Annotated in this window: 91 protein-coding genes and 2 riboswitches (1 of these 93 only partly in view); of the genes, 49 read left to right on the top strand and 42 right to left on the bottom strand. The window is 61.5% G+C overall.

The window, feature by feature from the left end; all coding sequences use genetic code 11:
* Positions 1-178 precede the first annotated feature (178 nt).
* On the bottom strand, positions 179-1,114 hold the full coding sequence (locus tag ACYASU_RS06870; RefSeq protein ID WP_423574742.1) for a LysR substrate-binding domain-containing protein: 936 nt from the start codon (positions 1,112-1,114) through the stop codon (positions 179-181).
* Between the two features lie 175 nt (positions 1,115-1,289).
* Here ACYASU_RS06870 and ACYASU_RS06865 point away from each other — a divergent pair, with 175 nt between their 5' ends.
* Genes ACYASU_RS06865 through ACYASU_RS06855 form a run of 3 tightly spaced genes read left to right on the top strand, consistent with a single transcriptional unit; the run spans position 1,290 to position 4,311 of the window.
* Positions 1,290-3,518: a heavy metal translocating P-type ATPase gene (locus tag ACYASU_RS06865; RefSeq protein ID WP_463582365.1), complete on the top strand. Its 2,229-nt coding sequence runs from the start codon at positions 1,290-1,292 to the stop codon at positions 3,516-3,518.
* The gene (gene cueR, locus ACYASU_RS06860; protein ID WP_192172063.1) at positions 3,515-3,922 is read left to right on the top strand and encodes a Cu(I)-responsive transcriptional regulator; all 408 of its coding nucleotides are present in this window, start codon (positions 3,515-3,517) and stop codon (positions 3,920-3,922) included. Before ACYASU_RS06865 ends, cueR begins: the two co-directional genes overlap by 4 nt.
* 44 nt (positions 3,923-3,966) lie before the next feature.
* Entirely contained in the window at positions 3,967-4,311 is a 345-nt protein-coding gene (locus tag ACYASU_RS06855) for an MmcQ/YjbR family DNA-binding protein (RefSeq protein WP_192172064.1), read from the top strand.
* A 27-nt stretch (positions 4,312-4,338) separates the two neighbouring features.
* Here ACYASU_RS06855 and ACYASU_RS06850 read toward each other — a convergent pair whose 3' ends face one another.
* Positions 4,339-4,782, bottom strand: a complete 444-nt coding sequence (locus ACYASU_RS06850) for a DUF1294 domain-containing protein (RefSeq protein ID WP_463582364.1) — start codon at positions 4,780-4,782, stop codon at positions 4,339-4,341.
* A 7-nt stretch (positions 4,783-4,789) separates the two neighbouring features.
* Positions 4,790-5,620: an undecaprenyl-diphosphate phosphatase gene (locus ACYASU_RS06845; RefSeq protein ID WP_463582362.1), complete on the bottom strand. Its 831-nt coding sequence runs from the start codon at positions 5,618-5,620 to the stop codon at positions 4,790-4,792.
* A gap of 356 nt (positions 5,621-5,976) precedes the next feature.
* Between ACYASU_RS06845 and pnuC the strand changes: the two genes are divergently transcribed.
* Both pnuC and ACYASU_RS06835 read left to right on the top strand, forming a co-directional pair.
* Positions 5,977-6,540 (top strand): nicotinamide riboside transporter PnuC, encoded by a 564-nt coding sequence (gene pnuC / locus ACYASU_RS06840; protein ID WP_463582361.1) that lies wholly within the window; start codon positions 5,977-5,979, stop codon positions 6,538-6,540.
* A 5-nt stretch (positions 6,541-6,545) separates the two neighbouring features.
* Positions 6,546-7,070 (top strand): AAA family ATPase, encoded by a 525-nt coding sequence (locus tag ACYASU_RS06835; RefSeq protein WP_463582360.1) that lies wholly within the window; start codon positions 6,546-6,548, stop codon positions 7,068-7,070.
* Between the two features lie 51 nt (positions 7,071-7,121).
* Here ACYASU_RS06835 and ACYASU_RS06830 read toward each other — a convergent pair whose 3' ends face one another.
* On the bottom strand, positions 7,122-8,459 hold the full coding sequence (locus ACYASU_RS06830) for a sigma-54 dependent transcriptional regulator (protein WP_463582359.1): 1,338 nt from the start codon (positions 8,457-8,459) through the stop codon (positions 7,122-7,124).
* A 385-nt stretch (positions 8,460-8,844) separates the two neighbouring features.
* On the opposite strand from ACYASU_RS06830, the gene ACYASU_RS06825 reads away from it, so the two are divergent.
* Positions 8,845-9,111, top strand: coding sequence for a hypothetical protein (locus tag ACYASU_RS06825; RefSeq protein ID WP_062381945.1), 267 nt, complete (start codon positions 8,845-8,847; stop codon positions 9,109-9,111).
* A 36-nt stretch (positions 9,112-9,147) separates the two neighbouring features.
* Here ACYASU_RS06825 and ACYASU_RS06820 read toward each other — a convergent pair whose 3' ends face one another.
* The 4 genes from ACYASU_RS06820 to cobW all read right to left on the bottom strand — a co-directional run bounded on the left by ACYASU_RS06820 (position 9,148) and on the right by cobW (position 15,797).
* A complete protein-coding gene (locus ACYASU_RS06820) occupies positions 9,148-9,774 on the bottom strand; it encodes a vWA domain-containing protein (RefSeq protein WP_463582371.1) in 627 nt (208 codons plus the stop codon).
* A 53-nt stretch (positions 9,775-9,827) separates the two neighbouring features.
* A complete protein-coding gene (locus ACYASU_RS06815) occupies positions 9,828-10,868 on the bottom strand; it encodes an ATP-binding protein (protein ID WP_463582358.1) in 1,041 nt (346 codons plus the stop codon).
* Positions 10,869-10,956: 88 nt separating this feature from the next.
* Complete coding sequence (gene cobN, locus ACYASU_RS06810) at positions 10,957-14,721, bottom strand: cobaltochelatase subunit CobN (RefSeq protein ID WP_463582357.1); 3,765 nt, start codon at positions 14,719-14,721, stop codon at positions 10,957-10,959.
* Between the two features lie 2 nt (positions 14,722-14,723).
* Positions 14,724-15,797 carry a cobalamin biosynthesis protein CobW gene (cobW, locus tag ACYASU_RS06805; RefSeq protein WP_463582356.1) on the bottom strand — a complete coding sequence of 358 codons (1,074 nt, stop codon included), beginning with the start codon at positions 15,795-15,797 and terminating at the stop codon, positions 14,724-14,726.
* 140 nt (positions 15,798-15,937) lie between these two features.
* A riboswitch (cobalamin riboswitch) is annotated at positions 15,938-16,147 on the bottom strand.
* A gap of 138 nt (positions 16,148-16,285) precedes the next feature.
* A riboswitch (cobalamin riboswitch) is annotated at positions 16,286-16,518 on the top strand.
* Positions 16,519-16,613: 95 nt separating this feature from the next.
* Here cobW and ACYASU_RS06800 point away from each other — a divergent pair.
* The 4 genes from ACYASU_RS06800 to cobM all read left to right on the top strand — a co-directional run bounded on the left by ACYASU_RS06800 (position 16,614) and on the right by cobM (position 18,884).
* Positions 16,614-16,829 (top strand): CbtB domain-containing protein, encoded by a 216-nt coding sequence (locus ACYASU_RS06800; RefSeq protein ID WP_463582355.1) that lies wholly within the window; start codon positions 16,614-16,616, stop codon positions 16,827-16,829.
* A gap of 11 nt (positions 16,830-16,840) precedes the next feature.
* Positions 16,841-17,560 (top strand): CbtA family protein, encoded by a 720-nt coding sequence (locus ACYASU_RS06795; protein WP_463582354.1) that lies wholly within the window; start codon positions 16,841-16,843, stop codon positions 17,558-17,560.
* Positions 17,557-17,973, top strand: coding sequence for a cobalamin biosynthesis protein (locus ACYASU_RS06790; protein WP_463582353.1), 417 nt, complete (start codon positions 17,557-17,559; stop codon positions 17,971-17,973). Before ACYASU_RS06795 ends, ACYASU_RS06790 begins: the two co-directional genes overlap by 4 nt.
* Positions 17,974-18,137: 164 nt before the next feature.
* Entirely contained in the window at positions 18,138-18,884 is a 747-nt protein-coding gene (gene cobM, locus ACYASU_RS06785) for a precorrin-4 C(11)-methyltransferase (RefSeq protein WP_463582352.1), read from the top strand.
* A gap of 95 nt (positions 18,885-18,979) precedes the next feature.
* Here cobM and nfuA read toward each other — a convergent pair whose 3' ends face one another.
* The 3 genes from nfuA to ACYASU_RS06770 all read right to left on the bottom strand — a co-directional run bounded on the left by nfuA (position 18,980) and on the right by ACYASU_RS06770 (position 23,229).
* Positions 18,980-19,573, bottom strand: coding sequence for a Fe-S biogenesis protein NfuA (gene nfuA, locus ACYASU_RS06780; protein WP_133771305.1), 594 nt, complete (start codon positions 19,571-19,573; stop codon positions 18,980-18,982).
* A 104-nt stretch (positions 19,574-19,677) separates the two neighbouring features.
* On the bottom strand, positions 19,678-20,697 hold the full coding sequence (locus ACYASU_RS06775) for an acyltransferase family protein (protein WP_463582351.1): 1,020 nt from the start codon (positions 20,695-20,697) through the stop codon (positions 19,678-19,680).
* Between the two features lie 231 nt (positions 20,698-20,928).
* Positions 20,929-23,229 carry a fatty acid cis/trans isomerase gene (locus tag ACYASU_RS06770; protein ID WP_463582350.1) on the bottom strand — a complete coding sequence of 767 codons (2,301 nt, stop codon included), beginning with the start codon at positions 23,227-23,229 and terminating at the stop codon, positions 20,929-20,931.
* 169 nt (positions 23,230-23,398) lie between these two features.
* Here ACYASU_RS06770 and metH point away from each other — a divergent pair, with 169 nt between their 5' ends.
* The 3 genes from metH to ACYASU_RS06755 all read left to right on the top strand — a co-directional run bounded on the left by metH (position 23,399) and on the right by ACYASU_RS06755 (position 29,845).
* Positions 23,399-27,109, top strand: a complete 3,711-nt coding sequence (gene metH / locus ACYASU_RS06765; protein ID WP_463582349.1) for a methionine synthase — start codon at positions 23,399-23,401, stop codon at positions 27,107-27,109.
* A gap of 599 nt (positions 27,110-27,708) precedes the next feature.
* Entirely contained in the window at positions 27,709-29,367 is a 1,659-nt protein-coding gene (locus tag ACYASU_RS06760) for a nitrite/sulfite reductase (RefSeq protein ID WP_463582348.1), read from the top strand.
* The gene (locus ACYASU_RS06755; protein ID WP_133771327.1) at positions 29,351-29,845 is read left to right on the top strand and encodes a DUF934 domain-containing protein; all 495 of its coding nucleotides are present in this window, start codon (positions 29,351-29,353) and stop codon (positions 29,843-29,845) included. The genes ACYASU_RS06760 and ACYASU_RS06755 overlap by 17 nt, the downstream gene beginning before the upstream one ends.
* Before the next feature lie 143 nt (positions 29,846-29,988).
* Here ACYASU_RS06755 and sohB read toward each other — a convergent pair whose 3' ends face one another.
* Positions 29,989-31,011, bottom strand: a complete 1,023-nt coding sequence (sohB, locus tag ACYASU_RS06750) for a protease SohB (RefSeq protein WP_346626282.1) — start codon at positions 31,009-31,011, stop codon at positions 29,989-29,991.
* Between the two features lie 207 nt (positions 31,012-31,218).
* On the opposite strand from sohB, the gene ACYASU_RS06745 reads away from it, so the two are divergent.
* The 6 genes from ACYASU_RS06745 to ACYASU_RS06720 all read left to right on the top strand — a co-directional run bounded on the left by ACYASU_RS06745 (position 31,219) and on the right by ACYASU_RS06720 (position 36,800).
* Positions 31,219-31,929 carry a histidine phosphatase family protein gene (locus tag ACYASU_RS06745; protein WP_463582347.1) on the top strand — a complete coding sequence of 237 codons (711 nt, stop codon included), beginning with the start codon at positions 31,219-31,221 and terminating at the stop codon, positions 31,927-31,929.
* A gap of 57 nt (positions 31,930-31,986) precedes the next feature.
* Positions 31,987-32,301 (top strand): SCP2 sterol-binding domain-containing protein, encoded by a 315-nt coding sequence (locus ACYASU_RS06740; RefSeq protein WP_074887795.1) that lies wholly within the window; start codon positions 31,987-31,989, stop codon positions 32,299-32,301.
* 423 nt (positions 32,302-32,724) lie between these two features.
* Positions 32,725-33,792, top strand: coding sequence for a phosphotransferase family protein (locus tag ACYASU_RS06735; RefSeq protein WP_463582346.1), 1,068 nt, complete (start codon positions 32,725-32,727; stop codon positions 33,790-33,792).
* Between the two features lie 25 nt (positions 33,793-33,817).
* The gene (locus ACYASU_RS06730) at positions 33,818-34,585 is read left to right on the top strand and encodes an SDR family oxidoreductase (RefSeq protein WP_122538346.1); all 768 of its coding nucleotides are present in this window, start codon (positions 33,818-33,820) and stop codon (positions 34,583-34,585) included.
* A gap of 126 nt (positions 34,586-34,711) precedes the next feature.
* Positions 34,712-35,851 carry a Gfo/Idh/MocA family protein gene (locus ACYASU_RS06725; protein ID WP_463582345.1) on the top strand — a complete coding sequence of 380 codons (1,140 nt, stop codon included), beginning with the start codon at positions 34,712-34,714 and terminating at the stop codon, positions 35,849-35,851.
* A 175-nt stretch (positions 35,852-36,026) separates the two neighbouring features.
* Complete coding sequence (locus ACYASU_RS06720; RefSeq protein WP_346626286.1) at positions 36,027-36,800, top strand: TSUP family transporter; 774 nt, start codon at positions 36,027-36,029, stop codon at positions 36,798-36,800.
* Here the strand turns inward: ACYASU_RS06720 and nudC are convergent.
* Together nudC and ACYASU_RS06710 are read right to left on the bottom strand one after the other, a co-directional pair.
* Positions 36,762-37,616 (bottom strand): NAD(+) diphosphatase, encoded by an 855-nt coding sequence (gene nudC / locus ACYASU_RS06715; protein ID WP_463582344.1) that lies wholly within the window; start codon positions 37,614-37,616, stop codon positions 36,762-36,764. The genes ACYASU_RS06720 and nudC overlap by 39 nt on opposite strands.
* Before the next feature lie 90 nt (positions 37,617-37,706).
* Positions 37,707-38,519 (bottom strand): crotonase/enoyl-CoA hydratase family protein, encoded by an 813-nt coding sequence (locus ACYASU_RS06710; RefSeq protein ID WP_463582343.1) that lies wholly within the window; start codon positions 38,517-38,519, stop codon positions 37,707-37,709.
* 284 nt (positions 38,520-38,803) lie between these two features.
* Between ACYASU_RS06710 and ACYASU_RS06705 the strand changes: the two genes are divergently transcribed.
* Both ACYASU_RS06705 and ACYASU_RS06700 read left to right on the top strand, forming a co-directional pair.
* Positions 38,804-40,288: an ATPase domain-containing protein gene (locus ACYASU_RS06705; protein ID WP_463582342.1), complete on the top strand. Its 1,485-nt coding sequence runs from the start codon at positions 38,804-38,806 to the stop codon at positions 40,286-40,288.
* Entirely contained in the window at positions 40,285-42,315 is a 2,031-nt protein-coding gene (locus tag ACYASU_RS06700) for a response regulator (RefSeq protein WP_346626289.1), read from the top strand. The genes ACYASU_RS06705 and ACYASU_RS06700 overlap by 4 nt, the downstream gene beginning before the upstream one ends.
* A gap of 70 nt (positions 42,316-42,385) precedes the next feature.
* Here ACYASU_RS06700 and ACYASU_RS06695 read toward each other — a convergent pair whose 3' ends face one another.
* From ACYASU_RS06695 to ACYASU_RS06675, 5 genes are all read right to left on the bottom strand, one after another.
* The gene (locus ACYASU_RS06695) at positions 42,386-42,763 is read right to left on the bottom strand and encodes a response regulator (protein WP_074885442.1); all 378 of its coding nucleotides are present in this window, start codon (positions 42,761-42,763) and stop codon (positions 42,386-42,388) included.
* Between the two features lie 873 nt (positions 42,764-43,636).
* A complete protein-coding gene (locus ACYASU_RS06690) occupies positions 43,637-44,818 on the bottom strand; it encodes a hybrid sensor histidine kinase/response regulator (protein ID WP_282372602.1) in 1,182 nt (393 codons plus the stop codon).
* Positions 44,812-45,429 carry a chemotaxis protein CheB gene (locus ACYASU_RS06685; protein ID WP_282372601.1) on the bottom strand — a complete coding sequence of 206 codons (618 nt, stop codon included), beginning with the start codon at positions 45,427-45,429 and terminating at the stop codon, positions 44,812-44,814. The genes ACYASU_RS06690 and ACYASU_RS06685 overlap by 7 nt, the downstream gene beginning before the upstream one ends.
* Positions 45,426-46,244, bottom strand: coding sequence for a CheR family methyltransferase (locus tag ACYASU_RS06680; protein WP_192172093.1), 819 nt, complete (start codon positions 46,242-46,244; stop codon positions 45,426-45,428). The genes ACYASU_RS06685 and ACYASU_RS06680 overlap by 4 nt, the downstream gene beginning before the upstream one ends.
* Before the next feature lie 48 nt (positions 46,245-46,292).
* Positions 46,293-49,802: a response regulator gene (locus tag ACYASU_RS06675; RefSeq protein WP_463582341.1), complete on the bottom strand. Its 3,510-nt coding sequence runs from the start codon at positions 49,800-49,802 to the stop codon at positions 46,293-46,295.
* Positions 49,803-50,072: 270 nt separating this feature from the next.
* Here ACYASU_RS06675 and ACYASU_RS06670 point away from each other — a divergent pair, with 270 nt between their 5' ends.
* Positions 50,073-50,435 (top strand): response regulator, encoded by a 363-nt coding sequence (locus ACYASU_RS06670; protein WP_192172095.1) that lies wholly within the window; start codon positions 50,073-50,075, stop codon positions 50,433-50,435.
* 28 nt (positions 50,436-50,463) lie between these two features.
* The gene (locus tag ACYASU_RS06665) at positions 50,464-51,729 is read left to right on the top strand and encodes a glycosyltransferase (RefSeq protein ID WP_463582370.1); all 1,266 of its coding nucleotides are present in this window, start codon (positions 50,464-50,466) and stop codon (positions 51,727-51,729) included.
* 10 nt (positions 51,730-51,739) lie between these two features.
* Here the strand turns inward: ACYASU_RS06665 and cobF are convergent, their stop codons facing one another.
* From cobF to ACYASU_RS06650, 3 genes are all read right to left on the bottom strand, one after another.
* Entirely contained in the window at positions 51,740-52,501 is a 762-nt protein-coding gene (gene cobF, locus ACYASU_RS06660) for a precorrin-6A synthase (deacetylating) (protein WP_463582340.1), read from the bottom strand.
* Positions 52,502-52,572: 71 nt separating this feature from the next.
* On the bottom strand, positions 52,573-52,974 hold the full coding sequence (locus tag ACYASU_RS06655) for a type II toxin-antitoxin system HicB family antitoxin (RefSeq protein WP_192172097.1): 402 nt from the start codon (positions 52,972-52,974) through the stop codon (positions 52,573-52,575).
* A gap of 35 nt (positions 52,975-53,009) precedes the next feature.
* The gene (locus ACYASU_RS06650; protein ID WP_463582339.1) at positions 53,010-53,192 is read right to left on the bottom strand and encodes a type II toxin-antitoxin system HicA family toxin; all 183 of its coding nucleotides are present in this window, start codon (positions 53,190-53,192) and stop codon (positions 53,010-53,012) included.
* Between the two features lie 343 nt (positions 53,193-53,535).
* Here ACYASU_RS06650 and ACYASU_RS06645 point away from each other — a divergent pair, with 343 nt between their 5' ends.
* The 8 genes from ACYASU_RS06645 to ACYASU_RS06610 all read left to right on the top strand — a co-directional run bounded on the left by ACYASU_RS06645 (position 53,536) and on the right by ACYASU_RS06610 (position 63,153).
* On the top strand, positions 53,536-54,441 hold the full coding sequence (locus ACYASU_RS06645) for an AraC family transcriptional regulator (RefSeq protein WP_463582338.1): 906 nt from the start codon (positions 53,536-53,538) through the stop codon (positions 54,439-54,441).
* 242 nt (positions 54,442-54,683) lie between these two features.
* Entirely contained in the window at positions 54,684-56,006 is a 1,323-nt protein-coding gene (locus ACYASU_RS06640; protein WP_192172100.1) for an ABC transporter substrate-binding protein, read from the top strand.
* Positions 56,007-56,086: 80 nt separating this feature from the next.
* Complete coding sequence (locus ACYASU_RS06635) at positions 56,087-57,019, top strand: carbohydrate ABC transporter permease (RefSeq protein ID WP_192172101.1); 933 nt, start codon at positions 56,087-56,089, stop codon at positions 57,017-57,019.
* A 10-nt stretch (positions 57,020-57,029) separates the two neighbouring features.
* On the top strand, positions 57,030-57,863 hold the full coding sequence (locus tag ACYASU_RS06630; protein ID WP_065991391.1) for a carbohydrate ABC transporter permease: 834 nt from the start codon (positions 57,030-57,032) through the stop codon (positions 57,861-57,863).
* A 164-nt stretch (positions 57,864-58,027) separates the two neighbouring features.
* The gene (locus ACYASU_RS06625; RefSeq protein WP_192172102.1) at positions 58,028-59,131 is read left to right on the top strand and encodes an ABC transporter ATP-binding protein; all 1,104 of its coding nucleotides are present in this window, start codon (positions 58,028-58,030) and stop codon (positions 59,129-59,131) included.
* Positions 59,132-59,165: 34 nt separating this feature from the next.
* On the top strand, positions 59,166-60,683 hold the full coding sequence (locus ACYASU_RS06620) for a mannitol dehydrogenase family protein (RefSeq protein ID WP_463582337.1): 1,518 nt from the start codon (positions 59,166-59,168) through the stop codon (positions 60,681-60,683).
* Positions 60,684-60,691: 8 nt separating this feature from the next.
* Positions 60,692-62,185, top strand: a complete 1,494-nt coding sequence (gene xylB / locus ACYASU_RS06615) for a xylulokinase (protein WP_463582336.1) — start codon at positions 60,692-60,694, stop codon at positions 62,183-62,185.
* 32 nt (positions 62,186-62,217) lie between these two features.
* Positions 62,218-63,153 (top strand): carbohydrate kinase family protein, encoded by a 936-nt coding sequence (locus ACYASU_RS06610; protein WP_463582335.1) that lies wholly within the window; start codon positions 62,218-62,220, stop codon positions 63,151-63,153.
* Between the two features lie 905 nt (positions 63,154-64,058).
* Here the strand turns inward: ACYASU_RS06610 and ACYASU_RS06605 are convergent.
* Complete coding sequence (locus ACYASU_RS06605; RefSeq protein ID WP_192172106.1) at positions 64,059-64,673, bottom strand: hypothetical protein; 615 nt, start codon at positions 64,671-64,673, stop codon at positions 64,059-64,061.
* 218 nt (positions 64,674-64,891) lie between these two features.
* Entirely contained in the window at positions 64,892-65,920 is a 1,029-nt protein-coding gene (locus ACYASU_RS06600; RefSeq protein ID WP_463582334.1) for an alpha/beta fold hydrolase, read from the bottom strand.
* 323 nt (positions 65,921-66,243) lie between these two features.
* Between ACYASU_RS06600 and ACYASU_RS06595 the strand changes: the two genes are divergently transcribed.
* Entirely contained in the window at positions 66,244-67,983 is a 1,740-nt protein-coding gene (locus ACYASU_RS06595) for a dipeptidase (protein WP_463582333.1), read from the top strand.
* 69 nt (positions 67,984-68,052) lie between these two features.
* Here the strand turns inward: ACYASU_RS06595 and ACYASU_RS06590 are convergent, their stop codons facing one another.
* The 6 genes from ACYASU_RS06590 to galU all read right to left on the bottom strand — a co-directional run bounded on the left by ACYASU_RS06590 (position 68,053) and on the right by galU (position 75,203).
* A complete protein-coding gene (locus ACYASU_RS06590; protein ID WP_282373314.1) occupies positions 68,053-68,358 on the bottom strand; it encodes a DUF1883 domain-containing protein in 306 nt (101 codons plus the stop codon).
* Positions 68,359-68,586: 228 nt separating this feature from the next.
* The gene (gene ahpF, locus ACYASU_RS06585; RefSeq protein WP_463582332.1) at positions 68,587-70,149 is read right to left on the bottom strand and encodes an alkyl hydroperoxide reductase subunit F; all 1,563 of its coding nucleotides are present in this window, start codon (positions 70,147-70,149) and stop codon (positions 68,587-68,589) included.
* 158 nt (positions 70,150-70,307) lie between these two features.
* The gene (gene ahpC, locus ACYASU_RS06580; protein ID WP_065987199.1) at positions 70,308-70,871 is read right to left on the bottom strand and encodes an alkyl hydroperoxide reductase subunit C; all 564 of its coding nucleotides are present in this window, start codon (positions 70,869-70,871) and stop codon (positions 70,308-70,310) included.
* A gap of 179 nt (positions 70,872-71,050) precedes the next feature.
* Positions 71,051-72,730, bottom strand: coding sequence for a hybrid sensor histidine kinase/response regulator (locus tag ACYASU_RS06575; protein WP_463582369.1), 1,680 nt, complete (start codon positions 72,728-72,730; stop codon positions 71,051-71,053).
* Positions 72,731-72,868: 138 nt separating this feature from the next.
* Positions 72,869-74,224, bottom strand: a complete 1,356-nt coding sequence (gene gorA, locus ACYASU_RS06570; RefSeq protein ID WP_463582331.1) for a glutathione-disulfide reductase — start codon at positions 74,222-74,224, stop codon at positions 72,869-72,871.
* Between the two features lie 136 nt (positions 74,225-74,360).
* Positions 74,361-75,203, bottom strand: coding sequence for a UTP--glucose-1-phosphate uridylyltransferase GalU (galU, locus tag ACYASU_RS06565; RefSeq protein WP_192172113.1), 843 nt, complete (start codon positions 75,201-75,203; stop codon positions 74,361-74,363).
* Positions 75,204-75,552: 349 nt separating this feature from the next.
* Here galU and ACYASU_RS06560 point away from each other — a divergent pair, with 349 nt between their 5' ends.
* On the top strand, positions 75,553-75,738 hold the full coding sequence (locus ACYASU_RS06560; protein ID WP_346629802.1) for a hypothetical protein: 186 nt from the start codon (positions 75,553-75,555) through the stop codon (positions 75,736-75,738).
* A gap of 180 nt (positions 75,739-75,918) precedes the next feature.
* Positions 75,919-76,200, top strand: a complete 282-nt coding sequence (locus ACYASU_RS06555; protein WP_065987192.1) for a hypothetical protein — start codon at positions 75,919-75,921, stop codon at positions 76,198-76,200.
* A gap of 56 nt (positions 76,201-76,256) precedes the next feature.
* On the opposite strand, the gene ACYASU_RS06550 is transcribed toward ACYASU_RS06555, so the two are convergent.
* Positions 76,257-76,613, bottom strand: coding sequence for a hypothetical protein (locus tag ACYASU_RS06550; RefSeq protein WP_122534636.1), 357 nt, complete (start codon positions 76,611-76,613; stop codon positions 76,257-76,259).
* 203 nt (positions 76,614-76,816) lie between these two features.
* On the opposite strand from ACYASU_RS06550, the gene ACYASU_RS06545 reads away from it, so the two are divergent.
* The 3 genes from ACYASU_RS06545 to alkB all read left to right on the top strand — a co-directional run bounded on the left by ACYASU_RS06545 (position 76,817) and on the right by alkB (position 78,105).
* On the top strand, positions 76,817-77,122 hold the full coding sequence (locus tag ACYASU_RS06545) for a DUF1883 domain-containing protein (protein WP_037010615.1): 306 nt from the start codon (positions 76,817-76,819) through the stop codon (positions 77,120-77,122).
* Between the two features lie 96 nt (positions 77,123-77,218).
* Positions 77,219-77,398: a hypothetical protein gene (locus tag ACYASU_RS06540; protein ID WP_463582330.1), complete on the top strand. Its 180-nt coding sequence runs from the start codon at positions 77,219-77,221 to the stop codon at positions 77,396-77,398.
* A 29-nt stretch (positions 77,399-77,427) separates the two neighbouring features.
* On the top strand, positions 77,428-78,105 hold the full coding sequence (gene alkB / locus ACYASU_RS06535; RefSeq protein WP_463582368.1) for a DNA oxidative demethylase AlkB: 678 nt from the start codon (positions 77,428-77,430) through the stop codon (positions 78,103-78,105).
* 490 nt (positions 78,106-78,595) lie between these two features.
* Here the strand turns inward: alkB and ACYASU_RS06530 are convergent, their stop codons facing one another.
* The 4 genes from ACYASU_RS06530 to gnd form a co-directional block, all read right to left on the bottom strand.
* Entirely contained in the window at positions 78,596-80,401 is a 1,806-nt protein-coding gene (locus ACYASU_RS06530; RefSeq protein ID WP_463582329.1) for a glycoside hydrolase family 15 protein, read from the bottom strand.
* Positions 80,402-80,498: 97 nt separating this feature from the next.
* Complete coding sequence (locus ACYASU_RS06525) at positions 80,499-81,317, bottom strand: HAD family hydrolase (RefSeq protein WP_463582328.1); 819 nt, start codon at positions 81,315-81,317, stop codon at positions 80,499-80,501.
* Positions 81,314-82,837 (bottom strand): glucose-6-phosphate dehydrogenase, encoded by a 1,524-nt coding sequence (zwf, locus tag ACYASU_RS06520; protein WP_282372545.1) that lies wholly within the window; start codon positions 82,835-82,837, stop codon positions 81,314-81,316. Before zwf ends, ACYASU_RS06525 begins: the two co-directional genes overlap by 4 nt.
* Positions 82,837-83,814 (bottom strand): phosphogluconate dehydrogenase (NAD(+)-dependent, decarboxylating), encoded by a 978-nt coding sequence (gene gnd, locus ACYASU_RS06515; protein WP_192172119.1) that lies wholly within the window; start codon positions 83,812-83,814, stop codon positions 82,837-82,839. Before gnd ends, zwf begins: the two co-directional genes overlap by 1 nt.
* Positions 83,815-84,135: 321 nt before the next feature.
* Here gnd and ACYASU_RS06510 point away from each other — a divergent pair, with 321 nt between their 5' ends.
* The gene (locus ACYASU_RS06510; RefSeq protein ID WP_192172120.1) at positions 84,136-84,309 is read left to right on the top strand and encodes a DUF6026 family protein; all 174 of its coding nucleotides are present in this window, start codon (positions 84,136-84,138) and stop codon (positions 84,307-84,309) included.
* Positions 84,310-84,659: 350 nt separating this feature from the next.
* Positions 84,660-86,405: a phosphoethanolamine transferase CptA gene (locus ACYASU_RS06505; protein ID WP_463582327.1), complete on the top strand. Its 1,746-nt coding sequence runs from the start codon at positions 84,660-84,662 to the stop codon at positions 86,403-86,405.
* Positions 86,406-86,495: 90 nt separating this feature from the next.
* On the opposite strand, the gene ACYASU_RS06500 is transcribed toward ACYASU_RS06505, so the two are convergent.
* Positions 86,496-88,052, bottom strand: a complete 1,557-nt coding sequence (locus ACYASU_RS06500) for a TerC family protein (protein WP_463582326.1) — start codon at positions 88,050-88,052, stop codon at positions 86,496-86,498.
* Between the two features lie 438 nt (positions 88,053-88,490).
* Positions 88,491-88,982 carry a GNAT family N-acetyltransferase gene (locus ACYASU_RS06495; RefSeq protein WP_192172123.1) on the bottom strand — a complete coding sequence of 164 codons (492 nt, stop codon included), beginning with the start codon at positions 88,980-88,982 and terminating at the stop codon, positions 88,491-88,493.
* A 605-nt stretch (positions 88,983-89,587) separates the two neighbouring features.
* Between ACYASU_RS06495 and glgA the strand changes: the two genes are divergently transcribed.
* From glgA to ACYASU_RS06455, 8 genes are all read left to right on the top strand, one after another.
* Positions 89,588-91,174 (top strand): glycogen synthase GlgA, encoded by a 1,587-nt coding sequence (gene glgA / locus ACYASU_RS06490; protein WP_463582325.1) that lies wholly within the window; start codon positions 89,588-89,590, stop codon positions 91,172-91,174.
* A 25-nt stretch (positions 91,175-91,199) separates the two neighbouring features.
* Entirely contained in the window at positions 91,200-93,026 is a 1,827-nt protein-coding gene (treZ, locus tag ACYASU_RS06485) for a malto-oligosyltrehalose trehalohydrolase (RefSeq protein ID WP_463582324.1), read from the top strand.
* Entirely contained in the window at positions 93,016-95,100 is a 2,085-nt protein-coding gene (gene malQ, locus ACYASU_RS06480) for a 4-alpha-glucanotransferase (RefSeq protein ID WP_463582323.1), read from the top strand. Before treZ ends, malQ begins: the two co-directional genes overlap by 11 nt.
* Positions 95,097-97,883 (top strand): malto-oligosyltrehalose synthase, encoded by a 2,787-nt coding sequence (locus ACYASU_RS06475; protein ID WP_463582322.1) that lies wholly within the window; start codon positions 95,097-95,099, stop codon positions 97,881-97,883. Before malQ ends, ACYASU_RS06475 begins: the two co-directional genes overlap by 4 nt.
* Positions 97,884-97,899: 16 nt before the next feature.
* Entirely contained in the window at positions 97,900-98,388 is a 489-nt protein-coding gene (locus tag ACYASU_RS06470; RefSeq protein ID WP_192172128.1) for a DUF2934 domain-containing protein, read from the top strand.
* Positions 98,389-98,562: 174 nt separating this feature from the next.
* Complete coding sequence (gene glgX / locus ACYASU_RS06465) at positions 98,563-100,749, top strand: glycogen debranching protein GlgX (RefSeq protein WP_463582321.1); 2,187 nt, start codon at positions 98,563-98,565, stop codon at positions 100,747-100,749.
* Positions 100,750-101,416: 667 nt separating this feature from the next.
* A complete protein-coding gene (locus ACYASU_RS06460; protein ID WP_192135927.1) occupies positions 101,417-101,746 on the top strand; it encodes a hypothetical protein in 330 nt (109 codons plus the stop codon).
* Positions 101,747-101,965: 219 nt separating this feature from the next.
* Positions 101,966-102,271, top strand: coding sequence for a DUF6482 family protein (locus tag ACYASU_RS06455; protein WP_282372689.1), 306 nt, complete (start codon positions 101,966-101,968; stop codon positions 102,269-102,271).
* 227 nt (positions 102,272-102,498) lie between these two features.
* On the opposite strand, the gene adhP is transcribed toward ACYASU_RS06455, so the two are convergent.
* The 5 genes from adhP to ACYASU_RS06430 all read right to left on the bottom strand — a co-directional run bounded on the left by adhP (position 102,499) and on the right by ACYASU_RS06430 (position 107,384).
* Positions 102,499-103,530 (bottom strand): alcohol dehydrogenase AdhP, encoded by a 1,032-nt coding sequence (gene adhP, locus ACYASU_RS06450; RefSeq protein ID WP_463582320.1) that lies wholly within the window; start codon positions 103,528-103,530, stop codon positions 102,499-102,501.
* A 382-nt stretch (positions 103,531-103,912) separates the two neighbouring features.
* On the bottom strand, positions 103,913-104,698 hold the full coding sequence (locus ACYASU_RS06445; protein WP_282372691.1) for a sulfite exporter TauE/SafE family protein: 786 nt from the start codon (positions 104,696-104,698) through the stop codon (positions 103,913-103,915).
* Positions 104,699-104,844: 146 nt separating this feature from the next.
* Positions 104,845-105,348, bottom strand: a complete 504-nt coding sequence (locus tag ACYASU_RS06440; protein ID WP_463582319.1) for a cupin domain-containing protein — start codon at positions 105,346-105,348, stop codon at positions 104,845-104,847.
* A gap of 71 nt (positions 105,349-105,419) precedes the next feature.
* Entirely contained in the window at positions 105,420-106,184 is a 765-nt protein-coding gene (gene tam, locus ACYASU_RS06435) for a trans-aconitate 2-methyltransferase (protein ID WP_463582318.1), read from the bottom strand.
* Positions 106,185-106,298: 114 nt separating this feature from the next.
* Entirely contained in the window at positions 106,299-107,384 is a 1,086-nt protein-coding gene (locus ACYASU_RS06430; protein ID WP_463582317.1) for a glycoside hydrolase family 3 N-terminal domain-containing protein, read from the bottom strand.
* A gap of 301 nt (positions 107,385-107,685) precedes the next feature.
* Between ACYASU_RS06430 and ACYASU_RS06425 the strand changes: the two genes are divergently transcribed.
* Both ACYASU_RS06425 and ACYASU_RS06420 read left to right on the top strand, forming a co-directional pair.
* Positions 107,686-108,033: a hypothetical protein gene (locus tag ACYASU_RS06425; RefSeq protein ID WP_463582316.1), complete on the top strand. Its 348-nt coding sequence runs from the start codon at positions 107,686-107,688 to the stop codon at positions 108,031-108,033.
* 210 nt (positions 108,034-108,243) lie between these two features.
* Positions 108,244-108,715, top strand: partial view of a type 1 glutamine amidotransferase domain-containing protein gene (locus tag ACYASU_RS06420; RefSeq protein WP_192172138.1) — the 5' portion only. It continues 92 nt past the right edge of the window; only the first 472 of its 564 coding nucleotides appear in the window; its start codon is at positions 108,244-108,246; its stop codon lies off the right edge, out of view.

Raw genomic sequence — 108,715 nt, 5'->3', positions numbered from 1 at the left:
ATCAATTTGCGATTCTGTACGGAGATCGATTTATCAGGCCGACCTGGTAAAAGCACGGCCTGCCTAACGGCAGGCCGCTACCAGCCCGCACACAAAAAATCTGACAGTCCCCAGTCTGCCCCCAGGCAGACGCTCTTGATCTTAAAGACCTTGATCTTGATCTTGATATTGAAAAAGCCTACAGATGCCCCGCCAACTCACACGCCTCCCGATCCGCCTTCTCATTCGCCCCAAAATCCTCCGCCAGCAAATCCACCAACCCCCGCACCGACGGCAACAACCCCCGCCGAGAAGGAAACACCGCATGAATCAACCCACTCGGCGGACGAAACCCCGGCAACAACTCAACCAGCCGCCCCTCATGCAACGAATGCCGAACCATAATCTCCGGCATCTGCACCACCCCCACTCCCTCCACCGCCGCCCGGTGCAACGCATCCAGATCCGACGTCACAAAGCGCGGCTGATGAGCAACCTCGATCCGCTCACCCCCCGGACCGATCAACGCCCAACGGTGCTCACGGTTCGCCGGCGCCAGATCCATACTCGGCAGCCCCACCAACTCCTGCGGCGTTCGAATCGTCCTGCCCTCCAGCAACGAGGGACGAACCACCAACCGCTGATGGCTCTCGCCCAACACCTTCATCACCAGATTCTCATCGTCCAGCGGCGGAAAACGCACCCTCAGCGCGATGTCATAGCCCTCCCCCAACACATCCACCCGACGGTTCGTGCTCTCCACCTGAATCTGCACTTTCGGGTGCAGCACCAGAAACTTCGCGATCGTGTCACTCACCCCCATCGAACCCAGCGCCGGCGGGCAACTGATGCGCACGATGCCCTGGGGCTCGGACCTCGACTGCTCGACCACCTTCTCGGCGGCATCGGCCTCCACCAGCATTGCCACACAGTGCCGGTAATAATCCAGCCCCACCTCGGTCACCGTGAATTTGCGAGTGGTGCGCTGGATCAGCCGCACCCCCAGCCGATCCTCCAACTGAGCGATGCGCCGGCTGAGCTTGGTCTTGGGCACCTCGATCTTGCGCGCGGCGGCCGCGAACCCCTTGTTCTCGACCACCTGCACGAAGTAGTACAAATCGTTGAAGTCGTACACGGTTTGCCGCTCGCCTGGCCGAAAGGGGCTGGGATTGTCGCAGGTTGCCAATGGGCTGTCCTGCGTGGGAGCGTGCAAACGATCCAGTCAACACATTCAACGCTGTGCACCTCTTGACCTTGCCAGAAGGGCAAGGTTGATCCTTACTGGCAATCGACTTGCCGGAGTGCCCGCGATGCCCAGTGCCCACACATTTGATCTGCCCATTACCGGCATGACCTGCGCCAGTTGCGCCGGCCGGGTGGAACGCGCGCTGCGCAAAGTGCCCGGCGTTCAAGTCGCCACGGTCAACCTCGCCAACGAGCGCGCCCACGTCGAGGTCAGCGGGCAGATCGACCCCGCTGTGCTGGTGGTCGCCGTCGACAAGGCCGGCTACGGCGCCAGCCTCGAACAGGACTTCGCCACCCAGCACGCCGACCAGCGCAAACGCCACGGCACCGAGCGCTGGCAGTTGATCGTGGCCATCGTGCTCGCACTGCCGCTGGTCTTGCCAATGCTGCTGCAGCCATTCGGCGTCCACGGGATGCTGCCGGCGTGGCTGCAGTTTGCTCTGGCCACCCCCGTGCAATTCCTCCTCGGCGCGCGCTTTTACGTTGCCGCCTGGAAAGCCGTGCGCGCGGGTGCTGGCAACATGGACCTGCTCGTCGCGTTGGGCACCAGCGCCGGTTATGGTTTGAGCGTGTACCAATGGCTAAGCGCTGGCCCCGGCACGATGCCGCACCTGTATTTCGAGGCCTCGGCGGTGGTCATCGCCCTGGTCCTGCTCGGCAAATACCTGGAGAGCAACGCCAAGCGCCAGACCGCCAGCGCGATCCGGGCCCTGGAAGCCTTGCGCCCCGAACGGGCGATCCGGTGGGTGGACGGGCAGGAAGCGGACGTCGCCATCAGCGCCCTGAGTGTCGGCGATACGGTGGTGGTGAAACCTGGCGAGCGCTTTCCGGTGGATGGCGAGGTGCTCGAAGGCCAGAGCCACGCCGACGAAGCCCTGATCAGAGGCGAGAGCCTGCCGGTGCCGAAACAGCCCGGCGACAGGGTCACCGGCGGCGCGATCAATGGCGAGGGCCGGCTGCTGATCAGCACCCGGGCGCTGGGCGCGGAAACCGTGCTGGCCCGCATCATCCGCTTGGTGGAAGACGCACAGTCTGCCAAGGCGCCGATTCAGAAGCTGGTCGACAAGGTCAGTCAGGTGTTCGTGCCCGTGGTCCTGTTGATTGCCGTCGCGACGCTGGCAGGGTGGCTGATGGCTGGCGCGTCGCTGGAGGCTGCGCTGATCAACGCCGTCACCGTGCTGGTCATCGCCTGCCCCTGTGCCCTCGGGCTGGCCACGCCGACCGCGATCATGGCCGGCACCGGCGTGGCCGCACGCCACGGCATTTTGATCAAGGACGCCGAAGCCCTGGAACGCGCCCATGAAGTCACCACGGTGGTCTTCGACAAGACCGGCACGCTGACTTCCGGCAGGCCGCGCATTGCCCACATGGCTGCCCTCGACGGTGATGAAAACACCTTGCTGCAACGGGCCGGTGCGCTGCAGCGTGGCAGCGAGCACCCCTTGGCCAAAGCAGTGCTGGACGCGACCGCCGAACGCGGGCTGAGCCTGGATACCGTCGGCAATAGCCGCGCGCTGGCCGGACGCGGTATCACAGGCACCCTGCGAGGCCGCGAGTTGGCGCTGGGTAATCACCGCTTGCTGCAGGAAAGCGGCTTGCTGGACGAAGGCGGCTTGGCCGGGGACGTTCTGAACGAGCGCGCTCAGGCATGGGAAGCCGAGGGCCGCACGCTGTCCTGGCTGATCGAATTGAGCCCCCAGCGTCAGGTGCTCGGCCTGTTTGCCTTCGGCGACACCCTCAAGACCGGCGCCGTTGAGGCCATCGCCCAACTGAACGCCCGGCACATCAGCAGCCATTTGCTGACCGGTGACAATCGCGGCAGCGCCAGGGTGGTCGCCGAGGCGCTGGGCATCCGCGACGTGCACGCCGAAGTGTTGCCTGCCGACAAAGCCGCGACCGTCATGGCGCTGAAGAAAAACGGCGTGGTGGCGATGGTTGGTGACGGCATCAACGACGCCCCTGCCTTGGCCGCCGCTGACATCGGCATCGCCATGGGTGGCGGCACAGACGTGGCCATGCACGCCGCGGGGATCACGTTGATGCGTGGCGACCCGCGGCTGATCCCCGCCGCCCTCGACATCAGCCGCAAGACCTACGCGAAGATCCGCCAGAACCTGTTCTGGGCCTTCGTTTATAACCTGATCGGCATTCCGCTGGCCGCGTTCGGCCTGCTCAACCCGGTGCTGGCGGGCGCAGCCATGGCCTTGTCCAGCGTCAGCGTGGTGAGCAACGCCCTGCTGTTGAAAACCTGGACACCCAAAGACGCCCACAACGACACGGGAGACGCCTCATGAACATCGGACAAGCCGCCAAACGCAGCGGCCTCAGCGCCAAGATGATTCGCTATTACGAATCCATCGGCCTGCTTCCGGCCGCCACCCGCACCGACAGCGGGTATCGCCTGTACGGCCCGGACGAGCTGCACACCCTGGCGTTCATCAAACGCTCGCGAGACCTGGGGTTTTCCCTGGAAGAAGTCGGCAAACTGCTGACCCTCTGGCAGGACCGCGGCCGCGCCAGCGCCGACGTCAAGGCGCTGGCCCACAAGCACATCCTCGAACTCAACCAGAAGATCGAGGAACTGGCCGGCCTGCGTGACACCCTGCAGAACCTGGTCAGCCACTGCCAGGGCGACCGCCGCCCGGACTGCCCGATTCTGGCGGACCTGGCGTCGAATGGCGGTCGTTCAAATGGTTAACGTAGGCTGCCGGTCACCCCTCACCCGCATTCAGGAACACTCCCATGCAGATTGAAGACGTCGCCGCGTTCTGCCTGAATCTTCCGGGCGCGCGGGAGGATTACAAATGGGGCGGCGTCAGGGTGTTCTCCATCGCGGACACCAAAATGTTTGCGGTGATGGGCCTGGCGGGCAACGATCTGTCGTTCAAGGTCGGCGCTGAGCTGTTCCTCGGCTACGTCGACCGTCCGGGCATACGCCCTGCGCCGTACCTGGCCCGTGCCCACTGGGTCACCCTCGCCTACCCGTTCGCCATGGGCGAAGACGAGCTGAAGGACTTGCTGACCCGCTCCCATCAATTGGTGGTCGGCAAACTGTCGAAGCGCAGGCAGGTGGCGTTGAAGCTATAACCGTCGCCGCGTCTGCTAAAAAGCGGCTCAGAACAGGTGGCGCGAGATCAGTCGACCGCCGAACAGCAGACGGTCCATCCAGAACAACTCGTGCAGCAGCACAATCAGCCAGAACACCAACTGGTAGGAAAACTTGCGCGTCTTGTGGCGAAACACCTGCTGAGCCAGCAGCGCGCCGGGCCAGCCACCGAGCAGTTCGATTCCGTGCAGCAGCTTTTCCGGCGTGCGCTGTCCGCTGTGCCGGGCCTGCTTCTTGTCGTAGCCATACAGGGCAAATGCGACGAGGCTCATCAGCGCGTAGATCGCCGCGGGCAGCCAGCTGACGCCGCTCGTCCAATACGTGACGACCCCGTAAGCCGGCAGGCCGCACAGCAACAGCAGCGCCAGCAGCTTGAGTTTCAGAAAACGCACGGCGACGGGTTTAGCAGCGGCCGGGCGACCGGGGTTTTGCGGTTCGAAGCGTTGAGTCATCGGAAGATCAGCCCTGCACGCTGGACCAGTCCACCCAGCCGAATTGCCAGGTCGCCAGGATCAGAAAGCCAAACGCGATACGGTACCAGGCGAACACGTCGTAGCTGTGGGTCGCGATGAACTTGAGCAAACCGCGCACGGCGATCATCGCGAAGATGAACGCGGCGATGAAGCCGATGGCGAACACCGGCAGGTCGTCGGGCTGGAACAGGTGACGGTATTTGTACCCCGAGTACACCGAAGCCGCGATCATGGTCGGCATCGCCAGAAAGAACGAAAACTCGGTGGCGGTCTTGCGTGACAGGCCGAACAGCAGCCCGCCGATGATGGTCGAGCCCGACCGCGAAGTGCCGGGAATCATCGCCAGGCATTGCGCGAAGCCGACCTTCAACGCGTCTACCCAGGTCATCTCATCCACGGTCTCGGCGTGAATCACATGCTCGCGGCGCTCGGCCCAGAGCATGATGAAGCCGCCCACCACCAGCGCCACCGCGACGGTGATCGGGTTGAACAAGTATTCGTGGATCAGATCGGAAAACAGCACCCCGAGGACCATGGCGGGCAGCACCCCGACGATGAGGTTGGCAGTGAACCGCCGCGCTTCGGGCCGGGTCGGCAGCCCGGTGACCACGTCGAGGATCTTGCGACGAAACTCCCACATCACCGCCAGGATCGCCCCCAACTGAATAATGATATTGAACGCCATCGCGCGCTCGCCGCCAAAACCGATCAGATCCGCAACGATGATCTGATGGCCCGTACTGGAAATCGGCAAAAACTCCGTGAGCCCTTCTACAACTCCAAGTATCAGCGCCTGTGCGGCGGTCCAAAGATCCATCATTCCCCCGGCTGGAGCCCGCTCATGGCGAGGCTCTCTTGATTTGTATTACAAACTGTTGCGCGAACGATAAACGGTCGAGCGTAAAAAAAGCATGAACGCAGGCTGTCTGGCCAGGGCATGAGCGCGGCGATGCTAGCAGACCTTTTTGACTAACGCGCTAGCATGAATACTGGCGCGAAGGCTTTGACGTTTGTCTCATCGTCGTTACATTTCCTCTATGAACCCTGCGGGTTGCCCAGGCTGTTTTTCCAGTGCCTTTTCAGACGCTTCCGACGCATCATCGCGCCCCACCTCGGGCGATAAAGCGCCTACAATCGCCGACCCGTTTTTTCATCGTTTCCTCAGGAGTTGCCATGTCAGGGCTTGAACTGTTCGCCGCCGCACTCGGTGTCATTGCCGTCTGGCTGACAGTCAAACAAAACCCGTGGTGCTGGCCGATTGGCCTGGTCATGGTGTTGCTCTACACCTGGATCTTCTTTGACGTGAAGCTCTACTCCGACATGCTGCTGCAGGTGGTGTACGCCGGGCTCCAGGTGTATGGCTGGTGGCAATGGACCCGCCGGGGCGCGGCGGACAACGGCCGCATGGTCACCTCGCTGGGCAGTGGCAGCCTGCTGCTCAGTCTGGTGGCCGGCGCGCTGGTCAGCCTTGTCCTCGGCGCGGCCATGGCCCACTTCACCGACGCCGCTCAACCCTGGCTCGACGCCACACTGACCGGCTACAGCCTGGTGGCGCAGGTATGGATGGCGCAGAAGCGCGTGCAGTGCTGGCCGCTGTGGATCCTTCTCGATGTGATCTTCGTCGGCCTGTTTCTCTACAAAGCGCTGTACCTCACCGCCGGCCTGTACGCGCTGTTCGCCCTGCTCGCCGTGCAAGGCTGGCGTGACTGGCGCGCCGACCCCGCGCTGGCGCGTTGACGGGGATGAAAGTGCTGGTACTGACAGGGCCCGAATCCAGCGGCAAGAGCTGGCTGGCGGAAGAGATTCAACGGCAGTTCGGTGGCGTGCTGGTGGGCGAATACGTGCGCCAGTTCATCGATGAGGTGCAGCGGGACACCGTTTACGCAGACATCGATGTCATCGCCCATGAGCAACTGGCCTGGGAAGACGCCGCCCGTTCGCTGAAACCGGCGCTGCTGATCCTCGACACACACTTGCTCAGCAACATCCTCTGGAGTCGCGCGTTGTTCAACGACTGCCCGGCGTGGCTCGAAACAGCCCTCGCCGAGCGCCATTACGATCTGCACCTGTTGCTCTCGCCGGAAGGCGTCGAATGGATCGGCGACGGCCAGCGTTGCCAGCCAGACCTGAGCGAACGCCAGGCATTCTTCGAAGCCAGCCGGAACTGGCTGGTGGCCCATGGGCAGAACTTCGAAGTGATCGGCGGGAGCTGGAGCTACCGCAGTGAGCGAGTGTTGCAACGGGTTGCCCAACTGATTAACGACTGAATGCCTACCAGCCGGACGTGAGCGCCGGCGGATAACTCGCCCGACGCTCGATCAGCGAATCTGGTGTTTGTGCAGCAGGCGATAAAACGTCGGCCGTGAGATGCCAAGCACTTTGGCCGCCACGCTGAGGTTGTCGCTGTGACGGGTCAACACATCGCACAGCGCCTGCCGTTCCGCCCGAGACTTGTACTCATCGAGAGTGGCCATGCTGGAGCTGATCTCTTCTTCGCCCAGCAGCCCGAGGTCGAACGCTTCGATCTGCCGCCCTTCGGCCAGCACCAGCCCGCGACGTACCCGGTTTTCCAGCTCCCGCACGTTGCCGGGCCAGTCGTGCTTGCCCATGGCGACCAGCGCGTCCTGACTGAAATTACGCACCCGCCGGCCGGTCTCCCGGCTGTAGAACTGGGCGAAGTGATTGGCCAGCAAGGCCAGATCGCCGTGCCGCTCGCGCAGCGGCGCGGTGCCCACCTGCAAGACGTTGAGCCGGTAATACAGGTCTTCGCGAAAACGCTTCATGCGAATCGCCGCTTCCAGGTCGACATTGGTCGCCGCCAGCACCCGCACATCGACCGGGATCCGCTCGCCTGCCACCTCGATGTGCGGATCCTGCAGGAACCGCAACAGATTGGCCTGGACCTCCAGGGGCAGATCGCCAATCTCGTCGAGAAACAGCGTGCCGCCGTTGGCTTCTTCGATGCGCCCCGTCCTGCGCTGGCGTGATGCGTCGACGTCCTCCCCTGCCTCGCCGAAGAGTTCTTCCTGCAGCAAATGCTCCGGCGTCGCCCCGCAGTTGATCGAGATGAATGGCTGCTCGCGGCGCTGGGACTGTGCGTGCAGCGTGCGCGCGACCAGCTCCTTTCCCGTCCCGCCTTCGCCACGGATCAGCACCGGCGATTCGGTGGGCGCCAGTTTGCTCAGCAATCGCCGCAATTCGCGCATGGGCCGGCTTTCCCCCAGCAGTTGCGGACCCGGGCTCTCTCCGTACGGGGCGCCTTTGGCATAACTGGCACCTTTGGCACGCAGCCGTGCCATGCCGTAGGCGCGGCCTAATGTCACCTGCACGCGGGCTACATCGAAGGGCAAGGTATGGAAATCGAAAAACCACTCACAGACCAAATCACCGATGTGCTCGCGGCGCAGGTCCTCGCTGGTCAGGACTGCGATCCATTCTGTATTGCTTCGGGAGATAAGGGATTTGACCACTTCGGGGTGTTCGAAATGCTCGGGCAGCAGGCGGATAAGGCCCACGTCACAGGGACGCAGCGCTGCCTCTTCAAGGGTGCAGCTGTCGACATCCCAACCCGCGATGCGCAAGCCGGGGACCAACTGCAGGCATTCCGCGCACGGTTCGACGATCAGCAAGCGGCGGATGGAGGCCAGATCATGCATGTGAGTTTCCTTGGCGCCGGGGTCGCATAGTGATCGTGGGAAAACGTTTTTTAAACAGTAGCTTGTGAAGGCCGATTGACACCATAGCAAGATTTTTGACGCGTCCTTGGATCGATTCTCTATAAGCCTAAGATCGAAACGTGCTTAGCAGCGTGGCCCGAGATCGAAGGCATCGGGCGTGCGCTGCCAAGGCATTGCAGGAGTTTGGCCCAAGCGCGGCGAGGAAGCGCGACCGAACTGACGCTTAAAATAAATCAAGAAATTTCAGAAATGGGTGTGACTCAGCCGTGGGGGACGGTCATCAGTACAAGTAGCAATACGCGTAACCACCGAGCGAAACGCCCGCCGCCGGTGCCAACGGATACGGGCACTTTGAGGACAGTCCATGAACGCCCCCTTGCGCTTCAACGATGCTTTGCTGATTGCCGGTCACGCCTTTGAACCCTTCCAGTGCGTGGCTTGGGCCCCGCAGGACGGCAATGGCGAACTGAGCCTGACCGTCGTCGACCGCACCAGCACCCGCATTGGCCGCAAGCAGATCCCCAGCAGCGCCTACTCCGATCCGAAACAACTGGCGCAGTTCCTGGAACAGGCCCGTGCCGAGATCAGCGGCGAAGGTTACAGCCTTGAGCCGTGGACCATGCCCGCCTGAAGACCTGCTGATCTAACCCCTGCCGACGACGCGCGCTCAGCACTCGTCGATGTGACGGTAGTCGGCGTCCAGCTGCGCGGCGATGTCCCGGGCGCGGCCCAGTCGAATGGCCCCACGCTCGATGTCGATCAGCAGCACGGGGCCGCCGAACAAGGGAAGCGGCTGCGCCGGTCGCCTTGATAGCGCCGGCATGTCTTTGACGCGCCCGTCCGTGAGAATCAGCACCCGTTGCTGCTCCGCCGGGCAGCGCTTCTGCCGTTTTGCTGACCAGTCCGCCGCCTGATTGATCGCGTCAAACAGCGGCGTGCCGCCCCCAGCACCCAATGCATCCAGCCAGGGTTGCAACGCGGCGCCGGCTTTCAAGCCCTGATGCTGCCAGCGCGCGCCCTTGCCGCTGGCGGTGAGCAACGCCAGCCTGGCGCGCTGCCGATACGCATCATCGAACAACCCCGCCAATAAACCCTTCGCCTGACTCAACGCCTGATTGCGCCGGGTCGATGCCGACGCGTCGACGATCACCAGCCAGAGCTGCTCCGGCCGGCGACTGCGGGGCTGACGTACCAGATCGTCACGAACCCGAGGGCGGCCGCGCAGCAAGGTCGGCAGCCAGGCAATGGCGCCCTCCGCACCGGGGCGGGCAGCGCCGTTTCTACCGCCACCCAGGGCACCCGGTCGAGGGCTGGCATTCGCCCCCTTCGACAGGCGGGGGCGAATGCCTAGGGCTTTTTTGGCCAGCGGGGCACTTCTTTGCGACTGCCCGCCTGCACGCTGCGGGCGGGCAACTCACCCCAACTGCCCTCGCCTGTTTCTGGCGCTTCGTGCTGCGGCTGAGCGCCGTTGTCGGGTCTCGGCGGGCTTTGCTCTGATGACGCAGGCGGCCGGGATTGCGGCTGATGCGGCGGTTGCGGCTCCCGACGACGATGGCGCAGAGCGAAATCGGCCACGGCGTCGATGTCGATTTCGGTGATCTGAGCACCGCCGCGCCAAGCCGCATGGGCACGGGCCGCGCGCAACCAGACCAGATCCGCACGCAAACCGTCGACCCCGGCCGCAAAGCAACGCTCGGTGATCAGGCCCAGGCTGACGTCATCCAGCTCGATGGTCGGCAACAGGCTCCGGGCGGTTTCACACCGCGCCTTCAACGCCTGCTGCTGCGGGGCCCAATGCTGACAGAACGCCTCAGGCGCGGCGTCGAAATCCAGCCGGCGGCGAATGATCTGCCCGCGCTGTTCCGGCAATGTCTGCCCGCTCAACGCCACGTTCAGGCCGAAACGGTCGAGCAACTGCGGGCGCAGTTCGCCTTCTTCCGGGTTCATGGTGCCGATCAGCACAAAGCGCGCGGCATGGCGATGGGAGATACCGTCGCGCTCCACCAGATTGACGCCGCTGGCAGCCACGTCCAGCAGCAGATCGACCAGATGGTCCGGCAGCAGATTGACCTCATCGACGTACAGCACGCCACCGTCCGCCTTGGCCAGAACCCCCGGCGAGAATGCCGCGCGGCCTTCACCCAGCACCGCGTCGAGGTCCAGCGTGCCGACAAGGCGCTCTTCGGTTGCCCCCAGCGGCAGCGTGACGAACTGTCCGCTGGCCAGCAGATCCGCCAGCCCTCGGGCCAGGGTCGATTTGGCCATGCCGCGCGGCCCCTCGATCAGCACGCCACCGATTTTCGGGTCGATGGCGGTCAGGCACAGGGCGAGCTTCAGGTCATCGGCACCGACGACGGCAGCGAGGGGAAAATGTGGGGTGTCGGTCATGGTCGGTTCTCGTAAAGCTGCGGGTCAATCACGGTGTTCAATCCAGTCAGGAGTCTTTCCAGAGGGATGTGCAGACGCTCGTTCAGACTCATGACTCTTCGATGTCCAGCAACAGATTCTCCAGCGCCTCGCGGTACTCGCCGGGCTCCTGCCACAGGCCGCGCTGCTGCGCTTCGAGCATGCGCTCGGTCATGTCCCGCAGCGCATCCGGGTTGTGCTGCTGGATGAAATCGCGGGTCGAGGCGTCCAACAGATACGCATCGGCGAGCAGCGCGTATTGGTGATCGTCGATCAGCTCGGTGGTGGCGTCGAAGGCGAACAGGAAATCCACGGTCGCCGCCATCTCGAACGCACCCTTGTAGCCGTGGCGCTTGACCCCTTCGATCCACTTCGGATTGGCCGCCCGGGAGCGCACCACCCGGTTAAGCTCTTCCTTCAGCGTACGGATCTTCGGCAGATCAGGCTGGCTGTGGTCGCCGTGATAACTGGCGACTTTCTCGCCGGACAGGCTTTCCACTGCCGCCAGCATGCCGCCCTGGAACTGGTAGTAATCGTTCGAATCGAGCAAGTCGTGTTCGCGGTTGTCCTGGTTCTGCAGCACCGCCTGAACCTGACTCAGCCGCTTGGCAAAACCGTCACGGGCCGGGGTGCCTTCATCGCTGCCGCCGTAGGCGTAGCCGCCCCAGTTCAGGTAGACCTCGGCAAGGTCTTCGCGGCTCTGCCACAACCGTCCGTCGATGGCGTTCTGTACTCCCGCGCCATACGCCCCCGGCTTGGCGCCGAAAATGCGCCAGCCAGCCTGCTTCGCCGCTTGCTCGGCATCCAGACCGTCGCGCTGCAATTGCTCGCGCTCCTGACTCACGCGGGCGGCCAGCGGGTTCATGTCGTCGGGCTCGTCCAGCGCGGCGACGGCCTGCACTGCGGCGTCGAACAGGCGGATCAGGTTGGCGAAGGCGTCGCGGAAGAACCCGGAGACCCGCAGGGTGACATCGACCCGCGGCCGGTCGAGCAGGCTCAGGGGCAGGATTTCAAAGTCATCGACGCGCTGACTGCCCGTCGCCCACACCGGCCGCACACCCATCAGCGCCATGGCCTGGGCGATGTCATCACCGCCGGTGCGCATGGTCGCCGTGCCCCAGACCGAAAGCCCCAGTTGACGTAGATAATCACCATGGTCCTGTAAGTGCCTCTCCAGCAACAGATTTGCAGACTGGAAACCAATGCGCCACGCGGTCATGGTCGGCAGATTGCGCACGTCCACGGAGAAGAAGTTGCGGCCGGTCGGTAGCACGTCCAGCCGTCCACGGCTGGGGGCGCCGCTCGGCCCGGCCGGGACGAATCGCCCACTTAGCGCGCTGAGCAGGTTCGACATTTCTGCTGGACCGCAGGCGTCGAGGCGAGGGATAACCACTTCATGCAGGGACTGAGCAACGTCGGACAAGCTGTTGTTTTCTAACCGATTACTGAGAGGAAAGCCGCTGGCAATCTGCTCAATCATCTGCGCGGCCAGCAGCTCCAGCCGCTCGCGGGTATCGCCGGTCGTGCGCCATGGTTCAGCGCTGACTTCATGTAATGCCTGAGGTTTGTCGCCGGTCCATGGCGCGCCGAGATCACAGTCCAGCGGGTCGAAATCCAGCGCCAGCGCCTGACTCAACGCCCGCAGCAGACTGGCCTGACCGCCGCGACCATCACCCCGAGGCACGCGCACCATCGCCAACAGCGTGTCGATGCGCAGCCGGCCGGTGGGCGACTCGCCGAACACGTGCAGGCCGTCGCGGATCTGCGATTCCTTCAGGTCACACAAGTAGGTGTCCAGACGCGGCAGCCACACGGCGGCGTCGGCCTCGCTGTTGGCGTCCCCGTCCATCGCCAGTTCGCGGTCGATATGGGTCTCGCGCACCAGCCTGAGAATGTCTTTTTGCAGCTCCCGGGCACGGCGCGGGTCGAGCAGCTGCGCTTCGTAATATTCGTCCGCCAGCAGTTCAAGGTCGCGCAACGGACCGTAGGTTTCGGCGCGGGTCAGCGGCGGCATCAGGTGGTCGATGATCACCGCCTGGGTGCGGCGCTTGGCCTGGGCGCCCTCGCCCGGATCGTTGACGATGAACGGGTAGATATTCGGCATCGGGCCGAGGATCGCGTCCGGCCAGCAGTGTTCGGACAGGCCGACGCCTTTGCCCGGTAGCCACTCCAGATTGCCGTGCTTGCCGACGTGGATGACAGCGTGGGCGCCATAGCGTTTGCGCAGCCAGAAGTAAAACGCCAGATAGCCGTGGGGCGGTACCAGATCGGGGTCGTGATACACCGCGCTGTGATCGACGTTGTAGCCCCGCGCCGGTTGAATGCCGACGAAGGTCATGCCGAAACGCAGGCCGGCGATCATCATCCGCCCGTCCCGGCACATGGGGTCGGTGTCAGGGACGCCCCATCGCGCGATGACTGCATCGCGATTGGCTTGCGGCAGCGCTTGAAACGCCGCCCTGTACTCGTCCATGGCCATGCTCTGGTGGCACGGCCGTTGATCGAGGCTGTCCGGGTCATTGGTGACGCCGCCGAGCAAGGCGTGAATCAGCGCAGTACCGGTCTCGGGCAAGTCCTCAACCGGGTAACCCTCCGCCTGCATGGCCTTAAGGATGTTCAGCGCGGCCGCCGGGGTGTCGAGGCCGACGCCGTTGCCGATGCGCCCGTCGCGGGTTGGATAGTTGGCCAGAATCAGCGCTACGCGCTTGTCGGTGTTGGCGGTGCGGGCAAGCAGCACCCAGCGCCGGGCCAGTTCGGCGACGAAATCCATGCGTTCCGGCTGGGCGCGGTAGCAAACCACGTCGGACTGACTGCGCTCGCTGTGCCAGGCCAGGTCCTTGAAGCTGATTGGCCGGCTGATGATGCGCCCGTCCAGTTCCGGCAGCGCGATGTGCATCGCCAGGTCGCGGGGGCCCAGCCCTTGGGCGCTTGCCTGCCAGGCGGGTTCGTTGTCCTGGGCGCAAATGGCCTGAATGACCGGGATGTCTCGGCGAAACGGCCGAACATCCGGCGCTTCCGGGCTGGATTGGGCGAAGCCGGTGGTGTTGAGAATGACCTCGCAATCCACCTCGTCGAGCCAGTCCTGTATCGCGCTCATGCAGCCGGCTTCCTTCAGGCTGGCGACGGCAATCGGCAACGGGTTCAGGCCCTGGGCCGACAAGCGCTCGCAGAACACATCGAGGAAACCGGTGTTGGCTGCCTGCAGGTGGGAGCGATAGAACAGCACGGCCGCGACCGGCTGATCGGCGCGCCAGTCGGCCTGCCAGCGGGCCAGGTCGGCGTTGGCGTGGTGCGGGTGATAAATCACGGTGCGCGGCAGGGTCTGCGGCTCGGCCCAGAGGTAGTCGCCGCCCAGCCAGCGGGTGGCGATGAAATTGAACAGCGCCAGCGCGTTGTGCTTGCCGCCCTGACGCAGGTAATGCCAGAGACGCTCGCGGTCTTCGACAGATTCCGTGCTCAGGCCGCTCAGCTCGGGGTCTGGCCGATCACAGCCCGGGACTAGAATCAGCTTCACGCCTTTCGCGGCCAGCTCCACCAGCCGCTCGACGCCGTAACGCCAGTAGCCGATGCCGCCGTGCAGGGAAATCAGGATGACTTTGGCGTGGCGCAGCACCTCGTCCACGTACAGATCCACCGACGCATGGTTTTGCACCTGCATCGGGTTGGCCAGGCGCAGGCTCGGGTAGCTATCCGGCAATTGCCGCGCGGTTTCAGCCAGCAGCGCCAGATTCGAGTCGGCGCTGCACAGGATCACCAGCTCGGCGGGCGTCTGGCCCAGGTCAGCGATGCTGTCGTCGGGGACGAAGCCGCCGGGCTGTGTACGCAGCAGGTGCATGGTTAGCCTTTTATGCCTGAGACTGCGTCGCGCAATTGCGCTTCAAGGACGCCGGCGTCCAGTTCCTGGCCGATCAGCACCAGGTGGGTTTCCCGGGCTTCGTCTGGCTTCCAGGCGCGGTCGAAATGCTTGTCGAAACGCGTGCCGACACCTTGCACCAGCAGGCGCATGGGTTTGCCGGGAATGGCGGCGAAGCCTTTGACACGCAGGATGCCGTGCTGGACGACGGCCTGGGTCAGCGCGTCGAGCAACAGCGATTCGTCGGCCTGGGGCAGCGTAATGGAAATCGAGTCGAAGGCGTCATGGTCGTGGTCATCATGATCGTCGCCTTCGTGGTGATCGTGGTGGGTCTTGCGCCCGTCGATGTGCAGCTCGGACTCGGCGCCCAGGCCCAGCAACACGCTGATCGGCAGCTGGCCCCGGTTCGCTTCGACGATCTTCACCGCCGGCGGCAGTTCTTCGGCGACTTCGGCACGCACGGCGGCGATAGCATCAGCGTCGAGCATGTCGGCCTTGTTCAGCACGACGAGATCGGCGCTGGCCAGTTGGTCGGCGAACAGCTCGTGCAGCGGCGATTCGTGGTCCAGGTTCGGATCAAGCTTGCGCTGGGCGTCGACTTGGTCCGGGAACGCGGCGAAGGTGCCCGCGAGCACGGCCGGGCTGTCGACCACGGTGATCACGGCGTCGACGGTGCAGGCGTTGCGGATTTCTGGCCACTGGAAGGCTTGGACCAGGGGTTTCGGCAGGGCCAGACCCGAGGTTTCGATGAGGATGTGATCGAGGTCGCCACGACGGGCGACCAGTTCCTGCATCACCGGGAAAAACTCTTCCTGAACGGTGCAGCACAGGCAGCCGTTGGCCAGTTCGTACACGCGACCGACGGCTTCTTCTTCGGTGCAGCCGATGGTGCATTGCTTGAGGATGTCGCCGTCGATGCCCAGTTCGCCGAATTCGTTGACGATGACGGCGATGCGTCGGCCTTCGGCGTTGTCGAGCATGTGCCGCAGCAAAGTGGTTTTGCCCGAGCCGAGAAAGCCGGTGACGATGGTGACAGGGAGTTTGGCCAGTGTTTTCATCGGTTGCCCTCAGGCGTGCGGCGGGGCAACGAGGACGAAAACAGCGCAGGCCGGTGGAAGCAGGCGCGCGGTTCGATTCGCCACCGGATCACCCCGCCCGGTTGTAGTGAAATTCCTCGGCCGCTTGCAGGCGGTCCGAATCGAGGCAGGTCTCCTGGCTCACGGCGGCCGGTCGCTGACAGGCATCATCAGGCGACTGACATTCATTGCGCCTTCCCGCTTGCGCAGTGGCTGTGCAATGAAGCTGTCCGTTTACAGTTGCGGGGGCAGCTGCGGCTTGATACCGCATTCCCTTCTTAGCGCCGGTGGCCCTGTGACGTATCCGAAACCGGGCGGCCGGCGAACCTCAAGTGCGCAAGGCTACGCAGTGACTGGAGGCCGGTCAATCGCGCTTTGCAATGATCGCCGCGCCAATTGACGCACCGATCGCTGCATTGATTGACGCATCGGCTGAAGGGCCGATTGACGAGCCAAACAGCCCGTGGTCTGCTACACACCTTGTTACGGGTGCCCTTCACAGGGTGAAACGGGAAACCGGTGCGTGCAGACCTTCGGGTGTGTATCAGTCCGGTGCTGCCCCCGCAACGGTAAGCGAGTGAAGAGTCAGATCCACTGTGTCGGCATCGATATGGGAAGGCGATTCTTGAAGGCACGACGGCTGTAACGGCTGATGCATGTGCCCCTCGCGAGCCCGGAGACCGGCCCGATAACGCTACATAACACAACCCGCGGTGGGCGGGCGCTGTTGATCACTGCCGGCCTTCGCCTGCGGTGTCTTCGCGTCCGTCCGCTGAATCCACTTCAGAGGGAAGCGCCATGTCCATCAGCACACCCCGCCAGACGTCCGGCACCGGCACCAGCACAAACACCACAACAGCCGTGACCGCCACCCAAAGCCAGCGCATTGTCGCCGCCGTCAGCGCGATGTTTCTAGGCGCGTTTCTGGTGTACTTCGCCGGCTTCTCCCACATCGATGCGGTGCACAACGCGGCACACGACACCCGTCACAGCTCTGCCTTCCCGTGCCATTGAGACCCGCCGCCATGTTCAAGCGAATTGCGCAAACGGCCGGGTTCACCGGACTGCTCGCCGCCCTGTTGTTGACACTGCTGCAGAGCTTCTCGGTGGCGCCACTGATCCTGCAGGCGGAGACCTACGAAAAGGCCCCGGCTGCTGAGATGCACGAGCACGCCGAGGGTGCGATGGCCGGCCACGTCCATGACGCCGAAGCCTGGGAGCCGGAAGACGGCTGGCAGCGCGTGCTGTCCACCACCGGCGGCAATCTGGTGGTCGCGGTCGGCTTCGCCCTGATGCTGGCGGCGCTGTACACCCTGCGTACGCCGACCAGAGCCCGCGAAGGCGTGCTGTGGGGGTTGGCCGGTTATGCGGTGTTCGTGCTGGCGCCCACTCTTGGTTTGCCGCCCGAGCTGCCCGGCACTGTCGCGGCGGATCTGACCCAACGGCAGATCTGGTGGGTCGGCACCGCCGCCTCCACGGCTGCAGGCCTGGCATTGATAGTGTTTGCCCGGCACTGGGTGTGGAAGGCCTTGGGCGCGGTGATCCTGGTGGTGCCGCATATCGTCGGCGCGCCGCAACCGGCGGTGCACTCGGCACTGGCGCCGGAAGCCCTTGAAGCGCAATTCAAGATCGCGTCGCTGCTGACCAATGCGGTTTTCTGGATTGCCTTGGGCTTGATCAGCGCCTGGTTGTCTCGGCGCAATGAAGCGACCGAGACGCACGTCGGTTTGAAGCCTGCTCTGTGAATGAAGTGCACGATCGGCCGCTGTGGGTGGTCGGTCTGGGCTGCCAGCGCGGCTGTTCGGCGCTGGAGCTTCGGCAGTTGATGGAGGATGGGTTGCGGGAGGGACGTCTTCAGCTGACAGACGTTGCCGCCCTCGCCTCCATTGACGGCAAGTCGGCTGAGGTAGGGCTGCAGGCACTGGGTCATGAGCTGGGGCTGACGATCGGGTTTTTCAGCGCGGGTGATCTGGCGGCTTACGAGGCACAGCTGACTTACCGTTCGGACATCGCCTTCGAACGCACTGGCTGCTACGGCGTGGCAGAAAGCGCGGCGCTGGCGATGGTGACACGGTTGACCGGCGCGCCCGCGACCTTGGTCATCCCCCGCCGAAAAAGCCCCCACGCGACCTTTGCTCTGGCAACCGCAATCTTGTAGGACCGGCTAACCCTTGTAGGACCGGCTTTAGCCGGGAAGACGTCAGGCGCCACGCTGCAAATTTGAGGGTGTACACGCAGACCTTTTCCCGGCTAAAGCCGGTCCCACTGGACCGCATGCAGCCATCCAAGCAGTGCTCAAATGAACCCCAATCAGGACACCCCATGACTGTTTTTTTCATCGGCGCCGGCCCCGGCGATCCGGACCTGATCACTGTCAAAGGCCAGCGGCTGATCCGCTCCTGCCCGGTGATCATTTACGCCGGTTCCCTGGTGCCTGAAGCAGTGCTGGAAGGTCATCAGGCAGTTCAGGTCACCAACAGCGCTCCATTGCACCTTCAGCAGATCATCGAGCTGATGAAATCCGCTCATGCACAGGGCCAGGACGTGGCGCGCGTGCATTCCGGCGATCCGAGCCTGTATGGCGCGATCGGCGAACAAATCCGCTGCCTGCGCGAATTGCAGATCCCCTTCGAAATCATCCCCGGCGTCACCGCCACCGCCGCCTGCGCCGCGTTGCTCGGGACAGAGCTGACGCTGCCGGACATCTCCCAGAGCGTGATCCTGACCCGCTACGCCGACAAAACCGACATGCCCGAAGGCGAAAGCCTGGGCGATCTGGCACGGCACCGGGCAACCATGGCGATCCATCTGGGGGTCAATAACCTCGGCAAGATCGTCGCCGAGCTAACGCCGCACTATGGCGCCGACTGCCCCATCGCCGTAGTGCATCGCGCCAGCTGGCCCGATCAGGACTGGGTCACCGGCACACTGGCAGACATCGAGGAGAAGGTGCGGATCAAGGGATTTCGTCGCACCGCGCTGATCCTGGTGGGTCGGGTACTGGGCAACGACGTGTTCAGCGAGTCATCGCTGTATCGCGCGGGCCATGCCCATGTGTTCAGGCCCTAGCGTGCGCCTCTAGACCTTGGCGAGCGCCCACAAAAAAGCCCCGAACTCGTCGGGGCTTGCCTGCAACACCATACTTCCTGGTATCACACGTTGACTCAGTAATACGCGTTTTCTTTCTGAGTGTGGTCGGTCACGTCACGCACACCGGTCAGCTCGGGGATGCGCTCCAGCAACGTGCGCTCGATGCCTTCCTTGAGCGTCACATCGGCCTGACCGCAACCCTGGCAACCACCGCCAAACTGGAGAATGGCGACATTTGCCTCATCTTCTTCCACCACCTCGATCAAGGTCACCTGGCCGCCGTGACTGGCGAGGCCCGGGTTGATCTCGGTCTGCAGGTAGTAATTGATACGCTCGTTGATCGGGCTGTCGGCGTTGACCATCGGCACTTTGGCGTTTGGCGCCTTGATGGTCAGTTGACCACCCATGCGGTCAGTCGCGTAATCGACAACGGCGTCGTCCAGAAACGCTTCGCTGAATGCATCGATCCAGGCGGTGAAGCTTTTCAGGCCGATGGCCGTGTCTTCAGGTTTCTCTTCGCCCGGCTTGCAGTAGGCAATGCAGGTTTCAGCGTATTGGGTGCCAGGCTGGGTAATAAACACGCGGATGCCGATGCCGGGGGTGTTCTGCTTTTCCAGCAGATCGGCCAGGTAATCGTGGGCGGCATCAGTAATCGTAATAGCGGTCATGAAAATTCCTCGCAGACGTGGGGCGCAGTTTACGCCAATCAACTGCGCCTGACAAAGCCCTAGTATTTTAGTCAGGTAAGCGGTTCGCCTCGACTAAAACCCCGTCACGACAGAGCTGCTTCCTTGCTCGCCCTTCTCTGATCCAGCCAGCCCTTCATGCGTCGGTACAGGCCCTTCTCGATCCACTCATAACTGAGCCAAGCCCCCAGGGCGATGACCGGCACACAGACGGCAAACACCACGTACGGGTTAATGCCGTAACGTTCGCTCACCAGCCAGCCCGCATACAGCACCAGCACGTGGAGCAAATACACCGAATACGAGCAATCGCCCATGACTTTGAGAAGGCGGTAGTTGCGCAGATAGGGTTCGAGGGAGATGCAGGCCACCACGATCACCGCGCTCGGCAGGCCCCAATTGATGATCCGAGGCGCCGGTTGCAGGTGGTCGATGGTGAACAGCGCGGCGCCGATCGCGATCAATGGCAACCACAACCGTTCGCTGATCCAGCCCCGGCGATACATCACGCCAACAAAAATGCCGAGCAGGAATTCGTAAACGATGTCATTGGCGTAGAACCGGCTGACCAGCCCCGACCGCCCCAGCACGTCGGTAATGGCGAACAGCGCTGCTGCGAGAATCAACGGGCGCAGACGCTGCTGAAACAGAAAGACCATCGAAAACAGCACGTAGAACAGCATCTCGTAGTTCAGCGTCCAGCCCACGTTGAGAGTGGGATAGAGGCCGTAGCCGCCGGGGTTTTCCGAAGGGATGAACAGCAGCGACAGCACGAAGCTCTGCCAATCGACGACCTGATGCGGCAACAGCGGCTGGGCGACCACGACCAAGAGCCCCATCACCAGGGTATACAGCCAGTACGCCGGGACGATACGAATAACCCGGTTGAGCATGAAACGGCCGGCGGGGATGTCCTTGTCCACGGTGGACAGGTAGATGACCAGACCGCTGATGACGAAAAAAATGTCGACGCCGACCGCGCCTTTTTCAGTGAAAAAGCGGCCGACTGGCCCACTCGGATGAAAGTCGAAAAAAATCTGCATGAAGTGGTGACACACAACAGCCCACGCGGCGAGTGCCCGCAGGGCCTGAACCGAAATCAACATCTGCAACCTCTTGCTTCGTCTGGATTGACCCCAGGCGCTATACCGGCAAAGGCACGGCGTCGGAGAGCGACTCACAGGGTCCGACTTCGAAAATTGCAAAAAGGTTCGGCGCCACTGACGGGCTGCATAATGGCTGCACGCCATGTTCCATAAGGGTTTCCCCGTTTGGACCAGCGTCAGCCGGGCCGACGCCGAATGTGAAGATTCCTTAAATAACGGCGCCCCTGCGACTCACAGATTCTCGTACCGATTCATGTCCAGCACCCCTGCCTCGCGGGGTTCGGTTTCCTGAAGGTAGCGGTCCAGGTCGTGGAAGTAGGTCCAGAATAATGGATGGCTGCGGCGCACGCCCCAGCGCTGGACGATGGCGTCAAACGCCTGCTTGTGATCATGGGCCTGCTCCATCGCGTCGACGAACGCGCCGACCTCGCTGGCCGGCACATTGAACATGAAATTCGGGTAACTGCTCAGCACCCCCGGGTAGATCGTCAGCGTGTCGAGGCCCGGCTGGTAGCGGTAATCCTCGCCCATCAGAAAGGCGACGTTGCTGTGGGCGCGGTTGCGCAACATGCTGTAAATGATGCGTTTGCCGCTGCCGTCCTGGATTCGCAGCATCGTCGCCTCAGGCAACTGGTGAATGACCTTCAGCCCAGCCGCCGGCCGCGACGTCAGCCGGCTCAGTGCCTGCTCCACTCCGCTGAACACCGGGTCCAGTCCCTCACGCGAACAATAGGCGCCGTCGCAGCGATTGATCGGGTCCGGCGTCACGTTCAAGGTGCCCGCACGCTCGATCAACTTGCGCTCGAAGTCACGCTTGGGGTTGTGCTCATCGAGCTTCAGGCCGGTCGGGGTGTGATCGTCGATGGCCTGATAATCCAGCCACATCTTCACTTTGCCGCCGTTCTGGTACCAGTCACCGAGGATGTCGTCACGCTTGTCCGCCGGCATCAGGCGCAGGAAATTGACCTCGGCGCCGTTGCGGATCAGGTCGAAATACAGACGCGTCTGCACCTGATGGGAAACGTTGCCGTAGACGTCGAAATTCACCGCCAGCTGGTAATAGGTGCGCTCCAGCAAGGGGTAGTCGAACAGCCAGACGCTGTTGGGCAGCGCGCCGATCAAGCCTTTGTTTACCGAGGCGCTGTCGAAGTGACGGAAGATGGTCAGCAGCGCATTGTCGTTCCCCGCCCACAGGGTCGCCCATCCCGGCGGCGGCATGTGCGCGTAGGCATCGCTGCGCAGGTCTTCGTATTGATTGCGCTTGTCGCGGTAGTCGTGCCACAGGGTCAGAACACTGCCGATGTCATCGTCCTGCCCCGGCATCGCCAGCAACGGCGTGGCCTTGGCACGATAGGCCGCATCGGTGATGTAACGGTCGTGGCCGGGCTCCTGGAACAAGGCCCAGAAATGATCGCGAATCACGTCCGTGGCGATCTCGCCCCGACACACCGGGCCGCGAATGAAGGTGCGCACGAAGTACTCGGCGTTATCCAGCATGAACTGGTAACGCGCGACGGCGGGGATCTGCTGGAACGTTTCAAACGGGTTGGCCCGATGCTGCGGACCATAGCCGGGCAGCTCGGTGGCATGCCAGGTCCCGCTGTAGAACAGTTGCTTGACCCGGGCCAGCTTCTGCGGGCCCATCGGGTAGGTGATGTGGGTCTTGTGGACGATAACGCCCTGCACCGGCATCAGGCGGTAATAGAAGGTGGTGCCAGGATCATCGTCGGGGCGGCGCGTGGCGATCAGGTCGACGGGTTGGCCGCTCGGCGTGCGCGAGCGCACCCACTGGAAGAAATGCCCCGGCTCGCCGTCGCTGAAATACACGTGGGCGAGAAACAGATGTTCGTACAGCCAGCGGCCGACCAGCGCTTCGCTCGATCCGGGACGATTGAGCAGGCTTTCCCATTCGTTGATCTGCACCGTTTCCCGCGCACTCGGTTGCAGCGGCGTCTGTTCCACCGGCGCCCCGGCTGCCAGCCAGCGTTGCAGCGTGCTGTATTGAGCGTCGGTGAGGCCGGTCACCGCCAGGGGCATGCCCTGCCCCGGACGCGCCTTAACATAGGCGGCGAACTCGTTGGGCAACGGGCACATGTTCTGGCGATTCAAGCCCAGCACGATGTCGTCCGGCAGCCGCGCGTTGGGCACCAACGGCGCGCCGTGCCCGAACTCGAGCATCTTTGCCATCAGCGCCGCCTGATTGCTCTGCCCGTCCAGCACTGAATAAAAGCCTTTTTTACGCCAGGCGTCAGGGCCCTGCGCGTCGACGAAAATCCGGGTGGGTGCGACCGCCTTGCTGCGGTCGCCTTCGTAAACCGGCACCTTCGATGCACCGCGCAGCACACCTTCGCCGCTGCCCAGGTTCAGCTGGCAGGCAGCGTCATTGCACGCATGGCAGGCAACGCACTTCTCGGTGAAGATCGGCTGGATATCACGGCTGTAGGAAATAGCCGGAGACTGAAGGGGTGACTGCGCGAACGCTGCACCGCAAAACAATAAGGCCAGGGAACTGGCGAGCACGCGATGCAACATGGAACGGGCGTCCTGAAAATGATTCGGCCGAATTCTACCTGTGGCTAATGGCCTGCAACATGAACAGAATTCATGTAAATCCCGGAATGATTTAAATCCGCGCAGGTTTGCTATTATTTCGCACTTTTCAGCGCCACCTTATTTCGTACTTCTTCGTCCGGGTAACCTCATGTCAGATCGCAGCGCGCGTCTTCAAGCACTCCAGCAGGCTCTTCAACAGCGGATCCTGATCCTCGATGGCGGCATGGGCACGATGATCCAGAGCTATCGGCTGGAGGAAGAAGACTACCGCGGCAAGCGTTTCGCCGACTGGCCGAGCGACGTCAAGGGCAACAACGACCTGTTGATCCTGACCCGGCCCGACGTGATTGGCGCGATCGAGAAGGAGTACCTCGACGCCGGTGCCGACATTCTCGAAACCAACACCTTCAACGCCACCCAGGTGTCCCAGGCCGACTACGGCATGGAAGCGCTGGTCTATGAACTGAACGTGGAAGGCGCGCGCCTGGCCCGACAGGTCGCCGACGCCAAGACCCTGGAAACCCCCGACAAACCGCGCTTCGTTGCCGGCGTGCTCGGCCCGACCAGCCGCACCTGCTCGCTGTCGCCGGACGTCAACAACCCCGGCTACCGCAACGTGACCTTCGACGAACTGGTGAAGAACTACACCGAAGCCACAAAAGGCCTGATCGAAGGCGGTGCGGACATGATCCTCATCGAAACCATCTTCGACACGTTGAACGCCAAAGCGGCGATCTTTGCCGTTCAGGGCGTGTTCGACGAGCTGGGGTTCGAGCTGCCGATCATGATTTCCGGCACCATCACCGACGCCTCGGGCCGAACCCTCTCCGGCCAGACCACCGAAGCGTTCTGGAACTCGGTACGCCACGCCAAGCCGATCTCCGTAGGCCTCAACTGCGCGCTGGGCGCCAGCGAGCTGCGGCCGTATCTGGAAGAGCTGTCCAATAAAGCCGAAACCCACGTGTCGGCGCACCCGAACGCCGGCCTGCCTAACGAATTCGGTGAATACGACGAAGCCCCGGCAGAGATGGCCAAAGTCGTGGAGGAGTTCGCCCAGAGCGGCTTCCTCAACATCGTCGGCGGTTGCTGCGGCACCACCCCGGCGCACATCAAGGCCATCGCCAACGCCGTCGCCCCGTACGCGCCGCGCCCGATTCCTGACATCGCGAAGGCCTGCCGCCTCTCGGGTCTGGAGCCGTTCACCATCGATCGCAGTTCGCTGTTCGTCAACGTCGGCGAGCGCACCAACATCACCGGCTCTGCCCGTTTTGCCCGCCTGATCCGCGAAGACAACTACACCGAAGCGCTGGAAGTCGCCCTGCAGCAGGTCGAAGCCGGCGCCCAAGTGATCGACATCAACATGGACGAAGGCATGCTGGATTCGAAGAAGGCCATGGTGACCTTCCTCAACCTGATTGCCGGCGAGCCTGATATTTCCCGCGTGCCGATCATGATCGACTCGTCGAAATGGGAAGTCATCGAAGCCGGCCTCAAGTGCATTCAGGGCAAGGGCATCGTCAACTCGATCAGCATGAAAGAAGGCGTCGAGCAGTTCATTCATCACGCCAAGCTGTGCAAGCGCTACGGCGCGGCGGTGGTGGTGATGGCCTTCGACGAAGCCGGCCAGGCCGACACCGAGGCGCGCAAGAAGGAAATCTGCAAGCGCTCCTACGACATTCTGGTCAACGAAGTCGGCTTCCCGCCGGAAGACATCATTTTCGACCCGAACATCTTCGCCATCGCCACCGGCATCGAGGAGCACAACAACTACGCCGTCGACTTTATCAATGCCTGCGCCTACATCCGCGACGAGCTGCCGTACGCGTTGACGTCGGGCGGTGTGTCCAACGTGTCGTTCTCGTTCCGCGGCAACAACCCCGTGCGCGAAGCGATTCACTCGGTGTTCCTGCTGCACGCGATCCGCAACGGCCTGACCATGGGCATCGTCAACGCCGGCCAGCTGGAGATCTACGACCAGATCCCGGCCCAGCTGCGCGACGCGGTGGAAGACGTGGTGCTCAACCGCACGCCGGAAGGCACCGACGCCCTGCTGGCCCTCGCCGACCAGTACAAAGGCGACGGCTCGGTCAAGGAAGCGGAAACCGAAGAGTGGCGCGGCTGGGAGGTCAACGAGCGCCTCAAGCACGCGCTGGTCAAGGGCATCACCACGCACATCGTTGAAGACACCGAGCTGTCGCGGCAATCGTTCAAGCGCCCCATCGAGGTCATCGAGGGCCCGCTGATGGCTGGCATGAACGTGGTCGGCGACCTGTTCGGCTCGGGCAAGATGTTCCTGCCCCAAGTGGTTAAATCCGCCCGCGTGATGAAGCAGGCCGTGGCGCACCTGATTCCTTTCATTGAAGAGGAGAAAGGCGATAAGCCCGAAGCCAAGGGCAAGATCCTCATGGCGACGGTCAAGGGCGACGTCCACGACATCGGCAAGAACATCGTTGGCGTGGTGCTGGGCTGCAACGGTTACGACATCGTCGACCTCGGCGTGATGGTGCCGGCCGAGAAAATCCTGCAGGTCGCCCGCGAGCAGAAGTGCGACATCATCGGGCTGTCGGGCTTGATCACGCCTTCCCTGGACGAAATGGTTCACGTCGCCCGCGAGATGCAGCGTCAGGACTTCCACCTGCCGTTGATGATCGGCGGCGCGACCACCTCCAAGGCGCACACGGCGGTGAAGATCGAGCCCAAGTACAGCAACGACGCGGTGATCTACGTCACCGACGCTTCACGCGCCGTGGGCGTGGCGACGCAATTGCTGTCCAAGGAGCTGAAAGCCGGTTTCATCGAGAAGACCCGCGCCGAATACGTTGAAGTGCGCGAGCGCACGTCCGCCCGCAGCGCCCGCACCGAGCGCCTGAGCTACGGCGCGGCGATCGCCAAGAAACCGCAATTCGACTGGGCCGCCTACCAGCCAGTGAAGCCGACGTTCACCGGCGTCAAGGTGCTGGAAGACATCGACCTGAACGTGCTGGTGGATTACATCGACTGGACGCCGTTCTTTATCTCCTGGGACCTGGCCGGCAAGTACCCGCGCATTCTGACCGACGAAGTGGTGGGCGAAGCGGCCACCTCGCTGTTCAAGGACGCTCAGGAGCTGCTGCGCAAACTGATCGACGAGAAGCTGATCCGCAGCCGCGCCGTGTTCGGCTTCTGGCCGGCCAATCAGGTTGACCACGACGACATTCAATTGCTCGACGATAACGGCGCACCGCTGGCCAAGCTGCATCACCTGCGCCAGCAGATCATCAAGACCGACGGCAAGCCGAACTTCTCCCTGGCCGACTTCGTCGCGCCCCAGGGCAGCGGCGTGACCGATTATGTCGGCGGCTTCATCACCACCGCCGGCATTGGCGCGGAAGAGGTGTCGAAGGCGTATCAGGACAAGGGCGACGACTACAACGCGATCATGGTCAAGGCGCTGGCGGACCGGCTGGCCGAGGCCTGCGCAGAATGGCTGCACCAGCAGGTGCGCAAAGAGTATTGGGGTTACGCCCACGATGAGCAGTTGGGCAACGACGAGCTGATCAAGGAGCAATACACCGGCATCCGCCCTGCCCCCGGTTACCCGGCCTGCCCGGACCATACCGAAAAAGGCGTGCTGTTCGACCTCCTCGACCCGGCCCAGGGCGACGGCAAACCCGGGGTCAGCGGCGTGTTCCTCACCGAGCACTACGCGATGTTCCCGGCGGCGGCGGTGAGCGGCTGGTACTTCGCCCACCCGCAGGCCCAGTACTTTGCCGTGGGGAAAGTGGACAAGGATCAGGTGGAAAGCTACACGGCGCGCAAGCAACAGGATCTGAGCGTGACCGAACGCTGGCTGGCGCCGAACCTGGGGTATGACGAGTAAGTGCGGCAGATGTGTTATTGGCCGACTTGATCGTTCAGGCATTACAGAACCTGTGGGAGCGAGCTTGCCCGCGAATCCGGCACTCCAGACGCTGAAATATTCAGCGGATTTGCCAGGCTCCATCGCGAGCAAGCTCGCTCCCACTGGCTGGAGGTCCTGGCTACTGGTGCGTCACCCAGAACACCGCCGCCCCCACCACCAGCACAATGATGAACAGAATGGCCCATGCATCCACATGGCTCTCGGATTTGGTAACTTTCGGGTGATTTCGCATTGCATCGCCTTTTGTCTGTTTTATGGGTGATCGCAAAACTCGCGGACCAGCGACGAGCGTCGTTGGCCATTCCCAGAGTAAAGTCGAGCCATGCCCTTATCACAAGTGAGGTTATGCAGGTCCGACGTGCTGCTTAGCACTTTTGGTTCTGTGCATATACTCAAACATCACTTTTGCGCATATCTGCAAACTGGTAACCTCCCCCGGCTCCGCAAGGAGTGCGCGGCCGTGCGCGCAGATTTGTTCGGTAGCCCGAAAGCAGACGACAACGCATCGCCTTTCGGGCTGGCCCAGCAGCAGTGAACCGCCTGAGAACAGGACCACCATGTACGTATACGACGAGTACGATCAGCGGATCGTCGAGGACCGCGTCAAGCAGTTCCGCGACCAGACCCGCCGCTATCTGGCCGGCGAGCTCAGCGAAGAAGAGTTCCGCCCGCTTCGCCTGCAAAACGGCCTCTACATTCAACGCTTCGCCCCGATGCTGCGCGTCGCTGTGCCTTACGGCCAGCTGACTTCACGCCAGGCCCGCATGCTGGCGAAAATCGCCCGCGATTACGACAAGGGCTACGCGCACATCAGTACCCGCCAGAACGTGCAGTTCAACTGGCCGGCACTCGAAGACATCCCCGACATTCTCGCCGAGCTGGCCACCGTGCAGATGCACGCGATCCAGACCAGCGGCAACTGCCTGCGCAACGTCACCACGGACCAGTTCGCCGGCGTCGCCGCCGACGAACTGGTAGACCCGCGCCCCTGGTGTGAAATCGTCCGTCAGTGGACCACCTTCCACCCGGAATTCGCCTACCTGCCGCGCAAGTTCAAGATCGCGATCAACGGCTCGACGTCCGACCGCGCCGCCATCGAAGTGCACGACATCGGCCTGGAGCCGGTCAAGAATGCTGCCGGCGAGCTGGGCTTCCGCGTGCTGGTCGGCGGCGGCCTCGGCCGTACGCCGGTGGTGGGTGCGTTCATCAACGAGTTTCTGCCGTGGCAGGACCTGTTGAGCTACCTCGACGCCATCCTGCGTGTGTACAACCGCTACGGCCGTCGCGACAACAAGTACAAGGCGCGCATCAAGATTCTGGTCAAGGCGCTGACGCCTGAAGTGTTCGCCGAGAAGGTCGAGGCCGAGATGGCCCACCTGCGCGGCGGCCAGACCACCCTGACCGAGGCCGAAGTGCATCGCGTCGCCAAGCACTTCGTCGACCCGGACTACAAGGCGCTGACCGATTACAGCGCCGAACTGGCTCAGCTGGATCAACAGCACCCCGGTTTTGCCCGCTGGCGCTCGCGCAACGTCCTGGCCCATAAAAAGCCGGGCTATGCAGCAGTGACCCTGTCGTTGAAACCTACTGGCGTCGCGCCGGGCGATCTCACCGACAAGCAACTGGACGGCATCGCCGACCTCGCCGACACCTACAGCTTCGGTCAGCTGCGCACGTCCCACGAGCAGAACATCATCCTGGCCGACGTCGAGAAGAGCCAGCTGTTCACGATGTGGGGCGAACTGCGCGAGCAGGGCTTCGCGACGCCGAACATTGGTCTGCTGACGGACATCATCTGCTGCCCGGGCGGCGACTTCTGCTCCCTGGCCAACGCCAAGTCGATCCCGATTGCCGAGTCGATCCAGCGCCGTTTCGACGACCTTGATTACCTGTTCGACATCGGCGAGCTGGACCTGAACATCTCCGGCTGCATGAACGCCTGCGGTCACCACCACGTCGGCCACATCGGCATTCTCGGCGTGGACAAGAAAGGCGAAGAGTTCTATCAGGTGTCTCTGGGTGGCAGCGCCAGCCGTGACGCCAGCCTGGGCAAGATCCTTGGGCCGTCGTTCGCACAGGACGTCATGCCGGATGTGATCGAGAAGCTGATCGACGTCTACGTTGAGAAACGCAACGAAGACGAGCGCTTCATCGACACCTACCAGCGTATTGGCATCGACCCTTTCAAGGAGCGCGTCTATGCAGCGAATCATTAAGAACAACGCGGTCATCGACGAGACCTGGCACCTGCTGCCCAAGGACACGACGTTCGACAGCCTGTCCAACTGCGACGACCTGATCGTGCCGCTGAACCTGTGGCGCGAGCATGCCCATGCGTTGAAGGCCCGCGACGGCGGTCTGGGTGTCTGGCTGGACAGCGACGAGGAAGCCGAGGAAATCGGTGACGACGCGGATCAGTTCCAGGTCATCGCCCTGAACTTCCCGGCCTTCACCGACGGCCGCAGCTACTCCAACGCGCGCCTGTTGCGTGACCGCTACGGTTACAAGGGCGAGCTGCGGGCGATTGGCGATGTGTTGCGCGATCAGTTGTTTTACCTGCACCGCTGCGGGTTCGATGCGTTCGCGATTCGTGCCGACAAAGACCCGTACGAAGCGCTGGAAGGGTTGAAGGACTTTTCCGTGACGTATCAGGCTGCCACTGATGAGCCGCTGCCGCTGTTCCGGCGGCGTTGATCCGACACGGATCGACAGGCAACAAAAAGCCCCGGTTTCGTGAGAAACCGGGGCTTTTTAATTCAGCTGGGTCATGGTGCAGACGCCGTCCACCTTGCGGTGTGGCGTCCGACGTCTTCCCGGCTAAAGCCGGTCCTACGAAATCACCAGAATCGCTGCTGCGTCAGCTTGCCCCACCACCCTGTCACCAAGCGGTCAACCGACGTGCTAGCGGCGATGCCTACACGCTGCTGCAGGCTTTTGCGCTCGGCGTAATGCAGGTGGAACACCTCGGCGGTCTTGGCCTTCTCCGACAGGTATTCATCGCTGGTCTTCAGCTCATCCACCAACAGTTTGTCCTTGGCCGCAATGCCCAGCCAGATCTCGCCGGTGGCGACTTCGTCAATCTGCAACTGCGGGCGGTAGCTGGCGACGAAGTTCTTGAACAGCTCGTGGGTGATGTCCAGGTCCTCCTGAAACTTCTCACGGCCCTTCTCGGTGTTTTCGCCAAACACCGTCAGCGTGCGCTTGTACTCGCCGGCGGTCAGCACTTCGAAATCGATGTCGTGCTTCTTCAGCAGCCGATTGACGTTGGGCAGCTGGGCAACCACACCAATCGACCCCAGAATCGCGAACGGCGCGCTGATGATCCGGGTGCCGATGCACGCCATCATGTAGCCGCCGCTGGCCGCGACCTTGTCGATGCAGATGGTCAGCGGAATGCCCGCCTGACGAATCCGCGCCAGTTGCGACGACGCCAGGCCGTAGCTGTGGACCATGCCGCCGCCGCTTTCGAGGCGCAGCACCACTTCATCCTTGGGCGTGGCGAGGGTGAGCAGCGCGGTGATCTCGTTGCGCATGTTCTCGGTGGCCGAGGCCTTTATGTCGCCATCGAAGTCCAGCACGTAGACCCGAGACTTGACCTCGGTGGACTTCTTGTCCTTCTTCAGCTCCTTGGCCTGGGCCTTGCGCAACGCCTTGAGCCGGGCCTTGTCCAGCAGCGAGCCTTCGAGGCGATCACGCAGTCCTTTGTAGAAATCATTGAGCTTGGTGACATGCAGCTGGCCACCTGCGCTACGACGCCCGCGACCGCGCATCGAACCGATGACCACCAGCACCACAATGATCGCGATCACGATGGTGACGGTCTTTGCCAGGAAACTGGCGTAATCGAAAATGAACTCCACAGAAACTCCTTACCGGTACAGCAGATCCTCGGCAGAGGATCGCGAGTGGGCCCAAGCATACCGGCGCGCCGGTGGCCGGGCCAGTGACGAGACGGGTGAATACGGGACAGATCGGCCAATTCAAACGAGCGTATGTTTTTTCATTGACAGACCGCGGGCCGTCCTCATAACCTCCCAGCACTTTCAACGTGCCAGGGTGACGCGGTCGTGGGCAGCATCTATCTCATACGACATGGCCAGGCCTCGTTTGGTGCGGACGATTACGACGTCCTGTCGCCCACCGGTTTTCGTCAGTCGGAAATCCTCGGCGCGCACCTGGCGCAGTTGGGCCTGACCTTCGATCGCTGCATCAGCGGCGCCCTGTTCCGCCAGCGCCACACGGCCGAAACCGTGATCGCCCGGCTCAATGCCGCCGGCCTCGCTACACCCGAACTCGAAACCGACATCGCCTTCAATGAATTCAACGCCGAAGGCGTGATCCGCGCGCTGCTCCCTGCAATGCTGGATGAAGAGCCCGAAGCTTTCGAGATCATGCGTGACGCGGCCAATAACCGCGCCGAGTTCCAGCGCCTGTTTGCCGCGATCATTCGCCGCTGGCTGGTGGGCGATCACGACGCCGCCGCGCTGCAGAGCTGGCAGGCCTTCGTCGAGCAGGTTGAAGCGGGCCTGAGCGGCATTCTCGACAGCGCCGGGCCGAGTGATCGCATTGCTGTGTTCACCTCGGGCGGCACCATCACTGCCCTGCTCCACCTGATCACGCAAATGCCGGCCACCCAGGCCTTCGAACTCAACTGGCACATCGTCAACACCTCGCTCAATCTCCTGAAGTTTCGTGAGCGCGAGGTGTCCCTGGCTTCCTTCAACAGTTACGCGCACCTGCAACTGATGAAGGCGCCGGAGCTCATCACCTACCGCTGAGCCCGGCCAATCGCACTCGCAAAGTGCTCGTCATCACTCATATAAAAGGATCACACCATGAGCTCCGTAGAAAACGCCGTCCAAGCCATGAAAGCCAAGTTCAACCCAGCCGCTGCTGCGGGCCTGGACCTGGTGTTCGGTTTCCGCATCGACGAAACCAAGAACTTCTCCCTGATCGTCAAGGACAGCACCTGCGAATTGCAGGAAGGCGAAAACCCGGACGCACAGGTCACCCTGGTGATGGACGGCGAAACCCTGGAAGGCATCGTCAGCGGCGAGACCGACGGCATGCAGGCGTTCATGGGCGGTAAACTGCGCGCTGAAGGCGACATGATGCTGGCGATGAAACTGAGCGAGCTGTTCCCTTCCTGAGAACGCCTTGCCTTTTCGAATGAACCGAAGCTGCCCGGCTTCGGTTTTTTTTCGTCCGGACTGTGCTTGCGAAGAGAGAGGAACGGCGACTGAGTATTCAGCAGCTGGAAGGCCGTCTTCGTGAGCAAGCTCACTCCCACAGGGACCGTGTTTACTGTACGAAAGCGTGGCGCCTGGCCGCGCGCATATTCTGCGTAGCACGAGACACTGTGGGAGCGAGCTTGCTCGCGAACGCGATGGCTCAGGCCAGGGAGATGTATCGCCTGACCTGGCCCCGTCGCGAGCAAGCTCGCAACCCCGTCCGTGAATCAGGGCGGCTGATTGCCCCGTAACACCCACGCCAATAGCCCTTGTTTGCTGGCGCGGGGGCGCATTAGATTAGCCAATGATCCTGGCCCACCAAAATAATCTGCAGGGATACGCATGGCGCTCACCGACCAATCCACCCAGGTTCGATCCGGCGAAGAACTCGACGCCGGGTTGATCGACCCTTACCTGAAAACCCATATCCCCGGCCTGAGCGGCAGCGCGCAGATCAGCCAGTTTCCCGGTGGCGCGTCGAACCTGACGTACCTGCTGAAGTACCCCGAGCAGGAATTCGTTCTGCGCCGCCCGCCGTTCGGTCACAAGGCGAAAAGCGCCCATGACATGGGCCGCGAATTCCGCATACTCAACCAGCTGCGCGATGCCTTTCCTTATTGCCCCAAGGCCTATTTGCACTGCACCGACGAGACGGTGATCGGTGCAGAGTTTTACGTAATGGAGCGGGTCAAGGGCATCATCCTGCGCGCCGAATTGCCCGCCGAGATGAACCTCGATGCGGCGCAAACCGAAACCCTGTGCAAGAGTTTCATTGATCGGCTGGTCGAGCTGCATCAAGTGGATTACACCGCCTGCGGGCTCGGCGATCTGGGCAAGCCCCAAGGTTACGTTGAGCGACAGATTCGCGGCTGGACCGAGCGCTACGATAAAGCCCGCACCGACGACGCGCCCAGCTGGGAAAAGGTCGCGCGCTGGCTGGACGAGAAAAAGCCCGCGGACCATCCCGTTTCAAGTCTGGTGCACAACGATTACCGCTTCGACAATGTGATCCTCGACCCCGCTAACCCGATGCAGATCATCGGCGTGCTGGACTGGGAGCTGACAACCCTGGGAGATCCGCTGATGGACCTGGGCAACAGCCTGGCGTACTGGATTCAGGCGGACGACCCGGCGCCGGTGCAACTGATGCGGCGTCAGCCCAGCCATGCGCCCGGCATGCTCACCCGCGAGCAGTTCGTGGCGTACTACGCCGAGCGCTCGGGCATTGCCATCGACAATTTCGACTTTTACTACACCTACGGGCTGTTCCGGCTGGCCGGCATCGTCCAGCAAATCTACTACCGCTTCTTCCACGGCCAGACCCGGGACAAGCGCTTCGCCCAGTTCATTCACATGAACGCGCTGCTCGAACGCATGGCCCTGCAAGTGATTGAGCGTTCCAGCCTCTGATTGCGACACGACAAGGAAAACAACAATGTCCAAGACTCAACTGTTCGACCTCGATGGCAAGATCGCTTTCGTCTCCGGCGCCAGCCGTGGCATCGGCGAAGCCATTGCCAAGCTGCTGGCCCAGCAAGGCGCCCATGTCATCGTCTCGAGCCGCAGGATCGACGGCTGCCAGCAAGTGGCGGACGCGATCATCGCCGACGGCGGCCAGGCCACGGCCATTGCCTGCCACATCGGTGAAATGGAACAGATCACAGCAGTGTTTGCGCAGATCCGCGAACAGTTCGGTCGGCTGGACATTCTGGTGAACAACGCGGCGACCAACCCGCAGTTCTGCAACGTGCTGGACACCGACCTCGGCGCGTTCCAGAAGACCGTCGACGTGAACATCCGAGGCTACTTCTTCATGTCCGTGGAGGCAGGCAAGCTGATGCGCGAACACGGCGGCGGCAGCATCATCAACGTGGCGTCGATCAATGGCGTTTCGCCGGGCGTGTATCAGGGGATCTATTCGGTGACCAAGGCGGCGGTAATCAACATGACCAAGGTGTTCGCGAAGGAATGCGCGCAGTTCGGCATTCGCTGTAACGCCCTGCTGCCCGGCCTGACCGACACCAAATTCGCCTCGGCGCTGGTGAGCAACGAGAAGATCCTCAACACCGCGTTGGCGCAGATTCCCCTGAAGCGGGTGGCGGCGCCGAGCGAAATGGCGGGGACTGTGCTGTACTTGGCCAGCGATGCCTCGAGCTACACGACGGGCGTGGCATTGAATGTGGACGGCGGGTTCCTGTCCTGAGCCTCTTGAGCACACTTGAGCCGCTGAGGTAAACCTGAGGCGTTCCTGATGGAATAAAGATTCCATCGGGAACCCCCGACCGCCTACATTTTCCGCACAACAACAGGTCTCAAAGGACACGCTGTCATGCGCGGGAATTCTCTTCCAGAACTGGGCGTCGGCCTGATCGGCACGGGTTTCATGGGCCGGGCTCATGCCCTGGCGTTCCACAACGCACGCACCACCTTCGATCTTCCCTTCAACCTCAAGCTCGTCGCCTTGGCCGATGCGGATGTTGCGCGCGCGGAACAGTGCGCAGCCAGTTGGGGGTTTCAACGCAGTCATGGCGACTGGCAACAGTTGATCAGCGATCCAGCGGTCAGTCTGGTGGCCATCACCACGCCGAACCTGCTGCATTTCCCCATGGCGATGGCCGCTCTTGAAGCGGGCAAAGCGGTGTACTGCGAGAAGCCACTGGCGGTGAGTCTGGAACAGGCGCGGGAGATGCAGGCGGCGGCGCTTAAAGCAGGTGTCGTGACGAGGGTGGGCTACAACTATCAGCACAATCCGATCATCGGGCTGGCGAAGCAGATGATCGAAAGCGGCGAGCTGGGGCGGATCGTCAGTTTCCAGGGGGAGTTCAGTGAGGACTTCATGGGCGATGGGCGGTCGCCCTGGTCCTGGCGCTGTGAAGAGGCCCATGCCGGCGGCGCCCTGGCCGACCTCGGCAGCCATTTACTGGCAATGGCGCGGTACCTGCTCGGCGACGTAGAGGCGGTGTGCGCGGACTCGCAAACGGTGCACCGACAACGCCCGGCCACCCGCAGCAGCGAAGAGCAACGGGTGATCAGCATCGATGACCAGACTTATGCCCTGCTGCGCTTTGCCAACGGCGCGCGGGGTACGTTCGGCAGCAGTTGGCTCAAGCACGGGTACAAGAATCACCTGAGCTTCGAAATCGGTGGCACCGAAGGCACGTTGTCGTTTGATCAGGAACGCTTGAACGAGCTGCGGCTGTACCAGGCCGGCGCCCCGGGGCGGGACGGCTTCCAGCGGATTCTGGCGGGACCTGCGCAACCGGGCTATGCGTCTTTTTGCCCGGCGCCGGGGCATCAGTTGGGCTACAACGAGCTGAAGACGCTGGAGGTTTTTGAACTGATTCAGGCGCTGGGTGGGCAGGGTTCGAACGGGACCGACTTCGCCGAGGCCATGGAGGTCGAGCGCCTGGCTACAGCGATTCGCATTGCGGCGAAGGAAATGCGTTGGGTGAGTGTTCCGGATGTTTGAGTCAATTGTCAGAACGGAAATTAAGGGTGATCAATACGGCCTCTTCCCGGCTGAAGCCGGTCCTGCACCGTGTGCCCCAAGTCCCAATCAACCATTCACCGCTGCCACGCCTTGCAGGTAGAATGCTGCGCTTCCGGGCAGCCCTTCTGCCCATCTGCCCGATAAGCGCCTTCCCATGCCGTTCGAACTCACCGTTGAACCCACCACCCTGCTGGTGCTGGCTGTCGTTGCCTTTGTCGCCGGTTTCATCGATGCCATTGCCGGCGGCGGCGGTCTGTTAACCACACCTGCCCTGCTCACTGCCGGCCTGCCGCCGCACCTGGTGCTGGGCACCAACAAGCTCAGCTCGACCTTCGGCTCCGCCACCGCCGGCTACACCTTTTACCGCCGCAAGCTGTTTCACCCGGCGCAGTGGAAACCCGCGCTGATCGGTACCGCAGTGGGTGCGCTGATCGGTGCGGTGGTCGCGCATTATCTGCCCGCCGAACTGCTGAACCAGATGCTTCCGGTGATCGTGTTCGGCTGCGGGCTGTACCTGCTGTTCGGCGGCACACCCAAGGCGCCGCTGGACAGCAACGCGCCGATCAAGACCAAATGGCAACTGCCCCAAGGCCTGGGGCTGGGCTTTTACGACGGCGTGGCCGGTCCCGGCACCGGAGCGTTCTGGACAGTCAGCACGCTGCTGATCTACCCGGTCGATCTGGTGAAAGCCAGCGGCGTCGCCCGCAGCATGAACTTCGTCAGCAACGCCGCCGCGCTGATGATCTTCGCCATCAACGGCTCGGTGGACTGGGTCATCGGGTTGACGATGGGCGTAGCGGTGATGGCCGGCGCCTTTATGGGCGCTAAAACAGCGATCAAGGGCGGCGCCAGGTTCATCCGCCCTGTGTTCATCACCGTGGTGCTGGGGTTAACCGTCCGCCTGGCCTGGCAGCACTGGTTCAACTGAGCCTGAGCGCTGGGCCAGATACAGGTCGATCAGGTAGCGCGCAATCGAGCGACTGGCCGGCAATGGCGGCAGGTCGTGGATGCTGAACCACTTTGCGTCTTCGATTTCGTCCGCCTGGGGCACGATGTCGCCGCTGTCGTATTCGGCGTGAAAGCCCAGCATCATCGAGTGCGGAAACGGCCAGCACTGGCTGCCCTTGTACTGGATGTTCTTGACCGTGACCTGCACTTCCTCCATCACCTCCCGCCGCACACAGTCCTCGGCCGACTCACCCGGCTCGGCGAACCCGGCCAGGGTGCTGTAGACCCCGGTCACAAAACGCGGTGACCGCGCCAACAGCACTTCATCGCCACGGGTGATCAGTACGATCATGCTCGGCGAGATCCGCGGATAGGCACGCAGATCGCAGTGCGGGCAATACATCGCCCGCTCCCCCGGCACCTGCCGGGCCGGCTGGCCGCAACTGCCACAAAAACGGTGTTCACGGGCCCAGGTGCTGATCTGCCCCGCGTAGCCGAGCATCTGGAACACATCGGCGTCGTCGGCGAGCATGAACTGGCGCAGGGTCTGCCACTGCGTGCCCTCCAGCGCCAACGCCTGAGCATCGCGAAGGGTCTGCACGTACACCGGCTCGCCATCGAAATGGCCAATGCCGTGTTCATGCATCAAGGGCAGGTCCTGCCGCTTCAACCATTCGCGGGGGAACAGCACGCCGTTACTGTCCTTCAAAAAGCCCTGGTCACTCTGAACCACAGCCCAACCGCCGGGGGCCTGAACATCAAGCACGGCGGTGGTCCAACGCTTCGGGCGCGTCATGCCTCAACTCCTCTGGTCACCGACCTGCCCGTCTGCAGCCCGGTAGAGAGGCTCAGAAACGGCAGGTGGCTACGGATTCAAATAGGTCAGTCAATTGTCGAAGACCGGCTTCTGTTTGCTCATGTGAGCCACCATCGCCAGCTTCAGGTCGGCCGATTGCAACATGGCAGCGTTCCAGGTGGCAACGTATTCGAGGCCGTCGTCCACGCTGTGATCGCGCATGTAGCCGATCATGCGCTTGCTGCCGCTGATGGCGATGGGTGATTTACTGGCGATGTCCCGGGCGATGGCGAACACGCCTTCGAGCAACTGCGACAGGTCGGCGAAGGTGCGATTGACCAGGCCAATGCGCAGCGCTTCTTCGGCGCCAACGTTGCGGCCGGTGTAGGCCATCTCGCGCATCATGCCGTCGCCGATCAGTCGCGGCAGGCGCTGCAAAGTGCCGACGTCCGCCGCCATGCCCATGTCGATTTCGCGAATGGAGAACAGCGCATCGTCCGCCGCGTAGCGCATGTCACAGGCGCTGATCAGGTCGATGGCGCCGCCAATGCAATAGCCCTGAATGGCAGCGAGCACCGGTTTGCTGCAGCGGTCGACCACGCTGAACGATTCCTGCATCTGCAGGATCTTGCGCCGCAGCAGGCGCGCGTTGCGGCCCACGTCCTTGCCCAGCTCACTGGCCACCGACGCGAGCAGTGTCAGGTCGATACCGGAAGAGAAGTGCTTGCCTGCGCCGCTGAGCACCACCACGCGGACGTCGTCGGTGTCCTCGACCCAGCGGAAAATCTCGATGATCTCCAGCCAGAACGCTGCGTTCATCGCGTTGATTTTTTCCGGACGATTGATCTGGACGTGGGCAATGTGGTCGGCCAGTTCGACCTTGAACGCACTGTAGTCAGACACGGTTTGGGATCCTTGTAGGGGGCCAGACGAGGGTAATTGCTTGACGCCGGATCATAGCAAGTCACTATGTGCGCCCGCAGGCCACGGTTGCGCCATTTGCCGGACAGCGAACCCGCGGAAATCCTGGGGAATGCCATCGGTCGGCCGGGAATAAACTGAACGGTCTCAGCCCGTCACGGTCCAGAGTGATGGCTGCATGGAATCGGACTTCCCGACCATGACGGCCTGGGCAGTCGAACCCGTTTCGGCGCCCTACCCTTTCTCAGGTCGCAAGAGGGCGATTCTTGACTACATCAAAAGCGGCAACCGGTATCGTGGGCCTGGATGACATCCTTACGGGTGGTCTTTCGCGCAGCCACGTGTTTCTCCTCGAAGGAGAGCCCGGCACCGGCAAAACCACCGTCGCGCTGCAGTTTCTGCTGGCTGGCTCGGCGGCGGGCGAACGTGGTCTGTATATCACGCTGTCTGAAACCGAACGCGAATTGCGCGACGGCGCACGCTCCCACGGCTGGGATCTGGACGAGAACATCTCGGTCTTCGAACTGACGCCCCCTGAAAATTTGCTGGACGCTGCCCATCAGCAGAGTCTGCTGTATTCCTCGGACCTTGAACTGGGCGAGGCGACCAAGCAGATTTTCGAAATTGTCGAGCAGGTCAAACCTTCGCGGGTGATCATCGACAGTCTTTCGGAAATCCGCCTGCTGGCGCAGAGTTCGTTGCGTTATCGCCGGCAGATCCTGGCGATCAAGCATTACTTCGCGCGCTACGACACCACGGTTGTCCTGCTGGACGACCTCACCACCGAGTCCCTGGATAAAACCGTGCACAGCGTTGCCCACGGCGTCATCCGCCTGGAAGGCCTGACGCCAACCTATGGCGCCGAGCGTCGACGCCTGCGGGTGGTGAAATACCGCGGCCAGAAGTACCGCGGCGGCTACCACGACTTCAACATCATGGACGACGGGATCCAGGTGTTTCCGCGTCTGGTGGCGGCCGAGCACCGCGCCGGGTATGTCAGCCGCCAGATGAGCAGCGGCATCAAGGAAATCGACGCCCTGCTCGGCGGCGGGCTGGACAGCGGTTCGAGCACGGTGATTCTGGGGCCAGCCGGGACCGGTAAATCGCTGATTTCCCTGATGTTCGCCGCTGCAGCGGTAGAGCGTGGCGAGAAGGCCGCGCTGTTTATCTTCGATGAAGAGCTTGGCCTGCTGTACACGCGCATGAGCAAACTCGGCATTGACCTCCGTGCACTTGAAGCGACCGGCAATCTGCTCATCGAGCAGGTCGATGCGGCAGAATTATCCCCGGGTGAATTCGCTCACCGCGTTCGCCGCTGTGTCGACGACCTGGGCATCCAGACCGTGGTAATCGACAGTCTCAACGGCTATCAGGCCGCGATGCCTGAAGAAAACGCGCTGGTCCTGCACGTGCACGAATTGTTGCTCTACCTCAATCGTCATGGCGCCTCGACGTTCATGACCGTCGCCCAGCACGGTCTGGTCGGCGACATGCAGACGCCGGTGGACATCACCTACCTCGCGGATTCGGTCATTCTGCTGCGGTACTTCGAAGCAATGGGTCAGGTCCGTCGGGCCATTTCCGTCATCAAAAAACGCACAGGCACCCATGAGTCAACCATTCGTGAATACCGCATCAGTGGGTCCGGCATGACCATCGGCGAACCGCTGGAAGCCTTTCAGGGCGTATTGCGTGGCATCCCTCAGTACAACGGCGATAACAATCCGCTACTACCGGACACCGACGCGTGAGCACTCCGGGACAGTTATCGGAGCGGGCGATTATCCTCGCCCCCCTCGGACGCGACAGTCAGCTCGCGCTGACCATGCTGCAGGAAGCCGGCTACCCGGCGATCATCACCCACGATCTGCCGCAGCTGTGCAGTGAACTGATGTCCGGCGCGGGACTTGCGATCATCGCTGATGAAGCGTTGCGCAGCGCGGACATCAACCCGCTGCTCAGCCTGCTGGCTAACCAACCGGCCTGGTCGGACTTCCCTATCGTGTTGCTGACTCATCACGGCGGCCCGAAACAGAACCCCTCGGCGCACCTGGGCAAGATGCTCGGCAACGTCACGTTTCTGGAGCGGCCTTTTCACCCTGCCACGCTCATCAGTCTGGTGAGCACCGCCGTGCGCGGGCGTCGACGACAATACGAAGCACGGACTCGACTGGAAGAACTGCTGGAAAGCGAGCAGCGCCTGCAACATGCGCTGAAAGCCGGACGGCTGGGGTCGTGGCAGCTGGACACCGAGTTCCTCGATCTGGATTGCTCGGACATCACCAAGGCGCACTTCGGCCGGGATGAGCGCGATCCGCTCTCCTATCACGAGTGGCTGAGCTCGGTGCACCCCGAAGACCAGCCGCGCATGCAATCCGTGTTGCAGCACACGCTGGACAGCGGCGCCGATTTCATCATCGAGTTTCGCAATGTCTGGCCGGACGGCTCGGTGCACTGGATCGACATCCGGGCCCGGGCGATCCGTGCGCGCAATGGCCGCGTCAGCCTGCTGTCCGGCGTGACCTCCGACATCACCGAGCGCAAGCTGGCCGAACAGCAGCTGCGACAGCTCAACGAAACCCTGGAGCAGCAGGTCGAGGAACGCACCTCCCAGCTGCGCCACAACGAAGAAGTCCTGCGCCAGTCGCAGAAGATGGAAGCGGTGGGCCAGCTCACCGGCGGTATCGCCCACGACTTCAACAACATGCTGACCGGCATCATCGGCAGCCTCGAACTGCTGAGGCGTCGTCTGGCGCGGGGTCGCACCGACGATCTCGATGGCCTGATCGACCTGGGCGTGACCTCGGCCAATCGTGCCGCCGCCCTGACCCACCGCCTGCTGGCGTTCTCGCGCCGTCAGTCGCTGGACCCCAAGCCGGTCTTGATGAACGATCTGGTCAATTCCATGGGCGAACTGCTGAACCGCAGCGTCAACGAAAGCATCCGCCTCGACATGTGCCTGGACCCGGAACTGTGGACCGCCGAGGCTGACCCCAATCAGCTCGAAAGCGCCCTGCTCAACCTGGTGCTCAACGCCCGCGACGCCATGCCCGATGGCGGCATGCTGATGATCGAGACCTTCAACCGCCGCCTCGACCGCGACTTTACCAACGCCTACGAAAACCTGCTGCCAGGTGATTACGTGGTGCTTAGCGTTCGCGACACGGGCTGCGGAATGCCGGAGAATGTCATCAGCCGGGCATTCGATCCCTTTTTCACCACCAAGCCGATCGGCCAGGGCACCGGCCTGGGGTTGTCGATGATCTACGGCTTCAGCAAGCAGTCCCACGGACACGTAGCGATCGAGAGCCAGGTTGGCCACGGCACCACGGTTCAGCTGTTCCTGCCGCGTTATCACGGGGTGTCGCAGCAAGATGCCCCCGCCCTCCCCAACGACACGGCGCAGGCCCGTGAGGGCGAAACCATCCTGCTGGTCGAAGATGATCCAGCGGTGCGCGCGCTGGTCAGTCAGGTGTTGAGCGAGTTGGGTTATGCGTACGTGGAAGCAGGCGATGCAGTGGGGGCGATTCCGATTCTGGAATCCGGCCAGCGTATTGACCTGATGATCAGCGACGTCGGCCTGCCGGGCATGAATGGCCGGCAGCTGGCCGACATTGGCCGCCAGCTGCGCGCGGACCTGAAAGTGCTGTTCATCACCGGCTACGCGGAAAATGCCAGCGCCCGCTCGGGGTTCCTTGAAGAAGGGATGCAGATGATCACCAAGCCGTTCGCCTTTGACCAATTGACGGCCAAGGTGCGGGAGATGATCGAGGGCTGACGCGAGACGGGTCTGCACACAAAAGCCGGCGATTGCCGGCTTTGTTGTTTGTATCCGAGGGGCGGCAGGATCAGTTGAGCAGAGTCTGGATCTGCGAATGCAGGGTTTCCATGGTGAACGGCTTGGCCAGGATCGGGGCCTTTTTGGTGATCGGGCTGCCGCAATCGACGATCTCTGCCGGATAGCCGCTGATGAAGATCACCTTGAGTTCCGGTCGCAGCTTGACGGCGGGCTCGGCAATCATCACGCCAGACACCCCGCCGGGCAGGCGGTAATCGGTGATCATCAAATCGAGGTGGGGTTTGGTGGCAAGAATTTCGAATGCCTGCTCCCCGTTCTCCGCCTGCAACACCCGATAGCCTTCGCCCGACAGGTAGTCGGACAGCAGCATCAGAATGAGCGGCTCGTCTTCAACGATGAGTACGACATTTTCTGCATCAGAGCTCATTTGAACGCCTTTGATCTTATAGATAGCTGCCATTACGACCATGGCCCGCGCTGGAGGTTGCGCAGAGTGATCAGTTATTTGATTGATCACCAGATGGGTCGGCCTAACGGCCTCTGTTTCGCCTTCGGCGAGTTACTTGATAAAGCCCCAAGTAACCAAGGGCTTGTGCTCCTGGTTGGGCTCCTCCTCCGTCGGAGTACCCTCACTCCGACGACGCTCCGTGGACCCGCGCCGAACGGACATCCATGTCCTAGCGGCGCTCTCGCGGCATCCATGCCGCTCGGCCCACTCCGCGTCGTCTGCGTTCAGCCTGCACCCAAGTCGCGATTGTCGTCGTCTGGGATATTTGTGTATGAAGATCTAAAGCACAGCAACAGCAACAGCTTCGCGAGCAAGCTCGCTCCCACAGGTAGGGGTGCTATCAGCAAAAATTGTTGGTGCCTGGGCTGGCCTCTTCCCGGCTGAAACCGGTCCCACTAACAGCAACGCGTGCATTCAGTGAGACCGGCTTTAGCCAGGAAGCCGTTGCCGTTGCCGCTGCCGTTGCTGCTGCCGTTGATTTTGATCTTCATACGCAGGAAGCCCAGACGACACCAATCGCGACTTGGGTGCAGGCTGAACGCAGGTTTCGCGGAGTGGGCCGAGCCGCATGGACGCGGCGAGAGCTGCCCCCCGCCATGGATGGCGGATGGCAGCGGGCCCACGGAGCGGGACCGGAGTGAGGGAACCCTGAGGAACGAAGGGCCCAACCGAGAGCTAGCACCCTTGGTTACTTGGGGTGCTTTTCCAAGTAACTCGCCGAAGGCGAAACGTCTGCCCCCAGGCAGACGCTTGTGATCTTGATCTTAAAGATCTTGATCTTAGAGATCTTGATCAGAGCGGCAGCGATACCCGAAACATCGACCCCGACCCTTCCTCGCTCTCGACACTGATCCGCCCACCATGAGCGCTGACGATCTGATCGGAAATGAACAACCCAAGACCAAGCCCCGCCACCGCATGACTGGCCGCAACCCGCTCGAACTGCTGAAAAATACGCTTCTGGTTCTCCGCGCTGATCCCGATCCCGTGATCGCGCACCTCCACCCGTGCCTCGCCGGCCTCGCTGTAGACCCGCAACTCGATCGGCTTGTGCGCCCCGTAGCGCAACGCATTGGTCAACAGATTCGCCACCACCTGCTCGATGCGGAACTCATCCCACACCCCAATCACCGGCGTGTCAGCGTGAAGCGTCACCACACTGCCGGCGGCGGCGATCTGCGCGGAATAACTTTCCACCAGATTGACCACCAGCTCCGACAAATCAAACGGACTGGTACGAATCGACAACTTGCCCGTACGAATCCGCGACACATCGAGCATGTCTTCGATCAGCCGTATCAGGCTCTGGATCTGCCGCTCATCGCGATCCACCATGGCCCGCAGTTTCTCCATGGTGAACGCCGACGCGTTGTCCTTGGCCAGGTGCAACTTGCGCAGCTGGGTTTCGAGAATCAGCCCGTTGAGCGGCGTGCGCACCTCGTGGGAGACAATCGACATAAAGTCATCGCGCATGCGGATCGCACGCTCCAGCTCGCTCTGGGTCGATTTCAGCTCGCGCATCAGCGCTTCCTGCTCCGCGCGGCTGCGTTCGAGCTCTTCGAGCTGCTGCTTCAGGGCCTTGCGCTGGCGATACAAATCGACGAAGACGTTGACCTTGCTCTTCACCGCATGAATGTCGAGGGGCTTGTGCAGGAAATCCACGGCACCGCTTTCATAGCCCTTGAACGCGTAATTAAGCTCGCGCCCGGCGGCACTGACGAACACGATGGGAATGTTCTTGGTCTTCTCGGTGCTGCGCATCAGCTCGGCGAGTTCGAAGCCGTTCATCCCCGGCATCTGCACGTCGAGAATCGCCATCGCAAACTCGTGCTCGAGCAACAACGACAACGCCTCGTCTGCGGACAACGCCTTGAACACCTGACGGTCCTCGCGCTTGATCAGCGCTTCGAGGGCGAGCAGGTTCTCAGGCAGATCATCCACGATCAGCAGTTTGGCTTTGATTTCACTCAGCATGCAATTCGTTCCAGCTCGACAAGCAAGGACCCGATGTCGGGCAAAGGCAATAGAAAATCCGGCGTATGAAGGGCAAGCGCCGCTTCGGGCATGGCCCGCGCGAGCGCCTGGGCCGGGTCCTGGACCACGGTCAGACCACCGTACTCCTTGATTCGTGCCGTGCCGCGCGCGCCATCGCTGTTTGCACCGGTCAGTAACACGCCTGCCAGCCGTTCACCGTAGGCGTCTGCAGCCGATTCGAACAGAATGTCGATGCTCGGGCGCGAATGATGCACCCGTTCCTCCTGACTCAAGGACAGACTGAAATCTTTCTCGATCGACAGGTGATAACTCGGCCCGGCGAAATACAGCGTGCCGGGCTTGATGGTTTCTTTATCGTCCGCTTCCTTGACCGGGATCGCCAGGTTCACGGCAAAAACCTCGGCCAACTGACTGCGACGCTGGTCTGGCACGTGGAGCACCGCGAGGATCGGCAAGCGAAAGCCTCTGGGCAGCGTACGGAAAATCTTCAGCAGCGCTTCGACACCACCGGCGGATGCGCCGACCACAATCGCGTCCACCGCCGGCAGCGCGGGCTGCTCCGGGGTGTTGCCGGGAAACGACGTTCTCATGATTTGCGGTAGATCCGCTCGTGTTTGACCAGAGGGTCGAACTGGTTTTTGTACCCGGAAAAGTCGAGGGTTTCCTTGCTGCCCAGCACGAGGAAGCCGCGGTGGCACAGGGACTCATGGAACAGCCCGAACGCGCGGTCCTGCAGCTTCTTGTTGAAATAGATCAGCACATTTCGGCAGGAAATCAACTGGGTCTCGGAGAACACGCTGTCGGTTGCCAGGCTGTGGTCGGCAAAGGTCACGTTCTCACGCAGGGTCTTGTCGAAGATCGCGTAATCGTAGGCCGCGGTGTAGTACTCGGAAAACAGCCGCTTACCGCCGGCCTTCAGGTAGTTCTCGTTGTAGCCGCGCATGTTTTCCATGGAGAAGATGCCCTGCTTGGCCTTCTCCAGGGAATGGGGATTGATGTCAGTGGCGTAGATGATCGTGCGTTCAAGCAGCCCTTCCTCGCGCAGCAGGATCGCCATCGAGTAGACCTCCTCCCCGGTGCTGCACCCGGCAATCCAGATTTTCACCGACGGGTAGGTCTTCAGCAACGGCACGACTTCTTCGCGGATGGCCAGGAAGTGCGTCGGGTCGCGGAACATCTCGCTGACCGGAATCGTCAGGAACTGCAGCAGCTGCATGAACGCCGAAGGGTCATGCAGCACGCGCTCCTGCAACGCGGAAATGGTCTTCAGTTCAAACTGACGCAACGCGTGGGTGACCCGTCGTTTCACCGACGCCCCCGAGTAATCGCGGAAATCGTAGCTGTACTTCAAGTAGATCGCTTCAATCAGCAAGCGCAACTCGATATCGGCGTCTCGTTCAGGCATCGGCAACACTCATGGTCGGGCAACGGGCGGTCAATTGATCCGATCCATTCAGATACGTTCCATCTTCGGCAGCCACACGCGAATCAGCGAGAACAGCCGGTCCAGATCGATCGGCTTGGCCAGATAGTCATTCGAACCCGCCTGCAGGCAGCGATCCTGGTCATCTTTCATGGCCTTGGCGGTCACGGCAATGATCGGCAGCTTGCGCCAGCGGGGGTTCTTGCGGATCTCGATGGTGGCTTCGTAGCCGTCCATTTCCGGCATCATCACGTCCATCAGCACCAGGTCGATGTCATCGACGGTATTGAGTTTCTCGATCGCTTCCAGTCCATTGCGCCCGACTTCGACGATCGCGCCCTTGTGCTCCAGCGCGCTGGTCAGGGCGAAGATGTTGCGCACGTCGTCGTCGACCACCAGAATCTTGCGCCCTTCGAACACGCGGTCGCGACTGCGCGCGGTCTTGAGCATCTTCTGGCGCTCGTTCGACAGCTGCGACTCGACCTTGTGCAGGAACAGCGTCACCTCATCGAGCAGGCGCTCCGGCGAGCGCGCACCCTTGATGATGATGGTGCGCGAGTACTTCAGCAGCTCCGCTTCTTCATCACGGGTAAGGTTGCGCCCGGTGTAGACGATGACCGGCGGGAACGCGCAGATCTCGTCGGTGGACATGCGCTTGAGCAGCTCGTTGCCGAGCATGTCCGGCAGTTTCAGGTCGATGATCATGCAGTCGTAGGCGTTGTCGCGCAGCAGGTCGAGGGCATCCTGAGCGAACCCGACCGCGGTGATCTCGATGTCGTCGTCGCCGATCAGACGCGCGATGCTGTCACGCTGCAAAGCATCGTCTTCCACCAGCAGAATGCGTTTGACCTTCTGCGTCAGCTTGGCTTCGAGGCGGGCGAAGACGTCCTTGAGTTCCTCGCGGGTGGTCGGCTTCACGGCGTAGCCAATAGCGCCCATCTGCAGCGCGGCTTCCTGACGGTCTTCGACGGAAATCACGTGCACCGGGATGTGCCGGGTGCTCGGCAGCTCCTTCAGGCGTTGCAGCACCGTCAGGCCGGAATGATCCGGCAGGCGCATGTCCAGCAGGACCGCATCCGGCACGAAAGAGGACGCCAGATCGAAGCCTTCGTCGGCGGCGTGGGCCACCAGGCAGTTGTAGCCCAGCTCATGGGCGAGGTCGTAGAGGATGTGGGCAAAGCGCACTTCGTCTTCGATCACCAGAATGCAGCGTTTACTGAACGGCGCTTTTTCACGGTCATCGGCAAAACGCGGAATCGGCGCTGCGGGAGGTGCAGACCTGGCGGGAGTTGGCGTCGGTGGGGTGACGCGCGCCACAACGGGCGCCGGCTGCACGGCAACCACGGGCGCCTCGGCGTACTGCGAAGGCTCCTGCTCGACGTACTCCTCCGGCAGCACCAGGGTGAAAATACTGCCCTGCCCCGGCGCGCTGGTGACGCTGATCGAACCGCCAAGCAGGCGCGCCAGATCGCGGGAAATGGACAGCCCCAGGCCGGTGCCGCCATAGCGGCGATTGGTCGTGCCATCGGCCTGACGGAACGCTTCGAAAATGCTTTCCTGCTGCTCCTCGGCGATGCCGATGCCGGAGTCTCGAACGGTGAAGGCAACGCCTTCGCCGGGCTGCCGCGACACGGTCAGGCTGACCGCGCCGCTTTCGGTGAACTTGATCGCGTTGGACAGCAGGTTCTTGAGGATCTGCTCCAGGCGCTGGCGATCGGTGTACAGCGACACCGGTGTGCCGGATTGAATCTCCACCGAAAATTCCAGCTTCTTCTCGGCCGCCAGCGGTTCGAAGGTCATGCGCAGGCCGTCCACCAGACGGCTGACGCTGCTGTTTTCCGGACGCATGTCCAGCTTGCCGGCTTCGACCTTGGAAATATCCAGAATGTCGTTGATCAGGTTGAGTAAATCGTTGCCGGCCGAGTAGATCGATTCTGCGAACTTGACTTGCTCTTCGGAGAGGTTGTCCTGGGGGTTTTCCGCCAGCAGCTTGGCCAGAATCAGCGAGCTGTTGAGCGGCGTGCGCAGCTCGTGGGACATGTTGGCGAGGAATTCGGATTTGTATTTGCTGGAGCGCTGCAACTCGTCGGCTCGGGCTTCCAGCTCAATCTGGGCGATGTGCAATTCTTCGTTATTGCGGTCCAGGGCGTCACGCTGGTCAGCGAGTGCCTTGCCCTGCTCGGCCAACTGCTCGTTGGTCTGCTCAAGCTCCGCCTGCTGGGTTTCCAGGTGGGCCTGGGATTCCTTGAGGATCCGCGACTGCTCTTCCAGCTCTTCGTTGGCGGTGCGCAATTCTTCCTGCTGCACCTGAAGCTCTTCGTTGAGCTGTTGAGTTTCGGCGAGCACTTCCTGCAAGCGCTGACGATAGCGCGCGGCCTCGATGGAGGTGCCGACGTTCTCGGCGACCAGTTCGAGAAACTCCAGGTCACGGGGCGTCAGCTCACGGAGGAAGCCCAGCTCGATCACGCCGTTGACGTGGTCATCGTTGCTGGTCGGCACCACCACGACGCTGCGCGGCGAACCTTCGCCCAGGCCGGAGGTGACTTTGAAGTAATCCTGAGGGACGTTGTTCAGGGTGATGATCTGATCCTGCTCGGCCGCCTTGCCGACCACCCCTTCACCGCTGTAGATCGACTGCTCGTGCTGCTCCTGCTCACGGGAGAAACCATAGGAAGCGACGCGCACCAGACCGCCGTGCTCCTGGCGCACGTACACCGCGGCCACCACGGCGCCGAGGTATTGGGCGAAGAAATGCAGCACGTTGCGGCCCAGCAGATTGAGGGTGAGCTGGCCGATGACCTGCTCGGCCAGTTCGCTCTGACCGTTGCGCAGCCAGGCGACGTGGGACAAGCGATCCGCGTCCAGCTGTTGGGCCTTGAGGTTCGCGGCGTAGGTATTGGACAGCGTGGTCATGTCGCGACGGCCGACCCAGGCAAGGATACCGCTGACGATCAGAATGAACGCGATGTACAGGGAGACCGACATCACTGTGGTGTGGGTCACGTCGGTGTTGCGTGTCAATCGCAGCTGATGCTCGACGTTCGCCGCCTGTTCGTATTGCTCACGCATCTCGTCGGCCAGGCGCTTGCCGCGACGGTCCTTGATCGGCGTCTGGTAGTCGCCGCCGGTGCGCCGCAGGGTGATCATCTCCTGAGCAAACTCGTTCCACGATGATTGCAGCGCGGCCAGGCGCTTGAAGCGGTCGACCTGATCCGGGTTGTCAGCGACCAGCTCTTCAAGCCCCTGGAGCTCGCTCATGATGGCCGGTTTGGCGACTTCGTAGGGGTCAAGAAAACGCTCATCCCCGGTCAGCAGGAAGCCGCGCATCCCGGTTTCCATGTCCACCGAGAGCTTGAGCGAGCGATTGATATTGTTGATCACCCGGTCGGTGTGTTCGACCCACTGGATCGCCGACAACAAGTAGGAAATCAGAATGACAAAGAAGGCCGCACTCAGTACGCCGACGGCCAAAGGTAAACTGACGTTGCGGCTTAACAGTTTGCGGAAACGTTGCTCATCGACTGCAGAGTGGGTGATCATCGCAAGGGCTCAGGCGGATTCGTCTAAACGACGGAGTTTGCCGCAAATCGCGGCAAAAACTCCAGCATCTGACGTAGAAGGTTGAATTTTCTGACAATAGATGGAGAACAATTGGGCTCGCACTGTACATTTGAGTGCAATCCAAAAGCCACTACATTCAATTGAATCGTGTTGTTGCGTCGCGGAACTTGTCACAATTGCGCCCGCAGCGAAACGCTGTATACCCCCTATGCCGTGCGATGCGCTCCCTGCCCAATTAAGGAACTTTTCATGTCCGATTCACCCCGCACGATTCTGGTGGTCGAAGATGACAACATCGTCAGGATGTTGATTGTCGACGTCCTCGAGGAGCTTGAGTACACCGTGCTGGAAGCAGCCGACGCCGCCGAGGCCCTTGCGTTTCTGAACAACGCTGACCAGACCATCGATCTGATGATGACCGACCTGGGCCTGCCCGACATGAACGGTAAAGACCTCGCAAATCGGGCACGTGAGATTCGCCCCGACATCCCGGTGCTGTTCGCCAGTGGCTACGCGGATTCTGTTGATGTGCCGGAGGGCATGCACAATATCGGCAAGCCGTTTTCCATCGACCAGCTGCGTGACAAGGTGAAGGGCATCCTTGGCAACTGAGCATCTGACGCAGCGCCCCTCGCCCCATGTGCTGATTATCGGCTACGTCTGGCCCGAGCCGCGATCGTCAGCGGCCAGCGGCCATGTCATGCAGTTGATCGACTGTTTTCTCGAACACGGCTGGCAGATCACTTTCGCCAGCGCCGCCACCGAAGGCGAGCACAAGGCCGATCTCGCCGGATTGGGCATCACCGAAGTCGCCATCGCCCTCAATCACAGCAGCTTCGACGCCTTCATCAGTGAGCTGCAGCCCGACGTGGTGTTGTTCGACCAGTTCCTGATGGAAGAGCAATTCGGCTGGCGGGTGGAAAAACACTGCCCGAACGCGATCCGTCTGCTGGAGAGTTCCGACCTGCAGAGCCTGCGCCATGCCCGTCATCAGGCGGTCAAGGAACGGCTCGACGGCAAACCTGATGCTGACCTGACTGATTATTTTCAGTCGTCACGGGATCCGCTGTTCACCCGGATGGCAACCACTGACCTGGCCCAGCGCGAGATCGCCGCCATCCACCGCAGTGACCTGAGCCTGATGGTGTCGGATGTCGAAATCGGCCTGCTGACCGAGCGGTTTTCAGTGCCCGCCGCCCAATTGCATTGGGTACCGCTGCTTGTGAGGGAGGTGCCCGATGACGCTCGCTCCTTTGAAGAGCGGGCGCATTTCATCACCATCGGCAACTTCCGCCACGCGCCGAACTGGGATGCGGTGCTGTGGCTGAAAAACACCGTCTGGCCGCTGATTCGCGCGCAGCTGCCCGCAGCTCAGGTTCATGTGTACGGCGCGTATACGCCGCCCAAGGCCGCAGCGCTGCATAACGCCGCCCAGGGGTTTCACATCATGAACTGGGCCGAAGACGCGCTGGAGGTGATGGGCGCGGCGCGGATTTCCCTTGCACCATTGCGATTCGGCGCGGGGATCAAGGGCAAGATCATCGACGCCATGGTCTGCGGCACGCCGACCGTCACCACGCCCATCGGTGCCGAAGCCATGCACGGCGAGCTGGCGTTTCCCGGCGCCGTGGCCTGCGATGCGCGGGGGCTGGCCGACGCGGCCGTCAGCCTCTACACCGATCAGGCGCGCTGGCAACAGGCGCAACGGGACGGCTGGCAATTGCTGCCGGCGCGTTTTGGCCATGATCGCCATTGCGCCGCGCTTATCGAACGCATCCTCGGGTTGCGTGACACGCTCCAGGCCCATCGCACGGCCAACTTCACCGGCGCCATGCTCCGCCACCATCAGCACAAGAGCACGCAATACATGTCGCAGTGGATCGAAGCCAAAAACAAAAGCGCTTGAGGCAGTGTGTCTAGCGGACGGCGCGGCGCAGCAGGTAGGTGTCCATGATCCAGCCCTTCTGCGCTCGCGCTGTTTCACGCGCCTGACGTATCTGCGCGCTGACGTCGTGCAGCGGGCCTGAAATAAGCATCTCGTCAGGGGTGCCCAGGTAAGCCCCCCAATAGATGTGCAGATCCTGATCGACGAACCGCTCGAAGGTGCAATGGGCGTCCAGCATCACCACGCTGTTGCTGATCTGCTCGCCCTGCTCCGCTGCAAGCTCCCGGCCGGTGGTGATGTGGATCGGCTCGCCAATGCGGTTCAGGCCGATGCGATGCCCGGCGGCCAGCGCCTGCACGCTGGTGATGCCGGGGATGACTTCATAGTCAAATAACTCGCGGCCGCGGGCGAGCACCTGGTCGAGAATCCGCATCGTGCTGTCGTACAGCGCCGGGTCGCCCCACACCAGAAACGCCCCGGTCTGGCCCGCCTTTACTTCATCGGCAATCAACTGCTCGAACAGCACGGCGCGTTGCTCGTGCCAGTGTTCGATCCCGCTGCGGTAAGACGAAGAATCGTCCCTGCGCTTTGGATCGCTCACCTGCACCAGACGATAGTCATGCCCCTCGATATAGCGCTCGCAAATGTCCCGGCGTAACGCCAGCAGGTCGTCATTGGCGTAGCCCTTGTCGAGGATGAAAAACACTTGGGTGCGATTCAGCGCCTTGATCGCCTGAACGGTGATGTGCTCGGGATTGCCCGCGCCAATGCCAATCACAAGGATTTTTTTCATGGGGTGGCGGCTCTCTGGAGGCGTTCGCGGAAGGTGCTCGCAACGCCGCAGCCAAGCGGCATTGCGCGGACTTATTCGTGCAGCTCGCGCAACGCCGCTGTTGCCAGGAACCCCGAACGCGATCGGTAACGTTGATCGCTCCTGACGCGGGCATCGATGCGTTCCAGCAGCACTTCCGGCAGCGTCGCATTGAACCGCACCGAGCGGCCAAAATACGGCGTCACGTCAAATTCGACCACAGCCCACACGCCTCCTTGATAATCCGGGTTATTGATATGCGCGTCGATGTCCATCGGCTGCGGCAGCGCCTCGCCATCAGCGACCAGCCCTTCAAAGTGCAGCGCCAGGGCTTCTTTCACATTGTCCAGCGCCTGGCCAATGGTCGCGCCAGCGGAAAAACATCCCGAGATATCAGGCACGGTGACGCCGTACACCGAGTCGGGATCCTTGTGTAAAACGACGGGTAATTTCATGCTTTATCCTTCCGAGCTCATTCGCGTTGGGACATTCATTTGAGGCCGGCCTGTTTCAATATGCTGTGAACCGTCCCTTTTGGCAGGTCATCCTTGGGATGAGGAACCGTGACGCGTCCCTTTTTTAACGGGTGCTTGTATTGGCGATGACTGCCTTTGACCTCGACCACATACCCACCATCGTCCTCGACCATTCTGATCATGTCCCTGCTCCGCATCAGCCTATCCCTTTGTTGACTGATGTGGATAGTACACATCAAACTTTCATGCGCCACTTCGCGGAGAATTTTTTAAGCGACAGTATGTAACGTGGTCCCGGGGCGATCCTGCTCGCGCCCTCCCTGGCTGAAGACCTTCCCAACGACCCACTGCAGGCTTTTAGCCGGGAAGGCGTCGGACGTCACACCGCAGGATTGATGGCGCTCAAACTGGCCTCTTCCCGGCTGAAGCCGGTCCTACTGAATTCGTGCGTTCAGCTGCATCTGTTTAAAACCCGCATCTGTATTCCGCCCAACAAATAGTGCACATTATTCCCACGCCACTCTCCAGACCGGCACACGCATGACCAAAACAACAAGAGTCACCGAACCTTCCTACGAGCTGATGGACGACCACAATGGCCTGTCGATCATCTACCGTGAGCATGGTTTCCCCTGCCCGCTGGTGCGCTGGCATTTCCACAAGGAATACGAGCTGCACCTGATCGTCGCCAGCTCCGGCAAGGTCTTCGTCGGTGATTACATCGGCAATTTCTACCCTGAGACCCTGTTCCTCACCGGCCCCAATCTGCCGCACAACTGGATCAGCCAGATCGAGGAAGACGAGGTCGTCCCCAAGCGCGACATGCTGGTGAATTTCACCGAAGAGCTGCTCGAAAGCGGCAATCAAGTGTTCGCCGAACTCAAGACCCTGGCGCCACTGCTTGAACGCGCCCGGTACGGCATCGAATTCCGCTGCAAGCGCACCATCCGCCAGGCCACCAAACTGATGCAGAAAATCGCCGACACCACGGGCATGACCCGCCTGGGGCATTTCTTCATTCTGTTGGAATTGCTGGCGGCCAGTGATGATTTCCAGCTGTTGTCGGGCACCACCGCCTCGCAGCTGTCCGACGATCACGCCGTGGAGCGCACCAACAAGGCCGTGGAATATATCTTCACCCACTACGCCCGTGAGTTGCCGCTGGAAGAAGTGGCAGAGTACCTGGGCATGAAGCCGACGTACTTTTCTCGGGTGTTCAAGCAGGCGACCGGTCGCTGCTTCGTCGAATTCGTCAATCGCCTGCGCATCAGCAAGTCCTGCGAACTGCTCGCCGACGGCGACCGGCCGGTGACGGATGTCTGCTTCGAGTCGGGTTTCAATAACATCTCCAACTTCAATCGGCGCTTCCAGAAGCTCAAAGGCATGACCCCTTCCCACTATCGCCGCCTCGCCGTACAGCGCCTGACCGAACAAAACCTGTACTGATTCGTTACCCCTTCGCGCCCTTCAACTACGCTGGAACTGCCCCGCACCATGCGCGGGCGCAGTTCTACGACGTGGCCGGCTGAATTCCCGGTGCAAAAAAGTATCAGTTCAAGTGCGCCGCAGGATTTGTCAACCAGCGCGTACAAGGCTGTAATCAGCTGACATTCTTCCTGGCCTCCGGAAGAAACAAAAACAATAACCAAGCTTCTGACGTCAGCCTTGGCGCAGAAGAGGAGTGATAAATGAAGACCTCTGCAAATGTTCTCCTTGCCGGTACCTGTCTGACCCTCCTGTCTCTCTGCACCACCGCCACAGCCGGTGAAGTCACCATCGCCACCGTCAACAACAGCGACATGATCCGCATGCAGCGGCTGTCCAAGACCTTCGAAGAACAGCACAAGGACATCAAGCTCAAGTGGGTCGTGCTGGAAGAGAACGTGCTGCGTCAGCGCCTGACCACCGACATCGCCACCAAGGGCGGCCAGTTCGACGTGCTGACCATCGGCATGTACGAAGCCTCACTCTGGGGCGCCAAGGGCTGGCTCAAGGAAATGAACGACCTGCCTGCGTCCTACGCGCTGGACGATGTGTTTCCTTCGGTACGCGATGGCTTGTCGGTTGATGGCAAACTCTTCGCCCTGCCGTTCTATGCAGAAAGCTCGATCACCTACTACCGCAAAGACCTGTTCAAGGCCGCCGGCCTGACCATGCCGGAGCGTCCGACCTGGACGCAGATCTCCGAATTCGCCGACAAGCTCACCGACAAGTCCAAGGAACAGTACGGCATCTGCCTGCGCGGCAAGGCCGGCTGGGGCGAGAACATGGCGCTGATCACCACCATCGCCAACTCCTTTGGCGCGCGCTGGTTCGACGAACAATGGAAGCCGCAATTCGACCAGCCTGAATGGAAGAACGCGCTGACCTTCTACACCAACGTGATGAAGAAGGACGGCCCGCCCGGCGCTTCCAGCAACGGTTTCAACGAAAACCTCGCGCTGTTCAACAGCGGCAAATGCGCAATCTGGGTGGATGCCAGCGTCGCCGGCTCGTTCGTGACAGACAAATCCCAGAGCAAAGTGGCTGACAGCGTAGGCTTCACCTATGCGCCCCATGAAGTCACCGACAAGGGCTCGGCGTGGCTGTACTCGTGGGCTCTGGCGATCCCGACCAGCGCGAAGAACGACAAGGACGCGCGCGCCTTCACCGAATGGGCCACGTCCAAAGAGTACGCCGCGCTGGTGGCCGAGAAAGACGGCGTCTCCAACGTACCGCCAGGCACCCGCGCATCGACCTACACCGATGCCTACAAACAAGCCGCGCCGTTCGCCAATATCACCCTGGAATCCCTCAAGGCCGTCACGCCGAAAGCGCCGACCCTCAAGCCGGTGCCGTACGTGGGCATCCAGTTGGTGACCATCCCCGAGTTCCAGTCGATCGGCACCTCCGTCGGTCAACAGTTCTCGGCGGCATTGGTGGGCACCTCCAGCGTGGATCAGGCATTGACCAGCGCGCAAAGCGTGGCCGAGCGTGAAATGAAGCGCGCGGGTTACCCGAAAAAGGGCTGACACCCGCTGCTTGAAGGCGGCAGGCGCCGATTGCCTGCCGCCCACGTTCACGCTCACGCTTCTGCCGGCTCGGAGTCAACATGAACACCTCAACCCTCACCCCACGCACCGCTGCGGCCGATGACAAATCGTCCGTCAAAGGCAGCGTCACCAAGCCCGGCTGGTTTCTGGTCAGCCCTTCGGTGCTGTTGCTGCTGGTGTGGATGATCGTGCCGCTGGGCATGACCATCTACTTTTCGCTGATCCGCTACAACCTGCTCAACCCCGGCGAAAACGAATTCGTCGGGCTGGAGAACTTCGAATTCTTCGTCACCGACGCCGGCTTTCTGCCCGGCGCCATGAACACGCTGTTGCTGGTCGGCAGCGTGCTGGCCATCAGCGTGATCCTCGGCGTACTGATCTCGGCGCTGCTGGAGGCCAGTGAATTCCTCGGTCGCGGCATCGTCCGCGTGCTGCTGATTTCGCCGTTCTTCATCATGCCGACGGTCAGCGCGCTGATCTGGAAGAACCTGATTTTCCACCCGGTGTCCGGCATCCTCGCCTGGGTCTGGAAGCTGTTCGGCGCCCAGCCGGTGGACTGGCTGGCCAATTACCCGATGCTGTCGATCATCATCATTGTGTCGTGGCAGTGGCTGCCCTTCGCGATCCTGATTCTGATGACCGCCATGCAGTCCCTGGATCAGGAACAGAAAGAAGCGGCGCGTCTGGATGGCGCCGGCCCGATCGCGATCTTCTGGCACCTGACCCTGCCGCACCTGGCGCGCCCGATCGCCGTGGTGGTGATGATCGAAACGATCTTCCTGCTCTCGGTGTTTGCCGAAATCTTCACCACCACCAACGGCGGCCCGGGCTTCGCTTCGACCAATCTGGCGTACCTGATCTACAACCAGGCACTGCTGCAATTCGACGTGGGCATGGCATCGGCAGGCGGTTTGATTGCCGTCGTGATCGCCAACATTGCCGCAATCATCCTGGTACGGATGATCGGCAAAAACCTCACCGACAAGTCTTGAGGGCAAGGCCATGATGACGCTCAAACAATCCCGTCGCCTGCAAAGTGCCCTGCTCGGCACCTTGTCGTGGCTGATCGCGGCGCTGATTTTCTTCCCGATCTTCTGGATGGTCCTGACCAGCTTCAAGACCGAGATCGACGCCTTCGCCACGCCGCCGCAGTTCATTTTCACGCCGACCCTGGAAAACTATCTGCACATCCAAGAGCGCAGTGACTACTTCCACTTCGCGTGGAACTCGATCTTGATCTCCTTCAGCGCGACCATCCTGTGCCTGCTGATCGCGGTGCCGGCGGCCTACTCCATGGCGTTTTTCGAAACCAAGCGCACCAAGGGCACGCTGCTGTGGATGCTCTCCACCAAGATGCTGCCGCCGGTGGGCGTGCTGATGCCGATCTACCTGCTGGCCAAGACCTTTGGCCTGCTGGATTCGCGCATCGCGCTGATCGTGATCTACACGCTGATCAACCTGCCGATCGTGGTGTGGATGATTTACACCTACTTCAAGGACATTCCCGGAGAGATTCTCGAAGCCTCGCGGCTGGACGGCGCCACCACGCGTCAGGAAATCTTTCGCGTGCTGATCCCGATCTGCAAGGGCGGGCTGGCCTCGACGGCGCTGCTGTCACTGATCCTGTGCTGGAACGAGGCGTTCTGGTCGCTGAACCTGACCTCCTCGAATGCCGCACCGCTGACTGCGCTGATCGCCTCGTATTCGAGCCCTGAAGGCTTGTTCTGGGCCAAGTTGTCGGCGGTGTCGACCCTGGCCTGCGCGCCGATCCTGATCTTCGGCTGGATCAGCCAGAAACAACTGGTTCGCGGTCTGTCGTTTGGTGCCGTGAAATAACCGAAACATGATGGTTCCTACGCTGAGCGTGGTAACCAGCGACCGGACGCTCCGCGTCCAAAGCGCCGACGCAGAGCGTCAAGGGCGGCGTTACCACGCAGAGCATGGGAACGATCCCGCCGTTGATGATTTCGACATTTTGAAGAATAAAACTGGAGCCCATCATGGCTAACCTGACAATCAGAAATCTGCAAAAAGGCTTCGACGGCCACCAGATCATCAAAGGCATCGACCTGGACGTGAAGGACCGCGAATTCGTGGTCTTCGTCGGTCCGTCGGGCTGTGGCAAATCCACCCTGCTGCGCCTGATCGCGGGCCTTGAAGACGTCACCAGTGGCAGCATCGAACTCGATGGCCGCGAGATCACTCAGGTGACGCCCGCCAAGCGCGACCTGGCGATGGTGTTTCAAACCTACGCCCTGTACCCGCACATGACTGTCGGCAAAAACCTGTCGTTCGCGCTGGACCTGGCTGGCACACCCAAGGCCGAGGTCAAGAAGAAGGTCGATGAAGCCGCGCGTATCCTCGAGCTCGGCCCGTTGCTGGAGCGCAAGCCCAAGCAACTGTCGGGCGGTCAGCGCCAACGGGTGGCGATCGGTCGCGCCATCGTGCGCAACCCGAAAATCTTCCTGTTCGATGAGCCCCTGTCCAACCTCGACGCCGCCCTGCGCGTCCAGACCCGGCTGGAGCTGTCGCGCCTGCACAAAGAGCTGCAGGCAACGATGATCTACGTCACCCACGATCAGGTCGAAGCCATGACCCTGGCCGACAAGGTGGTCGTGCTCAACGGCGGTCGCGTTGAACAGGTGGGCTCGCCGCTGGAGTTGTACCACCACCCGGCCAACCTGTTCGTCGCGGGCTTTCTCGGCACGCCGAAAATGGGCTTCCTCAAGGGCATCATCAGCGGCGTCCAGGCCTCGGCCTGCGAAGTCACCCTGGACGCCGGGACGAAAGTGCTGCTGCCTTTCACCAACGCGCAACAGAGCGTCGGCGACTCAGTAACGCTGGGCATTCGTCCCGAGCATCTGGAGCTGGCCAACGAGGGCGATTGCCAGTTGACTGTCATCGCCGACGTCAGCGAACGCCTGGGCAGCGACACCTACTGCCACGTGCGCACCACCTCGGGCGAGCCGCTGACCATGCGGATTCGCGGTGACCTGGCCAGCCAGTACGGCGAAACCCTGAAACTGCACCTGAACAGCGCGCACTGCCACCTGTTCGACGCCCAGGGCCAGGTCATCCGCCGCGCGCTGCAGGCCGCTGCCTGAGTCATCGCCCATCACAGAATTCGGGAACACCGTCATGAAACTGAACAAGCAGAACCTCTCCAATCTGGGCGCCGGCATTGCCATCCCCGCCTACTCCCTCGATGAGCGCCGCCAGGGCATTGCTCACATCGGCGTCGGCGGTTTCCACCGCGCCCACCAGGCGTTTTACACCGATGCGCTGATGTCCCTCGGCGCCAATGAAAGCAGCGGCGAAGGCCTGGACTGGGCCATCTGCGGCGTCAGCCTGCGCGAGGAAGACCGCGGCAATTTCGAAGCGCTGAAGGGCCAGGATTTCCTCTATACGCTGTTCGAACTCGGCGACACTCCGGACACCGAAACCCGCGTGATCGGCGCCATGAGCCAGATGCTCATGTCCACCGACAGTGACCTGGCGCTGATCGACAAACTCGCCAGCGCCGACATTCGCATCGTCTCGCTGACCATCACCGAAGGCGGCTACTGCATCGACGACAGCACCGGCGAATTCATGAGTCACCTGCCGCAGATCCAGTACGACCTCGAACACCCCGTCACGCCGAAAACCGTGTTCGGTTACCTGTGCGCCGCCCTGACTCGCCGCCGCGCGGAAGGTACACCGGCGTTCACCCTGATGTCCTGCGATAACCTGCCGCACAACGGCGCCGTGACCCGCAAGGCCCTGCTGGCGTTCGCCCAACTGCGCGACCCGGAGCTGCACGACTGGATCGCTGAAAACGTCAGCTTCCCCAACGCCATGGTTGACCGCATCACGCCGATGACCAGCACCGCCCACCGCCTGCAACTGCATGACCAGAAAGGCATCGACGACGCCTGGCCGGTGGTCTGCGAACCCTTCGTGCAATGGGTGCTGGAAGACAAGTTCGTCAACGGCCGCCCGGCCTGGGAGAAGGTCGGCGTGCAGTTCACCGACGACGTGACCCCGTACGAAGAAATGAAAATCAAGCTGCTCAACGGCAGCCACTTGGCGCTGACCTATCTGGGCGCGCTGAAGGGCTATCGCTTCGTCCACGAAACCATGAATGACCCGTTGTTCGTCGACTACATCCGCACCTACATGGACCTGGACGTCACCCCGCAACTGGCGCCGGTGCCGGGTATCGATTTGACCGAGTACAAACAGACCCTGATCGACCGCTTTTCCAATCAGGCCATCGCCGATCAGTTGGAGCGGGTGTGCTCCGACGGCTCGTCGAAATTTCCGAAATTCACCGTGCCGACCATCAACCGTTTGATCCTCGACGGCGGCAACATGGACCGAGCCTCGCTGGTGGTCGCGGCCTGGGCGCTGTACCTGCAGGGCAACCGCACGGGCGATTTCACCGGCGAGAACGGCGTGCCGTACACCGTGGTCGACCCGCGCGCGGACTTCTGCAAGGCGCTGGTGGCCGATGACGTGCTGGTCACTCAGCGGCTGCTTGAAGTGGAAGAAATCTTCGGCGCGGCGATTCCCCAGTCTGCCGAGTTCGTGGCATCGTTCGAGCACAACCTGAACAGCCTGAAAGAACTGGGCGTCAGCAAAACCCTGGAAAACCTGTTGGCGAAAACCGTCTGAGGTGGAACATGTTTCTCGGCATCGATTGCGGCACCCAAGGCACCAAGGCGATTGTTCTGGATGCGGTCAGCGGCAAGGTTCTGGGCGAAGGCTCGGGTGCGCACCACATGATCAGTGGCGCCAACGGTCGCCGCGAACAGGATGTGCAGGAATGGCTCGACGCGTTCGAGCAGGCGACGGCGGCGGCGTTGCAACAGGCTGGGGTGTCCGGCGCGGACATCGAGGCCATCGGTGTGTCCGGGCAGCAACATGGCCTGGTCATGCTCGATGACTCAGGCCAGGTGCTGCGCCCGGCGAAGCTGTGGTGCGACACCGAATCCACCCCGGAAAATGATCGCCTGCTGGCGTATCTGGGCAGTGAAGCCGGTTCGCTGGAGCGTCTGGGTATTGCCATCGCGCCGGGCTATACGGTCTCCAAACTGCTGTGGAGCAAAGAGCAGTTCCCCGAACTGTTCGCCCGCATCGACAAAATTCTGCTGCCCCACGACTACCTCAATTACTGGCTGACCGGCCGCAGCTGCAGCGAGTTCGGCGATGCCTCGGGCACCGGTTATTTCAATGTGCGCACCCGCAAATGGGACCTGGACATCCTTGAGCACATCGATCCCAGTGGCCGGCTGGTCAATGCTTTGCCGGAACTGATCGAGGCGCACCAGCCGGTGGGCACGATTCTTCCTGCCATCGCCCAGCGGCTGGGCCTCAACCCGAAGGCCATCGTCTCCAGCGGCGGCGGCGACAACATGATGGGCGCGATCGGCACCGGGAATATCGCACCGGGCTCAATCACCATGAGCCTCGGTTCGTCGGGCACGGTCTACGCCTTCGCCGACGCCGGCAACGTCAGCGCGCAGCCGTCAGTGGCGACCTTCTGTTCCTCATCGGGCGGCTGGCTGCCGTTGATCTGCACCATGAACCTGACCAACGCCACCAGTGCCATCCGCGAGCTGTTCGCGCTGGACATCGGCGCCTTCAACGCGGCGGTCGCCTCCTCACCGATTGGCGCCCAGGGCGTGCTCGTGCTGCCGTTCCTCAACGGCGAACGCGTGCCCGCCCTGCCCCACGCCACCGGCAGCATTCTCGGGCTGGACAGCACCAACCTGACCCAGGCCAACCTGTGCCGCGCGGTGGTCGAGGGCACCACCTTCGGGCTGCGCTACGGTCTGGACCTGTTGCGTGACAGCGGCATTAAAAGCGATAACATCCGCCTGATCGGCGGCGGCGCTAAAAGCGCGATCTGGCGGCAGATCGTCGCCGACATCATGGACACGCCGGTCATCTGCACCACCGGCACCGAAGCGGCGGCACTGGGCGCAGCAATTCAGGCGGCGTGGTGTCATTCCCACCCCGATGCCGGGGGTGTCGGCGACGGCGAATCGCTGCAGGCGCTGACCGAGCGTTGCGTCAGCCTCGATCCGGCCAGCGAAACCCGGCCGGTTGCCGAGCACGTTACGGCGTATCAGGCGGTTTATCAGCACTATCGCACTCAATTGCAGGGCCTCTGACGGACAGCCCCGTCGGCCTTTATGGAGCAACTATGTATCTGGTCTGTGGCGAAGCACTGTTCGACTTTTTCTGTCAGCCGGACAGCGGACAAAGCAACAAAGTGGGTTATCAGGCCATCGCCGGCGGTTCGCCGTTCAACGTCGCCGTGGGGCTGCGCCGGCTGGGCATCGATGCCGGGTTCTTCGCCGGCATCTCCAGCGATTACTTGGGCAAGCGCCTGTTGAAGGTGCTGGCGGAAGAAGGCGTGCGCGATGACTTTCTCGTGCACATCGACGCGCCGACTACGCTGTCGATGGTCGCCGTGGGTGCCGACGGTTCGCCGCAGTACAGTTTTCGCGGCGAAGGCTGTGCCGACCGGATGCTGAGCGTTGAGAGTCTGCCCACGCTGGACGACAGCGTGCGGGGCCTGCATGTGGGTTCGTTCTCGCTGGTGGTGCAGCCGATCGCCGACGCGCTGCTGACGCTGGTTCGGCGGGAAAGCGGCAAGCGGCTGATTACCTTCGATCCCAACGTGCGGCTGAATCCGGCGCCGAGCATCGAGCTGTGGCGCGGTCAGGTGGCGAAGTTTGCCGAGCACGCGCACATCATCAAGGTCAGTGATGAGGACCTGGAGCTGTTGTATCCGCAGAAGGACGCGGCGGCGGTGGCCGAGGGCTGGCTGAAGGACAATTGCCAGTGGGTGATCATGACCCGCGGGCGTGAGGGCGCGACGATATTCACGCGGGCGCTGGGTACATGGTCGGTGGCGGCGCGCAAGGTGGAAACGGTGGATACGGTGGGTGCCGGTGATACGTTTCAGGCGGCGCTGATTGCGTTTCTAACGGAGCGGGGTCTGGATGCGCCAGCTGCTCTGGCGGGCGTAGATCGGGAGACGCTGTCGAAGATGCTGGAGTTTGCGGTGGCGGCAGCGGCGGTGACCTGCACGCGGGAGGGGCCGGATTTGCCCTATCGGGCGGAGGTGGTCTAAGCGACTGGCCTTTTTTCCAGGATCAAGATCAAAAGCGTCTGCCTGGGGGCAGACTGTTTCGCCTTCGGCGAGTTACTTGGAAAAGCACCCCAAGTAACCAAGGGTGCTTGCTCCTGGCTTGGTTCCTCCTTCGTCGGAATACTCTCACTCCGACGACGCTCCGTGGGCCCGCGCCGAACGGACATCCATGTCCTGACGGCGCTCTCGCCGCATCCATGCGGCTCGGCCCACTCCGCGTCGTCTGCGTTCAGCCTGCACCCAAGTCGCGTTTGGCGGTGGCTGGACTTTTTGCGTATGAAGATCAAAAGCAGATCAAGAGCAGGTCAAGAGCTTCCCGGCTGAAGCCGGTCCTACAGTCGGAGCTGGTCCCACTGATTGCACGCGCTGCTGTTAGCTGTTAGTGGGACCGGCTTTAACCGGGAAGAGGCCAGCTCAGGCGCCGATATTTTTGCTGATAGCCCCCCTCCTTGTGGGAGCGAGCTTGCTCGCGAATGCTTAATCCAACACGCCAGATATCCGATGGATGTACCGGCCCCTTCGTGAGCAAGCTCACTCCCACGAGTCCTTGGCGCTTGACCCGCCCTCGATCTGCTTCTGATCTGCGTTTGATTTTGATCTCCAAACACATAACCCTCAGACGACACCTATCGCGACTTTGGTGCAGGCTGAACGCAGGTTTCGCGGAGTGGGTCGAGCGGCATGGATGCCGCGAGAGCGCCGTCAGGACATGGATGTCCGTTCGGCGCGGGCCCACGGAGCGGGACCGGAGTGAAGGAACCCGACGAAGTCGGGCCCAACCGAGAGCAGGCACCCTTGGTTACTTGGGGATGGTGCGACTTTCGACTTTTCCAAGTAACTCGCCGAAGGCGAAATGTCTGCCGTTAGGCAGACGCCCTTGAAACAGATTAGGCCATTTCCGCCTTTGCCATGGCGATCCTGGTCTTCACCTCCCGCTCAGCGACCTGCTGATCCGTCTTCTGCTTCTGCAGCTCGGTCACCTGCTTGTCAACCGCCGCCTGCTCTTCCGGCGTCATGGCGTCGTATTCCGCCTTGCTGACGCCCGTCAACCGCTGCCGCACCTTCTCCGCGTCGGTCTGGTTCATGTAGGACAGAAACTGATCCTTCACCGAGCCCGCGCCGTCAGAACCCGCCGTGCCATCGCTGGCCGCCAGTTCATCGGAGACGGTCTTGCTGACGCTATCAGACGACGCGACCTGCTTGTCAGCGCTGGACACAAACGCCGCAGCCGCAGCCGCCTTGTCATCGTCCGTCACCGACGACGCCGTGTTGGCCGCCGCTGCTTTCAGGTTCACCATCATTTTGGCAAACGACTCGTCGTAGCCCTGCTTGCCGTCATTGCTGCTTTGCGCCGCGCCTTCACCATTGCTCGCAATCGCCGCCACGGGTGTGGCAGCGCCGGCCATGGCGCTGTTGTAGGCATCCGTGTCCGTCGTGGCGTAATGGGTGTGGCTTACGGCCTTCGACACGAACTGCTGGATGGCACTGTTGCCGATTAACATCTTTCACCTCCTGTTCAGGTTGTCCGATGTACCCCGACAAAAGCAAAACCGATGCCATACCGCCTGATCCACCTGAAAGGCCCGCCAGCACTGGCCTGCAGACCACGCGCCAGGGCGTGATGAGCCGCGTAATCGACAATGCTTGCCGTCTACGGCAGGTTCTCGCCGCTGGCTTGCCGTACTGGCCAGTGCGCCGCTGACAACCGGAGGCCGCCGTCCTATTTAAGGAACGCCTTCACCGCCTCATTCACTTTATCCGCCTCGCACGCCGGTGCCATGTGCCCGCAATCGCTGTTGAGCACCAGCAACTGCGCGCGCTTTTGAGCGGCCAGCGCCTTGGATGGGGCCGGGTCTACCATGCGGTCCTGTTCTGACGTGATGACTAACAGCCGCGCCTTGATCTTCCCGGCCAGCGCGGCCATATCGCCCTGACGCAACAGATCAAAGGACGTCATCGCCTGCAATTGCCGGTACCAGTCGACCGTACTGAACGGCTGGCCACCTGTTGAAGCAGGAACGTTGCCGCCAGGCGCAGGCCTGTTCCCCGCCGGCTTGGCTGCAGCACGCTCCGGTGTCCATAGATAACCGTTGTGTACCGCCGTGAGCTGCTTGAACACCGTGCCCGGTGCATAGTTGCCGTTGTTCCAGCCCGGCGCGTGTTCGATGGCGGCAAGTTCTGCATTCCATGCCTGCAGATCGCGCTCGGTCGGGTGTGGCGTGCCAACGATGGTCACCACCTTGCTGGCGAAGTCCGGGTACATCACCGCCCACTGCAAGGCCTGCATACCGCCCATGGAAATGCCGACGATGGCGTGGGCGTGATCGATGCCCAGGTACATGGCGAGCAAGCGATGCTGCGCCTTGACCATGTCGCGAATGCCGAACTGGGGGAATTTCAGGCGCGGCGCGCTGAGGCTGTTGGACGGCGAGCACGAGACGCCGTTGCCGATAGCGTCCATCGCCACCACGTACCAGCGATTGGTGTCGACCAACTTGCCGGGGCCGATCATGTCGGCCTGGTCGGACGTCCGCCCGGCGAGCCAGGTGGTCACCAGCACGACGTTATTGCGATCTTCTGCCAGGGTGCCGTAGGTGCGATAACCCAAGTCGCAACGGGTGATTTTGCCGCCGGTCATGTTCAACGAACCGATGTTCACACGCTGCTGCTCTGCCGCCTGGCAGATGCCTACACTCATCATGACCAGCAACGCACGCAGCGTCCGGTCAGCGTATTGACGCAGTTTCATGGAGTTCCTCAGTGAGATAGCCGGGCGTGGTAGCGCCTGAAAGGTTTGCGGCTACGGAAAACCATGTACATCAACACCATGCCGTCGCGCTGCGCCATCAGCGTAGACGGTTATGGCGTATGAGCGAGGCGGGTTCACGCCTATTTTTTCAGGGCATTCAATGGCCTGAGTCATTTACGGTTCTGCGCCGCTTTTCCCCTTGAAGGCGACAGATATCACAAGGAGGACTCCCCCTGCTCCACCGGCGATGGTAGCGTGCGGTGGTTTCTGATCGAATGATCAGACATTTCTCTCAACATGCCTGCCAAGGAATGCCCCACCCAATGGACTTTTCACTCAAAAAACTCGCCGCCGCCACTTTGATGTTCGCCGGCGTCTCCGCCATTGCACCGGCTGCCTTTGCCAACCTCACCGCCCAACAAAGCAGCACGATTGTCGGCAGTCTCAAAGAAAACGCGGTCACGGATTTCCGCCAATTCCTTAAGACCATTAGCACCACCGACGTCGTCAAGGCCGCCGGCATCGAGCCAGCGATCAACGCCTTCCTCGCCAATAAAAAGCTGTCCGCCGATGAGCAGAACGATATCCATCGCCTGCTGGGGATTTATGCGCGAGTGAAATACGGCAGCGCCGCCACCGAAACCCTGCGCGAGCTGGTCGCCATTCCTACGTTCCAGACTGAAGGCGTCGCACAGCACGACAACCCGGCGTTCATCAAGATGGCCGAGAAAATCAAAACCCTCGCCCAGTCGTTCAACCTGACCTTCCGCAACATCGACAACCGCGTGTATGAAATCTCCCTTGAGGGCGCGGGCCCTGAAGTGGTCGGCATTCATGCCCACGCCGACGTCGTGCCGGTCACATTGGACAACTGGGTGCTGGCCGATGGCACTCGTCTGGATCCGTTCAAAATCACCCTGATCGGCGACCGCATGTACGGGCGCGGCACCGAGGACGACAAGAACGGCATCGTCGTCGCGCTCTACGCCATGAAGGTGATCAAGGAAGAAAAGCTGCCCTTGGCGCGCAACTTCAAGCTGCTGATCGACACCACCGAAGAAACCTCCGGCGACGCCATTCCCTACTATTTCGAGCGCAACCCGACGCCGGCCTACAACCTGGCGCTCGACGGCAGCTACCCGGTGGTCATCGCGGAAAAGGGCTACGGCACGGTCATGGCCAGCTTCGCCCGTCGCACCGCCGAAGGCACGGGCGCGGAAATCACTTCGATGACCGGCGGCATGGCCACTAACCAGATCCCGTCAAAATCGGTCGTCACGCTGGTGAGCGATCAACCCGCTGAACTCGCGGCCGAGTTGCAGAAAGCCGGCGCCGAGTACGCCCAGCGCAACGGCGGCAACTTCAAGGTCGACGCGGAAGTGGCCGGCAAGGACGTCAAGCTGACCGTCACCGGCGTGTCGGCGCATTCTTCCGAGCCAGAATCGGGGGTCAACCCGGTGGCGCGGATGCTCGATTTCATCAACGGCCTGGACGGTAAGGTCGCGCTCAAGCACAACGCGATCACCGACGCCGCGCGCTACGCCGCTGACAACTGGGGCCTGGACTACTTGGGCGCCAAACTGGGCGTCGGCTTCAGTGATGAGTTCATGGGCCCGCTGACGGCCTCGCTGACTTACGTGGCGATGGACGACAAGGCCTTCAAGCTGGCGGTCAACCTGCGCGTGCCACGGGGTAAATCACCGGAAGCGCTGAAGGCGGAAATCGCACAGAAACTGACCGCCTGGACCCAGCAGAGCCATATCACGCCGGGCTTCAATTACTCGATCGCCGAGCCGATGTACCGCAATCCCGAGGGCGATTGGGTCAAGGCGCTGCTGGCCGTGGCCACCGAGAACCTGGGCATGGAGCACAAGTTCGGCACTTCCGCCGGCGCCACGTCCGTGCATGAGCTGCCCAACGGCGTGCAGTTCGGCCTGGCCAAACCCGACGTCAAATACACCGGTCACACCGACGCCGAGTTCAAGACCACCGAGCAGTTTCTGCTGGACTTGCAGATCGTCACCGAGATGATGGGCCGCATCGGTCAGCTGCCGAAACTCTGACCCCCCTGCCCCAGGCCCGCTGCAATGGCGGGCCTGATTCGCGCCGCTGAATGCGCAGTCATCAGCCACTCAGTTTTGAAGCTTTGAGCCTGTTCGGCGCACGATTTTGATCGAGTGTTTGAGGTTGGGCTTGCGCGTCACGCTGATCGCCCGTTGGGTGACCGTGTCCAGGGTGATGTTCCAGAAGCCGGTGCTGGGCACGACGATCTTCGCCGGAAAGCGGTCGAAGGCGCCGCCGTGATAGGTGTGGCGACCGCCGTTCTTGAAGCTGCGGAAGTTGGCGTCACTCATGAGGCGGATATTGCAGGCGTTCGAGGACTCGATCACCACGATGTCGCCTTCATTCAGGTGTTCGCGTTGGTGGATGAATTTCACGGGGGATCCCACGGAAGAGTTGAAAACGGGCGCGAGAATATCATGGAGGCCTGGCCCCACAAGGCGGGGTCGCCTAAATGACAGCACAAAAAAAACCTCATGATCGCTCATGAGGTTTTGCTTTTAGTGGGACCGGCTTTATCCGGGAAGAGGCCAGTCTGTACGCCATCATTTTGCAGTGTGGCAACCGAAGTCTTCCCGGCTGAAGCCGGTCCCACTAATAAACCATCACGCCGGGGCGCTGGTGCGGATCAGGTGGTCGAAGGCGCTGAGGGAGGCTTTGGCGCCCTCGCCGACCGCGATCACGATCTGCTTGTACGGCACGGTGGTCACGTCGCCGGCAGCGAAAATGCCCGGGATCGATGTCTCGCCGCGTTGGTCGATGATGATCTCGCCCCGTGGCGACAGCTCGACGGTGCCCTTGAGCCATTCAGTGTTCGGCAGCAGGCCGATCTGCACGAAGATGCCTTCCAGCTCAACGGTTATTTCCTCACCCGTGAGGCGGTTCTTGTAGCGCAGGCCGTTGACTTTCTGGCCGTCACCGGTCACTTCAGTGGTCAGCGCGCTGGTCAGGACCGTCACGTTGGGCAGGCTGTGCAGCTTGCGTTGCAGCACTGCATCGGCGCGCAGGTTGGCGTCGAATTCCAGCAGGGTCACGTGGGACACGATACCGGCCAGGTCGATGGCCGCTTCGACGCCGGAGTTGCCGCCGCCAATCACCGCGACGCGCTTGCCTTTGAACAGCGGGCCGTCACAGTGCGGGCAGTACGCCACGCCCTTGTTGCGGTATTGCTGCTCGCCCGGGACGTTCATTTCACGCCAGCGTGCGCCGGTCGCCAGAATCACGGTCTTGCCTTTCAGCACGCCGCCGCTGGCGAACTTGACCTGATGCAGGTCGCCATTCTTGCCGGGAATCAACTGCTCGGCGCGCTGCAGGTTGATGACGTCCACTTCGTACTGCTTGACGTGCTCTTCGAGGGCGACCACCAGCTTCGGCCCTTCGGTATGCTGCATCGAGATGAAGTTCTCGATCGCCATGGTGTCCAGCACCTGGCCGCCGAAACGCTCGGCTGCCACGGCGGTGCGAATGCCTTTACGGGCAGCGTAGATCGCTGCGGAGGAACCGGCCGGGCCACCGCCGACGACCAGAACGTCGAAGGCTTCTTTAGCGTTCAGCTTCTCGGCCTGACGATCACCGGCGCTGGTGTCGATCTTCGCCAGAATCTCTTCCAGGTTCATGCGGCCCTGGCCGAACAGTTCGCCGTTCAGGTAGATGCTTGGCACCGACATGATCTGACGGTCGGTGACTTCTTGCTGGAACAGGCTGCCTTCGATGGCGACGTGCTGCACGTTCGGGTTGAGCACGGCCAGCAGGTTCAGTGCCTGAACCACGTCCGGGCAGTTCTGGCAGGTCAGCGAGAAGTAGGTTTCAAACTTGAACTCACCGGTCAGGCTACGGGCCTGCTCGATGGTTTCCTCGGAGGATTTGGACGGGTAACCGCCGACTTGCAGCAGTGCCAGCACCAGCGAGGTGAATTCGTGGCCCATTGGCAGACCTGCGAAGCGCAGCTTGATGTCTTGGCCCGGGCTGTTCAGGGCGAAGGACGGCGTGCGGGTATCGCTGCCATTGGTGTCCAGGGTGATCTTGTCGGAGCTGCTGACGATGTCATTGAGCAGGGCCAGCATTTCCTGGGATTTTGCGCCGTCATCAAGGGACGCAATGATCTCGATCGGGCGAGTGATCCGCTCCAGGTAAGATTTCAACTGAGCTTTAAGATTGGCGTCCAACATGGTTCGGCTTCCTTCTTCACTTTCAGGGTCTGGATCCGCTTCGGAATCCAGCGAGTTCTACAAAAAAAACGCCCGAGCGATAACCGCCCGGGCGTTTTTTGGGGGCGATGCGGTTTACGTGCCTACGGGCTCATCGCCCCCGATCCGGTCATGACGACTTAAATCTTGCCAACCAGGTCCAGGGACGGTGCCAGAGTGGCCTCGCCTTCTTTCCACTTGGCTGGGCAGACTTCGCCCGGGTGAGCAGCGACGTACTGAGCCGCCTTGATTTTGCGCAGCAGCTCGGAAGCGTCACGGCCAACACCGCCGTCGTTCAGTTCGACGATTTTGATTTCGCCTTCCGGGTTGATCACGAACGTGCCGCGGTCAGCCAGACCTGCTTCTTCGATCAGGACGTCGAAGTTGCGGGAGATTTTCAGGGTTGGGTCACCGATCATGGTGTACTGGATTTTGCCGATGGCTGGCGAAGTGTTGTGCCAGGCAGCGTGAGCAAAGTGAGTGTCGGTGGAAACGCTGTAGATTTCGACGCCCAGTTTCTGGAACTCGGCGTAGTTGTCCGCCAGGTCTTCCAGCTCGGTTGGGCAAACGAAGGTGAAGTCAGCCGGGTAGAAGAACACTACAGACCATTTGCCTTTCAGGTCGGCGTCCGACACTTCTACGAAGTTGCCGTTCTTGAAAGCAGTTGCCGTGAACGGTTTGACTTGGCTGTTGATGATAGGCATCAGTGAATCTCCTGAGGGTTGTGGAAATGGGTGTTACAAATTCGATGGGGAGGATACTACGCAAAATCGCCGGCAAGAACTCATTGGCAAAGCTCATGCTAACGATTGGTTTTGACTATAAGGATGCTTTATTAATAGAAGACGTTGTTCAGCCACAGTCCGGGCCGGGCAAGGCGCGTTCAGTCTGACTCGATCAGGGTTCGTACGCGCACCGCAAGTTCGTCGATGCTGAAGGGTTTGGTGAGCAGATCCATGCCATCGTCGAGAAAGTCCCCACGCACCTCGGCCTCTCGCGCATAGCCGGTCATGAACAGAACCTTCAGCCCGGGGCGATGCTGACGGCCCACCTCCGCCAGTTGACGACCATTCAAGCCTGGCAGTCCGACGTCCGTCACCAGCAGATCGACCGGATCGCTGCCCTGCAGGACCGGGAGCGCCTCATGGCTGTCGCAGGCCACGATCACGCGATAACCCAGCTCCTTCAGCACATCCACCACCAGCATGCGCACATCGGGCTCGTCTTCGACCACCAGCACGCGCTCGCCCTGACTGGCGCGAGGCGGCTCGATGCTGGGGTTCACGACGGGCGCACACTCGGCGGCAGCCTCATGACAGGGAAGCAGCAAATCGATCCGCGTGCCGCGCCCTTCTTCGCTTGAAATACTGACCCGGCCGCCGGTCTGGTTGATGAAGCCGTAGACCATCGACAGGCCCAGCCCGGTGCCCTGCCCGATCGGCTTGGTGGTGAAGAACGGATCGAAAGCCCGAGCGATGACTTCGCTGGACATGCCCATTCCGGTGTCCTGCACCCGAAGGCGCACGTAATCGCCCGGCGCCAGCGCATCCTGCAACAGGGCAATGTGGGTCAGTTCAGTCTGGATCAGCAGCCTGCCGCCATCGGGCATCGCGTCGCGGGCGTTGATGACCAGATTGAGCAAGGCGTTTTCCAGCTGGTGCTCATCGGTGTTGGTCAGGCACGAGGTCCCGTGCAGATCGACTTCCAGCTCGATGCTTTCGCCGATGGTGCGGCGCAGTAACTCTTCCATCGACGCCACCATGTGATTGACGTCCACGGGGCACTGATTGAGCGACTGGCGACGGGCGAACGCAAGCAGGCGATGGGTGAGTGACGCGGCGCGGTTGGCCGAGCCCATGGCAGCCTCGATGTAACGATCGATCTCCGACACGCGACCTGCGGCCACCCGACGCTGAATCAGGTCCAGCGCGCCAAGCACGCCGGTCAGCATGTTGTTGAAATCGTGGGCGATGCCGCCCGTCAACTGGCCGATCGCGTCCATCTTCTGCGCGTGGCGCAGGGCCTCTTCGGCCTGGGCGCGCTCGCTGATTTCGATCTGCAGGCGCTCATTGCTCTCGGCCAGTTCACGGGTACGCGCGGCGACACGCTGCTCAAGACTCTCGTTCAGCTCACGCAGCGCATCTTCGGCACTGACTTGCGCAGTGATGTCCGTGCTGGTGCTCAGCCAGTGGGTGATGCTGCCGCGGTCGTCGCGGATCGGCAACGCACGGGACAGGAACCAGCGGTACTGGCCGTCTTTGCCACGCAGCGGGAAGGTGTCTTCCCACAATGACCCGGTCGCGAAACAGCGCTGCAGGCGCGACTCGACGCGCTGGCCATGGTCAGGGTGATGCAACGATCGCCAGCCCAACGCCATCATCGCCTCGTACGAGGTGCCGGTGTAACTGTACCAGCGCTCGTTGTACCAATGGATGCGCCCGGCCGGATCGGCGATCCAGGCCAACTGACTCATGTTGTCGGCGAGGCTGCGAAACTGCCGCTCACTTTCCTCAAGCGTTTCGGTTCTGGAAAGCGCCTGGTCGTCAGGTCCTGCTGGATTCAAGGGCATGGCTGCCGAAAAACTCGTGCTGGTCAAAGAGTGGGTCCGTCCCTAAAAACAATGGCTCGTCCAGCTCCCTCCATGGAGGCCGGACCGTTCACATGTGCCGCGTGTCGTTCAATCACACGCGCGGCGCACGCCTTAACGCGTCGGTGTGCGCATGGTGACGAATTCCTCCGCCGCCGTAGGATGCACGCCAATGGTGTCGTCGAAAATCTGTTTGGTAGCGCCGGCCTTGAGCGCGATCGCCAGGCTCTGGATGATCTCGCCCGCGTCCGGGCCGACCATGTGGCAACCCAGCACGCGATCGGTTTTGGCGTCGACCACCAGCTTCATAAGGGTGCGCTCCTGGTTATCGGTCAGCGACAGCTTCATCGGCCGGAACTTGCTTTCGAATACCTGCACCTCATAGCCGTCCTTCATGGCTTCGGCCTCGGTGAGACCGACCGTGCCGATGTTCGGCAGGCTGAACACGGCAGTGGGAATGTGGCGGTAGTCCACGGGGCGGTACTGCTCGGGCTTGAACAGGCGCCGCGCGACGGCCATGCCTTCGGCCAGGGCCACCGGGGTCAACTGCACCCGACCGATGATGTCGCCGACGGCGATGATCGATGGCTCGGTGGTCTGATAGTCACCGTTGACCTTGATGAAGCCTTTCTCATCCAGCTCGACGTTGACGGTGTCCATGCCCAGGTTATCGAGCATCGGACGGCGGCCGGTGGCGTAGAACACGCAGTCGGTGTTGAACGAGGCGCCGTCGTTCAGGTTCAGTTGCAAGGTGCCGTCGGCCAGCTTTTCGATGCTGTTGATTTCAGTCTTGAAGCGGATGTCCATCTCACGCTTGGCGAGTTCTTCGTGCAGATGGGTGCGCACGCTTTCGTCGAAGCCGCGCAGGAACAATTCGCCGCGGTACATCAGCGAGACGTCAGCGCCCAGGCCGTTGAAGATCGAAGCGAACTCGACTGCGATGTAGCCGCCGCCGACCACGACGACGCGCTTGGGCATCTGTTCGAGAAAAAACACTTGGTTGGAGGTGATGGCGTGCTCGCGGCCCGGAATGTCCGGCACCTGCGGCCAGCCACCGGTGGCGATCATGATGTGCTCGGCCGTGTGAACCTGGCCGTTGATTTCGACTTCGTGGGGGCCGCGCAGGCGCGCATGGCCTTCCATCAGTGTCACGCCGCTGCTGTCCAGCAGCTTGCGGTAGACGCCATTGAGGCGGCTGATTTCACGGTTCTTGTTGGCGATCAGGGTGGGCCAGTCGAAATGCGCCTCGCCACTGCTCCAGCCGTAGCCTTTTGCCTGTTCGAAGTCTTCGGAATAGTGCGCGCCGTAGACCATCAGCTTTTTCGGCACGCAACCGACGTTGACGCAGGTGCCCCCCAGATAACGGCTCTCGGCCACGGCCACGCGCGCGCCGAAACCGGCGGAAAACCGCGCTGCGCGGACGCCGGCCGAGCCCGCGCCAATTACAAAAAGGTCAAAGTCGTAGCTCATGTGTCTCTCCCAAGCGATGCGCTAGCATAACCGCTTGAGCGCGCTCGGCAAGTTCCGCAGGACAGAAACGACAAAGCCACCCGAAGGTGGCTTTGTCTGACAGCACAGCTAGACGCTGACTACCGATACAGATGCATCACTGAGTCGATTTGCCGGTCTTGTAGAAGTGCTCGAAGCAGAAGTTGGTGGCTTCCACGTAGCCTTCGGCACCGCCGCAGTCAAAACGCTTGCCTTTGAATTTGTACGCCAGGACGTTGCCCTCTGCAGCCTGCTTCATCAGGGCGTCGGTGATCTGGATTTCGCCGCCTTTGCCTGGCTCGGTGTTTTCGATCTTTTCGAAAATGTCCGGGGTCAGGATGTAGCGACCGATGATGGCGAGGTTGGACGGAGCAACATCCGGTGCCGGCTTCTCGACCATGTCAGTGACGCGGAACAGGCCTGGCTTGATTTCTTCGCCAGCAATCACGCCGTACTTGTTGGTCTCGTTCGGGTCAACTTCCTGAATCGCCACGATCGAGCACTTGTACTGCTGGTGCAGCTTGACCATCTGCGCCAGAACGCCGTCACCTTCCAGATTGACACACAGGTCATCCGCCAACACCACGGCGAATGCCTCGTTACCGATCAGCGGACGACCGCTCAGAATCGCGTGACCCAGACCTTTCATTTCGGTCTGACGAGTGTAGGAAAAGCTGCACTCGTCGATCAGTCTGCGGATGCCGACGAGGTATTTTTCCTTGTCGGTGCCCTTGATCTGGTGCTCAAGCTCGTAGCTGATATCGAAGTGGTCTTCCAGCGCGCGTTTGCCGCGGCCGGTGACAATGGAGATTTCAGTCAAACCCGCAGCAAGTGCTTCTTCCACGCCGTACTGGATCAGTGGCTTGTTGACAACGGCCAGCATCTCTTTGGGCATGGCCTTGGTCGCTGGCAAGAAGCGAGTGCCGTAACCGGCTGCAGGGAACAAGCATTTCTTGATCATATAAATCCTTGATGAGCTGGGGGTGTTGCGGCGCAGTCTAATGAGGCGGCGATAACCTTACAATGCCGCTACTGGCCGTTCGCTGCCTAGGTAGAGGAACGCTGACGCAGATAGTTCCGCAGATCGTTCCACCAATAGCTCAGCAACCAGCTCACTCGCCACGCTTCACCCACTGATTATTGGAATTCCATGCTGTCCTTCGTACGAGGGCATCCAGCGCCGCGTAACCGCCGTTCGGTGACCCTCGCAAGCGTAGACCTGTTCACCATCGCGCGTGGGAAATTGTGCGATTGCCCTTTGGCATTTGCCGATTATCATGGGCGCCTGAATTACTAATCGAGACGAGTCGATGCCTGAAGTCAAAAGCGTGAATGGTTACCAGATCAAAAAGCTCCAGGACGGCCAGTGGTGGCTGGTCGGCCACGACGGTGAAGCCGTGGCAGGGCCGTTCTCCAGCGAGAGCAGCGCCATCGAAGTCGCCGCCGTGTTCGAAGACACGCCAGCCCCGCGTCGTCGGGCTGACAAGAAGGACTGATCAGGCGGCCCGGCCCGCTCCGCAATGGAGTGCGGCCGAGGCCTCTCCTTCGCAGCTTCGGCCACGGATGTCGCCGAGCAAGTCCTGCAAAAAATCTACGGTGATGCCGGAACGATGGCACCGCCTCTCAGTCTCAGACTAGCAATTCCCACACCGGCCCTCATCGCGAAGCATTCCACCATGATCAAGATCTTATCCGTCATTGCTGTACTGGCCCTGACCGGCTGCGCGACTGCGCAGAACACTTACCTCAAAGACGGCAAGCAGGCGCTGAGCATCGACTGCTCCGGCGAAGCCATGTCCTGGGCCGCCTGCTACGAAAAGGCTGACGCTTCCTGCGCGGGCACCGGCTACAACATCGTCAGCACAAACGGCACGCCGCAACCCAAGGAAGACGACAAAACCCTGGGTGTCGATGTCGGCAACTATAAAAACCGCACCGTGCTGGTGGTCTGCAAATAACGTCTCGCCCGTCTAACCGTGGAACTGCGTCACCCTTGATTCGCCCCGCAACCGCGTCACTCGCCCGAGATACAGGCCGTCACGGCGTGCTGCACGTCCTTGGGCCGCAGGGGGTTGTTCGACAGGCGTTCGAACAGCTTGATCGAGCTGCCGCTGGAGCGAGTCTCGATATCGACGATGGCAGCAGGGTCACTGGTCAGCAACTTCTGTGGAACGATGATGCGCAGGCCCTCTTTGTGCGGCTCGATCTGCGGCGGCTTGCGGCTGTCAGAGATGCGTCCGACAAAGCACGCGGCATAATCCTTCGGCGACTTGCCGGACATGACGCTCATGGTCGCCGGGGTGTGTTCGATGTCCGTAACTGTGGCACAACCGGTCATCGCCAGGGCCAGAATAACAACCGCCAATTTCATACAATCCCTCCAGTAAAGGTGCTTACGACAAGCCCGACCCGGATTAAATCCCGCGCGTGTGCTTTTTTAACTGCCAGCCTGGCGGTCAGCCTTGCGGCGATTCAAGCGAGTCCTCGATCAATAAAACCCGCCGGGAAGATCAATGCCCAGGCTCGTCGTGCTATGGTTTCGGGTTTTCGAGAACGCTGTCTCCGGAGACACCCATGAAATTCGTACACCAGCGCGAGCACCTCAACGAAGACGACATGGTCGTCATCGAATGCTCCCAGCTTTGCAACATACGCCTGATGAGTGATGCCAACTTCCGCAGCTTCAAAAACGGCGGTCGTCACACTTACCACGGCGGCGCGTTTGACCGTTTCCCCGCGAAAATCGCGGTGCCCAGCACCGGCTTCTGGAACATCACCATTGACACCGCCGGCCGCAAGCTCGACAGCCATGGCGGGCGCAAGACTGCCTTCACCCATTCGATCAAAATCGTCCGCCGCTCGTCCTCGCGTCTGAGCTGATTCGCCATTGAGCCAAAGCGCCATTGAACACCGGCTGGCGTGAAATCTTTGTATTTTTTTTGCGAACATCCGGTCAGTTTTTTCCAGGAGTAAAATGTGAGCACCCCTGCCCCCGTCGTCAAATACGCAATCAGCTACAAGCTCAACGGCGAGCGTCGTTTCGAGTTTGCCCTGTTGCAGTCGCCCTCCACCGATGAGGCCCTGGCCGCCCTGCAGAAGATGCACGGCGACAGCACCGATGTCATCAGCGATGTGAAGGTCAGCAAAGCGCTGTAGCCGAAATCTGAACGGGGAAGCCCATGGTGATGCAGCGCAAGGGCACGACGCCGGCGACGTTTGATCTGTTCGCGGAGGACACGCCGCAACCGCCTTCACATGAGCAGATCGGGCCGGCGTCGTTTGTGTTTCGTGGCTTCGCTTTGCCTTTCATCGAGTCATTGCTGCCTGCGCTGGAGTCGGTGCTGACCCAGGCGCCGTTCCGCCATATGGTCACGCCCGGCGGTTACACGATGTCGGTGGCGTTGAGCAGTTGCGGGGACTTCGGCTGGACCACTGACCGAAGTGGCTATAAATATTCTCCCATCGATCCGCTTACGGGTGAGCCATGGCCAGCGATGCCTGGGGTTTTCATGGAGTTGGCGGTGGCGGCGGCTTCGGCTGCCGGGTTTGCGGGGTTTTTGCCGGATGCGTGTCTCATCAATCGTTACATCCCGGGAGCCAAGATGTCGCTTCATCAGGATAAGGATGAGCGCGGTTTGGAGTGGCCGGTGGTGTCGGTTTCGCTGGGCTTGCCGGCGATGTTTTTGTTTGGCGGGCTTGGGCGCAGTGATCCGACTCAGCGGGTGCCGTTGTTTCATGGGGATGTGGTGGTGTGGGGCGGGGTTGATCGGCTGCGCTTTCATGGGGTGTTGCCGATTCGGCAGGCGGAGCATCCGCAGTTGGGGGAGCAGCGGATTAATTTTACGTTTCGCAAGGCGCGGTGATCATCGGGGCTGTTATTGAGGATCAAAAGCGTCTGCCTGGGGGCAGACTGTTTCGCCTTCGGCGACTTACTTTTGAAAAGCACCAAAAGTAAGCAAAAGTGCCTGCTCTCGGTTGGGCCCTTCGTTCCTCAGGGTTCCTTCACTCCGGTCCCGCTCCGTGGGCCCGCGCCGAACGGGCATCCATGCCCTGACGGCGCTCTCGCCGCATCCATGCGGCTCGGCCCACTGCGCGAGACCTGCGTTCAGCCTGCACCCAAGTCGCGATTGGCGGTGTCTGGACCTTCTGTGTATGAAGATCAAAATCAACAGCAAAAGCTTCCCGGCTGAAGCCGGTCCCACAGAGTGCGCCGCCAATCTCAATGACTGCACGCGCTGCTTTTTAGTGGGACCGGCTTCAGCCGGGAAGAGGCCCCTGTGAGCGCTATCAATCTCTCAGCGTAACGCAAAACCTGTCCCACCCATCACCGACATCGGCTAATGCCCTGCCCCACTAAGACCGAGTGGCCGCGCGGCTTTTTACGGGGCAGATGACGCGGTGACGGTTCAGGGCGGTGTTAATGATGCCGATGTGGCTGAAGGCTTGGGGGAAGTTGCCGAGCATGCGGTTTTGCTGGGGGTCGTATTGTTCGGCGAGGAGGCCGACGTCGTTGCACAGGCCACACAGGCGTTCGAAGAGGATTTGGGCCTCGTCGTCGCGGCCTTGCAGCACGTAGACGTCGGCGAGCCAGAACGAACACACCAGGAAGGTCCCTTCGCTGCCCGACACGCCATCTGTGCTGCGTTCGCTGTCGTAGCGCAGCAGCAGGCCGTCCTTCATCAGCGACTGTTCAATCCGTGTGACGGTGCCGGTGACGCGGGGGTCGTCGACGGGGAGGAAGCCGGTCAGCGCGATCTGCAGGAGACTGGCGTCCATTTCCTGGCCGCCATAGGTCTGCACGAAGCTGCCCAATTCTGCGTCGAAGCCGTGGGCGCAGACGTCGGCGTGGATCTGATCGGCGACCTCACGATAATGCCGACCCCGCTCGCGGTCTTGCGGGTTATCGCTCTTGGCCAACACCCCGGCATTGCGGTCGAATGACACCCACGCCATGACTTTGGAATGGGTGAAATGCCGAGGTGCCGAGCGGATTTCCCAGATGCCGGCGTCCGGTTGATGCCAGACTTTTTCCAGAAACGGCATGATCACTTTCTGGATCTCCGTGCTGCGCGGCAGCGCAGGCAGGCCGTTTTTAAGGGCCTGGGTCATGGCGTCGGCGACTTCGCCGTACACATCCAGCTGCACCTGACTGGCCGCACCATTGCCGACCCGCACCGGGCGCGAATGCTCGTAGCCGGCCAGCCACGGCAACTCATACTCCAGCAAGCGCCGCTCCCCCGCCAGACCGTACATGATCTGCACCTGTTCCGGGTTGCCCGCGATCGAGCGCAGCAGCCAGTTGCGCCACGCGGTCGCTTCTTCGAAGTAGCCCAGGTTCATGAACGCCAGCAGGGTCATGGTCGCGTCGCGCAGCCAGCAGAAGCGGTAATCCCAGTTGCGCTCGCCGCCCAGCTGCTCCGGCAACGAGGTGGTCACCGCCGCGACAATCCCGCCGGTCGGCGCATAGGTCATGGCCTTGAGAGTGATCAGCGAGCGCTTGACCTGATCCGTCCAGGGGCCGACATCCGGGCAGCGGCCGGAAAAATCTCGCCAGAAGGTTTCGGTCTGCTGCAGCGCCGATTCCACGTCGAACCCTGCACGCACCGGCTCGTGGGAGACCTGCCAGGACAGCGCGAAGCCCAGCCGCTGACCGGCTTCAACGCTGAACAGGCTCTCGGTGTGATGGTCCATCGGGTGCAGTTCGGCGGGCGTGCGCAGCACCAGCATGTCCGGGCCGGCAACGGCGGTCATGGTGTGCGGATCGCGCTTCTCCACCCACGGCACGGTGCTGCCATAGTCAAAGCGGATCGCCAGATCCATGGAGAAATCCACGCGCCCTTCTACGCCGACGACGATGCGCACCACGCTGCTGTCGGTCTCCATGGGCATGAAGTCGATGAGCAGCGCCTGTCCGGTGTCGGTGGTGAAGAGGGTTTCGAGAATCAGTGTGCCGTCACGGTAGCTGCGGCGGGACCGGGTGCTGCCGTCGACCGGCGCCAGCTTCCAGCGCCCGTTGTTGCTGTCGCCCAGCAACGCGGCGAAACAGGCCGGCGCATCGAAGCGCGGGAAACACAGCCAGTCCAGCGACCCGTCGCGGGCCACCAGCGCTGCGGTCCGGCAGTTGCCGAGCAGCGCGTAATCTTCGATCAATACAGCCATCGGGCGGTTATCCCTCTTGGTGAGCACTTTATTCTTGTTGTGCGCCGGCCCCTTGAGTAGCGGTACCCATGAGTGGCAGCGCAACCGCCGCCCCGAATCAACGGGACAGGATATAACGCTCGATGGCCTTCGCCAGCCCGTCATCGGCATTGCTGTCGGTGACGTAGTTGGCCTGGGTCTTGACGCCCACCTCGGCCTGCCCCATCGCAATCGACAGCCCGGCGCGAAGGAACATCGCCACATCGTTGCCCGCGTCGCCGATCGCCGCGGTGTGGGCCAGCGGCACGCCCAACGCATCGGCCAGCGTCTCAAGGGCAGTGCCCTTGTTGGCGTCCAGCGCGGTGACGTCCAGGTAGTAGGATTGTGAACGGGCTGCCAACGCAGACTTGGCGATCAGCGGGTTGAGCGTGGCCTCCAGGCGCTTGAGCAGCTCGAAGTCCTTGCTCGCCGCGACGATCTTGTCGATGCGGTCCAGGTACTCGTCGAAGCTGTCGACCTGAACGAAGTCGTAGCCCAGCGTGTTGCGCTCGTGGTCGACGTAATCCCCTTCGGGATTGAGCAGCAGCCACTGGTCATCGGCAAAGACCCAGACCGCCACCGCCTCGCTGGCGAACAACTCCAGACTGGTGCGCGCCGCTGCGGCATCAATGCGGTGGGCCTTCAACAAACTGCCGTCCGGGTTGATGATGTTGGCGCCGTTGAACGCCACGGTCGGCAGTGTGATGCCCAGGGCTTCGATCTGCTGACGCATGGCCCGCGGCGGGCGGCTGCTGGCGACCGAGAAATGAATCCCGGCCTCCTGCAATTTATGCACGGCATCGATGTTGGCCTGGCTCAGGCTGTGATCGGGGTGCAGCAGCGTGCCGTCGATGTCGGACAGCATGAACTGGATGAGGGGCTGCGAAACGTCACTCATCCCAGGCGCTGCCATGTGCGGCCGTCACGGGCCAGCAACTCATCGGCCTCCGAGGGCCCGTCCTCGCCTGCGTGATAAAGGTCCACTTGCGGATCCTTCGCCCAGGCATCAATGAATGGTTGCACGGCACGCCAGCCATTCTCGATGTTGTCGGCGCGCTGGAACAGGGTCTGGTCGCCGGTCAGGCAATCGTAGATCAGGGTTTCGTACCCGGTCGACGGCTGCATCTCGAAGAAGTCCTTGTAGGCAAAACCCAGCTCGATGGTCTGCATGTCCAGGGTCGGGCCGGGCTTCTTGGCCTGCAGATCAAACCACATGCCTTCGTCAGGCTGGATCTGGATCTTCAGGAAATTCGGCGCGACGCTGTCGACATCGGTATCACGGAACTGCGCATACGGCGCCGGCTTGAAACAGATGGCGATCTCGGTGTCGCGCACGCTCATGCGCTTGCCGGTGCGCAGGTAGAACGGCACGCCCATCCAGCGCCAGTTGTCGATCATCACCTTGAGGGCGACGTAGGTTTCGGTGTTGCTCTCGGGATCGACACGGTCTTCCTGACGGTAGCCGGTGACGGCCTTGCCATCGATGCTGCTCTCGGAATACTGACCGCGCACCGAATTGGCCAGCGCTTCCATTTCCGACCAGGGCCGAATCGCACCGACCACCTTGGCCTTCTCGCCGCGCACGGCATCGGCGCCAAACGCAGCGGGCGGTTCCATTGCGACCATCGCCAGCAGCTGGAACAGATGATTGGGCACCATGTCCCTCAGCGCGCCGGTGGTCTCGTAAAAACTGCCACGGGTCTCAACGCCCACGGTTTCGGCCGCGGTGATCTGCACGTGGTCGATGTAGTGGTTGTTCCAGAACGACTCGAACAGACCGTTGGAGAAACGGCTGACCAGAATGTTCTGCACCGTTTCCTTGCCCAGGTAATGGTCGATCCGGTAGATCTGCTTCTCGCTCATGACCTTCAGCAAGCAGTTGTTCAATGCCACAGCGCTGGGCAGATCGTGGCCGAACGGCTTCTCGATCACCACGCGACGGAAGCTGTCGTCGTCTTCGACCATCAGCCCGGAAGAGCCCAGACGCTGCGTCACTTCACTGAAGAAACGCGGCGCGGTCGCCAGGTAGAACACGGCGTTGCGGGTGCCCGTGCTCTTGATCTTCGCGTCGATGTCCGCGTACGTGGAATCGTCGAGAAAATCGCCGGTGATGTACGTGATGCGCTTCGACAGGTTGCCCCACAGCGCCGGATCCAGAGGCTCTTCGCCGCCCTGGGCGACCTTGCTGGCCGCCTCCTGACGAATGAAATCCTCGAGCTTCTTGGCGAAATCGGCATCGCTGACGGTGTTGTGGTCAACGCCGACAATGTGCAGGTCCTCCCCCACCAACCCGTCGCGAAACAGGTTGTAGAGGGCCGGCATCAACAGCCGTTTGACCAGGTCACCATGGGCGCCGAAGAGGAACAGCGTGGTCGCCGGAGCGACCGGAGCATTCTGCTTGCTGCGGGATAAACCCATTATTTTGGTTCCTTATGACCACCAAATCCGAAACGCATGGCGGACAGCATCTTGTCGCCGTACGTGCTTTGTTGACGGGAGCGGAAGCGGGCGAACAGCGAAGTGGACAGCACCGGAACCGGCACCGCCTGCTCCATGGCCGCTTCGATGGTCCAGCGGCCTTCACCGCTGTCGGCGACGGAGCCGGAATAGGCGTTGAGCTGTGGGTCGGTGGCCAGAGCGTCGGCGGTCAGGTCCAGGAGCCAGGAGGAGACCACGCTGCCGCGACGCCAGACTTCGGCGATGTCGCCCAGGTTCAGGTCAAAGCGCTGCTCGACAGGGAGGTTTTCCGAGTTCTTGGTCTTGAGGATGTCGAAGCCTTCGGCGAAGGCCTGCATCATGCCGTACTCGATGCCGTTGTGAATCATCTTGACGAAGTGGCCTGCGCCCGGCGGGCCGGCGTGGATGTAACCGTGCTCGGCGCGGGGATCGGCATCCTTGGAACGGTCCTTGGTGCGCGGGATGTCGCCGATGCCAGGGGCCAGGGTCTTGAAGATCGGGTCGAGGCGCGTGACGACGTCGGTTTCACCGCCAATCATCATGCAGTAGCCGCGTTCCAGGCCCCAGACGCCGCCGGAGGTGCCCACGTCTACGTAGTGCAGGTTTTTGTCTTTCAGCGCCACGGAGCGACGTACGTCGTCCTTATAGAAGGTGTTGCCACCGTCGATGATCACGTCGTCGGCATCGAGCAGGTCGGCCAGCTCGTTGATGGTGTCTTCGGTTGGAGCGCCAGCAGGCAACATCACCCAGACGGCTCGCGGTTTTTCCAGGGCAGCGACCAGTGAGGCGAGGTCTGTTGCCGGGGTCGAGCCTTCTGCGGCGAGCACGGTGCGAGACTTCTCATCGCGATCATAGACCACGGTGGTGTGGCCATTGAGCATCAGTCGACGTGCGATGTTGCCGCCCATGCGGCCTAGTCCAACAATCCCGAGTTGCATGTAGAGGTGCTCCTTAATCAAATTCAGAGGTGCCTCAGTTTATAGCCCAGTGCCGCATAGTGGGTTAGTCCGGGGAGGCAAACTATGGTTTCCCGGTGAAAAATGTTTCATGTGCATCGGCACAGAGGTCTGCAAGACTGCCCTATGACGCAGGTTTTCGCGATCAAGAAACGCTCGCGACAATCATAAATAAAAAAGTTCCTTTTTTACGCAAAAGAAATCAGAATTCCGGCCGATAGAGGTAGTGAGCAGGATTTGCCAGGTAGCAGACGTCCTTGCTTGAACCTTATGAAGTTGAACCCGCCATTTGCGAGGTGTGCAATGGGCACAGTACTGACAGCCAACGCTCCACAGACCCTTTACGTCACAATCCGTCGTGACGAGCTGCGCCAGCTCAGGGAAGAACGCGCCGTATTGCAGAACAAAGTCGCCCAGCTGACTTCGATGCTGCAACACGCCCAGCTCATCGGCAACGGCACCGCCCTGCACGCCTGATTCACGACTCCCCGCACCACACCCTTCAAGGCAAGCCCGATCTGCAGGCTTGCCGGCGCATCGTTGAATCCCCCCTCCGCCGTACCTCGGCAGCGCCTCGCATTGCCGCACACTTGACACGGTTTTCGACCCTCCGTCGGACCCGACACACGCCGTTACGTTCCCCGCCCTGCTCTAGCCTCCGCGCCTTTAGCCGATTTTGGCGGTTTCGCAACACCCTCCTGACAAAATTTTCACCCCGTTGAAAACATAATCCCGACCCTCAACACATTGATTGCTGGCCAGATGCTGGCACTTGAATTCATTCGGGCGGTGTTTGGTCGCCTGAACGGTCTATAGCGGAGCGCTTGATGACAACGATGAAACGGAGCACTACGACTCCGAAAGGGTTCGACTGGGCGGGAGTGATCTGGCTGTTCGTGTTTTTCTGGTACTTCTCCGGTATCACGCAACTGCTTATCCAACTGACCGGCATCACCGGTTTTGCCGGCTTCCGTCAGGCGTTCGTGATCAGCGGCATCTGGCTCGCGCCCATGCTGATGTTCCCGCAAAAGACCCGCATCATGGCTGCGGTCATCGGCGTGATTCTATGGGCCTGCTCCATGGCGAGTCTGGGTTACTTCTTCATTTACCAACAGGAGTTTTCCCAGAGCGTCATCTTCATCATGTTCGAATCGAACATCTCTGAAGCCGGCGAGTACATGACCCAATACTTCGCGTGGTGGATCGTGCTGGCGTTCATCGCCCACACCGCGTTCGCGATCTTCCTGTGGACACGCCTGCGTCCGGTGTACATGCCACGCGCTCGCGCCTACGCCGTTGCGGCAGCGCTGTTGATCGGCATCATCGGTTACCCGCTGGCCAAACAGTTGGCCCGCCACGACGACACCGCCTCGGCCCTCGAAGCCTTCGAGTCCCGCATCGAGCCAGCGGTGCCATGGCAGATGATCGTTGCCTATCACCGTTACACCCAGCAACTGGATGGCATGCAGGACATGCTGACCAGCAGCAGCAACATTGCGCCGCTGAAAAACCTCAAGGACCAGCAGGCCAATCTGCCCACCACCCTGGTGTTGGTGATCGGCGAGTCGACCAACCGCGGGCGCATGCACCTTTATGGATACCCGCGCCAGACCACACCGAACCTGGACGCCATGAAGGACCAGCTGCAGGTGTTCAATAACGTCATCACGCCTCGGCCTTACACCATCGAGGCGCTGCAGCAGGTGTTGACCTTCGCCGATGAGGAAAACCCGGACCTTTACCTGAAGACGCCGTCGATCGTCAGCGTGATGAAACAGGCGGGCTACAAGACGTTCTGGATTACCAACCAGCAGACGATGACCAAGCGCAACACGATGCTGACCACCTTTTCCGAACAGGCTGACGAACAGGTCTACCTGAACAACAACCGCAACCAGAACGCTCGGCAGTACGACGGCGACGTGATCGCGCCGTTTACCAAAGCGCTGACCGATGCCGCGCCGCGCAAACTGATCGTGGTGCACCTGCTCGGTACCCACATGGCCTATCAGTACCGCTTCCCGGAGGAGTTCGCGAAATTCAGCGGACGTGACGGCGTACCGGCGGACATCGATGACAGCAAGCTGGAGTTCTACAACAGCTACGACAACGCCGTGCTCTACAACGATTTCGTGGTGTCCAGCCTGATCAAGGAATATGGCAAGGCCGACCCGAACGGCTTCCTGCTGTACCTCTCGGACCACGGCGAAGACGTCTATGACTCGCCAGGCCGCAACACCCTGGGCCGCAACGAGAACAAACCGACCATCCCGATGTACACCGTGCCCTTCATTGCCTACGCCTCGCCGAAGTGGAAGCAGGCCCATGACTGGAATTTCGAGAGCATCCACGATCGGCCCTACACCAGTTCGAACCTGATCCACACCTGGGCGCAACTGGCAGGGCTGAGCTTTGATGAACTCGATACCACCAAAAGCCTGGTCAGCCTGGACTTCAAGGCGCGCCCACGCATGATCGGCGACCCCTATGCGCCGAAAGGGCTGAGTGATTTTGCCCATATGGAAAAGGCCGCCAGCCAGCCCGGCACCATGCCCGAGGTGGTGCAAAAGTAATAAAGGTGCGGTGACGCTCACTGCAAACGAAAAGGCCTGCGCAATGCAGGCCTTTTTTTGTTCGTCGGAATGGGTGTGCTTCAACCAGGGTTAGGGAGCCGGTGTTTGACGCAGCAGCACGCGGGTCACCCGCCGTTCCTGGACTTGCACGACCTTCAGCTGCCAACCCTCCCACTGCAATTCGTCGCCGACCACCGGCAAACGATCCAGCAGGCTCACCACCAGTCCCGCCAGGGTCTGATAATCACTCGTTGCCCGCGCCTTGAAGCCGATGCGTTCGCGCAGGTGACTGAGGTTCATGGCAGCATTGACCAGCACGCCCTCGCCCTCTTCGATCAAGTCGGGGCCCTCGATTTCACTGGCGTCCGGCAGCTCGCCAGCGATGGATTCGAGGATGTCGGTCATGGTCAGGATGCCGGCGAAATCGCCGAATTCGTTGATCACGAAGGCGATGTGCGTGGACTGCGCGCGCATCTGTTCCAGGGCGTTGAGGATCGAGAAGCTCTCCAGCAGATTGAGCGTCGGCCGGGCCAAGTGTTCGATGTTCGGCTCGGCACCGGACAGCCAGGCGTTGAGCATTTCCTTCTTGTGCACGAAGCCCAGCGGCTCGTCGATGCGGCCCCCGCGGATCAGCGGCAGTCGCGAGTACGACGAGTTGACCAGTCGCTGGCGAATGCCTTCCGGCGTGTCATCCAGATCGATCACGTCGACGTCGTTGCGCACCGTCATCACACCGCGAATGGGCCGCTGGGCCAATTGCAGCACGCCGCTGATCATCACCCGCTCGCGGCGGTCGAACACCACTTCGTCGCTGTCGCCATCGAGCATGTCGGCGATCTCCTCACCAAGCTCCTCGGCGCTCGGCCTGCGGCCACCCAGCAGGCGCAACACGGCATGGGCGGTGCGCTCGCGGCGTGGCAAGTCACCTTTCACGCTGCGTTTGCGGCGGGCACGGGCGATCTGGTTGAACACCTCGATGAGGATCGAAAAACCGATGGCCGCGTACAGATAGCCTTTGGGGATATGGAAACCCAGGCCGTCGGCGGTCAGGCTGAAACCGATCATCATCAAAAAGCCCAGGCACAGCATGATGACGGTCGGATGGGCGTTGACAAACGCGGTCAGCGGCTTGCTGGCGATGATCATGATGCCGATCGAGAACACCACGGCGATCATCATGATCGACAGCTCATCGACCATGCCCACGGCGGTGATCACGGCGTCCAGGGAGAACACCGCGTCGAGCACGACGATCTGCGCGACGATGGGCCAGAACAGCGCGTAGGTTGTGCTGCCCGCCCGCTGGGCGACGTGGCCCTCGAGGCGCTCGTGCAATTCCATGGTTGCCTTGAACAGCAGGAACACGCCGCCGAACAGCATGATCAGGTCACGACCGGAGAAGCTCTTGCCGAAGACCTCGAACAGCGGCTCGGTCAGCGTCACCATCCACGAAATGCTCGCGAGCAGGCCCAGGCGCATGATCAACGCCAGCGACAGGCCCAGCACCCGCGCGCGGTCGCGCTGCTCGGGCGGCAGCTTGTCGGCGAGGATGGCGATAAACACCAGGTTGTCGATGCCGAGCACCAGCTCAAGCACGATCAGGGTCAACAGGCCAAGCCAGGCCGTGGGATCAGCGATCCATTCCATGGGTCAGCGCCCCTTCTCGATCAATGGCACAGACACGAAAAGGCCCGACGTGCCGGAAGGCAGGTCGAGCCAGACAGAAATCTTGTTTAAGCGGGATAAAGCGAAGTGAGCGCCTGCGACCCTGTTTGAGGGGAATCGGCGACTGGGAGGTTCCAGAGAGAGCGACATGTGTGTCCTGAAAGCAATACGGGAGGCGATCCTATCGCGCTCTCGGAATCGCCTTACAGGACAGAACTGTTACAAATGGTTTGTAAGGTGTTGCCTGGGCAACAACAGAAACACCGTGGGTATTGAGTGGGACCGGCTTTAGCCGGGAAGGCTTATTGCGTCACACCATAAAACTAAAGGTGTTCAAAACGGCCCCTTCCCGGCTGAAGCCGGTCCCACTAACAGCATGGAGTGCATCCCGTGGGATCGGCTTTCCCCATTGCCGCTTCGCTAGAGCGACTTCTGCCAGAACAGCGCGCGACCCATTTGCGGGTCCAGCTGGTAGTCGGCAAATCCAAGCTTGCGGTACGCGCCTTTGGCGGCTTCGTTGCCTTCGAGCACTTCCAGGGTGATTTTGCAGCAGCCGCGCTGGCGGGCGATTTCCTCGACTTTGGCCAGCATCTTCTGGCTGATTCCCTGGCCTCGCGCGGAGGCGATCACCACCACGTCATGCACGTTGACCAATGGCCGGCAGGCGAAGGTCGAGAAGCCCTCGAAGCAGTTGACCAGGCCGACCGGCTCGCCGGCGATGAACGCCAGCACGCTGAACGCATGGGGGCGCTTGGCCAGTTCGATCGCCAATTGCTGACGGGTGTCCATGGACAGCGACTGACCGCCACCCATGGCGTCTTCGGCGTATTGATTAAGCAGAAATCCGATCGCTTCTGCGTGAACCGAATTGCTGTAGCTGGCTTGCAGTACCAGAACCTCAGGGGCTTGCATTGACTTCCTCTACCGCTGGAGAAACCTCAACAGGCAGTCGACACAGTGTGCCGACGTGCCGCGTGGCGGCGATTCTAACGCCCTGGCCGAAAAAATATCCTTATACAGAAGTAGGAAATGTCTCTGATCGGTCAGGAATTCTTCCGGCGCGCACCGGGAAAAGGCAGCGCGAGCAAATTGTGCCTACGGCGTCCCACAACAGCGCAGGGGCTGCGCGCGGATAGACCATCGGCCCGGTGATTGTCCAACAATCCGACCGACGGCACCCCTGTAACAAGGCCTACACCCCATGCTCCACAACGGCGCATTCAGGGCCTTGCAGATCGCTTCATCACCCTGAATTCCACAATACCCCGCATCGCAATCCCGCATGCCAGACATGGCCCGGAAAAATTGTCGAAACTTCTGCACAGGCGCATAGGTCATGTGAATAGAGCAACTATGCTGTTGAAAAATCGAAGCAGAGTCCGCTTTCACCTTGTCCTCTAATGTGCAGTCGGTAAATGGGTATCGATCTTGCGTAGGTCTTGTGTGCCTGGCCATAGGAAATGGCTGCTTACACCTTAAGTGCTGTACCAACACTGCATATCGAACTGGAGAAAACGATGATTAGTGCCGCTGTCAAAACCCAGAAGGGAGAGAGTTTTAATCAGCCGGCCAGCGAGCTGACCCATCTGCCGGTCTTCGCAACGACGAGCGCACCTGTGCTGCAACTGCCTCCTGTTCAACCAGTGATTTCTTCGGTGACCCGCAAGAAAGTCCTGTTCGTGACTTCAGAGATGGCCGACCTGGTGAAAACCGGCGGTCTGGGGGATGTGTCAGCCGCACTGCCGCGCGCCATGCGTCACCTGCACGATGTACGCGTGCTGATTCCCGGCTATCCACAGGTCATCAATAGTGGCAACCCGATCCACATCATCAGCGAACTGCCCGGTCACGCCGCGCTGCCTCCCTGCAAGATCGGGCGGATGGACATGAAAGACGGTCTGGTCATTTACGTCCTGATCTGTCCCGAGTTATACGAGCGTGAAGGCACGCCCTACGGTGACAACGACGGCCGCGACTGGTCTGACAACCATATTCGCTTTGCCCGCCTGGGCCTGGCGGCTGCCGACTTTGCGGCCGGCGCGGTCAAGACCCAGTGGTGCCCCGAGCTCGTTCACGCTCACGACTGGCCAGCAGGCCTGGCGCCGGCGTACATGAAATGGCGCGGCCAGACCACGCCGTCGATCTTCACTATCCACAACCTGGCGTATCAGGGCTTTGTGAGCATTGCCTCCAGCCGAGAGCTGGGCATTCCCGACTCAGCATTGAGCCCGGAAGGCATGGAGTTTTACGGTCAGCTCTCGTTCATCAAGGCCGGCATGGCGTATTCCAGCCACATCACGACCGTGAGCGCGACCTACGCCAAAGAAATTACCACCCCGGATTTTGGCTGTGGCCTGGAAGGTTTCCTGCAGAGCAAAGCCGATCGCGGTCAGCTCAGCGGCATTCCCAACGGCATCGACGAGAGCTGGGACGCTGCCACCGACGAGCACCTGATCTGCCGCTTCGCTCCGAACGAGTGGACACGCAAGGAAATCAACGCTGACTACGTGCGCGAGCTGTTTGAACTGGAGCCTTCCACCGGCCCGCTGTTCGCCGTGGTCTCCCGTCTGGTTTACCAGAAGGGTCTGGACCTGACCATCGGGGTTGCCGAGCACATCGTCAACAACGGCGGCCAGATTGCGATCATCGGCCGTGGCGAACCTGAAGAAGAAGACGCCATGCGCGCCCTCGCCGCCCGCTTCCCGGGGCAGGTCAGTGTCCGTGTGGGCTTCAACGAAACCGACGCACGTCGCATGTTCGCCGGCAGTGATTTTCTGCTGATGCCTTCGCGCTACGAGCCTTGCGGCCTGAGCCAGATGTACGCGCAGCGCTTCGGCTCCCTGCCGATCGCACGCCGCACTGGCGGTCTCGCGGACACCATCGAAGACGGCTGCACCGGTTTCCTGTTCGACGAATCCACGGTCGAGAGCTACACCGAAGCCCTGACCCGCGCGCTCAAGGTCTTCGAAAGTCCATTGCTGCTCAACGCCATGCGCTGCCGCGCCATGGCCGCTCCGTTCGATTGGCACAAGGCGGTAGAACCCTACGCCGATCTTTACCAGGAGCTGCTGAAGAAAAACGCAGGCGTGGCACTGCACTATTGATAACCCACTGATCAAGGAATTACGGATGCCTTCGCGCACGGATCAAAACTGGCGCCACGGCGCCGTCATGCTGGATCCACAACACACCCGGTTTGCCCTGTGGGCACCGGACGCTCAAAGCGTCAGCGTCGAATTCGAAAACGGGCCTTCACAGGCTCTTCAGCCAGAGCAGGACGGCTGGTTCGTGATCGAGACCGAGTGTGGAGCTGGCACGCGCTATCGCTTCAACGTCGCTCTCGATGGACAAAACAACCTTACTGTTCCTGACCCGGCTTCCCGGGCTCAGGACGGCGACGTGCACGGCTACAGCATCGTCGTCGACCAGGCCGCCTACCAATGGAAGAACACCGAGTGGCAGGGACGGCCCTGGCACGAGGCGGTCATTTACGAGCTGCACGTCGGTGCACTGGGTGGCTATGAAGGCGTTGAACAGCGTCTGCAGCATCTGGTGGACACCGGCATCACCGCCATCGAGCTGATGCCTATCGCGCAATTCCCGGGTGATCGCAACTGGGGTTACGACGGCGTGTTGCCTTACGCCGCGCAGTCGTCCTATGGCACGCCCGACCAACTCAAGCACCTGATCGACACCGCCCACGGGTTGGGCCTCGCGGTCATTCTGGACGTGGTCTACAACCACTTCGGCCCGGACGGCAATTACCTCGGCGCCTACGCCAGCCATTTCTTCCGCAGCGACAAGAAGACGCCGTGGGGCGACGCGATCGATTTCCGCCGCCGTGAAGTGCACGACTTCTTTATCGACAACACGATGATGTGGCTGCAGGACTACCGCTTCGACGGCCTGCGTTTCGACGCCGTGCACGCCATCGAAGACCCGACTTTTCTGCAAGACCTGGCAGAACACGTACGCGGGACGATTCCGTCGGAGCGTCACGTGTGGCTGACCCTGGAAAACGAATTCAACGAAGCCGGACGCATGGATCAGGGCTACGACGCCCAGTGGAACGATGACGGCCACAACACGCTGCACGTCCTGCTGACCGGCGAGACCGACGCTTACTACACCGACTTCGCCGAAAAACCCACGCAAAAGCTTGCGCGTCTGCTGGGCGAAGGCTTTGTCTATCAAGGCGAATCCACCCGTCATGGCCACGCCCGGGGCGAACCGAGCGGCCATCTGCCGCCGACCTCTTTCGTGCTGTTTCTGCAGAACCACGACCAGATCGGCAACCGGGCCTTCGGCGAGCGTCTGGTTCAGCTGAGCCCGCCCCCTGCATTGCAGGCGGCGACCGCGCTGTTGCTGCTGTCACCGATGATCCCGCTGATGTTCATGGGCGATGAGTGGGGCGCAAGCGAGCCGTTTCTCTTCTTCACTGACTTCCATGACGAGCTGGCAGACGCCGTGCGTGAAGGGCGTCGAGGCGAGTTCAAGGATTTCGCCGCGTTCAAGGATCCGGCCAAGCGCGAACAGATCCCTGATCCCAATGCTCTTGAAACTTTCGAGGCCTCGCGTCCGGCGTTCGATGCGCTGCTGCTGGAAACCGACAAGGGTCAGGACCATCGCAATTGGCTTGAGCTCTACAAAACCTTGCTGCAGATTCGCAAGACCGAGCTGTTCCCTCGCCTGCACGGCGCCAATGCGTTGGGCGTGAAAGAGCTGGGCGACAAGGCCGTCAGCGCACGTTGGAAGCTGGGCGACGGCAGCGAGTTGCGCATCGATCTGAACCTCGGCAGCGAGGCGGTCGACACTGATGATCACACTGGCTATAGAGTGCTTCATCAATCCCGTGCCAAGTCCGCAGAACTTTCCCCATCCGCCACCCTCAATCCATACACGGCCATTGTCAGCCTGAAATCGAGTGACGTTGTGGAGGAACAGGATGAGCAATGAGCAACTGGAAAAACTGGCAGCCCAGGCGGGCCTGTCGGTTGACTGGAAGGACGCCAACGCCAAACCGCAACACGTAAGCCCCGAGGTCCTGCGCAAGGTCCTCGGCGGCCTGGGTTACCCCGCCGAGACAGAAGAAGACGTCGAAGCCAGCCTTAAACGCCTGAACGAAGAAAGTCAGCCGGCCACCCCGCCGCCGTTGATGACCGTCGATCATGGCAAGGATCTCGACCTGTCCAGCTGGTTCGCCCCAGCCACCGCGTTCACGCTGACCCTGGAAGACGGCTCGCAGCTTGAAGCGCAGCTCACCGACAAGGCTGGCCTGCCCGGCTTGGCCACAGTGGGTTATCACCAGTTGGACGTGGGCGGCCAGCAGTTGACCGTCGCCGTCGCGCCGAAGACGTGCTACAGCCTGAACATGGCCAGCAAGAAAGCAATCGCCCGCGACTGGGGCCTGACCACTCAGCTGTACTACCTGCGCCGTGAAGGTGATGGCGGTATCGGCGATACCCAGGGGCTGGAGGCTTTCGTACGCGCTGCAGGCACCCGTGGTGCCTCGGCCGTGGCGATCAGTCCGGTTCACGCGATGTTCTCCAACGACAGCGAGCGCTACAGCCCGTACTCGCCTTCCAGCCGCCTGTTCCTCAACGCGCTGTATGCGGCGCCGGGCACCATTCTCGGTGACCGCGCGGTTGAGCTGGCAATCGAGAAAGCCGGCCTGGCCGACGAGTTCAAGCGTCTGGAATCACTGGAGCTGATCGAATGGCCCGCCGCCGCCAAAGCAAAATATGCCCTGCTGCGCGAGCTGTATGCCGGCTTCATCGGCAGCGATCATCCCTTCCACGAGGACTTCAAGAGTTTCCGCCAAGCGGGCGGTGAAGCCCTGGAAAACCACTGCCGTTTCGAAGCCCTGCGTGATGCGGGCGACGAATTGGGCATTGGCGGCAACTGGCATGAATGGCCGGAGCAGTACAAGAATCCACGTAACCCTGCCCTCGACGCATTCGCCAAAGCGCACGGCGAAGAGATCGGCTTCCACGCCTTCGCACAGTGGCTGATCGCGCGCGGCCTCGAACGGGCCCAGACTGCCGCACGTTCGAGTGGCATGAGTGTCGGCCTGATCGGCGATCTGGCAGTGGGTGCCGACGGTGCCGGCAGTCAGGCCTGGAGTCGTCAGGACGAGCTGCTCTCCTCCCTGACCGTGGGCGCACCACCGGACATTCTCAACCGCGCGGGCCAGAGCTGGGTCATTTCGGCATTCTCGCCAACCGGCCTGAAGCGCAATGGTTTTCAAGCGTTCATCGAAATGCTCCGGGCCAACTTCGCCCACGCCGGTGGCCTGCGCATCGACCATGTGATGGGGCTGCAGCGCCTGTGGGTCGTCCCGTTGGGATCCCCGGCGAGTGAAGGCGCTTACCTGAATTACCCGCTGGACGACATGCTGCGGCTGTTGAGCCTGGAATCGTGGCGTCACGAAGCAATCGTTTTGGGCGAAGACCTCGGCACGGTGCCCGAAGGTCTGCACGAGAAGCTCTCCGAGCGCGAGATCCTGGGGATGCGCGTGCTGCTGTTCGAACAGGACGACGCGACGTTCAAGCCCATCACGAAGTGGTCCAGAGACGCACTGGCTACCACCAGCACCCACGACCTGCCCACCCTCACCGGTTGGCTGAGCGAACTGGATGTCGACTGGAACAAAAAACTCGGGCTTGTCGATGACGACGCCGAGCAGAAGATGCGCGACGGCCGCGAACGGGAACGCAAGGGTCTGATCACGGCGCTCAAGCAGAACTACACGCTGCCGAGCAGCGGTGAAAGCATCAGCGCGAAAGACGTCATCGACTACAGCATTGCGTACCTCGGCCACACCCCGGCGCCGTTGGTGCTGCTCCCGATCGAGGACGCCCTCGGCATCGATGAGCAGGCGAATTTCCCCGGCACCATCGACAGTCATCCCAATTGGCGACGTCGGCTCAACGGCGACAGCGGCTCTCTGCTGAACAACGCCGATGCAGCACGACGACTTGAAATTCTGGCAGCGGCACGGCAACAAGCCGCGGAGCGTGATCAAAAATGAGTACCCCTCTTAAATCCCTGCGCGCCACCCAGCGCCTGCAGTTTCACAAAGACTTCACGCTGGACGACGCCACCAAGCTCGTGCCGTACTTCGCCAGCCTGGGCATCAGCCACATCTACGCCTCGCCACTGCTGAAAGCCCGCGCCGGTTCCATGCACGGTTATGACGTGGTCGACCCACGGGTGATCAACCCCGAACTGGGCGGTGAGCCGGCCTTGCTGCGCCTGGTCGCGGCGCTGCGTGAGCACGGCATGGGCCTGATTCTCGACATCGTCTCCAACCACATGGCAGTCGGCGGCAACGACAATCCCTGGTGGCTCGACCTGCTCGAATGGGGCCAGCGCAGCCCGTACGCCAAGTTCTTCGACATCCAGTGGAATTCTCCGGACCCGCTGCTCAAGGGCCAACTGTTGTTGCCGTTCCTGAGCACCGACTACGGCACCGTGTTGCAGAACGGTGAAGTGCCCCTGCGTTTCGATGCGGAGCACGGCACCTTCCACGCCGAGCACTATCAGCATCTCTTCCCGATCAACCCGGCCACGTACGCGCCGCTGTTGAAGGCAGCGAAGCGTTCCGAGCTGGATGAACTGGCCCAGCGCTTCGCCGACCTCGACAATTATCCTCAGGCCTACGAGCGTGCCCGTCAGGCCAAGGCTGAGCTGGCCGAAGCGGTGAAGGCCAAACCCGAGCTGGTCAAGGCCGTTGACGAAGGTCTCGCGCAGTTTGATTCCAGCACCCCGGAAGGCTTCGACCGCCTGCACCGTCTGCTTGAGCAGCAGGACTATCGTCTGGCGAGCTGGCGCACCGCGGGTGACGACATCAACTGGCGGCGTTTCTTCGACATCAACGAGCTGGGCGGCCTGAAGGTCGAGCGTTCGCAGGTGTTCGAAGCAACCCACGGGAAGATTTTCGAGCTCATCGCCAAAGGGCTTGTGGACGGTCTGCGCATCGACCACATCGACGGCCTCGCCGACCCGCGCGGGTATTGCCGCAAGCTGCGTCGTCGCGTCGACAGCCTGATGAAACTGCGCCCGGCCGGCACCGAACTGGAACGTCTGCCGATTTTCGTCGAGAAGATCCTCGGCCCAGACGAGCAACTGCGCACTGATTGGAACGTCGACGGCACCACCGGTTATGAATTCATGAACCAGGTGTCGCTGCTGCAGCACGATCCGAAAGGTGAAGCCGTACTGGGCGAGCTGTGGAGCCGCATCAGCGGACGCACGGCCGACTTCAATCAGGAAGTGCTGGAAGCCCGCGATCTGGTCCTCCACGGCACTCTGGCAGGTGATTTCGAAAACCTGGCCCAGGCACTGCTGCAGGTCTCGCGCAGTGACGTGATGACCCGCGACATGACCCTCGGTGCCATCCGCCGCGCGCTGCTGGCGCTGGTCAGCAACTTCCCGGTCTACCGCACCTACCTCACCGCCTGCGGCCGTTCTGCCGAAGACGAGCGCTTCTTCCAGCAGGCCATGGACGGTGCGCGGGAGATGCTCAGCGAAGGCGACTGGCCGGTGCTGGATTCCCTCAAGCTGTGGCTGGGTGGCGAGAAGCTGCGCGACTACCCGACGGGCCGGTTGCGCGAAATGCGCCGCAAGGCCGGCAACCGTTTCCAGCAGTTGACGTCGCCAGTGGCGGCCAAATCGGTGGAAGACACGTCGTTCTATCGCTCCGCCGTGTTGCTGTCGCGCAACGATGTGGGTTTCCACCCGCAACATTTCAGTGCGCCGGTGGAGGCGTTTCATCACGTCTCCATCGAGCGTCACAAGAGCTTCCCGAACAACCTGCTGACCACCGCAACCCACGACCACAAGCGTGGCGAGGACACCCGCACCCGTCTGGCCGTGCTCAGCGAACTGGCGCCCTGGTACGCCGAGCAGGTCGAGCGCTGGCAGCAGCTGTCGGCGCCGCTCAAGGCGGGTGACACCCACATCAGCCCAGGTGACGAGCTGATGCTGTATCAAGCAATCATCGGCAGCTGGCCGCTGGACCTCGAAGGCGAGCCGGCTTTCGAAGCCTACGCCAAGCGACTGACCCAGTGGCAGGAAAAGGCCCTGCGCGAAGCCAAACTGCAGAGCAGCTGGAGCGCGCCCAACGAGCCGTACGAGACCGCGTGCCGCGAGTTTCTCCAGCACTTGCTGCTGAACGCCGACGGTCTGGCACTGCGTCAATCCATCGGTGCCACGGCCAATCGCATCGCGACGGCCGGCGCGCTCAACAGTCTGGCGCAAACTTTGCTGCGAATGACTGCGCCCGGTGTGCCTGATCTGTATCAGGGCACTGAGTTCTGGGACTTCAGCCTGGTGGATCCGGACAACCGTCGTCCGGTGGATTACCCCGCTCGCGAACGTGCGTTGCAGGCATCCGTGCCGGTCACCGAGCTGTTGAACCAGTGGCACGACGGCCGGATCAAGCAGGCGTTGATTGCCCAGGTGCTTAGCCTGCGCAATGAGTACCCCGCGCTGTTCAGTGAAGGCGAATATCAACCCCTTGAAGTGGTGGGTGAAAAAGCCGATCACGTCATCGCTTTTGCCCGGGTAACGAAAGAGATGCGGGCTATTGTTGTGGTTCCGCGCTTGCCGGCTGAACTATTGGGCACTGCGCAAACTCCATTCATCAATGCAGCAAATTGGGGCGATACACGAATCAACCTGCCGTTCGCTGATTCACATCCAAATTGGAAGGGACTTTTTTCACAGGCTACAGTCACATCCAGCAAGGAAATGTTGCTCAGCGCAGCGCTCAAGGAAATTTCTGTAAACCTGCTTATACAAACCTTGTGATACCGGGAGTGTCGAGATGAGTGCCGACGATAAAAGAATCAGCGAGCTTGCCCACCAGATCTGGGAAACGGAAGGCAAGCCACATGGGCAAGATGCCCGCCACTGGGAAATGGCTAGCAAGTTGGCCGCCGCCGAGGCGAAGTCGCCTAAAAAACCGGCTGCTGCGAAGACGGCGAAGTCCAAGCTCGACGGCAAAGCGGAGCCCAAGGCTGCCGCTGCCAAACCCGCTGCGAAGGGTGCAGCCAAACCGGCGGCGAAATCTGCTGCCAAGCCTGCGGCTAAACCCGCAGCCGCATCAGCCGCAAAATCAGCAGGCAGCTCCGCTGATCAGGCTGCCAGTAAATCCGAGGCAAAAGCTGACGCCAAGCCTGCCGCCAAACCGGCAGCCAAGGCGCCCGCCAAACCCAAGGCTGCTGCGAGCGGTACCGATGCTGCCGCCAAACCGGCCAAGCCGGCGGCCAAGTCTTCTGCCAAGAAGCCTGCTGCCGCCAAGCCTGCGTCTTGATCAACTGCTTTAACGCGTCACTGTTGCGCCGCTAACACCCCTACCGCAGGGATCGCCTTAAAACGGTCGTCACCCTGCGGTAATTTTCAAACCTGTTGCATCGATGGCGCAGTCACGTACTGAGGCCACGGCTTTGTTCGCCTTCAGGAACTCATTCGAACGTCAGGAATACACATGAGCACGCAAGATAAAAGCACCGCTACACAGAATGAATCCGGCAACGCTGGCAGCCCCGAAGTCACGGCATCGCGCATTCGGGAAGGTTTGCCCTTCCCGCTCGGCGCCAGCTGGGACGGCCTCGGCGTCAACTTCGCCATCTTTTCCGCCAACGCCACCAAGGTCGAGCTGTGCCTGTTCGACTCGGCCGGTGAAGTGGAGCTTGAGCGCATCGAGCTGCCGGAATACACCGACGAGATCTTTCACGGCTACCTGCCCGACGCCCACCCGGGTCAGGTCTATGGCTACCGCGTCTATGGTCCGTACGATCCGAAGAACGGCCACCGTTTCAACCATAACAAGCTGCTGATCGACCCGTATGCCAAGCAACTGGTCGGCGAGCTGAAGTGGTCCGAGGCGCTGTTCGGTTACACCATCGGTCACCCGGACGACGACCTGAGCTTCGACGAGCGTGACAGCGCGCCCTTCGTGCCCAAGTGCAAGGTCATCGACCCTGCGTACACCTGGGGCCGCGAACAGCGCGTCGACGTGCCGTGGGACAAGACGATTTTCTACGAGACCCACACCCGCGGTTTCACCATGCGTCACCCGTCCGTGCCTGATGAAGTCAAAGGCACGTTCGCCGGCCTGATGGTCGATGACGTGATCAAGCACATCAAAGGTCTGGGCGTGACCTCGATCGAATTGCTGCCGATCCACGCCTTCGTCAACGACCAGCACCTGCTGGAAAAAGGCATGACCAACTACTGGGGTTACAACACCCTGGCGTTCTTTGCACCGGATCCACGCTACCTGGCCCACGGCAAGATTTCCGAGTTCAAGGAAATGGTTGCGCACATGCACCACGCCAACCTGGAAGTGATCCTGGACGTGGTCTACAACCACACCGCCGAAGGCAACGAGCGCGGCCCGACCCTGTCGATGCGCGGTATCGACAATGCTTCGTACTACCGCCTGATGCCGGATGACAAGCGTTACTACATCAACGATTCCGGCACCGGCAACACCCTCGACCTGAGCCATCCGTGCGTGCTGCAGATGGTCACCGATTCGCTGCGCTACTGGGCGACCGAGATGCACGTCGACGGCTTCCGCTTCGACTTGGCCACCATCCTCGGCCGTTACCACGATGGTTTCAGCGAACGCCACAGCTTCCTCGTGGCCTGCCGCCAGGATCCGGTGCTGCGTTCGGTGAAACTGATCGCCGAGCCATGGGACTGTGGTCCAGGCGGTTACCAGGTCGGCAACTTCGCGCCGGGCTGGGCGGAGTGGAACGACAAATTCCGCGACAACATCCGCGCATTCTGGAAAGGCGATGAAGGCCAGCTGGCCGACTTCGCCAACCGCATGACGGCGTCGGGCAACCTGTTCAACCAGCGTGGCCGCCGCCCTTACGCTTCGGTCAACTTCATCACCGCCCACGATGGTTTCACGCTGCACGACCTGGTGTCGTACAACGACAAGCACAACGAGGACAACGACGAAAACAACCAGGACGGTAGCAACGACAACCGTTCCTGGAACTGTGGCGTCGAAGGCCCGACGGACGATCCGGAAATCAACGCGCTGCGCCTGCGCCAGATGCGCAACTTCTTCTCGACGCTGATCCTGGCCCAGGGCACGCCGATGGTGGTTGCCGGTGACGAGTTCGCCCGTACTCAGCACGGCAACAACAACGCCTATTGCCAGGACAGCGAGATCGGCTGGGTCAACTGGGACCTGGACGAAGACGGCAAGGCCCTGCTGGCGTTCGTCAAGCGTCTGATCAAGCTGCGTCAGTCGTACCCGATCCTGCGTCGTAGCCGCTTCCTGGTGGGCGATTACAACGAAGAACTGGGCGTGAAGGACGTGACCTGGCTGTCGCCAAGCGGCGAAGAGATGACCATCGAGCAGTGGGAAGATCCGAACGGCCGCTGCCTGGGCATGTTGATGGATGGCCGCGCTCAGGAAACCGGTATTCGTCGCCGCGGCTCCGAAGCAACGCTGCTGCTGGTAGTCAACTCACACCACGACGGCGTCAACTTCACGCTGCCGGAAGTGCCGGAAGGTCTCAACTGGACCAGCCTGATCGACACCAATCAGCCGGAAATCGACGGCAAGGATCAGTTCGAGTTTGGCAGCGAGTACACGGTCACGCCGCGTTCGCTGTTGCTGTTTGAGCTGCAGAAGGCTCCACAGGCGTAACTGTTCGCGCCTGGATTCATAGCGACACCTGCTTGCCCGCGATGGGGTCAGTCAGCCAGAGGTAATGGCTGGCTGATCCGGTCGCGGGCAAGCGTCGTTTCGTCAGCACCCTTTCAAGCCCCCCCGCCCGACTCCCGCACTGTTGCCCCCGGATTCATTGACTTTGTAGTCACGAATCGACCTCCATGTTCTGAAACTACAAAATATGTAGTGCGCGAAAATAATCACTACAAAACCATTGACGAGGCCTTTTGGCGACTGCATAGTGCAGGCGTCTCCCCGATCGGGAGAGCTGGCAAAAGTATTCCGGGCCCGTTCGACACAGCCGTCGAACAACCTCTGGATGTGTGCTGCCCACAAGGCAGATTGATGAAGCCGAACCGGCATGATCGACCCACCAGGCCGAGCGCTGGCGACACGTCCTCATGACACTTGTGGTCGACCACCCAGTCGCCCGTGTCTTCCAGGCGTCCGCCCTTTCTCGCCCGGGTCCGATCTTTGCCCTCTGCCTTCATCAATACCCACACGTTTGCGGCCCGGCACCGGCTCTGTGTACCGACGGACCTTGTTTGTCAGCGACTGGAAGGACTGCGAATCGACGGACGATTCGCCATTGCGTTTGAACTCACTCGATAGATTAACCAGTGGTCAAAAAGGGGTAACAACCATGAACCTGAACAACCAACCTACCATTGATCAATTGGCTCGACTGTTCGCCGCACGCAAGGATTCCCTTGATAGCCACATCCTCTGGGTGTGCGAGGAAGGCAACGTGCACATGGACGGCCTGGGTGCCTGCACCGAGGAAGAACAATTCGAGAGTCAGCACCCGCACATGCGTGCCCGGCTGAAGATGTACCGCAAGGGCCACGGCTATGTCGGCAAGAAGGCCGCGGCGGACAAGCAGTTCCTCGGCCAGGTACTGGAAACCCTGAGCAGTGAATGGGGCGCCGTGCAGAAAGCGCCTGGCCTGCGCGTTATTGACAAGCTCTGCTGATTGAAACGCCGTTGCCTGCCTGTTTTCGATGGGCAGGCAACGGCGGTTTTTCGCGGCGCTAATCCCGTTGCAAGCCCCCGCCAACGCCCCCTCGTCCGCCTCCCCTGTTTACGTTGAACTTGGCACCGCCATCCTCTTCCAATGCAAGCGAGCCGCGTCGACGGTTACGCATCAATCCATGGAACAGACAACGCCCGCGTGCGTAATTAAGGTGCCGTAATGGATCTGGACAAGCTCAGCAAACACGTCAAGGCCGGGGAAGTCACCGAGGTCAATCTGGTGTCGATCGAAGGTGGCTCGTATGCCATACATGCGCTCATGGACGGCAAGTCCAATGCCATCGCCAGCCCGGACGGCAAAGTGCTGCACGTGGCCTCGGTCGACGAAGCGCGCAAATGCCTGTCGTCGCTTCAGGACGTGAAGCTGTTCATCGTGCACCCGGTGGTCTACGACGAAATGGTCGGGCAGCCGCACACCACACCCGAAGCGCCCCGCCAGCCCATTCCGTTCCGCTCGGGGAACTGACCTGAACGCGTCGAGTGCGCGCCGGTTCTTGCTGAATGCATGCGATGCATTAGTGGGACCGGCTTCCGCCGGAAAGAGGCCAGTGCGAGCATCCTCGATTTTGCGGCGTGACACCTGACGCCTTCCCGGCTAAAGCCGGTCCCACAAGTCAGCGTCGCAGCCAATCCAACTGGCTGCACGCGATGCACTTTGTGGGACCGGCTCCAGCCGGGAAGAGGCCTGGTCGGTCAACCGCGAAAATCGATGACGATCCTCGACTGTACTTCGCCGTCACCCAACTCCCTGAACACCTGATTGATCTCGGCCAACGGCCGCAGCTCGATGTCGGCCTTCACCTTGCCCTCGGCGGCGAAGGCCAAGGCTTCAGCCATGTCCTGCCGAGTGCCGACGAACGAGCCGCGTACGGTGATGCAGTTGGCGACCACCTCGAACAGCGACAGCGGAAACTCGCCCGGTGGCAGCCCGACCAGCACGCACGTGCCACGTTTGCGCGTCATGCCCACCCCTTGTTTGAACGCCGCCAGCGAGGGCGCGGTGATCAGCACACCGTGCGCCCCGCCATCGGTAACGTCCCTGACGGCCTGCACCGGGTCACCCGCTCGGGCGTTCACCACCGCGTCTGCACCTAGCGTGGTGGCATGGGCCAGTTTGCCGTCGTCGACATCCACCGCGCACACGCGCAGGCCCATGGCTTTGGCGTACTGCACGGCCAAATGCCCTAGCCCGCCAATCCCCGAAATCACGATCCACTGACCCGGCCTGACATCAGCCTCCTTGATGCCTTTGTAGGTGGTGACCCCGGCGCAGATGATCGGCGCGGCTTCATGGGGCGCGAGCCCGGCCGGAATGTGCGCCACGTATTCAGGGTCGGCGAGAATGCATTCGGCGAACCCGCCATTGCGGGTATAGCCGCCAAACTCTGCGCTGGCGCACACGGTTTCCCACGCGCTCAGGCAGTACTCGCAGTGACCGCACGCTGAATACAGCCACGGCACGCCCACGCGATCGCCCTCGCCCACGCTGGTCACGCCAGCCCCCAGGGCCACCACGATGCCGATGCCTTCATGTCCCGGAATGAAGGGCAGCGAAGGCTTCACCGGCCAGTCTCCCCGTGCCGCGTGCAAGTCGGTATGGCACACGCCACAGGCTTCAGTTTTGATCAGGATCTGCCCGGGGCCCGGCGTGGGAATGTCCCACTCGCGAAGCATCAGCGGGCTGCCGAATGCTTCTACAACTGCGGCCTTCATTTTGCCTTTCATAGAGTCTGCCTTCGCCTGAAACGGGCTAAGTTCGAGTAACGGGCGCGAATGATCAGTCATGGAATTGCCTCATGAGCCTCCCACGATCGCGATGGGCTTGGCGGTGGCTGACCTGAATCAACCGACGGCCAGTGTGCTCGCCTGAAGTGACCCGGTATTGATCTGGATCAACAAGTCCTGTTCATCGAGACGCATCGCTATTGGGGGGCAGACAAGAAGTGAGCTCAGAGGTGCAGGCGCTGAATGTCCTGCAGCAAACACCTACCTTGTGGGAGTGAGCTTGCTCACGAAGACGGCATTTCGGCCGCTGGAGAGACAGCGGATGCCCCCCCGGCAAACCAGCGCCCATGACCGCTACATCGACAGGCGCATCCATGCAGCGTTAAAACACCAGCTTGTAACCGATCGCCAGCAGCATCAGCGCCAGACACGGGCGCAGGATGGCGTCGGGGATGCGGCCGGTCAGGTGGCTGCCGATGTAGATGCCCGGCAGCGAGCCCATCAGCAGGTAGCCCAGCATCGACCAGTTCATGTTGCCCATGCTCGCGTGGCCAATGCCGGCGATCAGGGTCAGGGGCACGGCGTGGGCGATTTCGGTGCCAACCAGGCGACGGGTTTCGAGGAAGGGATAAAGCAGGAACAACGCCACCGTGCCGAGGGCGCCGGCGCCGATGGACGTCAGCGCGACCATGGTGCCGAGGATGACGCCGGTCAGCACCGTCAGCCCGTTCAGCATTCGGCTGCTGAGGCGATAACGATCGCCGGCGTGGCGCTGAGCAAACGCCAGCAGGCGCTTTTTGAAAAAGATCGCCAGCGCGGTCAGCAGCAGCACCACACCCAGCGCTTGTTTGATCACCTGATTCATCGCGTCCGGCGCGGTGTGCAGGCTGCTCAGAAACCACAGCGTCAGCCCGGCGGCCGGCACGCTGCCCAGAGTCAGCCAACCGGTGATGCCCCAATCGATGTTGTCGTTCTTTTTGTGAACCAGCACGCCGCCGCTTTTGGTGATGGCGGCGTACAGCAGATCAGTGCCCACTGCGGTGGCGGGATTGATGCCAAACCACAGCAGGATCGGGGTCATCAGCGATCCACCGCCCACCCCCGTCATGCCAACGATGAAACCGACCACCAGCCCTGCGACGACGAAACCTGCGTTGCCAAAATCCATTGCTCTGCCTGACTGCACATTCAAAAGCCGGCGGGCAGGATAGCGATTTTTGCTCTAAGGACTGCTGTTTTTCTTATATCGCGCCTAGATCGAGACGTTCTATGGTTATAACCAAATGGGTCATGGGCACATGGCTGCCGATTGAATCAAGGCTCGCCCTCCCAGTAATCCAGTGTCGCATCAGGACGCTGCACGGCCGCAAACGCACGTGCTCCGTTGATGGTGACCATCGCCTGATACTTGCCGGAGTCCGGGTATTCGCACACTTCCGGCGTCTCGCGGGTACTGATGGATAAATACTTCAGCGGCGCGTCAGAGGTGTTGATGATCTGGTGGGGATACTCAGGCCCCGGCGGAATGAAGATCACATCGCCGCTGCGGATCGGGAGCATTTCACCCGCCACGCGCAAGGTGCCCTGCCCGTCCAGAATGACGAACATTTCTTCCTGCGCGTAATGAAAATGATAAGGGCACGAGCGCTTGCCGGGTGCGACGATGTCCACCGACGCGCCCAGTTTCTGCGCGGCGGTGCCGGTGCCCAGGCGGGCGGCATGGCTTTCGTACAGCGGGTCGCGGCGCTCGTGTTGCAGCGGCACTTCATTGAAATTGCGAATCAGCCGTGCGGCCAGTTCGCCGGGGTCATTGCTCATGCTCACTCCATCAGAAAAAGGCGGTGTCGATCACGGCTCGCAAAACAGCGGCTTAACGCAAGCCGCAGGCTTCAACGTGTCGCAACGATGAACAAGCGCGGGAACGGCAGCAGCACTGTGCCGTCGTCCAGCGCCGGGTAGGCCTGGCTGATCGCCTGCAAATAGGTGTCGAGAAAATCCTGCTGCGCCGCTTCGTCGAGCTGTTGCAGATAGGGCCGCAGCGCCGAACCCTTGAACCACTCGACCACTGCCCCATGCCCGCCGGCAAGCGGATGGTGATACGTGGTGCGCCAGACATCGACCTCGGCGCAATGCCCTTGCAGCAGTTCGAAGTAATAGGCGGCAGGGTGTCGGTCGGGGTGCTTGACGTCGCCAATCCTGCTCGCCCACTCCGCGCTCGCGGCGATGTCCCGGGCCAGACGATGGGCAGGCTCCTCCAGGTTGTCCGGCGTCTGCACCGCCAGCACGCCACCCGGGTTGAGCAGGCTGACCAGCCGCGGGTACAGCGTCGCGTGGTCAGGCACCCATTGCAGCGACGCGTTGGCGAGAATCACGTCGTAAGTCTGTGCCGGGTTCCAACTGCCGATGTCGGCGAGTTCGAATGCAACATTCGGCAGCCTCTGACGGGCGTCGCGCAGCATGTCGTCGGAGCTGTCCAGCCCGGTCACCGTGGCCTCCGGGAAACCCTCGGCCAGCACTTCGGTGGAATTGCCGGGACCGCAGCCGAGGTCGACGGCGGTGTGCACCGAGGCCAGAGGAATGGCGGCGACGAGGTCGCGGACCGGCCGGGTGCGTTGCTGCTCGAACATGAAGTACTGCCTGGCGGACCAGCTCATCGTGCCTTCCTTCTGGGTGGACAGAGTGGCGAGGGTAGAACGCGCGGGCCGCGAGTACAAATAGGGTGAGCGATGAGCTGCAAGCTGCACGTGGTCGGCAGCAACAGCGGGTGTTCAGATCATGACTCGGCGGGTGAGATGACCGCCTGAGACCGGGTAGGAGACGTACAGGCCTGAGTCCACTTGGGCTCTTGACGTTTGGGCGTGGGCGCGAACTGTGCGCGCGGCGGCAAGCAGGGTTTGCGCATCCAGTCCTCCATTGTTTACGGCATCGACGATGGCGCGCGAGATGTCGTCAAGCCCCGCCTCCGCCGACAGGAGCAACAGGTGCGCACCGGCATTCAGGGCGGCGACGGCGGTGTCGGCGATGCTGTTGCCGCGCAGGATGGAAACGGCGTCGAGGTCGTCGGACACGATCAGCCCTTCAAAACCCAACGCATCACTTAGCAGGCCGATGACCGCCGCTGAAGTGCTGGCAGACTGCTGCGGATCCAGCGCCGGGAACACCGCAGGCCCGGGCATGATTGCGCCAACGCGTGCGGCAATGACCTGCCTGAACACCTCCAGCCCGTCGCTGAGCGCGGCGGCGTTGTCGGGCACAGTAGCCCGCGCCACCGCCGGGTCGTGCTCGACCTGGTAATGACCCGGAAAGTGTTTGGCCGTCGCAATCACGCCGGCACGCTGCACACCCCGAATGAACGCGCAGGCAATGCGCGCCACTTCGGCGGCATCGGGCCCGAGGTTGCGCTGGTGCAGCCAGGGGTTGACCCCGCTGACCACGTCCACAATCGGCGCCAGGAACAGATTGATGCCCATGACCCTGGCCGAACTGGCCATCTCATAACAGCGCGACTCGATGTCGGCGGTGCTCATGTGGGTCAGTTCGGTCGAGCTCGGCATACCGGGCACCAGACCGTGCAAGCGCTGGATGCCGCCGAGCTCCTGATCCACGGCGATCAGCACCGGCGCCGCCGCACACAGTGCCGCCTCCCTGGCGATCGCGGAAAACTGCGCATCGGTTTCTTCCCGGCGGCGCTCGAAACTCATGTTTCGGGCCAGGTACTCATCACGCGTCTCACCCAGCAGGACCGACACGCCGCCAGCGTGTAAATGGCGGCGCACAGGTTCGTCCAGCGCCAGGCCGGCAATCGCGGGCATCAGGACTGACCGGGCAGCCCGTTGCAGTTCGTCGTGTGACATGTGTTCTCCGTCATTCAGGCAGTAACGAACGGGCACATGCTTAAGTGAGCGCTCGTTTTCGCTCACTCTATTCATCAATCGAGCAATATGCAAACCGATCGAGCAATAAGCAGCGCTCGACTGAGCGAACCCATTGATCAGGATGACTCGTCCAGAAGCTCGGTGACGGCAGCGCAAGCCAGGCTTTAACCCGCGGTGAAATATTTCAAAGCGTGCGCTTTTCATTTGCACGGTTGCTGGTCAACATAGGCGCCCATCGACCCGATCGAATTGTTTTCGTTTTCTAATTCAGGATGAATTGATGCGCCGTTTATCACCGTATTCGTTACTGGGCTGCGCCATCGCCGTAGTGCTGGGCGGTTGCAGCTCTACGCCGAACAACCCGTCATTCAATTTCGATACCGCCAAGACGCCGTCTGACTATGCCAAGTGCATCTACCCCAAGTGGCAGCAGATCAAGCCGGGCACGACCATGACCGAGAGCAAGGGTCACTACAAACTGCTGATCTCCGGCAAGATCGCCTCCGATGAAATTCTCGAGGTCTACAAAGGCAACCCCAATACCCGGGTTTTCCTGTACCAGCGCGCCCCTCTGTCGTCGGCCTTTGGCCGCAATGCATTGGAAAAAGCGGTCCGCGAATGCCTGTGACAACGGTTTGATCACGCTGCGCCGTTTCGTCGCACGGCGGTGATCCCGGCGCCCCAAATCCGGGGGCTCAGCCTTAGTCGTCGCCATCGACCTTCAGCCCGGCCACGCAATCGGGCTGAACTTTCGCTTTTCCGTTTCCCTCTGAAAGTGACACCGCCCGCTGATAGTGGGCGCAGTTCAGCACTTTTTATTTCAGAGGAAAGCGAAAACATGAGCAATCAACTGAACGGCAAGAAGGTTTTGATCATTACGTCCAACACCGGCATCGAGCGCGACGAACTGCTCAAGCCGCTGGAAGCGTTGAAGGGTCAGGGTGCTGCAGTGACCCATGCCTCCATCGAAGGCGGCACTGCGCAACTGTTCCTGAACGACACCGACAAAGACGCCGTCGTGACCTCCGACACCAAGCTGGCCGGCCTGTCTGCCAATGATTTCGATGCACTGGTCATCCCCGGCGGCACGGTCAACGCCGACACCCTGCGCCAGGACAGCGATGCCCAGAAGCTGGTCAAAGCATTCGCCGACGCCGGCAAGACCGTCGCGTCGATCTGCCACGGCCCATGGCTGCTGATCGATGCCGGCGTGATCAAAGGCAAAACCCTGACCTCTTACCCAAGTGTGCGCACTGACCTGGTCAATGCCGGCGCGGCCAATTGGGTTGATGCCGAGGTCAAGGAATGCC

Source organism: Pseudomonas sp. HP_12 (assembly GCF_055283955.1).
The sequence above is the reverse complement of the archived record's forward strand: the minus strand, read 5'-3'. Positions and strand labels throughout refer to the sequence as shown.

What these genes read in the sequence shown, in the direction of transcription:
- zwf (WP_282372545.1), bottom strand. Translation starts at nt 82,837, where the DNA reads ATGGGTTTATCCCGCAGCAAGCAGAATGCTCCGGTCGCTCCGGCGACC.
- ACYASU_RS06800 (WP_463582355.1), top strand. Translation starts at nt 16,614, where the DNA reads ATGTCCATCAGCACACCCCGCCAGACGTCCGGCACCGGCACCAGCACA.
- ACYASU_RS06445 (WP_282372691.1), bottom strand. Translation starts at nt 104,698, where the DNA reads ATGGATTTTGGCAACGCAGGTTTCGTCGTCGCAGGGCTGGTGGTCGGT.
- cobN (WP_463582357.1), bottom strand. Translation starts at nt 14,721, where the DNA reads ATGCACCTGCTGCGTACACAGCCCGGCGGCTTCGTCCCCGACGACAGC.
- ACYASU_RS06510 (WP_192172120.1), top strand. Translation starts at nt 84,136, where the DNA reads ATGGGCACAGTACTGACAGCCAACGCTCCACAGACCCTTTACGTCACA.
- pnuC (WP_463582361.1), top strand. Translation starts at nt 5,977, where the DNA reads ATGTCAGGGCTTGAACTGTTCGCCGCCGCACTCGGTGTCATTGCCGTC.
- ACYASU_RS06835 (WP_463582360.1), top strand. Translation starts at nt 6,546, where the DNA reads ATGAAAGTGCTGGTACTGACAGGGCCCGAATCCAGCGGCAAGAGCTGG.
- ACYASU_RS06655 (WP_192172097.1), bottom strand. Translation starts at nt 52,974, where the DNA reads ATGAAATTACCCGTCGTTTTACACAAGGATCCCGACTCGGTGTACGGC.
- ACYASU_RS06470 (WP_192172128.1), top strand. Translation starts at nt 97,900, where the DNA reads ATGAGTGCCGACGATAAAAGAATCAGCGAGCTTGCCCACCAGATCTGG.
- ACYASU_RS06725 (WP_463582345.1), top strand. Translation starts at nt 34,712, where the DNA reads ATGCGCGGGAATTCTCTTCCAGAACTGGGCGTCGGCCTGATCGGCACG.
- ACYASU_RS06690 (WP_282372602.1), bottom strand. Translation starts at nt 44,818, where the DNA reads ATGCTGAGTGAAATCAAAGCCAAACTGCTGATCGTGGATGATCTGCCT.
- ACYASU_RS06685 (WP_282372601.1), bottom strand. Translation starts at nt 45,429, where the DNA reads ATGAGAACGTCGTTTCCCGGCAACACCCCGGAGCAGCCCGCGCTGCCG.
- ACYASU_RS06625 (WP_192172102.1), top strand. Translation starts at nt 58,028, where the DNA reads ATGGCTAACCTGACAATCAGAAATCTGCAAAAAGGCTTCGACGGCCAC.
- ACYASU_RS06635 (WP_192172101.1), top strand. Translation starts at nt 56,087, where the DNA reads ATGAACACCTCAACCCTCACCCCACGCACCGCTGCGGCCGATGACAAA.
- ACYASU_RS06550 (WP_122534636.1), bottom strand. Translation starts at nt 76,613, where the DNA reads ATGAAATTGGCGGTTGTTATTCTGGCCCTGGCGATGACCGGTTGTGCC.
- treZ (WP_463582324.1), top strand. Translation starts at nt 91,200, where the DNA reads ATGCCTTCGCGCACGGATCAAAACTGGCGCCACGGCGCCGTCATGCTG.
- ACYASU_RS06605 (WP_192172106.1), bottom strand. Translation starts at nt 64,673, where the DNA reads ATGTTAATCGGCAACAGTGCCATCCAGCAGTTCGTGTCGAAGGCCGTA.
- ACYASU_RS06545 (WP_037010615.1), top strand. Translation starts at nt 76,817, where the DNA reads ATGAAATTCGTACACCAGCGCGAGCACCTCAACGAAGACGACATGGTC.
- xylB (WP_463582336.1), top strand. Translation starts at nt 60,692, where the DNA reads ATGTTTCTCGGCATCGATTGCGGCACCCAAGGCACCAAGGCGATTGTT.
- ACYASU_RS06740 (WP_074887795.1), top strand. Translation starts at nt 31,987, where the DNA reads ATGAGCTCCGTAGAAAACGCCGTCCAAGCCATGAAAGCCAAGTTCAAC.
- gnd (WP_192172119.1), bottom strand. Translation starts at nt 83,814, where the DNA reads ATGCAACTCGGGATTGTTGGACTAGGCCGCATGGGCGGCAACATCGCA.
- ACYASU_RS06735 (WP_463582346.1), top strand. Translation starts at nt 32,725, where the DNA reads ATGGCGCTCACCGACCAATCCACCCAGGTTCGATCCGGCGAAGAACTC.
- glgA (WP_463582325.1), top strand. Translation starts at nt 89,588, where the DNA reads ATGATTAGTGCCGCTGTCAAAACCCAGAAGGGAGAGAGTTTTAATCAG.
- gorA (WP_463582331.1), bottom strand. Translation starts at nt 74,224, where the DNA reads ATGAGCTACGACTTTGACCTTTTTGTAATTGGCGCGGGCTCGGCCGGC.
- ACYASU_RS06720 (WP_346626286.1), top strand. Translation starts at nt 36,027, where the DNA reads ATGCCGTTCGAACTCACCGTTGAACCCACCACCCTGCTGGTGCTGGCT.
- ahpF (WP_463582332.1), bottom strand. Translation starts at nt 70,149, where the DNA reads ATGTTGGACGCCAATCTTAAAGCTCAGTTGAAATCTTACCTGGAGCGG.
- cueR (WP_192172063.1), top strand. Translation starts at nt 3,515, where the DNA reads ATGAACATCGGACAAGCCGCCAAACGCAGCGGCCTCAGCGCCAAGATG.
- ACYASU_RS06865 (WP_463582365.1), top strand. Translation starts at nt 1,290, where the DNA reads ATGCCCAGTGCCCACACATTTGATCTGCCCATTACCGGCATGACCTGC.
- ACYASU_RS06440 (WP_463582319.1), bottom strand. Translation starts at nt 105,348, where the DNA reads ATGAGCAATGACCCCGGCGAACTGGCCGCACGGCTGATTCGCAATTTC.
- ACYASU_RS06815 (WP_463582358.1), bottom strand. Translation starts at nt 10,868, where the DNA reads ATGACCGACACCCCACATTTTCCCCTCGCTGCCGTCGTCGGTGCCGAT.
- ACYASU_RS06595 (WP_463582333.1), top strand. Translation starts at nt 66,244, where the DNA reads ATGGACTTTTCACTCAAAAAACTCGCCGCCGCCACTTTGATGTTCGCC.
- ACYASU_RS06825 (WP_062381945.1), top strand. Translation starts at nt 8,845, where the DNA reads ATGAACGCCCCCTTGCGCTTCAACGATGCTTTGCTGATTGCCGGTCAC.
- nudC (WP_463582344.1), bottom strand. Translation starts at nt 37,616, where the DNA reads ATGACGCGCCCGAAGCGTTGGACCACCGCCGTGCTTGATGTTCAGGCC.
- ACYASU_RS06505 (WP_463582327.1), top strand. Translation starts at nt 84,660, where the DNA reads ATGACAACGATGAAACGGAGCACTACGACTCCGAAAGGGTTCGACTGG.
- ACYASU_RS06495 (WP_192172123.1), bottom strand. Translation starts at nt 88,982, where the DNA reads ATGCAAGCCCCTGAGGTTCTGGTACTGCAAGCCAGCTACAGCAATTCG.
- ACYASU_RS06760 (WP_463582348.1), top strand. Translation starts at nt 27,709, where the DNA reads ATGTACGTATACGACGAGTACGATCAGCGGATCGTCGAGGACCGCGTC.
- cobW (WP_463582356.1), bottom strand. Translation starts at nt 15,797, where the DNA reads ATGAAAACACTGGCCAAACTCCCTGTCACCATCGTCACCGGCTTTCTC.
- ACYASU_RS06530 (WP_463582329.1), bottom strand. Translation starts at nt 80,401, where the DNA reads ATGGCTGTATTGATCGAAGATTACGCGCTGCTCGGCAACTGCCGGACC.
- ACYASU_RS06640 (WP_192172100.1), top strand. Translation starts at nt 54,684, where the DNA reads ATGAAGACCTCTGCAAATGTTCTCCTTGCCGGTACCTGTCTGACCCTC.
- ACYASU_RS06645 (WP_463582338.1), top strand. Translation starts at nt 53,536, where the DNA reads ATGACCAAAACAACAAGAGTCACCGAACCTTCCTACGAGCTGATGGAC.
- ACYASU_RS06795 (WP_463582354.1), top strand. Translation starts at nt 16,841, where the DNA reads ATGTTCAAGCGAATTGCGCAAACGGCCGGGTTCACCGGACTGCTCGCC.
- ACYASU_RS06610 (WP_463582335.1), top strand. Translation starts at nt 62,218, where the DNA reads ATGTATCTGGTCTGTGGCGAAGCACTGTTCGACTTTTTCTGTCAGCCG.
- nfuA (WP_133771305.1), bottom strand. Translation starts at nt 19,573, where the DNA reads ATGACCGCTATTACGATTACTGATGCCGCCCACGATTACCTGGCCGAT.
- ACYASU_RS06430 (WP_463582317.1), bottom strand. Translation starts at nt 107,384, where the DNA reads ATGTCACACGACGAACTGCAACGGGCTGCCCGGTCAGTCCTGATGCCC.
- ACYASU_RS06770 (WP_463582350.1), bottom strand. Translation starts at nt 23,229, where the DNA reads ATGTTGCATCGCGTGCTCGCCAGTTCCCTGGCCTTATTGTTTTGCGGT.
- adhP (WP_463582320.1), bottom strand. Translation starts at nt 103,530, where the DNA reads ATGAAAGGCAAAATGAAGGCCGCAGTTGTAGAAGCATTCGGCAGCCCG.
- alkB (WP_463582368.1), top strand. Translation starts at nt 77,428, where the DNA reads ATGCAGCGCAAGGGCACGACGCCGGCGACGTTTGATCTGTTCGCGGAG.
- ACYASU_RS06695 (WP_074885442.1), bottom strand. Translation starts at nt 42,763, where the DNA reads ATGAGCTCTGATGCAGAAAATGTCGTACTCATCGTTGAAGACGAGCCG.
- ACYASU_RS06755 (WP_133771327.1), top strand. Translation starts at nt 29,351, where the DNA reads ATGCAGCGAATCATTAAGAACAACGCGGTCATCGACGAGACCTGGCAC.
- galU (WP_192172113.1), bottom strand. Translation starts at nt 75,203, where the DNA reads ATGATCAAGAAATGCTTGTTCCCTGCAGCCGGTTACGGCACTCGCTTC.
- ACYASU_RS06775 (WP_463582351.1), bottom strand. Translation starts at nt 20,697, where the DNA reads ATGTTGATTTCGGTTCAGGCCCTGCGGGCACTCGCCGCGTGGGCTGTT.
- ahpC (WP_065987199.1), bottom strand. Translation starts at nt 70,871, where the DNA reads ATGCCTATCATCAACAGCCAAGTCAAACCGTTCACGGCAACTGCTTTC.
- ACYASU_RS06830 (WP_463582359.1), bottom strand. Translation starts at nt 8,459, where the DNA reads ATGCATGATCTGGCCTCCATCCGCCGCTTGCTGATCGTCGAACCGTGC.
- ACYASU_RS06555 (WP_065987192.1), top strand. Translation starts at nt 75,919, where the DNA reads ATGATCAAGATCTTATCCGTCATTGCTGTACTGGCCCTGACCGGCTGC.
- ACYASU_RS06855 (WP_192172064.1), top strand. Translation starts at nt 3,967, where the DNA reads ATGCAGATTGAAGACGTCGCCGCGTTCTGCCTGAATCTTCCGGGCGCG.
- ACYASU_RS06475 (WP_463582322.1), top strand. Translation starts at nt 95,097, where the DNA reads ATGAGTACCCCTCTTAAATCCCTGCGCGCCACCCAGCGCCTGCAGTTT.
- ACYASU_RS06670 (WP_192172095.1), top strand. Translation starts at nt 50,073, where the DNA reads ATGTCCGATTCACCCCGCACGATTCTGGTGGTCGAAGATGACAACATC.
- ACYASU_RS06600 (WP_463582334.1), bottom strand. Translation starts at nt 65,920, where the DNA reads ATGAAACTGCGTCAATACGCTGACCGGACGCTGCGTGCGTTGCTGGTC.
- ACYASU_RS06730 (WP_122538346.1), top strand. Translation starts at nt 33,818, where the DNA reads ATGTCCAAGACTCAACTGTTCGACCTCGATGGCAAGATCGCTTTCGTC.
- ACYASU_RS06525 (WP_463582328.1), bottom strand. Translation starts at nt 81,317, where the DNA reads ATGAGTGACGTTTCGCAGCCCCTCATCCAGTTCATGCTGTCCGACATC.
- ACYASU_RS06630 (WP_065991391.1), top strand. Translation starts at nt 57,030, where the DNA reads ATGATGACGCTCAAACAATCCCGTCGCCTGCAAAGTGCCCTGCTCGGC.
- ACYASU_RS06680 (WP_192172093.1), bottom strand. Translation starts at nt 46,244, where the DNA reads ATGCCTGAACGAGACGCCGATATCGAGTTGCGCTTGCTGATTGAAGCG.
- ACYASU_RS06850 (WP_463582364.1), bottom strand. Translation starts at nt 4,782, where the DNA reads ATGACTCAACGCTTCGAACCGCAAAACCCCGGTCGCCCGGCCGCTGCT.
- glgX (WP_463582321.1), top strand. Translation starts at nt 98,563, where the DNA reads ATGAGCACGCAAGATAAAAGCACCGCTACACAGAATGAATCCGGCAAC.
- metH (WP_463582349.1), top strand. Translation starts at nt 23,399, where the DNA reads ATGTCAGATCGCAGCGCGCGTCTTCAAGCACTCCAGCAGGCTCTTCAA.
- malQ (WP_463582323.1), top strand. Translation starts at nt 93,016, where the DNA reads ATGAGCAATGAGCAACTGGAAAAACTGGCAGCCCAGGCGGGCCTGTCG.
- ACYASU_RS06500 (WP_463582326.1), bottom strand. Translation starts at nt 88,052, where the DNA reads ATGGAATGGATCGCTGATCCCACGGCCTGGCTTGGCCTGTTGACCCTG.
- ACYASU_RS06560 (WP_346629802.1), top strand. Translation starts at nt 75,553, where the DNA reads ATGCCTGAAGTCAAAAGCGTGAATGGTTACCAGATCAAAAAGCTCCAG.
- ACYASU_RS06620 (WP_463582337.1), top strand. Translation starts at nt 59,166, where the DNA reads ATGAAACTGAACAAGCAGAACCTCTCCAATCTGGGCGCCGGCATTGCC.
- ACYASU_RS06675 (WP_463582341.1), bottom strand. Translation starts at nt 49,802, where the DNA reads ATGATCACCCACTCTGCAGTCGATGAGCAACGTTTCCGCAAACTGTTA.
- ACYASU_RS06455 (WP_282372689.1), top strand. Translation starts at nt 101,966, where the DNA reads ATGGATCTGGACAAGCTCAGCAAACACGTCAAGGCCGGGGAAGTCACC.
- ACYASU_RS06425 (WP_463582316.1), top strand. Translation starts at nt 107,686, where the DNA reads ATGCGCCGTTTATCACCGTATTCGTTACTGGGCTGCGCCATCGCCGTA.
- cobF (WP_463582340.1), bottom strand. Translation starts at nt 52,501, where the DNA reads ATGAAAAAAATCCTTGTGATTGGCATTGGCGCGGGCAATCCCGAGCAC.
- tam (WP_463582318.1), bottom strand. Translation starts at nt 106,184, where the DNA reads ATGAGCTGGTCCGCCAGGCAGTACTTCATGTTCGAGCAGCAACGCACC.
- ACYASU_RS06845 (WP_463582362.1), bottom strand. Translation starts at nt 5,620, where the DNA reads ATGGATCTTTGGACCGCCGCACAGGCGCTGATACTTGGAGTTGTAGAA.
- cobM (WP_463582352.1), top strand. Translation starts at nt 18,138, where the DNA reads ATGACTGTTTTTTTCATCGGCGCCGGCCCCGGCGATCCGGACCTGATC.
- ACYASU_RS06650 (WP_463582339.1), bottom strand. Translation starts at nt 53,192, where the DNA reads ATGCGGAGCAGGGACATGATCAGAATGGTCGAGGACGATGGTGGGTAT.
- ACYASU_RS06460 (WP_192135927.1), top strand. Translation starts at nt 101,417, where the DNA reads ATGAACCTGAACAACCAACCTACCATTGATCAATTGGCTCGACTGTTC.